123 protein-coding genes, 10 tRNA genes, 1 pseudogene, 1 riboswitch and 1 other annotated feature (2 of these 136 only partly in view) are annotated in these 115,343 nt (G+C 26.6%); of the genes and pseudogenes, 122 read left to right on the forward strand and 12 right to left on the reverse strand.

Translation table 11 applies throughout. The features are described 5' to 3' along the window. The 3 genes from RATSFB_RS01265 to RATSFB_RS01275 form a co-directional block, all read left to right on the forward strand. Positions 1 to 341 carry the 3' portion of an ROK family protein gene (locus tag RATSFB_RS01265; RefSeq protein WP_014094247.1) on the forward strand. 598 nt of this gene lie to the left of the window's left edge, so the window shows 341 of its 939 coding nt (coding positions 599-939); its start codon lies off the left edge, out of view; it ends in the stop codon at positions 339 to 341. A 24-nt stretch (positions 342 to 365) separates the two neighbouring features. Further along, complete coding sequence (locus RATSFB_RS01270; RefSeq protein ID WP_014094248.1) at positions 366 to 917, forward strand: manganese efflux pump MntP; 552 nt, start codon at positions 366 to 368, stop codon at positions 915 to 917. Between the two features lie 140 nt (positions 918 to 1,057). After that, on the forward strand, positions 1,058 to 1,477 hold the full coding sequence (locus RATSFB_RS01275) for a Fur family transcriptional regulator (RefSeq protein ID WP_014094249.1): 420 nt from the start codon (positions 1,058 to 1,060) through the stop codon (positions 1,475 to 1,477). Here RATSFB_RS01275 and RATSFB_RS01280 read toward each other — a convergent pair whose 3' ends face one another. After that, positions 1,478 to 2,269 (reverse strand): metal ABC transporter permease, encoded by a 792-nt coding sequence (locus RATSFB_RS01280; RefSeq protein WP_014094250.1) that lies wholly within the window; start codon positions 2,267 to 2,269, stop codon positions 1,478 to 1,480. After that, positions 2,262 to 2,930 carry a metal ABC transporter ATP-binding protein gene (locus RATSFB_RS01285; protein ID WP_014094251.1) on the reverse strand — a complete coding sequence of 223 codons (669 nt, stop codon included), beginning with the start codon at positions 2,928 to 2,930 and terminating at the stop codon, positions 2,262 to 2,264. The genes RATSFB_RS01280 and RATSFB_RS01285 overlap by 8 nt, the downstream gene beginning before the upstream one ends. Positions 2,931 to 3,040: 110 nt before the next feature. Between RATSFB_RS01285 and RATSFB_RS01290 the strand changes: the two genes are divergently transcribed. From RATSFB_RS01290 to RATSFB_RS01315, 6 genes are all read left to right on the forward strand, one after another. Next, positions 3,041 to 3,931, forward strand: a complete 891-nt coding sequence (locus tag RATSFB_RS01290; protein ID WP_014094252.1) for a metal ABC transporter substrate-binding protein — start codon at positions 3,041 to 3,043, stop codon at positions 3,929 to 3,931. Positions 3,932 to 3,943: 12 nt separating this feature from the next. Continuing rightward, positions 3,944 to 4,312 (forward strand): DUF6762 family protein, encoded by a 369-nt coding sequence (locus tag RATSFB_RS01295; protein ID WP_014094253.1) that lies wholly within the window; start codon positions 3,944 to 3,946, stop codon positions 4,310 to 4,312. An 86-nt stretch (positions 4,313 to 4,398) separates the two neighbouring features. Further along, positions 4,399 to 5,394: a rhomboid family intramembrane serine protease gene (locus RATSFB_RS01300; protein WP_014094254.1), complete on the forward strand. Its 996-nt coding sequence runs from the start codon at positions 4,399 to 4,401 to the stop codon at positions 5,392 to 5,394. A gap of 37 nt (positions 5,395 to 5,431) precedes the next feature. Then, positions 5,432 to 6,115, forward strand: a complete 684-nt coding sequence (locus tag RATSFB_RS01305) for a rhomboid family intramembrane serine protease (RefSeq protein ID WP_014094255.1) — start codon at positions 5,432 to 5,434, stop codon at positions 6,113 to 6,115. A gap of 45 nt (positions 6,116 to 6,160) precedes the next feature. Further along, the gene (locus RATSFB_RS01310) at positions 6,161 to 7,282 is read left to right on the forward strand and encodes a YkvA family protein (protein WP_014094256.1); all 1,122 of its coding nucleotides are present in this window, start codon (positions 6,161 to 6,163) and stop codon (positions 7,280 to 7,282) included. A gap of 71 nt (positions 7,283 to 7,353) precedes the next feature. Beyond that, positions 7,354 to 7,545 carry a YtxH domain-containing protein gene (locus RATSFB_RS01315; RefSeq protein ID WP_242821404.1) on the forward strand — a complete coding sequence of 64 codons (192 nt, stop codon included), beginning with the start codon at positions 7,354 to 7,356 and terminating at the stop codon, positions 7,543 to 7,545. Between the two features lie 89 nt (positions 7,546 to 7,634). On the opposite strand, the gene RATSFB_RS01320 is transcribed toward RATSFB_RS01315, so the two are convergent. Then, entirely contained in the window at positions 7,635 to 7,814 is a 180-nt protein-coding gene (locus tag RATSFB_RS01320) for an alpha/beta-type small acid-soluble spore protein (protein WP_005807127.1), read from the reverse strand. 326 nt (positions 7,815 to 8,140) lie between these two features. Here RATSFB_RS01320 and RATSFB_RS01325 point away from each other — a divergent pair, with 326 nt between their 5' ends. From RATSFB_RS01325 to RATSFB_RS01375, 12 genes are all read left to right on the forward strand, one after another. Further along, positions 8,141 to 9,448 carry a murein hydrolase activator EnvC family protein gene (locus tag RATSFB_RS01325; protein ID WP_044035481.1) on the forward strand — a complete coding sequence of 436 codons (1,308 nt, stop codon included), beginning with the start codon at positions 8,141 to 8,143 and terminating at the stop codon, positions 9,446 to 9,448. 154 nt (positions 9,449 to 9,602) lie between these two features. Then, positions 9,603 to 10,424, forward strand: coding sequence for a hypothetical protein (locus RATSFB_RS01330; protein ID WP_014094258.1), 822 nt, complete (start codon positions 9,603 to 9,605; stop codon positions 10,422 to 10,424). A gap of 76 nt (positions 10,425 to 10,500) precedes the next feature. Continuing rightward, entirely contained in the window at positions 10,501 to 11,799 is a 1,299-nt protein-coding gene (gene tig, locus RATSFB_RS01335; protein WP_014094259.1) for a trigger factor, read from the forward strand. A gap of 23 nt (positions 11,800 to 11,822) precedes the next feature. Further along, positions 11,823 to 12,410, forward strand: coding sequence for an ATP-dependent Clp endopeptidase proteolytic subunit ClpP (clpP, locus tag RATSFB_RS01340; RefSeq protein ID WP_014094260.1), 588 nt, complete (start codon positions 11,823 to 11,825; stop codon positions 12,408 to 12,410). Positions 12,411 to 12,437: 27 nt separating this feature from the next. Then, positions 12,438 to 13,697 carry an ATP-dependent Clp protease ATP-binding subunit ClpX gene (gene clpX, locus RATSFB_RS01345; RefSeq protein WP_014094261.1) on the forward strand — a complete coding sequence of 420 codons (1,260 nt, stop codon included), beginning with the start codon at positions 12,438 to 12,440 and terminating at the stop codon, positions 13,695 to 13,697. A gap of 28 nt (positions 13,698 to 13,725) precedes the next feature. Next, positions 13,726 to 14,292: a ribosome biogenesis GTP-binding protein YihA/YsxC gene (gene yihA / locus RATSFB_RS01350; RefSeq protein ID WP_014094262.1), complete on the forward strand. Its 567-nt coding sequence runs from the start codon at positions 13,726 to 13,728 to the stop codon at positions 14,290 to 14,292. A 102-nt stretch (positions 14,293 to 14,394) separates the two neighbouring features. Beyond that, the gene (locus RATSFB_RS01355) at positions 14,395 to 14,892 is read left to right on the forward strand and encodes a hypothetical protein (protein WP_014094263.1); all 498 of its coding nucleotides are present in this window, start codon (positions 14,395 to 14,397) and stop codon (positions 14,890 to 14,892) included. Between the two features lie 98 nt (positions 14,893 to 14,990). Next, positions 14,991 to 15,404 (forward strand): hypothetical protein, encoded by a 414-nt coding sequence (locus RATSFB_RS01360; protein ID WP_014094264.1) that lies wholly within the window; start codon positions 14,991 to 14,993, stop codon positions 15,402 to 15,404. Positions 15,405 to 15,743: 339 nt separating this feature from the next. Further along, a complete protein-coding gene (locus RATSFB_RS07390; RefSeq protein WP_014094265.1) occupies positions 15,744 to 15,908 on the forward strand; it encodes a hypothetical protein in 165 nt (54 codons plus the stop codon). A 111-nt stretch (positions 15,909 to 16,019) separates the two neighbouring features. Continuing rightward, positions 16,020 to 17,204 carry a M20 metallopeptidase family protein gene (locus RATSFB_RS01365; RefSeq protein ID WP_014094266.1) on the forward strand — a complete coding sequence of 395 codons (1,185 nt, stop codon included), beginning with the start codon at positions 16,020 to 16,022 and terminating at the stop codon, positions 17,202 to 17,204. Between the two features lie 13 nt (positions 17,205 to 17,217). Further along, on the forward strand, positions 17,218 to 18,201 hold the full coding sequence (locus RATSFB_RS01370; RefSeq protein ID WP_014094267.1) for a pseudouridine synthase: 984 nt from the start codon (positions 17,218 to 17,220) through the stop codon (positions 18,199 to 18,201). Positions 18,202 to 18,214: 13 nt separating this feature from the next. Next, a complete protein-coding gene (locus RATSFB_RS01375) occupies positions 18,215 to 19,849 on the forward strand; it encodes a putative polysaccharide biosynthesis protein (protein ID WP_014094268.1) in 1,635 nt (544 codons plus the stop codon). Positions 19,850 to 19,868: 19 nt separating this feature from the next. On the opposite strand, the gene spoVB is transcribed toward RATSFB_RS01375, so the two are convergent. Next, positions 19,869 to 21,383, reverse strand: a complete 1,515-nt coding sequence (gene spoVB, locus RATSFB_RS01380) for a stage V sporulation protein B (protein WP_044035482.1) — start codon at positions 21,381 to 21,383, stop codon at positions 19,869 to 19,871. 310 nt (positions 21,384 to 21,693) lie between these two features. Between spoVB and RATSFB_RS01385 the strand changes: the two genes are divergently transcribed. The 22 genes and pseudogenes from RATSFB_RS01385 (at position 21,694) to RATSFB_RS01490 (ending at position 39,765) form a co-directional block, all read left to right on the forward strand. After that, on the forward strand, positions 21,694 to 22,398 hold the full coding sequence (locus RATSFB_RS01385) for a zinc dependent phospholipase C family protein (RefSeq protein WP_014094271.1): 705 nt from the start codon (positions 21,694 to 21,696) through the stop codon (positions 22,396 to 22,398). Between the two features lie 247 nt (positions 22,399 to 22,645). Then, positions 22,646 to 22,963 carry a hypothetical protein gene (locus tag RATSFB_RS01390; protein WP_014094272.1) on the forward strand — a complete coding sequence of 106 codons (318 nt, stop codon included), beginning with the start codon at positions 22,646 to 22,648 and terminating at the stop codon, positions 22,961 to 22,963. After that, on the forward strand, positions 22,950 to 24,935 hold the full coding sequence (locus tag RATSFB_RS01395) for a V-type ATP synthase subunit I (protein ID WP_014094273.1): 1,986 nt from the start codon (positions 22,950 to 22,952) through the stop codon (positions 24,933 to 24,935). Before RATSFB_RS01390 ends, RATSFB_RS01395 begins: the two co-directional genes overlap by 14 nt. 26 nt (positions 24,936 to 24,961) lie before the next feature. Beyond that, entirely contained in the window at positions 24,962 to 25,450 is a 489-nt protein-coding gene (locus RATSFB_RS01400) for a V-type ATP synthase subunit K (protein WP_014094274.1), read from the forward strand. Between the two features lie 19 nt (positions 25,451 to 25,469). After that, positions 25,470 to 26,048 (forward strand): V-type ATP synthase subunit E, encoded by a 579-nt coding sequence (locus tag RATSFB_RS01405; protein ID WP_014094275.1) that lies wholly within the window; start codon positions 25,470 to 25,472, stop codon positions 26,046 to 26,048. A gap of 11 nt (positions 26,049 to 26,059) precedes the next feature. Beyond that, a complete protein-coding gene (locus RATSFB_RS01410) occupies positions 26,060 to 27,061 on the forward strand; it encodes a V-type ATP synthase subunit C (RefSeq protein ID WP_044035483.1) in 1,002 nt (333 codons plus the stop codon). Continuing rightward, positions 27,054 to 27,368 carry a V-type ATP synthase subunit F gene (locus RATSFB_RS01415; RefSeq protein ID WP_014094277.1) on the forward strand — a complete coding sequence of 105 codons (315 nt, stop codon included), beginning with the start codon at positions 27,054 to 27,056 and terminating at the stop codon, positions 27,366 to 27,368. Before RATSFB_RS01410 ends, RATSFB_RS01415 begins: the two co-directional genes overlap by 8 nt. 16 nt (positions 27,369 to 27,384) lie before the next feature. After that, complete coding sequence (locus RATSFB_RS01420) at positions 27,385 to 29,163, forward strand: V-type ATP synthase subunit A (RefSeq protein ID WP_014094278.1); 1,779 nt, start codon at positions 27,385 to 27,387, stop codon at positions 29,161 to 29,163. Then, positions 29,156 to 30,535 carry a V-type ATP synthase subunit B gene (locus RATSFB_RS01425; protein WP_044035484.1) on the forward strand — a complete coding sequence of 460 codons (1,380 nt, stop codon included), beginning with the start codon at positions 29,156 to 29,158 and terminating at the stop codon, positions 30,533 to 30,535. Before RATSFB_RS01420 ends, RATSFB_RS01425 begins: the two co-directional genes overlap by 8 nt. 13 nt (positions 30,536 to 30,548) lie before the next feature. Further along, positions 30,549 to 31,181: a V-type ATP synthase subunit D gene (locus RATSFB_RS01430; protein ID WP_014094280.1), complete on the forward strand. Its 633-nt coding sequence runs from the start codon at positions 30,549 to 30,551 to the stop codon at positions 31,179 to 31,181. Between the two features lie 88 nt (positions 31,182 to 31,269). Continuing rightward, positions 31,270 to 31,803 (forward strand): signal peptidase I, encoded by a 534-nt coding sequence (lepB, locus tag RATSFB_RS01435; protein ID WP_014094281.1) that lies wholly within the window; start codon positions 31,270 to 31,272, stop codon positions 31,801 to 31,803. Positions 31,804 to 31,907: 104 nt separating this feature from the next. Beyond that, positions 31,908 to 32,984 (forward strand): mannose-1-phosphate guanylyltransferase, encoded by a 1,077-nt coding sequence (locus tag RATSFB_RS01440; protein ID WP_014094282.1) that lies wholly within the window; start codon positions 31,908 to 31,910, stop codon positions 32,982 to 32,984. Between the two features lie 19 nt (positions 32,985 to 33,003). Continuing rightward, positions 33,004 to 33,666 carry a hypothetical protein gene (locus RATSFB_RS01445; RefSeq protein ID WP_014094283.1) on the forward strand — a complete coding sequence of 221 codons (663 nt, stop codon included), beginning with the start codon at positions 33,004 to 33,006 and terminating at the stop codon, positions 33,664 to 33,666. Positions 33,667 to 33,704: 38 nt separating this feature from the next. Then, positions 33,705 to 34,372: pseudogene (rpe, locus tag RATSFB_RS01450) on the forward strand (ribulose-phosphate 3-epimerase). 76 nt (positions 34,373 to 34,448) lie between these two features. Beyond that, positions 34,449 to 35,000 (forward strand): hypothetical protein, encoded by a 552-nt coding sequence (locus RATSFB_RS01455; RefSeq protein WP_044035485.1) that lies wholly within the window; start codon positions 34,449 to 34,451, stop codon positions 34,998 to 35,000. Further along, positions 34,993 to 35,478, forward strand: a complete 486-nt coding sequence (locus RATSFB_RS01460) for a hypothetical protein (RefSeq protein ID WP_014094285.1) — start codon at positions 34,993 to 34,995, stop codon at positions 35,476 to 35,478. Before RATSFB_RS01455 ends, RATSFB_RS01460 begins: the two co-directional genes overlap by 8 nt. Positions 35,479 to 35,581: 103 nt before the next feature. Continuing rightward, entirely contained in the window at positions 35,582 to 36,208 is a 627-nt protein-coding gene (locus RATSFB_RS01465) for a redox-sensing transcriptional repressor Rex (protein WP_014094286.1), read from the forward strand. Between the two features lie 9 nt (positions 36,209 to 36,217). Next, positions 36,218 to 37,093 (forward strand): DNA-3-methyladenine glycosylase family protein, encoded by an 876-nt coding sequence (locus tag RATSFB_RS01470; RefSeq protein ID WP_014094287.1) that lies wholly within the window; start codon positions 36,218 to 36,220, stop codon positions 37,091 to 37,093. 84 nt (positions 37,094 to 37,177) lie between these two features. After that, on the forward strand, positions 37,178 to 38,557 hold the full coding sequence (locus tag RATSFB_RS01475; RefSeq protein WP_014094288.1) for a hypothetical protein: 1,380 nt from the start codon (positions 37,178 to 37,180) through the stop codon (positions 38,555 to 38,557). A 92-nt stretch (positions 38,558 to 38,649) separates the two neighbouring features. Then, positions 38,650 to 39,039, forward strand: coding sequence for a hypothetical protein (locus RATSFB_RS01480; protein ID WP_014094289.1), 390 nt, complete (start codon positions 38,650 to 38,652; stop codon positions 39,037 to 39,039). A 67-nt stretch (positions 39,040 to 39,106) separates the two neighbouring features. After that, a complete protein-coding gene (locus RATSFB_RS01485) occupies positions 39,107 to 39,487 on the forward strand; it encodes a PH domain-containing protein (RefSeq protein ID WP_014094290.1) in 381 nt (126 codons plus the stop codon). Next, the gene (locus tag RATSFB_RS01490) at positions 39,475 to 39,765 is read left to right on the forward strand and encodes a DUF1292 domain-containing protein (protein ID WP_242821405.1); all 291 of its coding nucleotides are present in this window, start codon (positions 39,475 to 39,477) and stop codon (positions 39,763 to 39,765) included. Before RATSFB_RS01485 ends, RATSFB_RS01490 begins: the two co-directional genes overlap by 13 nt. 204 nt (positions 39,766 to 39,969) lie before the next feature. On the opposite strand, the gene RATSFB_RS01495 is transcribed toward RATSFB_RS01490, so the two are convergent. Both RATSFB_RS01495 and RATSFB_RS01500 read right to left on the reverse strand, forming a co-directional pair. Next, positions 39,970 to 40,617 carry an SdpI family protein gene (locus RATSFB_RS01495; protein ID WP_014094292.1) on the reverse strand — a complete coding sequence of 216 codons (648 nt, stop codon included), beginning with the start codon at positions 40,615 to 40,617 and terminating at the stop codon, positions 39,970 to 39,972. After that, entirely contained in the window at positions 40,614 to 40,880 is a 267-nt protein-coding gene (locus RATSFB_RS01500) for an autorepressor SdpR family transcription factor (RefSeq protein ID WP_014094293.1), read from the reverse strand. Before RATSFB_RS01500 ends, RATSFB_RS01495 begins: the two co-directional genes overlap by 4 nt. A gap of 183 nt (positions 40,881 to 41,063) precedes the next feature. Between RATSFB_RS01500 and RATSFB_RS07220 the strand changes: the two genes are divergently transcribed. The 10 genes from RATSFB_RS07220 (at position 41,064) to RATSFB_RS01545 (ending at position 51,299) form a co-directional block, all read left to right on the forward strand. Next, positions 41,064 to 41,234, forward strand: coding sequence for a DUF896 domain-containing protein (locus RATSFB_RS07220; protein WP_083832984.1), 171 nt, complete (start codon positions 41,064 to 41,066; stop codon positions 41,232 to 41,234). After that, positions 41,235 to 42,146: an HPr(Ser) kinase/phosphatase gene (gene hprK / locus RATSFB_RS01505; protein WP_014094295.1), complete on the forward strand. Its 912-nt coding sequence runs from the start codon at positions 41,235 to 41,237 to the stop codon at positions 42,144 to 42,146. 67 nt (positions 42,147 to 42,213) lie between these two features. Continuing rightward, positions 42,214 to 43,143: a magnesium transporter CorA family protein gene (locus tag RATSFB_RS01510; RefSeq protein ID WP_014094296.1), complete on the forward strand. Its 930-nt coding sequence runs from the start codon at positions 42,214 to 42,216 to the stop codon at positions 43,141 to 43,143. Positions 43,144 to 43,170: 27 nt separating this feature from the next. Continuing rightward, on the forward strand, positions 43,171 to 44,568 hold the full coding sequence (locus RATSFB_RS01515; RefSeq protein ID WP_014094297.1) for an aminopeptidase: 1,398 nt from the start codon (positions 43,171 to 43,173) through the stop codon (positions 44,566 to 44,568). 169 nt (positions 44,569 to 44,737) lie between these two features. Then, a complete protein-coding gene (locus RATSFB_RS01520) occupies positions 44,738 to 47,047 on the forward strand; it encodes a DUF4214 domain-containing protein (RefSeq protein WP_014094298.1) in 2,310 nt (769 codons plus the stop codon). 99 nt (positions 47,048 to 47,146) lie between these two features. Further along, complete coding sequence (locus RATSFB_RS01525; RefSeq protein ID WP_014094299.1) at positions 47,147 to 47,902, forward strand: HAD-IIB family hydrolase; 756 nt, start codon at positions 47,147 to 47,149, stop codon at positions 47,900 to 47,902. A gap of 250 nt (positions 47,903 to 48,152) precedes the next feature. After that, a complete protein-coding gene (locus RATSFB_RS01530) occupies positions 48,153 to 49,124 on the forward strand; it encodes a mannose/fructose/sorbose PTS transporter subunit IIA (protein ID WP_014094300.1) in 972 nt (323 codons plus the stop codon). A gap of 14 nt (positions 49,125 to 49,138) precedes the next feature. After that, positions 49,139 to 49,951, forward strand: a complete 813-nt coding sequence (locus RATSFB_RS01535) for a PTS mannose/fructose/sorbose transporter subunit IIC (RefSeq protein ID WP_014094301.1) — start codon at positions 49,139 to 49,141, stop codon at positions 49,949 to 49,951. 23 nt (positions 49,952 to 49,974) lie between these two features. Further along, positions 49,975 to 50,892 (forward strand): PTS system mannose/fructose/sorbose family transporter subunit IID, encoded by a 918-nt coding sequence (locus RATSFB_RS01540; protein WP_014094302.1) that lies wholly within the window; start codon positions 49,975 to 49,977, stop codon positions 50,890 to 50,892. 32 nt (positions 50,893 to 50,924) lie between these two features. Continuing rightward, positions 50,925 to 51,299 carry a DUF956 family protein gene (locus RATSFB_RS01545; protein WP_014094303.1) on the forward strand — a complete coding sequence of 125 codons (375 nt, stop codon included), beginning with the start codon at positions 50,925 to 50,927 and terminating at the stop codon, positions 51,297 to 51,299. Positions 51,300 to 51,326: 27 nt separating this feature from the next. On the opposite strand, the gene RATSFB_RS01550 is transcribed toward RATSFB_RS01545, so the two are convergent. Next, positions 51,327 to 51,830: a DUF4883 family protein gene (locus RATSFB_RS01550; protein WP_014094304.1), complete on the reverse strand. Its 504-nt coding sequence runs from the start codon at positions 51,828 to 51,830 to the stop codon at positions 51,327 to 51,329. A 142-nt stretch (positions 51,831 to 51,972) separates the two neighbouring features. Between RATSFB_RS01550 and RATSFB_RS01555 the strand changes: the two genes are divergently transcribed. Then, a tRNA-Leu gene (locus RATSFB_RS01555) sits at positions 51,973 to 52,055 on the forward strand. Between the two features lie 16 nt (positions 52,056 to 52,071). Here the strand turns inward: RATSFB_RS01555 and RATSFB_RS01560 are convergent. Beyond that, on the reverse strand, positions 52,072 to 52,662 hold the full coding sequence (locus RATSFB_RS01560; RefSeq protein ID WP_014094305.1) for a TetR/AcrR family transcriptional regulator: 591 nt from the start codon (positions 52,660 to 52,662) through the stop codon (positions 52,072 to 52,074). Between the two features lie 118 nt (positions 52,663 to 52,780). Here RATSFB_RS01560 and RATSFB_RS01565 point away from each other — a divergent pair, with 118 nt between their 5' ends. From RATSFB_RS01565 to RATSFB_RS01590, 6 genes are all read left to right on the forward strand, one after another. Beyond that, positions 52,781 to 54,556: an oleate hydratase gene (locus RATSFB_RS01565; protein WP_014094306.1), complete on the forward strand. Its 1,776-nt coding sequence runs from the start codon at positions 52,781 to 52,783 to the stop codon at positions 54,554 to 54,556. A 141-nt stretch (positions 54,557 to 54,697) separates the two neighbouring features. After that, positions 54,698 to 55,699, forward strand: coding sequence for a UDP-glucose 4-epimerase GalE (gene galE, locus RATSFB_RS01570; RefSeq protein WP_014094307.1), 1,002 nt, complete (start codon positions 54,698 to 54,700; stop codon positions 55,697 to 55,699). Positions 55,700 to 55,750: 51 nt separating this feature from the next. Continuing rightward, complete coding sequence (gene ytvI / locus RATSFB_RS01575) at positions 55,751 to 56,809, forward strand: sporulation integral membrane protein YtvI (protein WP_014094308.1); 1,059 nt, start codon at positions 55,751 to 55,753, stop codon at positions 56,807 to 56,809. 37 nt (positions 56,810 to 56,846) lie between these two features. After that, the gene (locus RATSFB_RS01580) at positions 56,847 to 57,101 is read left to right on the forward strand and encodes an NfeD family protein (protein WP_044035486.1); all 255 of its coding nucleotides are present in this window, start codon (positions 56,847 to 56,849) and stop codon (positions 57,099 to 57,101) included. Positions 57,102 to 57,126: 25 nt separating this feature from the next. Next, the gene (locus RATSFB_RS01585; protein ID WP_044035620.1) at positions 57,127 to 58,014 is read left to right on the forward strand and encodes an SPFH domain-containing protein; all 888 of its coding nucleotides are present in this window, start codon (positions 57,127 to 57,129) and stop codon (positions 58,012 to 58,014) included. 96 nt (positions 58,015 to 58,110) lie between these two features. Then, the gene (locus RATSFB_RS01590) at positions 58,111 to 58,938 is read left to right on the forward strand and encodes a DUF368 domain-containing protein (protein ID WP_044035487.1); all 828 of its coding nucleotides are present in this window, start codon (positions 58,111 to 58,113) and stop codon (positions 58,936 to 58,938) included. 45 nt (positions 58,939 to 58,983) lie between these two features. Here RATSFB_RS01590 and RATSFB_RS01595 read toward each other — a convergent pair whose 3' ends face one another. Further along, a complete protein-coding gene (locus RATSFB_RS01595; RefSeq protein WP_044035488.1) occupies positions 58,984 to 60,159 on the reverse strand; it encodes an MFS transporter in 1,176 nt (391 codons plus the stop codon). Positions 60,160 to 60,418: 259 nt separating this feature from the next. On the opposite strand from RATSFB_RS01595, the gene RATSFB_RS01600 reads away from it, so the two are divergent. The 15 genes from RATSFB_RS01600 (at position 60,419) to RATSFB_RS01675 (ending at position 75,071) form a co-directional block, all read left to right on the forward strand. Next, a complete protein-coding gene (locus RATSFB_RS01600) occupies positions 60,419 to 60,865 on the forward strand; it encodes a type II toxin-antitoxin system HicB family antitoxin (protein WP_014094312.1) in 447 nt (148 codons plus the stop codon). A 60-nt stretch (positions 60,866 to 60,925) separates the two neighbouring features. After that, positions 60,926 to 61,465 (forward strand): class IV adenylate cyclase, encoded by a 540-nt coding sequence (locus tag RATSFB_RS01605; protein ID WP_044035489.1) that lies wholly within the window; start codon positions 60,926 to 60,928, stop codon positions 61,463 to 61,465. A 37-nt stretch (positions 61,466 to 61,502) separates the two neighbouring features. Beyond that, positions 61,503 to 61,690: riboswitch (cobalamin riboswitch) on the forward strand. A gap of 135 nt (positions 61,691 to 61,825) precedes the next feature. Next, a complete protein-coding gene (locus RATSFB_RS01610) occupies positions 61,826 to 62,698 on the forward strand; it encodes an ABC transporter substrate-binding protein (protein ID WP_014094314.1) in 873 nt (290 codons plus the stop codon). Continuing rightward, entirely contained in the window at positions 62,688 to 63,707 is a 1,020-nt protein-coding gene (locus RATSFB_RS01615; RefSeq protein ID WP_014094315.1) for a FecCD family ABC transporter permease, read from the forward strand. Before RATSFB_RS01610 ends, RATSFB_RS01615 begins: the two co-directional genes overlap by 11 nt. Before the next feature lie 65 nt (positions 63,708 to 63,772). Then, on the forward strand, positions 63,773 to 64,468 hold the full coding sequence (locus RATSFB_RS01620; protein WP_083832985.1) for an ABC transporter ATP-binding protein: 696 nt from the start codon (positions 63,773 to 63,775) through the stop codon (positions 64,466 to 64,468). 25 nt (positions 64,469 to 64,493) lie between these two features. Further along, positions 64,494 to 65,138 carry a deoxynucleoside kinase gene (locus tag RATSFB_RS01625; protein ID WP_014094317.1) on the forward strand — a complete coding sequence of 215 codons (645 nt, stop codon included), beginning with the start codon at positions 64,494 to 64,496 and terminating at the stop codon, positions 65,136 to 65,138. 120 nt (positions 65,139 to 65,258) lie between these two features. Beyond that, positions 65,259 to 65,960 (forward strand): purine-nucleoside phosphorylase, encoded by a 702-nt coding sequence (deoD, locus tag RATSFB_RS01630; RefSeq protein WP_014094318.1) that lies wholly within the window; start codon positions 65,259 to 65,261, stop codon positions 65,958 to 65,960. A gap of 289 nt (positions 65,961 to 66,249) precedes the next feature. After that, positions 66,250 to 68,610 (forward strand): P-loop NTPase fold protein, encoded by a 2,361-nt coding sequence (locus RATSFB_RS01640; protein WP_014094319.1) that lies wholly within the window; start codon positions 66,250 to 66,252, stop codon positions 68,608 to 68,610. 180 nt (positions 68,611 to 68,790) lie between these two features. After that, positions 68,791 to 69,360, forward strand: coding sequence for a hypothetical protein (locus RATSFB_RS01645; RefSeq protein ID WP_014094320.1), 570 nt, complete (start codon positions 68,791 to 68,793; stop codon positions 69,358 to 69,360). 68 nt (positions 69,361 to 69,428) lie between these two features. Beyond that, positions 69,429 to 69,650: a hypothetical protein gene (locus RATSFB_RS01650; RefSeq protein ID WP_242821406.1), complete on the forward strand. Its 222-nt coding sequence runs from the start codon at positions 69,429 to 69,431 to the stop codon at positions 69,648 to 69,650. Positions 69,651 to 69,743: 93 nt separating this feature from the next. After that, positions 69,744 to 70,424 carry a response regulator transcription factor gene (locus RATSFB_RS01655; protein ID WP_014094322.1) on the forward strand — a complete coding sequence of 227 codons (681 nt, stop codon included), beginning with the start codon at positions 69,744 to 69,746 and terminating at the stop codon, positions 70,422 to 70,424. After that, positions 70,424 to 71,662, forward strand: a complete 1,239-nt coding sequence (locus RATSFB_RS01660) for a sensor histidine kinase (RefSeq protein WP_014094323.1) — start codon at positions 70,424 to 70,426, stop codon at positions 71,660 to 71,662. The genes RATSFB_RS01655 and RATSFB_RS01660 overlap by 1 nt, the downstream gene beginning before the upstream one ends. A gap of 109 nt (positions 71,663 to 71,771) precedes the next feature. Further along, entirely contained in the window at positions 71,772 to 72,506 is a 735-nt protein-coding gene (locus RATSFB_RS01665) for a polyphosphate polymerase domain-containing protein (protein WP_014094324.1), read from the forward strand. 29 nt (positions 72,507 to 72,535) lie between these two features. Next, the gene (locus tag RATSFB_RS01670; protein WP_014094325.1) at positions 72,536 to 73,225 is read left to right on the forward strand and encodes a DUF4956 domain-containing protein; all 690 of its coding nucleotides are present in this window, start codon (positions 72,536 to 72,538) and stop codon (positions 73,223 to 73,225) included. A gap of 4 nt (positions 73,226 to 73,229) precedes the next feature. Continuing rightward, complete coding sequence (locus tag RATSFB_RS01675; protein ID WP_014094326.1) at positions 73,230 to 75,071, forward strand: carbohydrate-binding domain-containing protein; 1,842 nt, start codon at positions 73,230 to 73,232, stop codon at positions 75,069 to 75,071. A gap of 22 nt (positions 75,072 to 75,093) precedes the next feature. Here RATSFB_RS01675 and RATSFB_RS01680 read toward each other — a convergent pair whose 3' ends face one another. Next, positions 75,094 to 77,679 carry a calcium-translocating P-type ATPase, PMCA-type gene (locus RATSFB_RS01680; RefSeq protein ID WP_014094327.1) on the reverse strand — a complete coding sequence of 862 codons (2,586 nt, stop codon included), beginning with the start codon at positions 77,677 to 77,679 and terminating at the stop codon, positions 75,094 to 75,096. Positions 77,680 to 77,824: 145 nt separating this feature from the next. Here RATSFB_RS01680 and RATSFB_RS01685 point away from each other — a divergent pair, with 145 nt between their 5' ends. The 3 genes from RATSFB_RS01685 to rbr all read left to right on the forward strand — a co-directional run bounded on the left by RATSFB_RS01685 (position 77,825) and on the right by rbr (position 79,583). Beyond that, complete coding sequence (locus RATSFB_RS01685; RefSeq protein ID WP_014094328.1) at positions 77,825 to 78,259, forward strand: YaaR family protein; 435 nt, start codon at positions 77,825 to 77,827, stop codon at positions 78,257 to 78,259. Between the two features lie 86 nt (positions 78,260 to 78,345). Beyond that, complete coding sequence (locus RATSFB_RS01690) at positions 78,346 to 78,951, forward strand: YczE/YyaS/YitT family protein (RefSeq protein ID WP_014094330.1); 606 nt, start codon at positions 78,346 to 78,348, stop codon at positions 78,949 to 78,951. A gap of 77 nt (positions 78,952 to 79,028) precedes the next feature. After that, on the forward strand, positions 79,029 to 79,583 hold the full coding sequence (gene rbr / locus RATSFB_RS01695) for a rubrerythrin (protein WP_014094331.1): 555 nt from the start codon (positions 79,029 to 79,031) through the stop codon (positions 79,581 to 79,583). A gap of 37 nt (positions 79,584 to 79,620) precedes the next feature. Here rbr and RATSFB_RS01700 read toward each other — a convergent pair whose 3' ends face one another. After that, positions 79,621 to 80,991, reverse strand: coding sequence for a hypothetical protein (locus RATSFB_RS01700; protein WP_014094332.1), 1,371 nt, complete (start codon positions 80,989 to 80,991; stop codon positions 79,621 to 79,623). A 101-nt stretch (positions 80,992 to 81,092) separates the two neighbouring features. Here RATSFB_RS01700 and RATSFB_RS01705 point away from each other — a divergent pair, with 101 nt between their 5' ends. From RATSFB_RS01705 to RATSFB_RS01825, 26 genes are all read left to right on the forward strand, one after another. Beyond that, complete coding sequence (locus RATSFB_RS01705; protein ID WP_014094333.1) at positions 81,093 to 82,070, forward strand: AIR synthase-related protein; 978 nt, start codon at positions 81,093 to 81,095, stop codon at positions 82,068 to 82,070. Between the two features lie 19 nt (positions 82,071 to 82,089). Beyond that, on the forward strand, positions 82,090 to 82,686 hold the full coding sequence (gene rdgB / locus RATSFB_RS01710) for an RdgB/HAM1 family non-canonical purine NTP pyrophosphatase (RefSeq protein WP_044035623.1): 597 nt from the start codon (positions 82,090 to 82,092) through the stop codon (positions 82,684 to 82,686). 116 nt (positions 82,687 to 82,802) lie between these two features. Then, positions 82,803 to 82,878 (forward strand) — tRNA-Pro (locus RATSFB_RS01715). A gap of 3 nt (positions 82,879 to 82,881) precedes the next feature. After that, a tRNA-Gly gene (locus RATSFB_RS01720) sits at positions 82,882 to 82,955 on the forward strand. 7 nt (positions 82,956 to 82,962) lie between these two features. Beyond that, positions 82,963 to 83,038 (forward strand) — tRNA-His (locus tag RATSFB_RS01725). Between the two features lie 7 nt (positions 83,039 to 83,045). Beyond that, positions 83,046 to 83,121, forward strand: a tRNA-Gln gene (locus RATSFB_RS01730). Positions 83,122 to 83,125: 4 nt separating this feature from the next. Beyond that, positions 83,126 to 83,201 (forward strand) — tRNA-Lys (locus RATSFB_RS01735). A 6-nt stretch (positions 83,202 to 83,207) separates the two neighbouring features. Next, positions 83,208 to 83,292: transfer RNA gene (locus RATSFB_RS01740), tRNA-Leu, on the forward strand. Between the two features lie 21 nt (positions 83,293 to 83,313). Then, positions 83,314 to 83,389: transfer RNA gene (locus RATSFB_RS01745), tRNA-Gly, on the forward strand. A gap of 5 nt (positions 83,390 to 83,394) precedes the next feature. Next, positions 83,395 to 83,468, forward strand: a tRNA-Gly gene (locus tag RATSFB_RS01750). A gap of 6 nt (positions 83,469 to 83,474) precedes the next feature. After that, positions 83,475 to 83,551 (forward strand) — tRNA-Arg (locus tag RATSFB_RS01755). A gap of 103 nt (positions 83,552 to 83,654) precedes the next feature. Next, positions 83,655 to 84,554, forward strand: coding sequence for a phosphogluconate dehydrogenase (NAD(+)-dependent, decarboxylating) (gnd, locus tag RATSFB_RS01760; protein WP_014094335.1), 900 nt, complete (start codon positions 83,655 to 83,657; stop codon positions 84,552 to 84,554). Between the two features lie 23 nt (positions 84,555 to 84,577). Beyond that, entirely contained in the window at positions 84,578 to 86,059 is a 1,482-nt protein-coding gene (gene zwf, locus RATSFB_RS01765; RefSeq protein WP_044035624.1) for a glucose-6-phosphate dehydrogenase, read from the forward strand. After that, positions 86,060 to 86,680: a cyclase family protein gene (locus RATSFB_RS01770; RefSeq protein WP_014094337.1), complete on the forward strand. Its 621-nt coding sequence runs from the start codon at positions 86,060 to 86,062 to the stop codon at positions 86,678 to 86,680. It begins immediately after the preceding gene. Between the two features lie 120 nt (positions 86,681 to 86,800). Next, positions 86,801 to 88,018 carry a hypothetical protein gene (locus tag RATSFB_RS01775; RefSeq protein WP_014094338.1) on the forward strand — a complete coding sequence of 406 codons (1,218 nt, stop codon included), beginning with the start codon at positions 86,801 to 86,803 and terminating at the stop codon, positions 88,016 to 88,018. Continuing rightward, a complete protein-coding gene (locus tag RATSFB_RS01780) occupies positions 88,011 to 88,715 on the forward strand; it encodes an ABC transporter ATP-binding protein (RefSeq protein ID WP_014094339.1) in 705 nt (234 codons plus the stop codon). The genes RATSFB_RS01775 and RATSFB_RS01780 overlap by 8 nt, the downstream gene beginning before the upstream one ends. Further along, complete coding sequence (locus RATSFB_RS01785; protein WP_014094340.1) at positions 88,716 to 91,037, forward strand: ABC transporter permease; 2,322 nt, start codon at positions 88,716 to 88,718, stop codon at positions 91,035 to 91,037. A 105-nt stretch (positions 91,038 to 91,142) separates the two neighbouring features. Next, the gene (locus RATSFB_RS01790) at positions 91,143 to 93,389 is read left to right on the forward strand and encodes a peptidoglycan-binding domain-containing protein (RefSeq protein WP_014094341.1); all 2,247 of its coding nucleotides are present in this window, start codon (positions 91,143 to 91,145) and stop codon (positions 93,387 to 93,389) included. Positions 93,390 to 93,501: 112 nt separating this feature from the next. Then, positions 93,502 to 94,113 (forward strand): hypothetical protein, encoded by a 612-nt coding sequence (locus RATSFB_RS01795; RefSeq protein WP_014094342.1) that lies wholly within the window; start codon positions 93,502 to 93,504, stop codon positions 94,111 to 94,113. 149 nt (positions 94,114 to 94,262) lie between these two features. Then, the gene (nox, locus tag RATSFB_RS01800) at positions 94,263 to 95,597 is read left to right on the forward strand and encodes a H2O-forming NADH oxidase (protein ID WP_044035493.1); all 1,335 of its coding nucleotides are present in this window, start codon (positions 94,263 to 94,265) and stop codon (positions 95,595 to 95,597) included. Between the two features lie 302 nt (positions 95,598 to 95,899). Next, positions 95,900 to 96,652, forward strand: coding sequence for a hypothetical protein (locus RATSFB_RS01805; RefSeq protein WP_014094344.1), 753 nt, complete (start codon positions 95,900 to 95,902; stop codon positions 96,650 to 96,652). Between the two features lie 79 nt (positions 96,653 to 96,731). Continuing rightward, the gene (locus RATSFB_RS01810) at positions 96,732 to 97,361 is read left to right on the forward strand and encodes an ECF transporter S component (RefSeq protein ID WP_014094345.1); all 630 of its coding nucleotides are present in this window, start codon (positions 96,732 to 96,734) and stop codon (positions 97,359 to 97,361) included. A gap of 2 nt (positions 97,362 to 97,363) precedes the next feature. Then, the gene (locus RATSFB_RS07430; RefSeq protein ID WP_242821407.1) at positions 97,364 to 97,669 is read left to right on the forward strand and encodes a hypothetical protein; all 306 of its coding nucleotides are present in this window, start codon (positions 97,364 to 97,366) and stop codon (positions 97,667 to 97,669) included. A gap of 8 nt (positions 97,670 to 97,677) precedes the next feature. Beyond that, positions 97,678 to 98,190: a hypothetical protein gene (locus tag RATSFB_RS07435; RefSeq protein WP_242821408.1), complete on the forward strand. Its 513-nt coding sequence runs from the start codon at positions 97,678 to 97,680 to the stop codon at positions 98,188 to 98,190. An 83-nt stretch (positions 98,191 to 98,273) separates the two neighbouring features. Next, positions 98,274 to 98,795 carry a hypothetical protein gene (locus RATSFB_RS01820; RefSeq protein WP_014094346.1) on the forward strand — a complete coding sequence of 174 codons (522 nt, stop codon included), beginning with the start codon at positions 98,274 to 98,276 and terminating at the stop codon, positions 98,793 to 98,795. Between the two features lie 99 nt (positions 98,796 to 98,894). Further along, positions 98,895 to 99,605 carry a YaaA family protein gene (locus RATSFB_RS01825; protein WP_242821409.1) on the forward strand — a complete coding sequence of 237 codons (711 nt, stop codon included), beginning with the start codon at positions 98,895 to 98,897 and terminating at the stop codon, positions 99,603 to 99,605. Positions 99,606 to 99,627: 22 nt separating this feature from the next. Here RATSFB_RS01825 and RATSFB_RS07560 read toward each other — a convergent pair whose 3' ends face one another. Beyond that, on the reverse strand, positions 99,628 to 100,362 hold the full coding sequence (locus tag RATSFB_RS07560) for a ZIP family metal transporter (protein WP_371136979.1): 735 nt from the start codon (positions 100,360 to 100,362) through the stop codon (positions 99,628 to 99,630). Here RATSFB_RS07560 and RATSFB_RS07445 point away from each other — a divergent pair. The 18 genes from RATSFB_RS07445 to yqeK all read left to right on the forward strand — a co-directional run. Then, a complete protein-coding gene (locus RATSFB_RS07445) occupies positions 100,313 to 100,453 on the forward strand; it encodes a hypothetical protein (RefSeq protein ID WP_242821410.1) in 141 nt (46 codons plus the stop codon). The two genes, RATSFB_RS07560 and RATSFB_RS07445, sit on opposite strands and share 50 nt — an antisense overlap. A gap of 372 nt (positions 100,454 to 100,825) precedes the next feature. Further along, positions 100,826 to 101,464 carry a C40 family peptidase gene (locus RATSFB_RS01835; protein ID WP_014094350.1) on the forward strand — a complete coding sequence of 213 codons (639 nt, stop codon included), beginning with the start codon at positions 100,826 to 100,828 and terminating at the stop codon, positions 101,462 to 101,464. A 100-nt stretch (positions 101,465 to 101,564) separates the two neighbouring features. Next, positions 101,565 to 102,314 (forward strand): hypothetical protein, encoded by a 750-nt coding sequence (locus RATSFB_RS01840; RefSeq protein WP_044035494.1) that lies wholly within the window; start codon positions 101,565 to 101,567, stop codon positions 102,312 to 102,314. A 317-nt stretch (positions 102,315 to 102,631) separates the two neighbouring features. Next, the gene (locus RATSFB_RS01845) at positions 102,632 to 103,651 is read left to right on the forward strand and encodes a rod shape-determining protein (RefSeq protein ID WP_014094352.1); all 1,020 of its coding nucleotides are present in this window, start codon (positions 102,632 to 102,634) and stop codon (positions 103,649 to 103,651) included. A 7-nt stretch (positions 103,652 to 103,658) separates the two neighbouring features. Then, positions 103,659 to 104,501 carry a rod shape-determining protein MreC gene (gene mreC, locus RATSFB_RS01850; protein WP_014094353.1) on the forward strand — a complete coding sequence of 281 codons (843 nt, stop codon included), beginning with the start codon at positions 103,659 to 103,661 and terminating at the stop codon, positions 104,499 to 104,501. Between the two features lie 4 nt (positions 104,502 to 104,505). Next, positions 104,506 to 104,997, forward strand: a complete 492-nt coding sequence (locus RATSFB_RS01855; protein WP_014094354.1) for a hypothetical protein — start codon at positions 104,506 to 104,508, stop codon at positions 104,995 to 104,997. Between the two features lie 74 nt (positions 104,998 to 105,071). Continuing rightward, positions 105,072 to 107,816, forward strand: a complete 2,745-nt coding sequence (locus tag RATSFB_RS01860; protein ID WP_014094355.1) for a penicillin-binding transpeptidase domain-containing protein — start codon at positions 105,072 to 105,074, stop codon at positions 107,814 to 107,816. Positions 107,817 to 107,834: 18 nt separating this feature from the next. After that, a complete protein-coding gene (gene minC, locus RATSFB_RS01865; protein ID WP_014094356.1) occupies positions 107,835 to 108,473 on the forward strand; it encodes a septum site-determining protein MinC in 639 nt (212 codons plus the stop codon). Between the two features lie 79 nt (positions 108,474 to 108,552). Further along, the gene (minD, locus tag RATSFB_RS01870) at positions 108,553 to 109,344 is read left to right on the forward strand and encodes a septum site-determining protein MinD (protein ID WP_014094357.1); all 792 of its coding nucleotides are present in this window, start codon (positions 108,553 to 108,555) and stop codon (positions 109,342 to 109,344) included. 20 nt (positions 109,345 to 109,364) lie between these two features. Beyond that, positions 109,365 to 109,628 carry a cell division topological specificity factor MinE gene (gene minE / locus RATSFB_RS01875; protein ID WP_014094358.1) on the forward strand — a complete coding sequence of 88 codons (264 nt, stop codon included), beginning with the start codon at positions 109,365 to 109,367 and terminating at the stop codon, positions 109,626 to 109,628. Positions 109,629 to 109,640: 12 nt separating this feature from the next. Then, complete coding sequence (gene rodA, locus RATSFB_RS01880) at positions 109,641 to 110,741, forward strand: rod shape-determining protein RodA (protein WP_014094359.1); 1,101 nt, start codon at positions 109,641 to 109,643, stop codon at positions 110,739 to 110,741. Between the two features lie 77 nt (positions 110,742 to 110,818). Then, on the forward strand, positions 110,819 to 111,655 hold the full coding sequence (locus RATSFB_RS01885; protein ID WP_242821411.1) for a site-2 protease family protein: 837 nt from the start codon (positions 110,819 to 110,821) through the stop codon (positions 111,653 to 111,655). Positions 111,656 to 111,792: 137 nt separating this feature from the next. After that, positions 111,793 to 111,863: a sequence feature (ribosomal protein L21 leader region), on the forward strand. A gap of 16 nt (positions 111,864 to 111,879) precedes the next feature. After that, positions 111,880 to 112,191, forward strand: coding sequence for a 50S ribosomal protein L21 (rplU, locus tag RATSFB_RS01890; RefSeq protein ID WP_014094361.1), 312 nt, complete (start codon positions 111,880 to 111,882; stop codon positions 112,189 to 112,191). Positions 112,192 to 112,194: 3 nt separating this feature from the next. Next, positions 112,195 to 112,542, forward strand: a complete 348-nt coding sequence (locus RATSFB_RS01895; protein WP_014094362.1) for a ribosomal-processing cysteine protease Prp — start codon at positions 112,195 to 112,197, stop codon at positions 112,540 to 112,542. After that, a complete protein-coding gene (gene rpmA, locus RATSFB_RS01900; protein WP_014094363.1) occupies positions 112,532 to 112,819 on the forward strand; it encodes a 50S ribosomal protein L27 in 288 nt (95 codons plus the stop codon). The genes RATSFB_RS01895 and rpmA overlap by 11 nt, the downstream gene beginning before the upstream one ends. An 85-nt stretch (positions 112,820 to 112,904) precedes the next feature. After that, positions 112,905 to 114,197 (forward strand): GTPase ObgE, encoded by a 1,293-nt coding sequence (gene obgE, locus RATSFB_RS01905; RefSeq protein WP_014094364.1) that lies wholly within the window; start codon positions 112,905 to 112,907, stop codon positions 114,195 to 114,197. Positions 114,198 to 114,211: 14 nt separating this feature from the next. Next, the gene (nadD, locus tag RATSFB_RS01910) at positions 114,212 to 114,823 is read left to right on the forward strand and encodes a nicotinate-nucleotide adenylyltransferase (protein ID WP_014094365.1); all 612 of its coding nucleotides are present in this window, start codon (positions 114,212 to 114,214) and stop codon (positions 114,821 to 114,823) included. Between the two features lie 3 nt (positions 114,824 to 114,826). Then, a protein-coding gene (gene yqeK / locus RATSFB_RS01915) for a bis(5'-nucleosyl)-tetraphosphatase (symmetrical) YqeK (protein ID WP_014094366.1) crosses the window boundary here: on the forward strand, positions 114,827 to 115,343 show its 5' portion. It continues 68 nt past the right edge of the window; 517 of the gene's 585 nt are visible here — the first part of the coding sequence; it begins with the start codon at positions 114,827 to 114,829; its stop codon lies beyond the right edge, outside the window.

Raw genomic sequence — 115,343 nt, forward strand, 5'->3', positions numbered from 1 at the left:
AAAATAATTTACCATGTAATGATACTTATACAGGAGAATACATAGTTGATTTATATTATAAGGGAGATAGTATAGCAAGTTTGGTATATGATAAATTTTTGGATTATATATCGTATGGTATATCAAATTTAATTCGTATTTTAGATATTGGTCTTGTATTAATTGGTGGAGGTATATCGGAACAAGGAGATCCATTTTTTAGTGAAATAAATAAAAGATTTAAAAAATATGTAATTGATGTGTATAAAGATGGTACTATAATAAAGCAAGCTGCACTCAAAAATGATGCTGGTGTTATTGGTGCGGCATATAATTCATTTTTGTATATAAATGCATTATAATTTTTAAAATTTTGGAGGTATGATGTGGAAATTTTATTTATTCCAGTAGCATTAGCTTTAGATGCTTTCGGAGTAGCATTAAGTTTGGGATTTTCAAATAAACACAAGTTTAAGCAACTTATATTATTTTGTTTGAGTTTTGGATTCTTTCAGTTTTTATTTTCATTTTTAGGTGGAATTTTTGGAGATGTAATAAATTCATATGTTTTAACTATTCCAAAAGTATTTGGAGGAATTGTTATCTTAATTGTAGGTATATTGATGTTTAAAGAGGCTTTGGGACATTGTGATGAGGATAATTATGAGGATAAAAAATTATTTAATAATTTGTATATTACTCTTGGTATATCTGTTAGTATAGATGCGTTAGTTGTAGGGTTTACAGCATACAATTTGCATAATTTAAAATTAATATTTTTAAACACACTTTTAGTTGGAGTTGTAACATTAATTTTATCATTATTTGCAGTATTTTTATCTGCTCATTTAAAGAGAATAAGAATTATAACAAAATACGCAGATTTTTTAGGGGGAGTTTTGCTTATACTATTTGGCTTGAAAATGATTTTTTTCTAGATTTATAATATATCCAATATAAAAGTAATTGAGTACATAATTAAGAGTATGGAGTAAAATTGAATAAAATGGTATAATTTATGAAATGACTAGCAATAGTTTTGAGTTAGCTAAGTTTAATGATCCAGAGGTAGTTGTTTATGGAATATATAGATATTTTAAATAGGGTAGGATTAAAAGTAACAAAACCTAGGAGTATTGTTTTAAATATATTTAAGAGTACTGATAAAATTTTGAATGTATCTGAAATTTATGATGTGTGTAAAGATAAAGGGTTTACCATAAATTTATCTACTATATATAGAACATGTGAAAAATTTTCACAAAAAAAAATTATTGATAAAGTTATTGGAAATGATAGAGTAAGTGGATATAAACTTTCTACAATATCTCATGTTCATGAGATTAAGTGTAATTTTTGTAATAAAGTTGTTCACATAAATTGTCCTTTTAATGTTTTGATACAACACATAGAAGATGATACAGGATTTACTTTGACGAAGCATAATATAGAGATAGCTGGTATATGTAATGAATGCAAAAAAAACAAGAACTATTAATTAGTTCTTGTTTTTTGTAATTATAAGGCAAATTATTAGAATTATTATTGATGTAAGGGCTATTGTACCACCTGGAGCTGTATTTAAATGATAAGATAAAAAAAGCCCTAAAAGAATGCATATTATTCCTAGAATAATTGAAATTAACACCGTTTGGGAAAATCCTTTTTTAAATCTAAATGATGCGGCAACAGGTATAATCATAATTGATGATACAACAAGAAGACCGATAACTTTTATAGACGCAGATATTGTTAAACTTAGTAATACCGAAAATAATACATTGTAAAATGACGTATTGAATTTAGATACTTTATAGAAATCTTCATCTAATATCATTAATACAAATTTTTTATAATTAAGTATTAATGTTATTAATACGATCAAGCTTGTACATATTATAAATATTAAATCGTTTCTATTTAATGTAAGGATGCTCCCAAATATTATACTTTCTATATTTATTTTGACAAGACTACTACTTGATATAATTATAGCTATACCTAAACTTAAGGTTAGAAGTATGGAAAGGGATATTTCTGAGAAATTTTTATAATATTTTCTTAAATATTCAATTAAAATAGCACAAGCTATAGTATATACAATTGATACAAGTAAGGAATTTATTCCTAGTACGTATGATAGTGCAACACCAGCAAAAGAAGCATGAGATAGAGTATCACTTATGTATGAATATCTTTTGAGGACTATAAAATTTCCTATGAATGGACATATTATAGATACAAAAAAACCAGCTATAAACGCATTGCGTATAAATTCATATTTAAACACGATATATCGAACCTTCTTTAATTAAAAATACTTTATTGGCGTAATTATTTGAAAAATCCTTATTATGTTCAATAACAACAATTGTTATATTGTTACATATATTCAATTCCTTTAAATCGTCATATATTGTATATTTACTGCATTCATCTAAGTTGTTTGTAGGTTCATCTACCATTAATAAATCTGTTTTTTTAAGAAGTGACCTTATAAGCATTAATTTTTGTAATTGCCCTCCTGACAGTTTTCCAATTAAAGAATTTATATTATCTATTAAATCATATTTTTCACATAAATAAAGGGCGTTAGAAAATGGTGTATTTAATTCTTTAGTATTATATTTTAAAAATTCTTTAACAGTTATTGGGAAATCCTTATTAAAGTTGAATATTTGGGGGATATAGGAAATGTTTTTAGTTCCTATAGATATATTCAAATTTTTGCTTTTTATTAGGTTTAGCATGAGTTTAAGAAGAGTGCTCTTTCCGCATCCATTTTTTCCAACTATGCACACAAAATCCCCTTTATTTATAGATAGGTTTGCGTTTTTAAAAATATAGTTTGAGTTATCATAACTAAAAGTTAAGTTTTCAATATTTATAATTCGATTTGAAGAATTATTTTTTTCGAGAATAAAATTATCCGTATTAGCAATGTTTAACATAAAAAACCTCATTCGTATTGTTGACACTTAATACTTTTATATGTATTATAAACTTGATGCGATTCATTTGCAATAAAAATATATGAAAATTATAAGGGGTTAATTGTTATATGAGTAAGATGAGAAATATTATTTTAGGACTTGTTGCTTTATTATTTATGTCTTGTACAAGCCAGGCTAAAAAGGAAGGAATAAATGTTGTTACAGTTTTAAATCCAAATTATAATCTTCTTAAGTACATAGCTCAAGATAAGGTAGGAGTATATAATATTACACCAAGTGGTGATTCTCATAATTTTGAATTTACTCCTCAAGATATTAAAAATATTCAAGATTCAGATGTTGTTTTTTATAATGGTTTAGGAATTGATGATAAAGTTTTAGATGTAGTTGATAATAAAGATAAATTTGTACAAACAACTAAAAATTCAAATTTAATAAGTTTAGAGGATGATCACATTCATGAAGATGATCATCATCATGAAGATTCACATAGTAATGGAGCATATGATCCACATGTATGGCTAAGTATTAATGAATACAAAACAATGGGTAAAGTTGTGCTTGATGAACTTATTACTATTGATCCTAATAATAAAGATTTCTACACTAATAATTTTAATGAATTTAGTAAAAGAATTGATAAGATATATAATTCATACATAAATGATTTTGAATCTATAGTGAATAAGGAATTTGTGAGTAATCATGCATCTTATGGTTATTTGGCAAGAGATTTTGGTTTGGTAAATAGTAGTTTACATGATGTAAATAATCATGGAGAGGTAAATCCTAAGAATTTACAAAGTATAGTTGATATAATTAGACAGAAAAATATAAAGCTTATTATTGGGGACAAGTATGAAACTAATAAAGAACTTGAAACCATATCAAATGAAACAAATATTACATATAAAGTTGTTAATAATTTAGAAAATCAGGGAGATTATTTTACTGAATATGAAGAACTGCTAAGTTCAATTTATGATGGATTAAGGTAAAAGGGAGTATTTATGGAGTTTAATAGTATATTACTTATAGATAAAGGAAGCAAGAATTTATTTGATGAAGAATTCAGAATTAATATAGAAAATTGTTTCGATAATATAATAGAGTTTTACCGAGAAAATAATAAGATATTTTTAGTTTTAGAATTAAAAGAAGATTATAGTGATTATGAATTTGATAATATAATATCCAAATTTCCATATGAAGAATTTGAAAATATAGGTGTGATTTCATATCCAAAAGATGAAGAATATTATCCTACATTTATAATGGAAATGGATAATGATGTTAGGGAGATTATACAGAATAAAATTGACGATTTGATAGATTTATTTATGGAGAAAATTGTTAAAGTTTATTGTAATAAGATATAATTTAGTATAAAATAAACTATTATGACTACCTATAACCTGATATTAATTAACTTTAGGTTATAGGTAGTTTATTTTAGGTGATTATTATGAAAAAAGTTCGAAATATAAAAAATATTTTAATATCTTATTTTGAAAAGGAGATTAATTTAAATAAATTAATATTACCTTTCGAGGAGCATAATAAGGAAATTAATATTTATATAAAAGAGATAAATGATTATATATTATGTATAAATTTCACATCATTAACTTCTTATATAAATGAAAATAGATATATAGATAGTTATTTTGGATCTAGAGGGATTAAGTGTAACATAATAAATATATTTGTAGTTGACGATTTAGAAAATGTTAAGAATACATATTTTCAGAGCGAGCTCTATGAAGAAGCGATTTTTATTAATCAAAAATCTGGAGAAATAGAGTGTTTTAATGTTCATAGTGTAGGTTTTTTAAATATTATAAAAAATGTAGTTGAAAAATCATATACTAGATTTTTTTCTAGGGGAAAGAATAATCATTTAACTATGTTTATTATTTTGATTAGTATTATAATTTACTTTATTATAGGTAATATTAATGGGAATATTGTTTCAATTCGTGATGAGGTATTACTTTGGGCAGGAGGTAAGATAGATCCGTATATACGTGATGGAGAATATATGAGGATATTTATATCGCCATTTTTACATAAAAATTTTTTGCAGTTATTAGTTGGAGTTATAACGTTGTTTTTTGCAGGGAGTATAGTTGAAAAAAATATTAGTAAGGTTAATTATATAATTCTTATAATATGTGGAATATTTTTTGGTAATTTTTCAAGTTATTTATTAAACTTTTCTAAAGTATTTGGAGTTGGATTATATGTAATAAATTATTGTTTGATAGGTGCATTATTTATTTTAGCTTTTAAATATAAATCAAGAGTAAATAGGTTGTTTTTTGTATTTATATTTTCATTTATAGTACTTAATCTTTTAAATAGTGTATTTCTAAGTAACAATATAGATAATATTGGAAGTTTAGCTTCATTTATAGTTGGTTTGGTGTTTATGAAAGGAATTGACTTGATTAATAGATAATTTACTATAAATAATAAATTCATGGGGAATAAATTGTATGGAAAATGAAAATTATAATTTAAATATTGATACTATAAAAATAGATAAAGATGATATTGTTAATAATTTAATTAAAAAAAGACCTGTATTTACGAATAACGAAGCATTTCCTTGGATGATAATAGGAAGTATAGTTATATATATATCGTTTTATATTTTGCTTGTATATGGTAAAAAAAATCTAATTGATGTGGATTTGGGTTCTCTTAACTTATTGAATGCATATACAGGGAATGATATTGTTTCAGGTAATTATTTTGGAGCTATAACAAATATTTTTATACATAGGAGTTTATGGGATTTAATAAATACTATATTTATACTAGTATTTTGTGGGTTTTTTATGGAGAGATATATAAAAAGGAGTGTAATAGTTTTTGTATATGTATTATCAATTATATCATTTAATTTAATATCGATTTTCATGTATTCAAATCAATATTATTTAGGATCATTTACTATAGTTTCTTCTTTAATTGGGATGTGTATATATTTTTGTTATAGATTTAGAAGATTTATACTTAAAATAGATATATACATATACATATCTTTAATGTTTATAGGGTTTTTTATAAGTTACATGGTAGATTTTTATAGTTTATTACAATTTTTAGCTTCATATTTAATTGGTGTATTTGTTATGTTTATTTTAGATACTAAGTGTTTAAGGAATAATAAATAAATATGTGTAACAAATATTAATTAGTTGATTTCAGGGAGTGGTATTTTGAATTTATTACAAGTTCAGGTTAAGTTAAAACCTGAGAATATCCAATCGTTTATAGATGATTTTTTAAAAGTAGATGGTATTAGTATTTCTGATATTAGATTATACGATGGTATGATTTTAATTAATAAAATTAAGTATAAATCATTTGGTACTATTTCTATAGGGCTTAAGTTCCATAGAATAGAAGATGGAGTTTTATCAATTGTTATAAAGAAGCTTAAAGCAATAAGTATACCTATTAGTATTTTTACTGTAAATTTCATATTGAAAATGGTTATTAATAAGTTAAATATCCAAGGAATTAGTTGTGATGGTAAACAAATAAAGGTAGATCTAAAAAAAGTATTTAAAGAATTTAATTTAAATTTCTTAGAATTAGATATAAAAGATATACAAATAACTGAAGAAAGTATTAATATCACATTTGGAAATTTAGATATTAATATGGTAGAACTTATTAATAACAGTAAAAAAGATACAGTACAAGACTATGTATATGAAATACAAAATGATGAAAAAGATGGAATAAATGTAGAGAGTACTATTACTGAAAATAATAAATTTATGGTGTATAATTTAGAGAATAAAAAGAATGATGATAAATATAGCGAAAAATTTTATAGTCGAGATGAAACTGGTAGTTGTGATAAAACTGGATTTTTTAGAGATCATAAGGGATATTTTTCAGAGTATTCTAGATTTAGAGATAAATTATATGATAGTAAATTTAAACAAACAAATAAGATGCTTTTAGGTAATATTGCATTTATAATACCAGATATAGGTGTATTATGTTATAGATTATTAAGAGATAGAAAAGTAAGAAATGGGGTTAAAATTTTACTTGGATTTACAATAATTTATTTGTTGAGTCCTATAGATTTTATAAATAAAAAGTTTAGCTTTTTAGATAAGATAGATGATGGTTTATTACTCGTATTTACTTTAAATAAAATATTTACATCTATTGACAAAGAGATATTAAGTTATCATTTTGATGGGGATAACGATACGCTTGATTTCTTGATAGATTCATTTGAATTGTTAAATTCAATGTTAGGTATGAATAATATAGATAGATTGTATAATGTATTTGAAAAATTTGTTAGATTTAAATAATGAATAAAAAATATAATTAAACAGATAATATGCTTATGAGAAAATATATAGCTTATTATTGGGGGTTTATTATGAAAGGTGTTATTTTAGGTACTACGGCTGGTGCTTTGATTGGTGCTATAGTTTTTTCTGCTGATTCGAGATCTAGTAAAAGATTTAAGAATAAAATTTTTAAAAATGCAAATAAATTTATTAAAATGGGTATGAAAACTAAATTTCATATAATGAGGAAAATGGCAAGAATTATATATAAATTTGCTTAAAGGCTCCTTTTTAAGGAGTCTTTTTATTTTTAAATTATCTATGATAAAAAATAAGAGATATGGAATTCCATATCTCTTAATGATACTAATTATTTTAATCCATTTTCATATTGTTCAACCATTCTTTTTACCATTTCTCCACCAACAGATCCACATTGTTTAGAAGTTAAATTACCATTATAATCAGTGAAGGGTACACCCATTTCGTTAGCAACTTGGCTTTTAAATTGTTCTAATCCATTTTTAGCATCTGGTACTAATTTACCCATATTTTTAATCCTCCCTAAAATTAAAAATTTATTTAATATCTTATTAACAATTCATTAATAAGACAATATTAGTATTAACTTATATTTTGAATATAATCGTGAAATATAATGGTAGTTATACATAGATTATCCATATAATTTAAAGATTTATAAATTATTTGATAAATATATTTTTTAAAAATAAAAAGGGGAATGCATAAAAATCAGTAAAAATAATAGAGGTAGATATAATTAATAAAATATGATATAATTTTTAATAAGCATTAAAGAAAGTAATAAGACCGAGTGTTTTATTATTGTTGTTTGTATTTTAGGAGGATAGTTTGTTGAATAGAAATAAGACACTTAGATTATTGGTGTTTTTAATAATGGTATTTATTTTTATAGCAAATACTAATGTTATAGCAAGTGTTAAAGATTCATTGGAACAACAAATACAAGAGAATAAAAATAAAATTGATAATGTTCAAAATGAAATAGATAGTATAAATAAAGAAATAGATGCTATTGATAGTGAGTTATCTAAAATTAAGGGAGAGATAGATCAAAGAAATGGAGTTATCAATGAGTATTTAGAGAATATAGAATTGCATCAAAAAAATATAGATGACAAAACAGTATTAGTAGAAGGCGTTGAGAAACAGATAGTTTCTATGGAAGAAAATATAGGAAGGCTTAATGTAGAAATTGAAAAAAATCAGTCTGAATTAATAAGATTAGAATCTATACTTGCCGATAGAATAAAAGAATTTTATAAATATTCTCAAAATAATTCTTTGGGATTAGATTTATTTTTTACAATGGTATTTGATATGAACAAGGATTTACAAGATCTAATGGATACCGTTCATAGTATGTCAAAAATAACTGAAAGCGATAGAAAATTAATAGAAAATATAAAGCAAATTAAAGATAATATAACTAGAGATATGAAAAATTTAGAGAAGGAAACTCAAAGTTTAGCTTTGTACAAGAAGGATTTAGAAACTCAGATACAAGAGATAGAGAATTCTAAGAATGAATTAGTTGTGAAGAAAAATGAGTTGGATGCAGAATTACAAGTTGTTAAAGATTTAGAAAGTGAGTATCAGTCTAGGTATGATGCTTTAGATGAAGATTCTAGAACAAAAAGAAATGAACTTGTAAATATTCAACAGGATAATGAACAATTACAGCAACAGTTGAAAGATTATTTAAATTCTGTAAATAATTCAGGTTTAGTTGGTGGAAGTAATAAGGTAAGTCCAAGTGGATACTTAAGACCATCTACAGGGCCGATTACATCTAATTATGGATGGAGAGTACATCCAGTAAGAGGTACAAAATCACTTCACACAGGCGTCGATTTTGGAGGTAAAGTTGGAGATACAATAATTGCAAGTAGGGCTGGAGATATTGCATTTGCTGGATGGTATAACAATGTTTATGGAAATGTTGTTATTATAAACCATGGAGGTGGGTATCAAACATTTTATGCTCACATGTCAAGAGTTACGGTATCTAAAGGACAAGCAGTTGATCAAGGTGTAAGAATTGGACAAATGGGATCTACTGGTATGAGTACTGGTGCTCATTTACATTTTGAAGTTAGAAAAGATGGATCTAGTTTAGACCCACTTAAATTTTTGTCATAATAGAAATTTTAAAAAGGATGCTATTAATTTAGCGTCCTTTTTATTATAATTAAATAAAAAATATGTATAAGTATGGAAAAATGGTTATAATTAAAATATAATTTTATTTTTGTATTATTTTTTATATATCTCGTTTTGAATATTGGAGGTAAGGATGAGGAGAAGTAGTATTTTCAGTAGGGAATATGAGAAGAAAATAAGAAAAAAGCGATTTATTATATTAATATTGATTTTAACTTTTTTAATTATAGGGGTATTTTACATAGTCAATTTTTCCAAAATTAATAATTATTTAAGAGATAAATATTATTCACTTATATCTAAAGAGATTTCCAATACAAATGAAATAGAAGTGGATAAGTATGATGAAAATGATACAAATAATATTAATGAAGAAACTCGTATTCCATTAGAAGAAAATATCGATAATAATGAGCTTGATAGATTGATTTACAATGTAATTTTAGGAGATAACGAATTAAAAATTTCATATATGAAGGATGAAAATAATATTAAATTTTTAGGATTAATTGATACATTAGATTCGAAATATAGTTTTGATATATCACCGAATAAACAGAAAATTTTGATAGAAAATAATATTACTCAAGATGTATATATGGTTGATTCTATACTTAATACTTTTAAATTGGATCCAGAGTTTTTTTATTCTAATTCAGCTAAAAATAGATTTTATAAAAATGATATAAGGAATACATACGAAAATTATGCTTGGTATAAATCCGCTAAATTTTTAGATGATAATACTGTGGTGTATGTTAGCAATCTTCCATGGTTTGGTAGAAATGAACAATATGTATGGAGGACGGATGTAAGTGATACACAAGATATAAAGCACTTTATGACAAGTATAGCTGGTGAAAATATTGAGTTTGGAGAGTTGACAGAGCATGGGATTAAAGTTAATATAAATAATGAAATGAAGTTATTAACATTTTCTTTTGTTCTTAATTAGTAATCTTGTGTTGATTTTAATGATTTATTGGTTTATATATTTTTAGAAATATTGGTTAATTAGGAGGAATTTTGTAATGAATGTTCAGTTAAATAATCTTGAAGATAGTAGGGTAGAATTTGTTATCAAGGTAGATAGGAAAGAATTTGATGATGCTATACATATGTCTTTTAAGAAGAATGTTTCTAAATATAATGTGCCTGGATTTAGGAAAGGTAAAATTCCTTTTAAGATCTTTGAACAAATGGTTGGAATTGAGGTGCTTTATAATGATGCTGCAAATGTTGTAATAGATAAGACTTATAAAAATGCTATTGAAGATAATAAAATCGAAGTTGTGGATTACCCTAATATAGAAATTATAAATTGCAAATTGGGTGAAGATTTTGAATATAAAGCAATTGTATATGTTAAACCTGAGGTAGTACTTGGGGAATATAAGGGATTAGGTGTTGAAGAAGTTACATATGATGTGAGCGATAGTGATATTGATCAGGAGTTGCAAAATTTAAGAGAGCAAAATGCACGTATTGTTTTAAAAGATGGAGCTATTGAAGAGGGAGATATAGCTATAATAGATTTTAAAGGATTTGTAGATAATAAGCCATTTGATGGTGGAGAAGCTAAAGATTATACTTTAGTTATAGGATCAAAGAGTTTCATAGATACTTTTGAGGATCAGCTTGTTGGAAAATCTAAAGGTGATAATGTTGATGTAAATGTGGTATTTCCAAATGATTATGGTGTTGATTCATTGAAGGGTAAGGAAGCTAAATTTGAAGTTGCTATAAAAGATGTAAAAGTAAAAGAATTAGAGGAATTGAATGATGATTTTGCAAAAAATTATTCTGAATTTACTACTTTAGATGAACTAAGAAATAGTATAAAAGAGAAAAAAAATAAAGAGAATGAAAATAAACAAAAATATGAGTTTGAGAATTCTGTTATAGAAAAAGTATGTAATAATGCTAAGGTTGACATTCCAGAACCAATGATACAGAGTGAAATTGACAGACTTATACATGATTTTGAAAATAAAGTTAAGTATCAAGGTACAACTTTAGATCAATATTGTAAATATTATGGTATAGAGTTAGAAGATATAAGAAATAATTTTAGAGATAGGGCATCTAAGCAGGTATTATCTAACTTGGTTATAGAAAAAATATCTAAGGAAGAAAATATATTATCAAATAAAGATGATATTGAAGCTAAAGCTTTAGAGTTAGCTAAGATGTATTCTCAAGATGAAAATAAAATTAATTCTATTAAAGAGAGTCTTTTAGCGACATATAATGATTCTTTAGAAAGAGATGTAATTATGTCAAAAACTATAGAATTTTTAGTAAATCATAATAAAAAGAAAAGTAATTAATAGAGTGTTAAAGGAGGAGACTTATGGCATTAGTACCTATAGTTGTTGAGCAAACAAGTAAGGGTGAACGTTCTTATGATATATATTCAAGGTTGTTAAAGGAACGTATAATCTTTTTAGGAGATGAGGTTAATGATGTTACAGCAAGTTTAATAGTTGCTCAGTTGTTATTTCTTGAGAGTGAAGATACTGATAAAGATATACATTTATATATAAATAGTCCCGGAGGGTCTATAACAGCAGGTATGGCTATATATGATACTATGCAGTATATAAAGCCTGATGTATCCACGATTTGTATAGGTATGGCTGCATCTATGGGTGCATTTTTATTATCTTCTGGAGCAAAAGGTAAGAGATTTGCATTGCCTAATAGTGAAATAATGATACATCAACCACTAGGTGGATTTAGAGGGCAGGCAACAGATATAGATATACATGCAAAGAGAATATTAAGAATGAAGAATGATTTAAACAAAATACTTAGTGAGAATACGGGAAAGCCGCTATCTCAAATAGAGTTAGATGTTGAAAGAGATTATTTTTTGGGTTCTTATGAGGCTAAAGAATATGGTTTAATAGATAATGTTATAAGTAAGAAGGTTAAATAATATTAAATCTATTTGCGGGGTGTGGTTATGGCGAAATTGGATGAAAATAAGCAATTAAAGTGTTCTTTTTGTGGGAAAAATCAAGAGCAAGTAAAAAGGTTAATTGCTGGTCCAGGGGTTTATATATGTGATGAATGTATAAATTTATGTTCGGAAATAATAACAGATGATTGTGTAGATGATCAAAAGGTAGGACTATCTAAGGTACCTAAACCTAAAGAGATAAAGGATTATTTAGATCAATATATTATAGGTCAAGATAGAGCTAAAAGATCTGTGTCGGTTGCTATATATAACCATTATAAGAGAATCAATTCACTTATAAAAGATGATAGTGTCGAGATACAGAAAAGTAATATATTGTTATTAGGACCAACGGGATCAGGTAAAACTTTAATAGCACAGACTTTAGCGAGATTTTTGAATGTACCATTTGCTATAGCTGATGCTACTACTTTAACTGAGGCTGGTTATGTTGGAGAAGATGTAGAGAATATATTACTAAAATTAATACAAAATGCTGATTATGATGTGGAGCGAGCTGAAAAAGGAATAATATACATAGATGAGATAGATAAAATTGCTAGAAAATCTGAAAATCCTTCCATAACTAGAGATGTATCTGGTGAAGGTGTACAACAAGCATTACTCAAGATATTGGAAGGTACTGTAGCATCTGTTCCACCTCAAGGTGGTAGGAAACATCCTCATCAAGAATTTATACAAATAAATACTTCTAATATATTATTTATTTGTGGTGGCGCTTTTGATGGGATGGAAAAAATTATAGAGCAAAGAATTAGCGTTAGGGGCATGGGATTTGGCGCAGATATACCCTCTAAAGAAAATAAAGAATTAGACAAGATATTTGGTAATATATTGCCAGAAGATTTATTGAAATTTGGTCTTATACCTGAGTTTATAGGTCGTTTACCTATACTTGTTTCATTAAATGCATTGACTGTAGAAGCGTTAGTTAGGATACTAAAGGAACCTAAGAATGCTATAGTTAAACAGTATAAGAAGTTATTTGAATATGATAATGTTGAATTAGAGTTTGAAGAACAAGCACTTGAATCTATATCAAAAAAAGCTATTAGTAGAAATACTGGAGCAAGAGGTCTTAGAACTATAGTTGAAGACTTGTTAATTGATGTTATGTATAATATACCTTCAGATAAAAACATAGATAAAGTTGTAGTAACTGAAAAGAGTATAGATGATAAAAAAATAGAAATTGTATATAAGAAAAATGAAAAAGGTAGTGACGATATAGAGAGTGCTTAATGAATAAAGATGTTAAGTAGGAATGAATATGTTCATATATGATAGTAAATTTATAAAATCGGTAGTAAAAAGTGAAGATTTTCCTAATGATGGATTGAAGGAAATAGCTATTGTAGGTAGATCTAATGTTGGTAAATCTAGTTTAATAAATTCGATGTTACAACGTAAAAGGCTAGCTAAAGTAAGCTCTACTCCTGGGAAAACTAGGACTTTGAATTTCTTTTTGATAAATAATTTATTTTATTTAGTAGATTTACCTGGATATGGGTATGCTAAGCTCTCTAAGAGTGAAAGAAATTCATGGAAGTATATGGTAGAGTCGTATTTTGATAATAGAGCATGTATAGATAAAGTTATACTTTTAATAGATTCAAGACACGCCCCATTTGAAAGTGATATAGTAATGTACGATTGGATTAATAGTTTAAAGTATAAATTAGATATTATAGCTACTAAATCTGATAAATTGAGCTATTCTCAGATTAAGAAAAATGAACAGGTATTTAAGAAACAATTTAGTAGATCTAATATATTATTTTATTCCTCTTTAAAAAATTATAATAGAAATGAATTACTCAACTTTGTATTTTCATAAATTAAAAAGTATATTATTTTTAATAATATACTTTTTTGTTGTAGCATATTTTATTTTTATACATAAAATTATTATATAAATTTTAATAATAGGAGATTAGCGATGGATTTTATGAATTTTATGAATCAAGCTAGTAATTGTGAGATAGGGCATAGGAATCATGCTAATGATAATTGTGGATGTTATTCATCTAATAATTTTAATAATAATGGATTCAATTATTTATTGCCACTATTTTTTCTATCTGGATTAGGACAAACAGGTTATAACTCAAATAATATGGTTTGTTATCCAAATCAACCACAACAATATGTAACTCCTACCTATTCTAATAATAATTTGAAGTATAGAACTAAAAAAGTAAGGCAAGCATATATGGAAGTTCCAGTATCAACTTATCAGGTAGCTCAACCATATTGTCAACAACAATTATCAGTAAATCCAGGTATGTTTTGTTTAAATGGAAATAGATCTCAATGTGATTTATTTAGTATGTTGTTATTTTTAATTTTTATTAGTAAATTTAGTAATAAATGTGGGAATGTATGTAATGTACAATCCAATACTAGATCATGTGGAAGCTGTTCATCTGAAATATAGTAAATAGTAGTTTTAAAATATATATTCAATTTTTATGGATTGGAATATTAGGAGGGTTATTTATTACCCTCCTAAATATATATATGGAGGTAGCTATTATGTCAAAACGTAAAAAGTATAATAATAAAATTGAATATGAAAATGGATGTTATGATAATAGGTTTATAGATAATAATTTTAATTCATATCTTTATAATAGAGGATTTCAAACAAATAATTTTAATGATATGTATAAAAATTTAAATAATATGATAGGCGTACTTAATAATATGGATATTGATAATTTGAATAATATTTTTTCGTTAATATCTAATGGATTTGATATTAATAATAATGTTAATATTCCAAATAACAAAGAAAATATATTTGATGAAATTAATAATAAAACTGAGATTGTAATTAATTTTTTAAATTCCTTAAAGCCTTTATTAGGAATTGAATTCACGCATATAATAAATAAATTCATAGATTTTTATATGGAAGAGGTAAATTCAGAAAAAGGTTATATGTAAATTATTTTAAGATATGTATAATTTTATTGAAAAAATGAAATAATATGAGTGTGAATGGAGATAATAATTTCTCCACTAATCCCCCTTAATAGGATCATCTATTTATTAATAGAAGGTCCTATTTTTTTATTTTAATATTCTAAAAATTGTTTATTAGTATTTTTTTATGATATTATATTAATAAATGAATTTTATTGTAGATATCGTAAATAATTTTATTATATGTTAAAATTGCATTACATAAATTTTAATGATGTAATTTAGATTTAATTAATTAAAAGATTTTTATGATTACTATTTAGTTGAGAAATTATATAATATATTTGGGGGAATATACGTATGGAATGTTACTTTTTATCAACTTCAGTTGAAATTGTAGAATGTTTTAAAGAATGTGTATATTATAATGGGAGTAAAGAAAATCCAACTGAAGATTGTCCTTTTGCACAAGTATTTAATGGGAAGAGCTATAAAAATTCAGATCAGCAAGTTATAAATAATTAAATAATTTGTTTACATAGTATCTAAGTATTTTTAAAATACTTAGATTTTTTATGGATAAAATCAGTTTAGTATTGTAATATTTATTTATAAATTTATTTTGGAGTTGGTTTTTTGTTTAATGGTATAGATTTTTTAGAAGATGCGAGAAAATTGAGAGATGAAATTATAAATCACAGGAGGCATTTTCATAAATATCCTGAAACTGGATTTGAGGAGTTTGAAACTTGTAAGACTATAACAAATTATTTAAATAGTTTGGGAATTGAAAATAAAATTGTATCAGGAACAGGGATTGTAGCTATTATTAGGGGGAAAAGTGAAGGAAAAACAATTGCACTTAGATCTGACTTGGATGCACTTCCTTTAGATGATTTTAAAAATGTTGAATATTCTTCGAAGATTTCTGGTAAAATGCATGCTTGTGGACATGATGCACATATATCGATTTTAATGAGCGTAGCTAAAGTGCTTCTTAAGTATAGAGATAAATTTAATGGTAATGTAAAATTAATTTTTGAGCCAGCTGAAGAAACTATAGGTGGAGCTAAATTTATGATTAAAGATGGTGTTTTGGAAGATCCTAAAGTTGATGCTATAGTTGGGTTACATGTTTCAGAGCTTATAGATTCAGGTCACATTGGAATGAAATATGGAGTTGTTAATGCTGCCTCTAATCCTTTTAAAATAATTATTAAAGGTAGAGGGGGACATGGGGCACATCCAGAAGATTGTATTGATCCTGTAGTTGTTGGATGTAATCTTGTAATGTTGCTTCAGACTATTGTAAGTAGGGAAATTAGCCCACATAATCCATCTGTTTTGACTGTAGGTAAAATTAGTGGTGGAACAGCACCTAATATTATTCCAGAGAAGGTTGAACTTGAAGGTGTTATTAGGACCTTAAGCAAAGAAGATAGAGAAATGTCAATTAAGAGATTAAAAGAGATATGTAATGGTATTGCTACATCTATGAGAGTTGATATTGATGTTGAAGTAACTGACGGATATCCATGTTTATATAATGATGATAAAATGGTATTCTTAGGAGAAAAAGTATTTAAGAAGGTAATAGGTAGCGAGAATGTAACTATGGATATAAATCCTTCTATGGGTGTTGAAAGTTTTGCATATTTTTCTCAAGAGATTCCATCACTTTTTTATTTTTTAGGTACGAGAAATGTATCAAGAGGTATTGTTCATCCAGCTCATGGAGGTTTATTTGATGTAGATGAAGAAGGGCTTGTGATTGGGGTTGCACTTCAGAGTGCAATAGCATTTAGTTATTTAAATAATTAAGATTGGAGAAATAATGAAACAAGAGATTAGAATTAGTTTTAATGAAAAGGACCAAAGATTAGATAGGTTTTTAAGGAAATTATTTAAAAATGTTGAGTTAAATCTGATATTTAAAGATATAAGAAATGGTAATATACGTGTTAATGGTAAAAAACAAAAAATAAATTATAGAATACAAGAAGATGATGTTTTGAGTATATTTGGTTATTATTATGATTTGAATAATAATAAAAGTATAGATGCAGAGGAGTATATTGGATATAATAAACCCAAAATATGTTATGAAGATTCAAATATTTTAGTTGCAATAAAAGATGTTGATACATTAGTTCATTCAGATGGGAAAAATGAAAAAGATTTAACTAGAGATGTTAATATATATTTATCAAATAAAGGAAATACAAATTTAGATGATAATTTAACTTTTAATATATCCCCAGTAAATAGATTAGATAGAAATACTTATGGACTGGTTATATTTGGAAAAAATAGAGTAGCTGCAAGGGAACTTTGTGAACTTATTAAATTTAGAAAAATTTCTAAGTATTATAAAGTACTTGTTGAAGGTAAGATAAAAGATGGTATATATACTGCATATATAAAAAAAGATAGTAAATTAAATAAATCAATAGTATACGGTTACAAAGTCCAGGATTCCAAAGAAATAAAAATGGAACTTAAGATGATTGATACAAATGGTGTAATTAGTTTGTTAGATATAAAATTAATAACTGGAAGGAGTCATCAAATAAGAAGTCACCTTAAGTTTTTAAATAATCCAGTAATTGGAGATTTAAAATATGGAAATAAGGAGTTAAAAAATTATTTTTTTAATAAATATGGTGTACAAAACCAGTTATTATTTGCATATAAATTGCATTTTAATGGAATAAATGAAAATATGATGTTAAATTATTTAAATAATAAATTAATATTATGTTCATTAACATCACAGTTTAAAAGGATTGTAAGACAAGAATTTAAAATAATTTTTTAGAGGGATATCATAGATGGAAGAACAATCTACAGGTAAGAGCTTTATATCTTTATCTTTTGCAAGTATTCTTGTAAAAATTTTATCTCTTTTATATGTTCCGATAATTATAAGGATACTTGGAGATGAAGGATATGGTATTTATTTAGCTTCTTATGATATATTTAGTTTAATATATGTTATAACAAATTCTGGAATGCAAATTGCTATAGCTAAGCAAATTGCAGAGTTTGTTGCAATTAATGAATCACAAAACGTTTTAAAAACTTTTCATATTGGAAAGAGAATTTTGTTTATTATAGGTCTTATAGGATCTATAGGTTTATTTTTAATTGCTAGACCTGTTGCATTATTGATTGGGAGTCATAGGGCGTATTTGGGAATTTTATTTTTATCACCAACTATATTTTTTACATCTATACTAGCTGCATATAGGGGATTGTTTCAAGGTATATCAAATATGGTTCCTATAGCTTTATCACAAGTAATTGAACAAGTGTGTAATATTTTAATAAGTATATTTTGTTCATTTATGTTAGTTAGTAATAGTTTGGAATTAGGGGCTGCTGGTGGAACAGTCGGTACAACAGTTGGTGCAATTATATCAATTATATTTTTATATTTAATTATGAGGAAACAAAGAATATTAGATAGTATGAGTGTATCGGTGCCTTATTTAAATTGTGAACTTGAAAGAAGAGATAGGAATTCCACAAAAAGCATAATATTTACGTTTCTTAAGTATGGTATACCTGTAATGTTAACTTCCGGAATACAATATGTAGGTGCTGTAATAGATTTGGCTCTTGTTAAAAATAGGCTTATATTTTCTGGGTTTAATAATTCAACTAGTGATATTTTGTATGGGTTACTTGGGAAATATAAAACACTTATATATGTACCACTTGCTATTATTGCAGCTTTGTCTGCGGCTGTTATACCAAGTTTAGTTAGATCTGTTGTACTCAATGATAAAAATAATTTATTTAAGAAAATAAGATTTGCATTGAAGATAAGTTTATTAATATCGATACCATCATGTGTTGCGTTAGCTATTCTTAGTAAGTATATATATCTTATTTTATTTTCAAAAGATTATAGTAGTGGATATACATTGATGTTATATGGATCAAGCCTTGTAATATTTATGTCTATCGTGCAGATTCAAACTACTATACTTCAAGGATTAAATAAATTTTATTCTATATTTACAACTTTATTTATTGGAGTATTGCTAAAATTGGTAAGTAACTATATATTGGTCGGTATACCAAGTATAAATATAAATGGAGCTGTTATTGGAAGTATCATTGGATTTTTAGTACCAATGATTATAAATAGTATTCTAATTAAAAAATATATAGGGTTTAGTAGTAGAAATTTTTTGAATAGTATAAAACCATTCATATCATCTATTATAATGGGAATTTTTATAATAGTATTTTATGAATTAAATTCATTGATATTTATGAATAGTGATTCTATTGTGATTAAATACTTAATTTTTGGCTTAGTAGTAGTATTAGGATTTATAGTTTATTTTGTATCTATAGTTTTTCTAAAATATTTCAAAAAAGAGGATTTAGAATTCATACCACCATCTATATTAAAAATTATTCCTCAAAAAATAATGAGTAAATTCTTAAGTTAGGAATTTACTCATTATTTTTTTATTTAACATTAAATGGACGGCGTCTTATATCACGTGCTAAAGTTACTGCGAATACACTAAATCCACAGAAAATTATTAATATATTTTGTATAAGATCAAATTTAGGCGGTATATAAGATTTTATTAAGTATAGAACTAATATCATAAGTATGCTTAGGAGTATATAAATGATATATTTTGATATTTCTGGTTTAATTTTAACGGTTTTTTTAATTTCTCTAATATTTAAAATTATAGATAAACATGAATCAACTATTAGTGCTATAGCATAGCTAAATATATTTATTTTTGTAAAACCAGCTAATACATATATAATTAAAATTTCTATGGTTGAGCATATTAAAGAGTTTAATAATATTTTATTTTGTTTACCAAGTCCATTTAAAATGCTATATGTAGTCATTGAAATGAAAAATGTAGGAGTTACTATACTTGCAAATCCTATATATGATCCTAAGTCAGTTCTTCTATAGAACATATATGATAATTCATCTGGGATTACAAAGCATATAACCATAGTAGCAAGTCCAAGTATAAATGATATTTTTATAACTTCACGTATTCTATTTTCGGCATATTTAATTTCGTTTTTACTTATGGATTTTGATAAATCTGGAATTAACAAGCTGGAAATAGAACTTATTATTATAAGTGGAAATAATACAATGTTTAGAGCCATACTATTGAATTTACCTATAACAGATAGTGCCTGTGTATAATTAAGACCAGATTTAATAAGTCTTCTAGGAAGTATAAGTGATGTAATGGTACTTAATGTTGTTGTAATCAATCCATTTATAGATAATGGGAATGCTATTTTAAGCATATCTTTTAATAATCTTCTCTTAGAAGTAGATACGGTTGTGCTATCCTTATGTTTATTTTTTACTTTTCTATAGTAAGAGTATAGAAAAACATAACTTAAAAATTCACCTATGCAGATTGATATATATGCGGCAGTTACAGTTGATTCTACGGTTTTTAGATTGAATGATTTGATAACTATTATTAATACCAAGATACGTATAGATTTTTCTAATATATCAATTACAGAAGGTATATTTATTTGAGATGTACCGTAAAAATATCCTTTTAGTATGTTTGAAATGGAAATAAATAGCATAGCAGGACAAATTATCTTAATAGAAGTAATTATTCTAATGTCTTTTATTATAAATTTAGCAATAATAGGTGCTAGAGTATATACAATTGTTGCAATTATTAAAGACCATATTAAAGTAAATATCATCGATGTTTTAATTGTTAGATTAGCCTTATTAAAGTGTTTATTATCGAAATATATTGATGTTAATCTTGATATTGATGCAAGTATACCTCCACACATTAAACATATGAAAAGATTGTATATAGGCATAAGGAGACCATACAGCCCTAATGCTTCAGCTCCAAGTTCTTTTGATAAAATAATTGAAAATACAAATCCAAGAATACCTGTTAATATATTTGAAGAACTTAATATAAATGATTTTTTATAGAAATTTTCTTTTTGCAAAAATTATCCCTCCTTTTACAGAACATTGTGTATATATTAAAAGTTATTATAGAAAAAAATTTTTATTCTTAATTAAATTTAGGGATAATGTTTTTATTTAATAATACGTAATAAGTATTAAAAACATATTAAATAGAATTGCGTATGAATAAACAGATATTTTAAAATAATTGTGGAGATTATTTTAGTTATTTGATATAATTTTGATGATTGTTATCAATTTGCTATTTCAAATAGTGAATTAATTTATTAAATAAATTCAAGCTTAATATATGGAAGGTAATTCATATCGAGTGAGAGGGGAAGGTTTATGGGCAGAGTTGAATTAACATATGGAAGAGCGATAAAAAAGATAATGGATATTACAAATCCTATCAAGAAAATGCTGATGAAAACCAATTGTATTACACATAAATTTATAAATAATAATTCTATACAGATATTGAATAATGAAAGTTTATATAATATTAGTATTTTTATAAAAAAATATATAGATTTTATAAATGATGGAGTTGTATGGGCAGATCAGGATTATAAAAGTAGTAACCATTTTTATAATATAGATACTTTAAAGGGATTATATGGTTTCTCTGATCTTTTAAATGAATTTAAAAAATATTATAGAACAGCTATGTATTATTTAGATAAGAATCAAATTGAGAAGTGTATGTTTTATGTAGGGGTTTGCCTACACCTTATACAAGATTCTACAGTTCCTCAACATGGGAGTGGGGATTTATTTAATGAACATAGGAATTTTGAACTTTGGATAGTATCTAAAATATATGATGAAAACAAGTTTAAGATAGAAACAGGGATTCAAAGATTTAATAGAGTTGAGGATTATATTATAAAAAATATAGCTTTTTCTCAAAAAATTAATATTATTAATAAAAATATAAAAGATAGAGAAAAAAGATATATGAATATATCTTGCGAAATTTTGAGAAGAGCACATGAAACTACAGCTGGGTTTTTAGTTGATATATATGAGAGAATAAATAATATAATTTAAATAGGAGATATTCTAATATTTATTAGGATATCTCCTATTTTGTCATATATAATGAGAATTGTATTAGAATTGTATTTTTATTTTGAGTAGTGTATTATAGTAGTTAGTTGCTTAAAATTTACTAGATTATTTAATTTATTTTTGGGTAAAAATAAATTAAAATGAATATAAAAAATCAGTAATATTACCTAAAATTATTGTATATTCTATTTCTAATATTAATTTATAAAATTGAGGTGATAATTTTATGAATATTGACATCATTCGAGAGATACAACGTGCTGAAGAACAAGCAACTTTGATTTTAGATAAATCTAGAGATGATAGTAAAAAAATACTCAATGATGCTGTGGTTAAAGCTAACGATGAGTATAATAGAATAATTGATTTAGCTAATGAAGAATACAAAAAAATAGTACAAGATTATGAAAATCAAGGTAAAAATATAGCTGAAAGTTCAGAAATGAAATGCGATGTATCGAAAATATCTAATGTTTCTGATAATAAAAAACAATTAGCTATAAATAAGATAATACAGGAGATTATTATTTATGGCGATAGTTAAAATGAAAAAATTTTCCTTATATTTTCTAGAAAAGGATAAGGAAACGGTTTTAAATGCATTACAAGCGTTTGGCGGATTAGAATTTAATGGTTTTGAAAAATATACAACAAACATTAGAGAAGATAATGAATTATTAAACACATTAGATAAATTAAAGTGCTTGGAGTTAGATAGTCAGAGTGCAATTTTTGATCAAAATTTAAATAAATTAAGGTATTGTTTAGACATTTTAAAACCTTATGCAACTAAAAAATCAATATTTAAAACATTAATAGACGATAAAATAGAAATAGAATATATTAAGCTTGTAGAGTATATGAAAAATAATAATTGGGAAAAAATATACGATGATTTAAAAAAAATAGATAGTAGAATAGCAGAGTTGGATTCAGAATATTTAAGATGTGAGACTGAAATAGATATAGCAAAGTACTGGAGAAATTTAGAGGGAAATATTAAAAATTATAACAAATTAAAGTATTCTACATGTTTTTTAGGTAGTATTTCTAAACAATTTGAGACAGAAGTATTAACTAAATTTGAACAAGATTTTGAATATTCATTTATTGATTTAATTAATTCTACACAAAAGGAGTCATACTTTTTAATCATAATTTATAATGATTTTAAGAATGAAGCATTAGAATTTTTAAAGCAAAGAGGATTTAATTTTCAGACATTTAATTATGATTGTAGTATTAACGAATGTATAAACAGACTTGAAAAAGATAAAAAAGATATATTAGTTGAAAAAAATAAATTGAAAAAAAGTATAGAAAAATATTCAAACAGTTATTTGGAATTACAGTATGCTTATGAATATTTCAATTCAAATAAAGAAAAATCGCATTTATTTCAAAAGTTTATGAGAAGTGATTTTGTTGTAATATCACAGGGATATTTAGAAAGCGATAATGTAGTAAATTTAGAGAAATGTTTATCTAATATTAAAAACTTTGATTTTTATTTAGATATTGAAGAGATAAGTGATGAAGATGTACTTGATGTACCAGTAAAGTTAAGTAATGGATGTATATCGTCACCTTTTGAGTCTGTTGTTGAAATGTATAGTTATCCTATATATAGTGAGGTAGATCCATCCCCTGTAATATCCATATTTTTTATAGTATTTTTTGGGATGATGCTTGCGGATGCAGGATATGGAATTTTAATGTTATTAATTTCAATATTTTTATATACTAAATCTAAGACTAAAGAAAAAAGGGATAGTTATAGATTATTTATATTTGCAGGTATATCTACTACTATATGGGGTGTGCTGTATGGGGCATACTTTGGCGATTTTTTAGTAAGATATTTTAACATTAATGTGCCTGTATTGCTTGATGTAAATAAAGATATAATGAAAATATTTTTGATTGCTATTGCATTTGGGTTTGTACATTTAGTTGTAGGTTTAATTATGAAAGCAATAGTATATTTTAAAAATGGGAAAATAATAGATATCTTATACGATGTTTTACCATGGATGATGATTCTTGGTGGGGTTATTATGTTTGCATTGAAAGATATTGTAATATTTATTACACCCCAAATTTCTGGTATTATTATTGTTTTAGGAATAATAATTTTACTATTTACCCAAGGAAGGGAAGCAGAAACCTTGGTTGGGAAAATAGGCGGTGGAGTATATGGAGTTTATGGAATAAGTTCTTATTTAGGAGATATAATTTCATATTCTAGATTATTAGCTTTAGGATTAGCATCTGGATTTATTGCTAATGCTTTTAATATAATGGGTGGATTAATACCATTTCCATTTAATATAGTAATAACACCAATTCTTTTAATACCACTTCATTTATTTAACTTAGGTATAAATGCATTGGGAACTTATGTACACTCGTCTAGGTTACAATATTTAGAGTTTTTTGGAAAATTCTATTCAGGTGGTGGAAGGAAATTCACACCGTTTAAATATACAGATGAATATATAAGAATTAAAAAATAATAATTGTTTAAATAGGAGGAAAAAATATGACATTTTCAGATTTTTTAGTACAATATGGGGGTTTAATATTAGCTTTATTAGGAGCAGCTTTATGTGTTGGATTATCAGGAACTGGATCAGCTAAAGGGGTGTCTATTGCAGGTCAAGCTTCTGCTGGATTATTATCTGAAGAACCAGAAAAATTTGGTCAAACAATATTATTAACAGCATTACCAGGAACTCAAGGTTTATTTGGATTTGTTATTGCATTGTTAATATTTCTTAATTCAGGTGTTTTCGATACTCAATTTCCATCAGTTTTACAAGGGTTTCAATTTTTAATGGCTGGATTACCTATGGGATTAACAGGATTGTTTTCTGGTATAGCTCAAGGTAAAGTTTGTGCAGCAGCTGTGCAAATACTAGCTAAAAATCCTAAGCATACAACTAAGGGTGTAATATATGCTACACTTGTTGAAACTTATGCTGTTTTAGGATTTGTTGCTTCATTATTTATGGTTTTATTTTTTAAATAGATTTGGAGTGATCTAAAGTATGTCAAATTGTAAAAAGTTGGTTAATAGAATTATAAATGATGCTGAAGTCAAAAAAAATGAAATAGTAAATAAGGCTAAAGAAGAAGCTGATAAAATAGTAAATAATAAACTTATTGAAGCAAATAAAGCGAAGGAAAAAATAATTTCTAAGGCTCATAATGATGGAATTCAGTTAAAAAATAATATAATTTCTAAATCTGAATCCAATATTAGAAAAAATATATTAGGGGCTAAAAAACAAATTTTGGATGAAATATTTTTTGAATCATTAGAAATATTAACAAAGCTAAATGAAATAGAGTTTAAAAAATATATTAACAATACCTTTAAAAATTTAGATTTAGAAGGGGAATATGCATTAATAATACCTTTAACTTATAATAAACATGATTTTGAAGACTTAATTAACTTTAATAGTTATAAGTTTACATTAACAAAAATAAAACCATCTGATGCTTTAAAAGGTGGTTTTATTTTAGAAAAAGATGGTAGTATTATAAATTATTCTTTTGAAGTAATAATGGAATTTGTTAGAGAAGAAATTGAATTTGAAGTATCTAAAATTTTGTTTGATTGAGGAGGTATAGTGTGTATAAATATTCGTATTTAGATGTTATGCCTAAAATCAGAGTATATGAGAAAAAGTTAATAGATAATTTAATTATAGATAGAATGCTTTCAACCAATAATATGAATGAATTATTTAGGATGCTATCTGAAACTAATTATAGTAAGAATACATCAGAAGTAATTGATCATTTAAACTATGAAAAAATACTTATGAAAGAGTTAAAAAACTTGTTTAATGAGATGAGTTATATACTTTCAAATAGTAATTTAATTGATGTTTTTACATTAAAGTATTTTTATAATAATTTAAAGGTAATGTTAAAAAGTAAGTTTCTAAATATTAATTTATCTAATTTAATATTTGAATTTAATAGTATTAATAATTTAGGTATATATGAAGCTTTATATAATGACAATTATAGATATTTAAATGAAAGAATTAAAAATATTATCAAATTTTTGGTAAACGACTTTGATCATAATAGAGATATTACTAATATAGATATTATGTTAGATAAGTTTATGTTTGAAGATCTAAAACAAAAGGTATATGAAATTGGAGATAATTTTTTAATTAATTATGCGGATAAATTAATTGATATATTTAATATTAAGACGATTTTTAGGATTAAAAAACTTAAATTAGATAAGAAAATATTAGGTAGTGTGGTTTGTGTACCGGGAAGTATAGATTTAGAAAAGATAAAATTATTATTTTTAGAAAGTAATGATAATTTATTAATAAGATTTTCTGATATTGAGATATATAAATATATTAAAAATGGAATTGAAAAATTTATTAATGATGATGACGTTGGTTTATTAGAAATAGAATTAGATAATTATTTAATGAATTTTCTTAAAAATCAAAAGATATATACATCTGGATTATCACCAATAATAGGTTATATTAATGCTAAAGAAACTGAAATAAGAAATGTTAGACTTATTATAATGGGAAAAATCAATAATATTCCTTCGGAGACTATAAAGGGGAGGTTAATATTAGGCTATGTATAAAGTTGGAGTTATAGGTGATAAAGATTCAATATTTTCTTTTAAATCTTTAGGTATTGAAACTTTTTCTTGTGAAGAAGGAGATATAGGTGAGGTTACTCAACTTATAAAAAAGATGGTAGCTAAGAATTACGGTGTTATATTTATTACTGAAAATATAGCCCAACATGTATTAGATTTAATAGATAGATATCAAAAATGTTACCTTCCAGTTATAGTTTTAATACCAAATAGTCAAGGAAGTTTAGGTATTGGTATTTCAAGGATAAATGAAAATGTTGAAAAGGCCATAGGTATAAATATTTTATAGAAAGGAGATATAAAGTTTGAGTAATGGTAAAATTATTAAAGTTGCTGGACCATTAGTTGTTGCGGAGGGTTTAGATGATGTTAAGGTTTATGATGTTGTAAAGGTTGGTAAAAAGAAACTAATAGGTGAAGTTATAGAGATTAGATATAATAACGTTTCTATACAGGTATATGAAGAAACATCTGGAATAGGTCCTGGAGATGAAGTTATATCAACTGGTGAACCACTTAGTGTTGAATTGGGACCGGGATTATTAGAGTCAATGTTTGATGGAATACAAAGACCATTGGAAGAATATGCAAATGTATCTGATTCAAGTTTTTTAGAGAGAGGTATAGAGTTATTCTCTTTAAATAGAGAAAAGATATGGGATTTTAAGCAGAGTGTTAATGTTGGTGATAAAGTTTCTACAGGAGATATAATAGGTACTGTACAGGAAACATCAGTGATATTACATAAAATAATGGTACCTTATGATGTAACAGGAGTAATTAAAGAAATAAGAACAGGTAAATTCAATATTATGGAAACCATATGTGTAATAAGTACAGATAGTGGTGACAGAGAAATAAAAATGTTACAAAAATGGCCTGTAAGGAAAGGAAGACCTTACATTAAAAAACTAAAACCTGAAGAACCGTTAATAACTGGTCAGAGGATAATAGATACGTTTTTTCCTGTTAGTAAAGGTGGTAGTGCATCAGTTCCTGGTCCATTTGGTGCAGGTAAAACTGTAGTTCAACATCAAATTGCTAAATGGGGAGATTCTGATATAGTTGTATATGTAGGATGCGGTGAAAGAGGAAATGAAATGACTGATGTTTTAATGGAATTTCCTGAACTTATAGATCCTAAGACAAATCAGAGTATTATGAAACGCACTGTTTTAATTGCAAATACATCTAATATGCCAGTTGCTGCTCGAGAAGCATGTATTTATACAGGAATAACAATAGCAGAATATTTTAGAGATATGGGATATTCTGTTTCAATTATGGCTGATTCGACCTCAAGATGGGCGGAAGCTTTAAGAGAAATGTCAGGTAGACTTGAAGAAATGCCAGGAGATGAGGGATATCCTGCATATTTAGGATCTAGATTGGCTGAGTTTTATGAGAGAGCTGGTAAAGTAGTATGTTTTGGTAGGGACGAAAGAATTGGTGCTATTACGGCTATTGGAGCAGTATCACCTCCGGGAGGAGACTTATCTGAGCCAGTTACACAAGCAACTTTAAGAATTGTTAAAGTTTTTTGGGGATTAGATGCTCAATTAGCTTATAAAAGGCATTTTCCAGCTATAAATTGGTTGAATTCATACTCTTTATACGCAGATACTGTAGGAGAATCAATTGGGAAAAATAATATTTATAGTAATTGGAATACTATGAGATCACAAGCTATGGAATTATTACAGGAAGAATCACAATTAGATGAAATAGTTAGGTTGGTCGGTATTGATGCTTTATCTGATAAAGATAGATTAAAATTAGAGTCTGCTAAATCTATTAGGGAGGATTATTTGCAGCAGAATGGTTTCCATGAAATTGATACGTTTTCATCAATTGGAAAACAATATAAAATGTTATCAGCAATATTAAAATTTAGGTTTCAGGCAGAAATAGCTTTAGATTCAGGAGTTTATTTAGAAAAAATATTAGAATTACCTATAAGAGATAGAATATCAAGATTAAAATATATACCAGAAAAAGATATAAATAAAATTGATGATGTAATTAGAGATTTAGAAATAGAGATGAAAAATTTAATTGAAAAGGAGGGACTAGTTGGTGATTAAAGAGTATAGCACTATTAGAGAAGTTGTAGGACCACTTATGATGGTAGATGGAGTATCTGGAGTAAAATATGATGAATTGGTGGATATACAACTTGGTAATGGTGAAAAAAGAAGAGGTAAGGTATTAGAAGTTAATGGATCAAAAGCTATGGTTCAGATTTTTGAAGGTTCTAGTGGGATATCTCCTTATACGGCTAAGTGTAAATTTTTAGCAAAACCACTGCAATTGGGCGTATCTGAAGATATGTTAGGTAGGATTTTTGATGGTATGGGTAAGCCGAAAGATAATGGTGCTGACATAATTCCTGAATTTAAGAGAGATATAAATGGAATAGCTATAAACCCTGTTGCTAGAGACTATCCATCGGAATTTATACAAACTGGTATATCAGCAATAGATCATTTAAATACTTTAGTTAGAGGTCAGAAATTACCAGTATTCTCTGCTTCAGGATTGCCACATTCTCAATTGGCTGCACAAATTGCTAGGCAAGCAAAAGTTCTAAATTCAGATTCTAAGTTTGCTATTGTTTTTGCAGCTATGGGTATAACATTTGAGGAAGCACAGTTTTTTATAGATGATTTTACAGAAACTGGATCTATAGATAAATCTGTATTATTTATGAATTTAGCTAATGATCCTGCTATAGAAAGAATAGCTACTCCTAAAATGGCATTAACATGTGCAGAATATCTAGCTTATGATAAAGGAATGCATGTACTTGTTATAATGACCGATATGACTAATTATGCAGAGGCTCTTAGGGAAGTATCTGCAGCTAGAAAAGAGGTCCCTGGAAGAAGAGGATATCCTGGATATTTGTATACTGATTTATCTAATATATATGAAAGAGCTGGTAGATTAAAGGGGAAGTTAGGATCGATAACTCAGATACCTATTCTTACTATGCCGGAAGAGGATAAAACCCATCCAATTCCTGATTTGACTGGGTATATAACCGAGGGACAGATAATTTTGTCTAAGGAATTATATAAAAAGGGTATATTTCCTCCTATAGATGTATTACCTTCTTTATCTAGACTTAAAGATAAGGGAATTGGTAAAGGTAAAACAAGAGAGGATCATGCAGATACTATGAATCAATTATTTTCTGCATATTCTCAAGGTAAGCAAGCTAAGGAATTATCTGCTATACTCGGAGAATCGGCATTATCAGAAGTTGATTTAAAATACGCTAAATTTGCGGAGGTATTTGAAGGTAGATATTTAAATCAAGGATTTGATGCAAATAGATCTATAGAAGAAACTTTGAAATTAGGTTGGGAATTATTGAGAATTATTCCAAAATCAGAGCTTAAAAGAATTAGAGATGAGTATTTAGATAAATACTTAGAAAAAGATCAAACTTAAGGATGATTTTGATATGAGTAGATTAAATGTTAATCCTACGAGAATGGAGTTAACGAAATTAAAAAAGAGATTATCTGTAGCTGTTAGAGGATATAAACTTTTAAAAGATAAACAAGATGAATTAATAAGAAAATTTATAATACTTGTAAAATATAATAGTGATCTTAGAAAAAAGGTTGAAAATAAATTATCTGATTCTTTTAAGTATTTTGTAATATCTCGTGGAATTTTAGGAAATGAATTTTTAGATGAAGCCATAGTATATTCATCTAATAAAGTTGAATTAGATATTGTTGTTAAAAATATAATGAGTGTTAATGTTCCAGTTTTAAAGTTTGATAATGTTTTTAATCATTTGGATTCTATTCGATATGGATTATTTAATACTAATTCTGAACTCGATAGATCTATTATAAATTTGAGATTTGTATTTTCTGAATTACTTGAGTTAGCAGAGGTAGAGAAATCAACTCAGCTTTTAGCAAATGAAATAGAAAAAACTAGACGTAGAGTAAATGCATTAGAATATAAGACTATACCAGATTTGAAAGAAACAATAAAGTACATTAGAATGAAGTTAGATGAGAATGAAAGAGGAGCACTAATAAGGTTGATGAAGGTTAAGGATATAATTAATGATAGATAACAGTAAGAGACCACTTATAAGTGGTCTCTTACTGTTATTATAAATTTTTTATGTATAGATTATTTTGAGGTTATGATAAAGATTTAGAATGGTTAATAAATTAAAATTTAATAATAGATTGATTCTTATTTTATTATGGATAATTTTTATAATTATACTACCTATTTATTTTGCTAATTTTGTGTCTAAAAATATATTTTTTATAACTGTAACTTCTAATTCTATGTATCCAACAGTTAATGAAGGTGATTGGTTGATAGTTTACAAAAATTATAGAAATATTAATCGAAATGATATGATTGTATTTTATTCAAATGAATTAAATAAAAATATTATTAAAAGAGTTGTAGCTATACCTGGGGATACTATAACTATAGATGGAAGTTTAAATCTTTTTGTTAATGGAGAAAAAGCCATTGATTCTAAATATATTGTTAATAGTAATTATCAGAGGTATGAACAATTTGTTGTTCCAGACAAATCATATTTTGTAATAGGAGATAATTTAGGAAATTCATTTGATTCTAGATTTTGGGATAATAAGTTTATATATAGTGATTTAATATTAGGACGTGTAGTTAGTTTATTTTACCCTATTAAGAGATTCAAATTATTTGGATAGATTGATTATTTGATAAAAGTTACATATGTATTTTATTTTTAATTAACTATAATATAAATTTTTCATATTATATATAAATTAATAAAAGAATTAGGGGTTATATTATGACTTATGCTTTGATATTGGCAGGAGGAAAAGGATTGCGATTATATCCGCTCTCAAGGGAAAATAGACCAAAACAGTTCTTAAATATAATAGGGAATAAAAGTTTATTATATAATACCCTTTCTAGAGTTTCTAAAATAATTAATAATGATAGAATATATATTATTACTAATAAGGATTTTAAAAAAAATATTATTTCGGAATCTTCAGATTTTATAGATGAATCTAATATAATTATAGAACCTTACAATAGAGAAACTGCTGTATGCATTGCTTTAGCTGCAGTAAATTTGTTAAAAAAAGATAAAGATGCTAATATTTTAATATTTCCTTCAGACCACTATATAGAAGAATGTGAAAAATTTTATAAAGTTATGAATTATGCTATTGATGCATCTGATAAAAAAAGAGCTATTATTATGATAGGAATTAAACCTAATATACCTAATACTGGATATGGATATATAAAAATTGGAGATAGAGTGACTTCTAAATATGATTTTAACATTCATGGAGTGGAAAATTTTATAGAAAAACCGAATTTAGAAATAGCAAAAAAGTTTATATTATCAGGTAATTATTTATGGAATAGTGGTATTTTTTGTTTTAGAGCTGATATATATTTAGGAGAGCTTGAAAAATATTTGCCTAATATATATAGTTCGATGATGGAAATATATAAAACTGATACAAAAGAAAATCAGGATACTGTTATAGATAATATTTATTCTGGATTAGAAGGTATTTCTATAGATTTTGGTATTATGCAAAAAACTAGGAAGGCATATGTTATTGAAGGATTATTTGAGTGGTATGATATAGGAAGTTTTACATCTTTTAAGAAATTTTTATCTCAATATGATACTAATTTCACTGTAGGTAATATTTTATGTGAAGAAAGTAAAAATTGTATTATTTTTGGCAATGATAATTTAACGATTACTTTTGGAGTTAAGGATCTAATCATTGTTAATACTGATGATGTTACTTTGATTTTAGATAAGAATAGAGAACAAGAAGTGAAATATATTTCAAATATTTTAAGGAATGCAAGGAATTTTGATAAATTTATATAATAATATTTATAAGAGGTAAATGAATTTGAAAAAAGAAAGGGTAGTGTTAAAAACAGCATTTAAAGATGATAAAGAAAAAACGACAATAGATATTGGAAAATTAAAGAGTTTAGCTGTAAATGAAGTAAAGATTAATTCTAGATATTTTGCATGTGTAAATGTTAATACTGATAACTTATATAGAGGTTTAATTTTAAATAATCCTATAATTGATGTTATTATCAATGACAGTTATATTCAAATAAGTGGACTTGTAGTAGGTAAAACTTATGAAAATATGATTCTAACATTAGAATATATAAATGGTAATAAAATGTATTTATTAGAAACTTTTACTTTAAGTAGTTCTGATAAATTATCTGAATATATATGTAAAAATTATAAATTAGCATTTAAAAAAGATATTGATGAGGAGGAATTTAATGATTGGTATTTTAAGATACAAAAGGATAACGGTGAAATAAAGGGGTTTATATCTAAAATATTAGATAATACTACTGCTTTAAATTTAGATGAATTTATAAATTTGATATATGGGTTAATTTTTGGCAAGGATATAGATAGTGAATCATTTAATAATTATTGGAAAGATTTCTATGAACGTGAGATTAGAGATGGTAAATCTGAAAGAAGTATTAAATTAAGCATCATGGATAAAATTTTTTATTCCAAACTCATGTAAAAATATATTTGCTATATAAAACTTATTGGAGGAAAGAAATGGATAACGTAATAAACCCATCAATTTTATCAGCAAATTTTATTAATTTAGAAAAAGATTTATATCAATTAAAAGAAAGTGGAATAAATAAGATACATGTTGATATTATGGATGGTCATTTTGTACCTAATATAGCTTTTGGTATTGATCAAATAAAACAATTAAAAGAATTTACAGATTTTTATTTAGATTGTCATATTATGGCTAGTAATCCTGAAGTTATAGTAGAAAAATTAATAGATATTTCTGTTGGATGTATAACGCTACATGAAGAATCAAGTAATCATGTTTATAAATTTATACAGGAAATAAAAAAAATAATATTGATTGTGGTGTAGCTTTAAATCCAGGCACATCTATTTATAATATTATAGATTTATTAGATATAGTTGATAAAATATTGATAATGACAGTTAATCCTGGATTTGGAGGACAAAAATTTATAGAACATATGATTAGAAAGATAACATTATTAAATGATATGATAAATGAATATAATATTAAAGATAAAATTATACAAGTAGATGGTGGAATTAAAGCCTCTAATATCGATATAATATACGATTTAGGAGTTAGGGATATAGTTGTAGGTTCAGATATTTTTAATGATAAACCAATTTATGATAATCTAAATAGATTAAAAAATAAGATAAGTCGACTTATTTAGGTTGACTTATCTTATTTTTGTATATAAAGTTTTAAAAATGAAATAATCTATATTAAAATAGGAGGTAAGTATATTTTTGACTAAATATTTTTTTGTTATAGTAATGGTTTTTTTAATTAATAAGTTATTAGTTTTTATTAGATCATATCTTGAAAATAGATTTAAAAATAACTTAAAAACAAGATCTATAATTAGTAGGAGGGATTTAATAAATTATGGGGTAGATTATTACTTATTGTTATGTAAATATATAGTATCCAAAATGAAAAACGTAGATGATATCATTATTGAAGATATTACCGGTAGGGAAGTTGTAGATATAAAGTTTAATCAAAATGGCAAAAAAGTATACTGCTCGTGCATATTGAAAGATGTATTAGAAAATGGAGATATTAATTTAGCTACATATGATGAAGTATTGGAATTAATAAATTATATGATTAGGGATAATGTAAATAAAGGTATAATATTTGTTAATTCTAATCTTATGGACGATGCAATTAGATTTGTAAATAATATAAATTTAAATTCTAATAAGTATATAATAGATATAATAAATGGATATGATATAATTAAATTTGCACGCAAACGAAATGAAGAATATACTGAGGGGAGCGTATATGCTTAATTTTTATGGAGTTTTAATATTTATATGTGTATTAATTATGTTACCAATTTTACTTAATATATTTGATAACTTACTTAATATATTTAAAATATTAAATAATAAAGTATTTATATTAAATAAGGTTTTAGAATTTAATGATTTAGAGTTCTCCGACTTTGCGTTGGATTTTTTAACTCGAGCATATAATTATAAATTTGAAATTAAAAATAATGATATATATTTATATGATGATATTTGTAAATGGTTGTTGTATTATGATAATAGAAATTCAAATATATTAAATTTACATGATATTAGAAATATAATTGCTATTTTTGAGAGTAAAGGATGTAAAAATATATTTATTTTTACGACAAGCATTATAAGCGATAGTATTAGAAGTTATTTAGATAGTATGAATGATTATAAGTTTAAGATTATTCATGGAGAAGATTTTAAATTAGATTATAATCAGTTAGTTAGTAAATTTTATTGTTAGAATATTTGTACTTATTTTATTTTTAAATAGTGTAAAATTAGTTGGTCGTATTTATGATGAATAAATTTAGAAATTGATATTTACTATTAGAGGAGGTTATATAATGATTTCTAGCAAAATATCTAAGGTAGTAATAAAAAGATTACCTAAGTATTTGAGAGTTTTAGAGGGTTTTTTGATAAGGGAGATTGAGAGGGTATCATCTAAAGAACTTGCAATTAAATTGGGTTCTACAGCATCTCAAGTTAGGCAAGATTTTAATTGTTTTGGAGATTTTGGACAACATGGATATGGATATAAAGTAAAGGAATTATATTTAAAAATTAAGGAAATATTGGGTTTAAATAAAAAGTATAGTTGTATTGTCGTAGGTGCTGGTAATATAGGACAAGCTATTATGAATTATTCTAAATTTTTTACTATGGGTTTTAATATAGAAGCTATATTTGATATAAATCCTAAGATTATTGGATTATCTTTTAGAGAAGTTGAGGTATTGGATGTAGAATTATTGATTGACTATGTAAAAAATAATAAAATTGATCTAGCTATATTATGTATACCTGAGCTTCAAGTAGAATCTATATATACAATATTAAAAGATAGAGTGACTGGGATTTGGAATTTTGCAACGGTTGATTTACTATCTACTGAAAAAACATTTGTTGAAAATGTAAATTTAAATGATAGTTTATTTACGTTGACATACTTTATAAATAATGGAGTTTAAATATAAATAATGGAGTTTAAAAATTATAGTTGTATAGATAATAGAGTAATTGTAGAGAAAATAGAAAACTTTGTATTAAAACATATATTTGAAAATGGTCAGTGTTTCAGATGGGAACGTACTGATACAGGTACATATATTGTTGTTGCAAAAGAAAGAGTTATAGAATTAGAAATGGATAATTTTAATTTAATTATACATAATTCAAATTTAGAAGATTTTGAAAATATTTGGATAGATTATTTTGATTTTGAAAGAAATTATTCGAAGTTAAAGAAAAATTTAAAGCAGGATAAATACTTATATGAAGCTATTAATTTTGGATATGGTCTTAGAATATTGAATCAAGATCCATTTGAAATGATTTTATCTTTTATAATTTCATCTAATAATAGGATACCTATGATAAAAAAGGCTATATCAAATATTAGTGAAAGATATGGTGATTCTATTTCATATAAAGGTAAAATATATTATAAATTTCCAAGTTTAGATAAATTGTCTACTGTGACTCAAGAGGAATTAAGAGAATGTGGTGTTGGATTTAGAGATAAATACTTGTATAATACTATCAAATTACTCAGTGAAGAGAATGATATTGAATATATTATGAATTTAGGTGATGATTTATGTCATAAAGAATTACAAAAATTTAATGGTGTTGGAGTCAAAGTAGCTGATTGTATAATGTTGTTTTCTATGAAAAAATATTCAGCATTTCCAGTTGATGTTTGGGTAAAAAGGGCTATGATGAAATTTTATGTAGCACCAGATACTTCATTAAAGGGTATACGTGATTTTGGAAGAAATTTATTTAAAGATTTAAGTGGGCTTGCCCAGCAATATTTATTTTATTATGTAAGAGAAAATAATATAAAAATTTAAATAATATTGCTTGTTTTAAAACTTTTTTAGATAATAAAACTGTCATTATTTATGTAAGATGATTAAATTGAGAGGTATATAAAAATGAGTAAAAGTAAAATATTATCTTTAGGGTTGGCTAGTTCCTTATTTATGTTTGGTATGAATTTAAATGCTAATGCTGTTGGTAATAGTGGAATTGTATTTGAATTAAAGGATAATAAATTGGATGAAATTGAAGGATATAGTAAAATAGATATATTAGGAAGTGAATATGATTTAGTTGATGTAAATAGTGCAGTTATACAAGCTATTGCTAAGATGTTTGATATAATAAATGAGAATAGTATACCTAGTGATAAAATTGATGAATATAAGAAAGAAATTAAGTATTTATTAGATGATTATAATAAGGATCCTAAAAAATATGAAACGTTTCCAATGACGTTAGAAATTGGTCCTGCTACTTTTTTGAGAGATGAAATAATTATTGTACAAAATAAAATTAAAGATTTAAGAATAGAACAAGATAATATAAAGATAAGTGATAATGATCAAAGTTATATAGATCAAAAAATTAATGAATTGCAAAGAATTATAGATAGTTTATCTAATTGGATAAATTATTCTGTAGTTAATTTTAAATCATCAGAATATAAGCAGACGTTTACTGAGGATTTATTTAAAACAAATGAAACTGATGTTCGACAGTTAATTAGTATAATTTGTACTGATAGAGAATATAAAGATGTTTATTCTATTAGGGTAAATTCTGATGGTAGTTTTAGTGTAGATGGAAAAGAAATTTCAGATTTGAGTGATATTATTAAAAATGGACTGGAATATGAAAATTTGAAGATAAGAAATCTTAATAAAGAAATAGAGATGGTTAAATCATCTAAAATATCTACCATTGATCAAGATAATATAATAAATGAATTAAATAAACAAATTGAAAATGTTAAAGCGTATTCTTTAGGGCAAGAGATTATATTATTAAATCTAGAGATAGATTCAATTAAGAGTTCGAAATTAAGTATAGAAGCTATTAATGCGAGAGTAGAAGAATTAATTAGTAATATTAAGGTAAAATTAGAAAGTTTGAAAAATCATAATATCAATCCTGAATATGTGATTAAAGATTTTGAGATTGGAAAAGCACCTGTGTATTTTGGTTATGTTTTAGAAGGTGAAAATGGTTTCTCTATAAAATTAAGTTTAGATTCTAATTCTAAAATATTTGTTGAAAATGTAATTGGTGATGGATATGAATTTACAGATGATCAAAGAAATATGTTAAGAAATATATTAATTCAAAAAATCGATGATAGTACAAAAAAAATTAGTGAATTTAAAAATAAGAAATTAGAAATTTTAGAAGGTTTAAATGAGAATAAGTATTATTTGGTTAATTCTATAGAAAAGGATATTGCTGTATTAGAAAATGATATTTCAAATTATAAAATAATGATTGCTCAAATTTAAATAAGACTCTTTTAGAGTCTTATTTTTTTACATAAAATTAAATTTATAAAGACAAAATACATATATAAATAATGTTTTTAAGAGGTATTTTTATGGAATTGAGTATAGATGTTTTGAATAGTAAGCTTAATTTCCTTTATATTCTTGTAGATGGTATAAGTAAACATATTAATGTTAATTTTGATTTCTTTACGTTTGTTATAAACAATAATTTGACGTGTACTGATATTGTATTGATTACGAAAGCTTTAACAATTATGAATTATAGAAGGGCTGGATTATTAGATAAAAATATTAGAGAATTTAATGGAGATGATAGGCTTAGTGGAATTTTGGTAAATAAAGATCCTAGTTTTAGTGAATTTGATAAATTTTTGTTAAGTATAAATTTAAATGTAAATGCTAAGGAGCTTTTGAGTAGTTTAATTAATCAAAAAATTGGAAGTAATATATGTGAATTTTTACTAGAAGATGGAGAATAAAATTGATATAATACACTTGTCTAAATATTTTTTAGGCAAGTTTTTTGTGTTTTAAGGGGGATATAAAATGGGAGTTTTTAGTACGTTAATGGGTAATGCTTCTAGTTCCGATCCAAATAAATTAAAAGATAAATTGTTAGATATATTATTTGAAGATGAGGAAGTAGTATTTGCATTTTCGTATGTAAGGGATATAATTTTATTTACTAGTTATAGAATAATGTTTACGGATAAACAGGGAGTTAGTGGAAAGAAAGAAAGTATTGAATCTATACCATATAGGAGTGTAGTAAGATTTTCTATTGAAACTAAGGGTGTATTTGATTTAGATTCTGAATTTAAAATTTGGATTAGTGGTAAAGATTCTCCAATAGAGAGTAAGCTTTCTGGAGATAAAAATATATTAGAGCTCCAACGATTTTTAGGAGAAAAAGTTTGCAAAAAATAGTTTTTAAGGATAAAAATATGAGTTATTATAGTAAAGATGAAAAGTTTTATATGGATTTTAAGGATGAAGATGGTAATAAATTAACTTTTGAAATTATTGCAGAGATATTTTTAGATGAGAAAAAGTATTTAATACTTGGAGATGATATTCAAGATAGTGAAGATTCTTATGTTGTGCGCGAAGATTTTTCTGATCAAGGTGTTGAGTATAATTTTATTGATAATGAGGAAGAATTTAATCGTGTAAAAAAAGAATATAAGAAGATTATATATGGTTAATATTAATTTTCTGCAGTAAACGCTAGGTTTTTATACTTAACCTACATTTCTTAATCGGGATTTCCAATATTAATATTGATGTCAAGCTTCCAGAATTTTTAAGCGAAGTAGGCAGATAGATATGATGAGGATTGCCCACCTGTTTGGAACAGGTCTTAAGTTTATGAACCAACGTCTCTGCGGATATAAAAAACACCTAATTTATTAGGTGTTTTTTTGTTTTTTATATATTATAAATGAGTATAAAGCTGTTACTATACTTGTTAAAATTAATGAAGTTATTAGTATATAATATGAGAGAGGATTAAATACGATTGTCATAATTATAGTTAATATTCCTGAAATAACAAATAGTAAACCAGCTAATCTATGTGTTTTTTTCCAGTTTTTTTCATCGTTTAATGTCCAAGGTAATCTTATTCCCATTGTGTAATTTTGTCTACATTTTGGAAGATAGTTTCCAATTAATATAAATATAATTGATACAAATATTGGGGCAATTAATGATATATTTAGTCTAATTCCAAGACTAATTAATATAGACGTTGGGATAAATATTAATGACATAATTGGTAATAAAAAACATATTAAATTTTTTATAATTTTATTATGGTTTTTTTTGTTTGGATCATTGTTAATGCCTATGTTTGTTATTAAGTTTAAAATACATAAGATTAGATGAAGGATTATACATACAAATAGTTTGCTTCCATAGGAATCTATACTGCCATTTATATTAAAATGGATTGGAATTTTATCGGGGAGTTTATTGTATATAAACATACAGAATATCATAGGTAATAAACATAATATTGATGATAAAATTAGTGATTTATTTATTTTTTTATTCATTTTTTACCTCCAAATTCTGAGAACCATAATATTACTTCTTCAAATACTGAAGTATTAATTTCATAAAATATAAAGTTTTTATATTTAGATTCAAATATAAGTCCTGATTTTTTTAGTATTGAGAGATGATATGATATTGTTGCTCCAGTTAAATCAAATTTTTCAATGATTTCTCCTACAGATAGTTTATCTTTTTTAAGTAAAGTTAGTATTTCCCGTCTAATAGGATCGGATAGGGCCTTAAATGTTTCCTTTAAACTCATAAATTCCTCCAACTATTTAGAAATTTATCTAAATATAGTATATGATTATATTCGTCAGTTAGTCAATAACTATTTAGATAATTATAAAAATAACTATAGTTAATTGAAGAAAGAAATTAAATTATATATACTTTAAATAAGATTTGTGAATTGAATTTTATTTTGGAAGGAATTATTTTAAATATGAAACAAATGATAGATAGAATAAATTATTTATATAAAAAATCTAAGGAATTTGGATTAAGTGATGAAGAAAGAATTGAGCAAGAAAAACTTAGGAAAGAATATGTAAAAATAATTAGGGGAAATTTTGAAAATCAACTTAAAAATTATAAAAAAAAGGGTGAAGAGTAAATGTATGTAACTATTAATGATTTAATTAAAACATTTAAATTTGAGGTTATTGTTGGGGGAGATTTTTCCGTACAAATTAAAACAACTCAATTAAATAGGCCAGGACTTCAACTTACAGGATATTATTCATATTTTTCAAATGATCGTATTCAGTTAATTGGAATGACTGAATGGTCATATATGAATTCTTTAGATGAGGAGAGCAGGGATAAAAAATTTAAGGAATATTTGGAGAAACATACCCCGTGCATAATAGTAACACGTGGACTTGAAATTTTTGAATCATTAGAAAAGTATGCAAAGATTTATGGAAGGACAATTTTAAGGACTAATGAGGATACAACTGGAATTATAAGCAGGCTTAAAAGATATTTAGATGAGAAACTTGCGGCAGAAACTCGTGTTCATGGGGTTTTGGTTGATATTTATGGGATTGGTATTTTGATTACGGGAGATAGCGGTATTGGTAAGAGTGAAACTGCTTTGGAACTTATAAAAAGAGGTCATAGGATGATTTCTGATGATGCTGTTGATTTTCGGGAGATTGATAGGGAGATAATAGGGTATTGTCCTAGTATAACTTTTGGAATGCTTGAAGTTCGTGGGGTTGGGATAATAGATATCACAGCTCTATATGGGTTATCTTCTGTTCTTGAAAGTAAGAAGCTTGATTTAATAATAGAACTTGAGCATTGGAAAGATGATGATTCTTATGATAGACTTGGCATTGATAATTTATATAAAGAAATTTTAGGTGTTAAGGTAAAACTCGTACGTATACCAATACGTCCTGGAAGGAATGTATCTGTTCTTGTTGAAGCTGCTGCTGCAAGTCATAGATATAAATTGACTGGTAGACTACCTGCAATAGATGTTATAGGCGAGAGAATGAAAAAAATTAGTCAAAACTAGATTACGCATTTAATTTATTTAATAAGAGATACTAACTTATATAAATTATTTAAGTTGGTGATTTATTTTGATCGTATATAATATTTCAAAGCTTTTTAAAGAAGAAGAAGAGTATGATCTTAATAAGTATTTATATTGGTTTATTTTAAGTGAGAATGAAATCTCATCAATACCTTTTGAACTTGATATGGAGTGTATATTTGATTCAAATTCAGCTAGGGGTTTTTCTCAAATTAATTTTTATAATGAATATACATTTATTGCTCTGGATGTGTTAGAATTTAACAATGATATATTGAGTTTTGAGGATCTTAATATATTTTTCGGTAAAAATTATATTATAACAGTACATAAAAGTAAATTAGATGTTATAGATGAATTAATTCTTGATTTAAGGGAAAATAAGAATTGTTTTGTTGTTAAAAATAATCCTAAAATATCAACACTTTTATATATGATAATAGACAGGGTAATACTTAAGAATTATTCAACAATAAGTTCTATAAGTTCGAAGTGTGATAAAATTGAGATAAGTATATTAAAAGAAGATTCTCGGAGGAATTTTGAGGAATTGGTTCGTCTTAGAGGTCAAGTATATAGAGTTAAGAAATATTTATACCCTCTTAGATATATTGGTGATTCTTTAATATTAAATGAGAATGGTATTATAGATGGAAATGATATTATACTATTTGAGAGAATAAATGAAAAATTTCAAAAGCTTATGGGAGCAATTGAAAGTTTGAATCAACAATTATCACTTGTTAGAGAGGCGTATGAATCTGAGCTTTCAAATAAGACAAATCAACTTATGAAGGTTTTTACACTTGTTGCATCTATTTTTCTTCCTCTTGATTTACTTACAAGTTTTTTTGGGATGAGTTTTGAGATTATGCCACTTAGGCATTCTTGTTATTCTATACATATAGTTATTTTTGTAATGATTATAATTGTATGTTTACTTATAATTTTGTTTAAAAAGAAAGATTGGTTATAAAAATTTTTAAATATTAAGGGGTGTATTATGACAGATAAAATTTCATCTAAGATTACATGGGAAAATTATAGTGGTGAAAACTTATTGGAACTTGAGGAATTATGTAATGGATATAAGAGTTTTATAAGTTCAAATAAAACAGAGAGAGAATGTGTTAATTATTTTATTAATGAGTGTATTAAACATAATTTTAAGGATTTAAGAGAGGTAATAGAAAGAGGAGAAAAACTTAAAAAAGGAGATAGGGTTTATTATTCAAAAATGGATAAAACTCTTATTTTAGCTATAATTGGTGAGGAAAATTTAGAAAATGGTTTTAATATAATAGGTTCTCATATTGATGCTCCTAGAGTTGATATAAAACAATCTCCGGTATATGAAGTGGATGGATTATGTTATTTTGATACTCATTATTATGGAGGTATTAAAAAGTATCATTGGGTTGCACGTCCTATGTGTTTAAAAGGTGTAGTAATAAAGAGTAATGGAGATAAGGTTACTATAGATATAGGTGATGGGGAAAATGATCCATATATTGGATTTTCTGACCTGTTACCGCATCTCTGGAAAGATCAAGCAATGAAAAAAGGTGTTGATGTTATTGAAGGAGAGCAGTTGAATTTGCTTGTAGGTTCTAAGCCTTCAAATTCAGAAAAAAATAAGGTTAAGAATGCCATATTATCAATATTAAATGAAAAATATGGTATATATGAAGAGGATTTAATTTCTTCAGAATTAGAGGCTGTACCAGCTGGACCTGCTAAAGATTATGGTTTAGATAGAAGTATGATAATTGGATATGGTCAAGATGATAGAGTTTGTGCATTTACTTCATTTATGGCCATGCTTAGAATAAATGAAATGCCAAAAAGAACAAGTGTATGTATACTAGTTGATAAGGAAGAAATTGGTAGTACTGGTGCAACTGGAATGGATTCAAAATTATTTGAAAATTTTTCAGCTGAAATTTTAAATTGTTGTTTAGATAATTATTCGGATTTAATTTTGAGGAGAGCTTTAGATAGATCATATATGTTGTCTGCTGATGTTACATGTGCATATGATGCAAACTTCCCAAATGAAACTCCTAAGCAGAGTACTGCATTTTTTGGAAAAGGAGTTGCAATATCTAAGTATACAGGTTCAAGAGGGAAAAGTGGATGTAACGATGCGAATCCTGAGTTTTTAGGGAAATTAAGAAATATATTTAATAAGGAAGGGGTTTATTATCAAGTAGGTGAACTTGGTAAAGTTGATCAAGGAGGAGGCGGAACAATAGCATATTTCTTATCTAGATATGGTATGGAAGTTGTGGATATTGGAGTTCCACTACAAAATATGCATGCTCCTTTTGAAGTCGCATCAAAAGCTGATATTTATGAAGCATATAGAGCGTATAGAACATTTTATAGAGATTTGGTATAAATTTTTAGAGGGTAATTTTAGGAATTACCCTCTATTTTTATATTTTATTACAAATTTGTAATAATTATTAAATTCTTGAAAACTATTAAAAAATATGCTAAAATGTTAATAATAATAAAACATATTTAAATTCATATTAATAAATTGAATAGATTTAGGAGGGGTGTAGTTGGCTAGCAATAAAAAATCTAAAAATCTAAGAAAAGGAATTGCAACTACTACAGCTGTAGCAAGCGCTGTTTTACAGGCAGGGGTAGTTGCAGGTGCTACTGTTTCGTCTGGCAATCAAGCTAATCAGAATCAATTGACTCAAGATCAAAACAACCAGAATCAAACAAATCAAAATCAAGTAAGTCAAGACCAAGTAGTTAATAATCAATTGACTCAAAATCAAGTTAATAAAACAGATTCTAATTATCCTGAAGTACCTTATTTTTATTATTGGACTACTGGGGATAGAGTTTATATAAATTGGGATTATGGTCATATAGCCAATAGACCTAGTAAAATCGAGGCTGTAATAGATAAGGATAGTAATTTTTTAAATCCAGGATACATAGAGGTTAAACCTAAAGGAGCAGAATTTACACCTAATATTCAAGGTGATTTTTATTTAAGAGTAAGATTTTTTGACTCAAAAGGAAGTGTGACTCATGAGAGTATTAGAAAAGTTTCTAGAAATTCAACTGAAACAAGAGATATAAGAGGTTTAAAATATGAGTTCGTAGGAGCGGGTGTAAAATTAAGTTGGGCAAATTTTGTTGATGGTATTAAATCTGTAAGAATATCTGTTGATGGAAAAGCTTATAAGGATTTAACAGCATCAGATGTAAGCTCGAACTCATATATTGTTGAAAATGTTAAAGATGGGTCAGAAATAAAGATCACTATTATAAACGGGAATGGGCTTGAGTATAACGGATCTGTTATTGTAAAAGAAGGTGCAATTCAACAATCTTCAGTTATGAAATTGGGATTAAGCAGTGATTTAGTAGGTATAAATGTAGATTTATCTAATTCTAACTTTAAGAGCGGAAATGAGTTTTTAGTTGATGTAGTCGAAAAAAATGGGAATACACCTGTAGTTTCTCAGTATTCGGTTGTTTTAAGTGAAGATAGTGGTTCATTTAATATATATCCAGATACTGGAAAAACTTTATTTAGTGGTGAATATTCTGTTAAAATAAAAGACGTTAAGACAGGAAATGTTTATACATACGATTATACTCATAGATTACATAATCTTTCTAATTTTGTATATTCATCTAATAATGGAGAAGTAGTAGCCTCTTGGAATAAGTTAGAACCTATGGTATATAGTGATATTGTTTGGAGTACATCAGAAGATTTTTCAAACTACAATACTGTAGAAGTTTTGGAAGGTAGAAGTGGGGTTAAGTTTAATACGGATGTAAAAACTGGTAATATTTATTTGTTACTTACAACCTATGACAAGGATAAAAGAGTACTTTCTCAAAATTATGGTGTTTTAGATATGTCACAGGTAAGATCTCAAATTAATAATTTTAAAGCATATTATAAAACTAATAATACTGTAGAGTTTACTTGGGATAAGGTAAATGCAAATATACAAAAGGCTATGATAATGGTTAATGATAATGCATTTGTTTTATCTGGAGCAGAGATAGGGATTCTAAATAGTACAAATACGTTAACAGTAGGAGGATTTGAGAAGGGTAATAAATATGATGTTACTTTGTATTTAATAGATGAAGAAGGAAAATCATATTCAGCATCTACTTCTTCTATAAGTGAATCTTCAGACTCTCAATCATCTAATGTAATTTTAGTTGCCCCAAATGGAATTAGTGGTAAGTATATATTAAATCCAGGAGTATTGTCTTTATTATTAGATCAAAATATTTATGATATTTCACAAAATTCTGCAATTTCTATAACAATAGATGGAAAAGATATATCAAGTTTAATGCCAGTATTTGTTAAAGAAACAAATGCAATCAATATAAGAGGATTAGTTCCAGGAAAGACTTATAATAATATTGTTATCGAGTATATGGATAGTAAAGGAGAAACCAAATCTATAAAGATAGATTCTCTTTTAATTAGTAAGGGAGGAAATCTAGATTCATTCCTTATCAATGCGTATAATAGAGCTTTAAGTCGTGAAACTCAAAATATTGATGAAGAAGGATATAACTATTGGAAGAACGGACTTTTAAGTAAAAATATAAGCTTGAGTTATTTTATAAAGAATTTAGGATATGTACCTGAATTTATGGACTTAGTGAAATCACCTCAAGAATTAGTTACAAGACTCTATAATGTATTAGTTTTGAGAGATCCAGAACCTCAAGGTCTTCAATTCTGGGTAAATGTATATAATGAGTTAATTGCAAATGGAGTTTCTCATACGGAATCAGTTACGAAGATACTCAGTGATATGACAACAAGCAATGAATTTGCAGATCTTGCTGCAAGGATTGGTGTAAATCCGTAAAAAATTAACTTGTTGAATGAAATGGAATATTAATTTATTATAAAGATAGAGAGTAATTCTCTATCTTTGTTTTTTTAGAATTTTTTAGGAGTGTGATGTATGAAAAAAATATTAGCATCAGATTTAGATGGTACACTTGTGTTTGGAAGTAAAATTTATAATTTTGATAAAGAAAGTATATTAAAAATGAAAAAACATGGTTATTTATTTGGTATTTCAACAGGGAGACCTTATAATGGAGTTAAATTTATTTGTGATAATTATAATATAGAGCCAGATTTTTATGTTTTATTGAATGGGGCATTAGTTATTAATAAGGGAAACTCAGTACTAAAGCATGAAGGTATACCTTATAAAATAGTGAAAGAGATTTACTCTAAATATAAAAATTATAATTTTATTGGGATTGATAATGGATATGAGAGTATAACATTGAAGGGAGATAATACTTATTATTGGGATTTTGTGAGACATGGGACAATTGATGAATTAGAGGATAATAAAAATTCTTTAATATCGATAAATTTTTCGAACATATCTGTTGAGGAAATTGATGAAATATGTAACAATGTAAATAGTGAGTTTGGGGATGAGATCATAGCATTTAGAAATTTAAATTTTATAGATATTGTACCTAAGGGATGCTCTAAAGGAAATGGAGTTAAGTTGATTTTAGAAGAACTTGGGATGAATAAAGATAATTTATATGTTATTGGAGATTCTTACAATGATATTAGTATGTTTAATGAAACAAACAATTCATTTACATTTAATAGAGTTGAGAAGAATTTAAAAAGTTATGCAAATTTTTTAGTTGATTCAGTTAGTGAATGTATAGAACAGTATATTTTATAATTGTTATAAAAAGTAAAATTTATTATGTTAATGTAAATATAATTTAAATATAAAAATTACATTTACCGAAAAAAATATTATTAGGATATTTATTGTGTATTTTGGGAATAAAAATATTATAAATATTTTAATTAATTTTTAAAAACAGTTTCACATTTTATTTTTAAAAATTTTGGATAAGTGTTGCTTGGAGAAAACGTTTTCTAGTATAATGTATGTAACGTTATGTAAAAATTAAGGGGGAATTAACTTGGTAGGAATTATTCTTGCTAGTCATGGTAAATTCGCTGATGGTATTTTACAATCTGGATCAATGATTTTCGGAGATCAAGAAAATGTAGAATCTGTTATATTATTACCAAACGAAGGACCTGATGATATAAAGCTAAAGATGGAAAATGCTATTAGTAGAATGGATAATAAAGATGAAATATTATTTTTAGTCGATATGTGGGGAGGAACGCCATTTAATCAAGCAAATAAATTAGTTAGTGAAAATAAAGGTAAGTGGGCTATAGTTACAGGTTTAAACTTACCTATGTTAATTGAAGCATATGCTTCTCGATTATCGATGGAAACTGCTTATGATATTGCAAAACATATATTATCTGAATCAAAGGAAGGAATAAAAATTCTTCCAGAAGAGTTAGAAGAGAAAATTGGAAAGAAACAATCTATCAATAAGATGGTAAATGTAAATTTAGATACTGGTAAGAGGATAGAGTATGTTTTAGCTAGGATAGATACTAGGTTATTACATGGACAAGTTGCTACATCTTGGACTAAATCAGTTAATCCAAACAGAATTATAGTTGTATCTGATAATGTTTCTAAAGATGATTTAAGAAAAAAAATGATTGAACAAGCTGCTCCTCCAGGAGTTAAAGCTCATGTTGTTCCAATTGATAAAATGGTTCAAGTTGATAAAGATACCAGATTTGGAAATACCCGAGCTATGCTTCTATTTGAAAGTGCAATTGATGCATTAAAAGCAGTTGAAAGTGGAGTTAATATAAAAGAGATTAACTTAGGTTCAATTGCACATTCAATAGGTAAGGTAGTTGTAAATAGAGCAATAGCTATGGGAAAAGACGATATTGAGGCAATCGAAAAACTAATTTCTCTTGGTATAAAATTTAATGTAAAGAAGGTACCTAGTGATTCTAGTGAAAATATAAATAATCTTTTAAAGAAAGCAAAATCAGAATTATCAAATAATTAGAGGAGGAATGATTAATGTCTGCCATTACTATAGTTTTAATTATTATAATAGCATTACTTGCTGGTATGGAGGGTATTCTTGATGAATTTCAGTTTCATCAACCACTAGTAGTTTGTACATTAATAGGTTTAGTAAGTGGTCATTTGACAGAAGGTATTATCTTGGGAGGATCGCTTCAAATGATAGCACTTGGATGGGCAAATATTGGAGCCGCAGTAGCACCAGATGCTGCACTTGCATCAGTTGCATCATCTATACTAATGGTTTTAGGTCTTCAAAATAGAGCAGTAGATACTCAAACTGTAATCTCAACATCTATTGCTGTTGCTATACCATTATCAGTTGCAGGATTATTCCTTACAATGCTTTGCAGAACGATAACAATCCCAATAGTTCACTTTATGGATAAAGCTGCCGAAAAAGGTAAAATAAGGGTAATAGAGGCTTGGCAAATTGTGAGTATATTTTTACAAGGTATACGTATAGCAATACCTGCAGCAGCACTTTGTATTATACCAGCATCAGTTGTAACAGATGCCTTGAGTGCGATGCCAAGTTGGTTATCAACAGGTATGGCAATTGGTGGAGGAATGGTAGCAGCAGTTGGTTATGCTATGGTAATTAATATGATGTCAACTAAAGAAACTTGGGCATTCTTTATATTAGGATTTGTTCTTGCAGCAATAGGACAATTAACATTAATTGCTTTAGGTGCTATCGGACTTGCATTAGCAATTATATATTTAACGCTAAAAGAGAATTCAGGAAATGGTAGAGGTGGAACTGGTTCAGGTGATCCACTTGGAGATATTTTAAATGATTATTAAAATTTTAATGGAGGATATAAGTAATGCAAGAGAAAATTAAATTATCGAAAAAAGATCGTATAAGTGTTGCTTGGCGTCACCAGTTTCTTCAGGGTTCTTGGAACTATGAGCGTATGCAAAATGGAGGATGGTGTTATTCTATAATTCCTGCCATAAAGAAACTTTATAAAACTGATGAGGAGAGAGCAGCCGCATTAAAAAGACATTTAGAATTCTATAATACACATCCGTATGTATCTGCACCAGTTATGGGTGTAACTCTTGCTCTGGAAGAGGAGAGAGCAAATGGAGCGGATGTTAATGATCAGTCTATACAAGGTGTTAAAATCGGTATGATGGGACCACTTGCAGGCGTTGGTGATCCAATATTCTGGTTTACTTTACGTCCTATACTTGGAGCTTTGGGAGCATCACTAGCATTAAGTGGGAATATTGTAGGTCCATTAATATTCTTCTTTGTTTGGAATATTATTCGTATGGGATTTTTGTGGTATACTCAAGAGTTTGGATATAAGGTTGGAAACTCGATAGCAAAAGATTTATCAGGAGGACTTTTAAGAAATATTACTCAAGGTGCATCTATATTGGGTATGTTTATTATTGGTGCTCTCGTACAAAGATGGGTTAGTATTTCGTTTACACCAGTAGTATCTAGAGTTACGCAGCAAGAAGGTGCGTATATTGACTGGAGTAAAATACAATCTGGTGCTGAAGGTATAAAGAGTGCATTAGAACAGTATAGTTCTTTGGGTGTAAATGGATTAAATATTGAGAAAGTTACAACTTTACAACAAAACTTGGATCAATTAATACCAGGTCTTGCAGCATTATTGCTAACTCTCTTATGTTGCTTTTTACTTAAAAAGAAAGTTTCTCCTATAGTAATAATAGTTGCTTTATTTGTAGTGGGTATAGTTGCACATTTACTTAACATTATGTAGTAATGTAGTGCAATTTATTTAGGAGAGTATATATGATTACATCATTAAACACAAAAGTAGATTTAACAATAAAAGGGGTATCTTACATTAACGTTCCTAGTTATGGGAATATTATGATTGGGAATAAATCGTTTGAATTTTATAATGAAAGGAACGTTAAGGATAATATACAGATTCCTTGGGGAGAGATAAGTCACATAGTTGCGTCTGTAAAATTTAATGGTAAATGGATACCGAGATTTATCATTGTAACTCGTAAAAATGGTATGTTTACTTTTTCATCAAGGAACAATAGGTTGCTTTTGAGAGAAATCAGTAAGTATGTTGACAAAGATCATATGTTTAGATCTCTTGGATTTTTCAAATCTGTGATTAGTGGTTTTAAAAAAGTATTTAAAAAGAAATAGGAACTGTGTATTAACACAGTTCCTATTTTAATTATGGGTATATTTAATTAAATGATCTATAATATTAAATAAATTAACCCTGGTATGTAAATTGGATATATTTATTAAATCTGGTTCATACGATCCATCCCATGGATAAATGATAATATATTTATCATTCAATATGTCTATAATAAAAGTGCTTTTTTCATTTGAATATACTGTGAGTCTATACTCTGGATTTTCTATGTTTATATCAGATGTTGAGTAATCTAAAAAGTAATCAGTTTTTAATGAGTTTAGGAATAAATTAATATTTTCCATATATTCTTTGGGAACTGTTTTATTTTTGCCAAGTTTAGAGTAGAAGATTGAAATTGTTAAATCATCAGAATTATTTATGGTTTTGATTAAGATATTAGTATAGTAATTTTTTGATGGTTTTATAATTTTTAAAGGAGATTTTAGAGTAGTTATAAAATTTGAGTTACAGCTTAGGGTGAATAGAGGAAACAATAAACATATTAATAAAAATTTAAAATATTTAATCATAATTTTACCTCTAATATTTTTAATTATATTAAGTATTTCTTTTATTCTAAAGTTATGTTTCAAAAAAAATATTATGATAAAAATATATAAATTATTGAAAAATAATAATTATTGTGATATAATCAGTTGTGTTATTTAGTATGCCGCTGTGGCGGAACTGGCAGACGCATACGACTCAAAATCGTACGGGAAACCATATGGGTTCGAGTCCCATCAGCGGTACCATAGTTAAAAGAGAAGACTACTTTGATAGGGTCTTCTCTTTTTTTATGTAATTATCTATTTTTGTAAATATATTGTTTGTTAACATGTCCTCCAGTAAATTAGCCATTTCTAACGAAGTCATTTCTGATTGATTTCTGATCCATCTACTTATAACTGAAATTATTGCAGATAAATAAAAATCCAGTATATATTCAGCTCTAATATTATTTTTAGGAAGATTAAATGTATCCATGCATGAATTAAATAGTTCCTTTTTTAATCGATCTTTAAAATGAGCACTATTTTGGTTGCTGAGGAGAACTTTTATATATGATTCCCAATTTTCGTAAATATTTAAAAATGTATTTATAAATTGCTTGCTAGGGTTTTCTTTTTTTATATCTATTATAATGTTTTGTTTAACATAGCGTATGCTCGAGTTTTCTATGTGATCTAAAACATCGTAGATGTCGCTGAAGTAATTATAAAATGTAGTTCTGTTATATCCAGCAGTATCTGTTAATTCACGTATTGAAATTTTCTCTATTGGTTTTTTCATATAGAGTTTACAAAAAGAAATTATAAATGAATTTTTTGTTTCGTTAGTTACATCCTGTTGTTTTTTCATATTATATTCCTCCTTAAGTTTTAAACAAAATGGACATGATTGTCCATTGATGAGATTAGGCTGATAATGTAATAATTATATATAATTAATTATGTAATTAACAGGAGGTTACAAAGTAATGTATTATTCAAGTGGAAATTATGAGGCATTTGCAAGGCCTATTAAACCTGAGGGTGTTGATAATAAATCTGCGTATCTTATTGGATCGGGTCTTGCATCTTTAGTAGCTGCATTTTATCTTGTTCGTGATGCTCAAATGAAAGGAGAAAATATCCATATACTTGAAAAAGATCCAATTCCTGGAGGAGCGTGTGATGGATTCGATTATAAAGGTATTGGATATGTAATGAGAGGAGGACGTGAAATAGATAATCATTATGAAATACTTTGGGATGTATTTAGATCCGTACCTTCTATTGAGATTGAAGGAGCATCAGTTCTAGATGAGTTCTATTGGCTTGATAAGAAAGATCCAAATTATTCTTTGAGACGTGCTACCGTAAATAGAGGTGAAGACGCAAAAATGGAGAATAAATTTGGATTATCAGATAAGGCATCATTACAAATAATGAAATTATTTTTTACTCCAGACGAAGACTTATACGATAAACCTATAACTGATTATTTTGATGATGAGGTTTTAAAATCTAATTTTTGGTTATATTGGAGAACTATGTTTGCATTTCAAAACTGGCATAGTGCATTAGAGATGAAATTATATATAAAGAGATTTATACATCATATAGGAGGAATGCCAGATTTTAAAGCTGTAAGATTTACTAGGCGTAATCAATATGAATCAATGATTCTTCCTCTTATCAAATATTTGGAGTCTCATAATGTTGATTTTCAATATAATACTAAGGTAGTTGATGTTGAATTTGATATTCAGCCGCACAAAAAGCAAGCAACTTCGATAAAAATATTGAGAGATGGTAATGAAGAAGAAATAAAATTAACTGAAAATGATTTATTGTTTATAACAAACGGTGGATGTGTTGAAAATTCATCAATTGGTTCTCAAAATACTCCAGCAGTACTTAATTCTGAGATTAAAGAAGGTGGTGGCTGGGATATGTGGAGAAGAATCTCAGTTAAAGATCCATCATTTGGTAATCCTGATAAATTTTGTTATGATGCTGAAAAAAGTAACTGGATGAGTGCAACAGTTACAGTACTTGATGATAAAATTGTTCCTTATATAAGAAATATTTGTCAACGTGATCCATTTTCAGGAAGAGTTGTAACAGGAGGAATTGTTACTGTAAAAGACTCTAAATGGTTACTTAGTTGGACATTTAATCGTCAACCTCAATTTAGAGAACAACCTAAGGGTCAATTAGTTGGGTGGATTTATGGACTATTTAGTGATGTAGCTGGAGATTATGTAAAGAAACCTATGAGAGATTGTACTGGTAAAGAAATTTGTATGGAGTGGTTATATCATTTAGGTGTTCCTGAAGATCAAATAGAGGATTTAGCTGAGAATCATGCTAATACTGTTCCTTGTATGATGCCTTATATTACTGCATTTTTCATGCCAAGATCTAAAGGAGATAGGCCTAATGTTGTACCAACGGGATCTGTAAACTTTGCATTTATTGGACAATTTGCTGAAACTGAAAGAGATACAATTTTTACGATAGAGTATTCAGCAAGAACTGGTATGGAATCTGTATATACTTTATTAAATGTTGACCGTGGGGTTCCAGAAGTTTGGGGAAGTACCTTTGATATAAGAGATTTAGTAAATGCAACTTATTGTATGAGAGATGGTAAGAAGATTACAGATATGAAATTGGGATTTAAGGAAAATATCGCATTAAAGGAATTACTTAAGAAGATATCTGGAACTGATGTTGAGAAGTTGTTGAAAGAATATAAATTAATATAGAACATATATTCTGGGTAGTACTTATGTGCTACCTTTTTTATTTTAAGATTGGAAATATATTGAAAACTATTGATTTATGTTTAAAAATAATTAAAGATATATGTAATATTAATTATAAAAATAAAGATTGAGGTATTTTGCATGAAGAACATATTGGTTACAGGTGCTACTGGTTTTATTGGTAGTCATACAAGTGTTGAACTTCTAGAAAATGGGTATAATGTAATAGGTATAGATAATTTATATAATTCATATAAAGATGTCTTATTAAAAATAGAGAAGATTACGAAAAAAAGTATCAAGTTTTATGAAGGGGATATTTTAGATTATACTCTTTTAAAAAAAATATTTAAGGAAAATAGAATAGATTGTGTTATACATTTTGCAGCACTTAAGGCTGTAGGAGAGTCTGTTGAAAAACCTATGGAATATTATTATAATAATGTTTCGGGAACTTTAAACGTTTTAAATTGCATGAAAGAATTTGATTGTAAGAATTTTATTTATTCATCTTCTGCAACTGTGTATGATAAGGATAATTCTATTCCTTATTTAGAGAATTATAAAAAATCTGCAACAAGTCCTTATGGATATACAAAAATTATGATTGAACAAGTATTAAATGATATTTATGTAGCCGATAACGATTTTAGTTGTGTTATGCTTAGGTATTTTAATCCAATTGGAGCTCATAAGAGTGCTTTAATAGGAGAAAATCCAAAAGGTATACCAAATAATTTGATGCCTTATATATGCGATGTTGCGATGTCTAAGAGGAAATTTTTGAATGTATTTGGAAATGATTATGATACTATAGATGGAACAGGTGTTCGTGATTATGTTCATGTTGTTGATGTAGCTAAGGGTCATGTGGAAGCTATGAAATATGTTTTAGTATCGAGAGGGAACATAGGCATTAATTTGGGTACAGGAAAGGGAACAAGTGTTCTTGAGCTTGTTAAGTGTTTTGAAAAAGTTAGTGGTAAGAAAATAAATTTTAAAATATGCCCAAGGAGAGATGGTGATATTGGAGAATTTTATGCAGATACAAATAAGGCTAAGGAAATTTTAGGGTGGGAATCTAAATTTGATATAGAGGATATGTGTTTAGATTCATGGAATTATATTAGATTTAATACTTAGTTTAGATATGATTTTATAATTAAGTTAAAACTATTTTAGAGGAGGAAAAAATTGGATAATATAAATAAAAAGAAGGAATTTATTATTAAATTTATATATTTTTTAATAATATTAGGTATTATATTTTTCATATTTAAATATGCTCTACCACTATTATCTCCATTTATTTTTGCATTTTTAATTTCTATGGCTCTAAAAAGGCCAGTTGATTATATATCAACTAAGTTTAAAATAAATAGGAAAATTATCGGTGTCATAATGTTATTATTTGTATATATATTCATTTGTATAATATTAATATTTTTTGGAACTAAAATATTTCAGTATATTGGAGGTATTTTCCAAAAATTACCTGATATATATACGTTTAACGTAGAGCCTGCACTGAATATTATCATATATAAAATACAAGATATAATACCTGATATAGCTAATTTCATTAATTTAGAGGATATAAATAAATATATAATGAATATTGTTAATTTAATCTCTTTATCAGCGGTTGATGCAATTACATCTATTGCAACCAAGATACCATCTTTTTTGGTAAAATTTATTTTTGCAATAATCTCATCGTTTTTATTTACTTTAGATTATTATAGATTTACTGGATTTGTAATGAGGCAATTCCCAGAGCGTATACAGCATATAATTTTAAATATAAAAAGAAATATTTTTGGTACTATATTTAGACTTATAAAGGCTTATTCTATATTATTGACGTTAACATTTATTGAGCTTAGTATAGGGCTTATTATTTTTAATATACCAAATGCTATATTACTTGCAATTGTCATAGCGATTTTAGATATTTTACCGGCGATCGGAGTTGGAGGTATACTTATACCTTGGGCTGTAATTGAATTGATGAAAGGAAATTATAATTTAGCAATAGGATTAATTGTTATTTATGCAATTATTACAATAATTAGATATATATTAGAGCCTAAAATTGTCGGCAACCAAATAGGACTTAATCCAATTGTTACTATTATAAGTATGTTTCTCGGAGCACAATTGCTTGGATTTTTAGGTATATTTATTCTTCCTATAATTGTAACGATTATAAAATATTTAAATGACACTGGAACAATTAAAGTATTTAAGTAACTTTATTAATTTTAATTTTTATTAGGGGTGGTTAGTTTTGAATAAGGATGATTCTTTGCTATTTAAGATTTTCAATTTTAAAAAAACATGCACAAATGTTGATGGATTAATTGGGAAAACGGCATTAGTTACTAAAGACATTGATAATATTCAATCGACCGGAGAAGTACGTATTAATTATGATTATTGGGGAGCCATAAATTATGATGGAGATAAAATTATAACTAAAGGAACTAAAGTTGAAATTTTAAATATAAAGGGAGTTAAACTTATAGTAAGAGAAATTAAATAAGAAGGGGTTTTAAGAAGTGGCTTTAATGGTTACTATTTTATTATTCATCGTTGTAGTAGCACTAATTTTTGGATGTGCGGTGGTAGTACCGCAGGCCTATATTTATGTAATTGAAAGATTTGGAGCATATTATAAAACTTTTGAGGTAGGTATACATTTTAGGATACCATTTATAGATAATATAGCTAAAAAAATATCAATTAAAGAGCAGGTAATAGATTTTGATCCTCAACCTGTGATAACTAAAGATAATGTAACTATGATGATTGATACTGTGGTATTTTATCAAGTTACTGACCCTAAACTTTATGTATATGGAGTGGAGCATCCTATTTTAGCAATAGAAAATTTATCTGTAACGACACTTAGGAATATAATAGGAGATCTCGAATTAGATGAAACTTTAACATCTAGAGATATTGTTAATGGTAAGATGAGATCTATATTAGATCAAGCAACGGATTCTTGGGGAATAAAGATAAATAGAGTTGAGCTTAAAAATATAATACCACCACAAGAAATACAAGATTCTATGGAAAAACAGATGAAGGCGGAACGTGAAAGAAGAGAGCTTATACTTAGAGCGGAAGGAGAAAAGAAGTCTGCAATACTAAGAGCGGAGGGAGAAAAGGATGCTGACATTCTTAGGGCAGAGGGAAAAAAACAAGCTGCAATAAAGGAAGCAGAAGGTAAAGCAGAATCGATATTACGGATTCAAAAGTCACTTGCAGAGAGTATAAAATATATGAATGAAGCAAATCCAAGCGATAAGGTATTATCACTTAAAGCATTAGAATCATTAGAAAAAGTTGCAGATGGAAAGGCAACAAAGATAATAATACCTTCAGAGATTCAGAATATAGCTTCACTTACAACTTCTTTAGCAGAAATCTATAATTCGACAAAGGAATAATAAAGTGTATTAAGTGTCAGCCTATAATTTTTATAGGTTGATATTTTTTTTGTAAAGTATTATATTTAGAGATATATTTGGAAATGAGGAATTATATTGGACGATTTAAGAAATATTTTAAACGGAATAATTTTAGGTATATCTAATATTATTCCTGGGGTTTCTGCGGGAACTATGTTAGTTATTTTAGGTATATATGATAAATTAATAAAATCTATATCGGGTATATTTAAAAATTTTAAGAAGAACTTTAGGTTTTTGTTTTTCATAGGACTTGGAATGTTATTGGGTGTATTGCTTTTCAGTAATATTATATCTTATCTTTTAAGTAGATACCCTTGGCAGATGAATTATTTATTCATAGGACTTATTTTAGGCACGTTTGGTATTTTATTTAAGGCAGTCAAACAGTTTAATCCAAATAAATCAACTTATATATTTTTTATAATAACTTTTTTGATTTTAGTGAGTATTAGGTTCGTTAAAGTACCTGAATATAGTCAAAATATTATAACTAATTTGAGCTTTGAAAATATCATTATAATTTTTATTAGCGGATTTATGGCATCGAGTGCAATGATAATTCCAGGATTAAGTGGATCGTTTATTTTAATAGTTTTTGGCATGTATAATTCTGTTATAAAAGCTGTATCTGATCTTAATATTTTGATATTAATTCCATTTGGTATTGGAGTAGTATTAGGATTTTTATTTATGATTAGAGTAGTTGAGTATCTTTTGAGGGTTTTTGAAGTTCAAACATATATGGCTATACTTGGTTTTGTTGTGGGATCACTTATATTAATTTTTCCAGGATTCGAATTTTCGGTTGTAGGGTTAACGTGTATAGCATCTTTAATTGTTGGATTTTTAATATCTTATTTTATATGTAAGATTGATAAAGGTAAGGAGCATGCAAAATAATTATATAAATGAATTTATTTTAAAAATTTAAAAAGACTACGTCAATTAGAGGCGTAGTCTTTTTTCTTTGAAGGATTTTAAAATTATAAATGATAATATTAGGCTTATCCCTACTAGTATAAAGGGCAGTTTAAACCATACGTTGAACAATAATCCGGAGAGAATTGAACCTAAAAATGATCCTATTGCTTTGAATCCATTTTGGAGTCCCAAGAGCTCGCTATGATTTTGATTTGAATTTTCGAGTAAAACTGATTGTATGGTAGGGGTTATTAGAGTTTGCGTTGCTATGAATATTAAAAGAAATATGGAGGTTATATATTGATTTTTTGTAAGCATTGAGATTATTATGCTTGATCCACATAATAATATTGCAAACATATATATTGATTTTGAGTTAAATTTTTTTACAATAATAGGGATTATTAATAAATTTGTAATTATAGTAAATGCACCTGTTGATCCAAGTATAAGTCCGTTTATGCTTGTTGGTAGATTTAAAACATCCTCAACGTAATAACTGATTGTAGATAAGTATCCTTGAATGGATAAGAAGGTTAAAATCATTATAATTAGTATTAAGTATGTGAATTTATTTGATTTTTTGATTTCTTTTAAGTATTTAAAGTTTAAGATTTTAAATTTAAATTTCAAATCATTATTTTTTATAGTATTGTCTTTAAAGAATATGATTATAAGAATTATAGAGAATACACATATTATTATTTGAACAATGAAAGTTAATCTATAGTTGGTTACACCTAAATTTCCACCAATTAAGGATCCGATTATCATACCTAAACTATTGGAAGCATTAAAGTAAGAAAACCTTTTTAACTTAAGATCATTTGGAGTTATGGATGATACATAGGACATACTTGATACAAAGTAACCTGCAATAAATATTCCTGATATGATTCTTGCAATGAGTACATTTATGGAATTTGGGAAGAATCCAAATACTATTTGTCCTATAGTATATCCTATAAGAGATATTATCATAGGAATTTTTTTACCATATATGTTGCATATTACACCAAATGTTGGGGATGTGATAAATGTTGATAGATTAAAACATCCAGTGAGCAAACCAAAATAAAATGTAGGTAAATAATTTTCATTTATAAGTTTTGGAGTTACAGGGTGTGCCATGTTTAATGCTATGTATATAATCAAATTAAGTATAGAAATTTTTACAAACTGTTTGTTATATTTATCCAATCGTGATTCCTCCTAAAATAATTATGGAAGTTATTATATATTATCATAAAAAAATTGATAACTATATGATTTTAGGAGTAATATATTTTTAAAAAATTTTTTTAAAAAGTAAAACTAATTAGTGGTTATCCTTATTTAAATATAGGATATATGCATTTACAATATATGTATATATGATGTAATATCATTGGAAGTAGAGGTTTTGATTAATATTTATAGAAATGCGAAAAATTATAGAAAAATATGGAGGTTAATTTAAATGATAGTTTCGTATCCTGCAGTATTTTATAAGCTTGAAGATGGGGCTTATAGTGTAGCATTTCCTGATTTTGGAGTTGCAACACATGGAGAAGATTTGGAAGATGCTACAAGAATGGCAATTGAATGCTTAGCATCTCGAATAAAATGTCTTAAAGAATACGATGAAGAAATTCCAAAACCAACTTTAGATTTAAATTTAGTTGAGGTTGATGAGAAGGACGGAGAGGATGATTATATAGAAGCAACTAAGCAAATAATAACAGTTGATGTAGAAGAGTATGCTAGAAAGCATTTTGATAAATCAGTAAAGAAAAATTTAACTATACCTAAGTGGATGAATGACTTAGCTTTAGAATTAAATATAAATTTTTCTAAGACGTTACAAGATGCTTTATTAGATGAGATTAATCGTAAAAGAAGAGAAATTGCGATTGATGAAGAATAGTATGTTGTTAAAAATGATAATAGATAATTTAATGGAATAAAAAAATTTGGGTGAGTGTATTTGGAAATAGAAGTTAAAATTTTAGATATAGATATTTGTGATATTAGAAAAAAAATTTTGGAAAATAATGGAGTTCTTGTTAAAAAGGAAAATCAAATTAATAAGTTATTTGATTTTCTAGATAATAGACTTTTAAAAAATAATGGGTATGCTAGAATTAGAATTATTGAAGATATGATTACGGGTAATGATTTTTATTATATGGCAACTAAAATAAAGTTATCGAAAGATGATGATGCATATAAGGTCATGGATGAGCAGGAAGTTGTGATTAATAGTTCAGAAATTGGAGAAAACATATTTAAGGTATTGGGATTATCCCTTAAAAATGAAATTAAAAAGTATAGAGAGAGTTATAAAATAGATAATGTTTTAATTGAAATTGATATAAATGATAAGGATTTCTACCCTAATCCATATATAGAAATAGAGGGAGATAATATCTCAGAAATAGAAGAAGTTGTGAAGAACTTGGGTTATAGAATGGAGGATACGACTTCAAAGAGTATTTTTGAGATTATTAGAGAATCTAAAAAATAAAATTGATTAAGAAAAAATATTTTTATATAATTATTTTGAGTAGAATATTTATATAGGTTAATCAAAAATTAGTTTTGATTATTAAAAGGGAAATAGGTTAAATTCCTATACGGTCCCGCCGCCGTGATGTGTAGCGTTTATTTGTATACCACTGGATAATTTCTGGGAAGGTTAATAAATGCGATGATACTAAGTCGGAATACCTGCCTATGTAATTGGCTTATAGCTTTACGGAGTATGAGGTTATTTGCGTAGATTCATTATAGATTATTTTTTATAGTGTATGTTTGCGTTTAAATAATATTGCCTTGTGGAGATATGGCCATGAGGCGTTTTTATTTTTTAAAAGGGGAGGATATTATGAGATTTTTAAAAAAGATTTTGTTATTTACGAGTTTTATATTTATATTTTTTTTATTTGTTTCCTGCAAGGTAAATATGAATGCAGACTTAAAACAAAATTTAGACATTAGAATTGTTTCATTAGCACCTTCAAATACAGAAATTTTAGTTGGATTAAATTTAGGAAATAATATTATTGGAATTGATCAGTATTCTAAGGGGATTAATGGATTGAATGAAAATATTCAGGTATTTGAAATTGGTGATCCTAATATTGAGGCTATACTAAAACTTAATCCTACGCATTTGATATTATCAGGATATACATCAGAATTATCTAGATATGTAGAACTTGAAAAAAGTGGAGTTAATGTTATAAATATAGATACTCCAATAAGTGTTCAAGGAATATATGATTCTATCAAGTTGATTGGTAAGAGTTTTAATAAAGATGATGAAAGTTATGAGATGATTAAATCACTTAAGAGTGATATTGAGAGTATTACAAAAGATAATAAAAATGAAAAAGTAAGTGTTTATTTTGAAATTTCAAAGGCTCCTTATCTATATAGTTTTGGAAGAAATACATATTTAAATGAAATTATTGAATTATCTGGTGGAAAAAATATATTTAAGGATTTAGAAGGATGGATTTCTCCGAACGAAGAATCTGTTATAAAAAATAATCCGCAAATAATTTTTACAAATGTAAATGATGAAAGTAATATTTATGAGATAAAAAATAGAGTTGGATGGGAAAATGTAGATGCAGTTAAAAACAATAGGATTTATTACATTGATAAGAATATGTCTTCTAGAGCATCCCAATTTTTTATAGGTGCTTTAAGGGAAATTGCGAAGTATATAAGAGATTACAGTAATGAAAAGTAATATTTTAATTAGATTTATATTTGTCATTGTGATTTCATTTATAGCTGTTACCTTAGGATTAATAATTGGAGGTGGAGCTGATAACTTAGAAAATATTTTTAGGATAATTTTACATAAATTGTTTGGTATGAATTTGAAAGAAAGTATTTCACCAACAGAAGTTAGCATTATCTGGAATATAAGGTTTCCAAGAGTATTATTAGCTTTTATGGTTGGAGGAATGTTATCTGTTAGTGGAGTTATTATTCAGTCTGTGCTTAGAAATCCATTAGCATCCTCCTATACTATGGGAATATCTTCAGGTGCTTCCCTAGGAATTGGAATTTTTACAGTAGGGAATATTTCATTTTTAGGGTATGATACATCTCCGATAGTTGGGTTTGTTTTCTCGGTTTTAAGTATATTATTTGTTATAAGTTTATGTAGAAAATTTGATAAGAGTATGTCAAATAATACAATAGTACTTGTTGGTATGGTAATGTCTTTATTTTTAAACTCAATTTTTATTCTTATAACATCTATTAGGCATGAGAGTTTATCATCTATAATTGTTTGGCAACTTGGATCATTTTCTTCAAGAGGATGGGAATATATTTTTTCAATTATTCCATGTTTAATTATAGGAGTAATTTTAGCGATATTTTATAGTAAAGAGCTTGATATTATAACTTTTGGAGATGATATGAGTAAATCTGTTGGAGTAAACGTATCTAGAATAAAAATAGTCATGTTAATACTTGTTTCCATATTAACTGGAGCGAGTATTGCAGCTAGTGGAGTTATAGGTTTTATTGATTTAATTGTTCCACATATATCGAGGAAATTATTTGGATCAAAGCATATTGTAGTTATATTATCTAGCTTATTTATTGGTGGGATTTTGATGGTGCTTTTTGATATTATATCTAGAACTATAATTTATCCGGCAGAAATTCCCATAGCTACGATTAATGCACTAATAGGTACGCCTATATTTTGTTATATTTTCTTTAGGGAATATAGGAGGTAATAAAAATTTTAGAAGTTTCAAATTTAAGTTATTCTTATGATAAAGATTTTAAAATATTAGATAATATTAGTTTTTCTCTTAAAAGTGGAGAACATTTGAGCATAATAGGATTAAATGGATGTGGTAAATCGACATTATTAAAATGCATATGTAATTTTTTGAATTATGAAGGAAGTATAAAAATTAATGAGTTAGAAGTTAAAAAATTTAAAAATAGAGAGCTTTCAAAAAATGTTACTATTTTATTCCAACAAACCGATATGTATTTTGATTATAAAGTTTTGGATGTTGTAAAGTTCGGGAGATATAGTAATTATAAAAAATGGAAATTTGTGCGAGAATATGATGAAGATTTAGACATCATATTAAAAAATATGGGAATATATCATTTGAAAAATAGATTTATGAGCGAGCTATCCGGCGGAGAGAAGCAGAGAGTTTTTATATCTAGGATTTTATACCAAGACCCATACATAATTTTATTAGATGAATTTAATAACAATATGGATTTGAAAACTCAAATTTATATTATAGAAAATTTTAAAGAAATTTTTAAAGACAAGATAATTTTATCAGTTTTTCATGATTTAAACATAGTAAGGAATTTAAATACTTTGGTAATGGTACTTAAAGATTGTAAAGTTTATAAATATGGAGATGTTGATAACATATTTAATAAAAATGTATTAAAGAGTGTATATGGAGTAGATGTTGAAAAATTTATGATAGACTCCCTTAATAAATGGAATAAAAATATATAGTTTTAATTAACGAAGGAGGTAATTAATGGTGATAGTTGTTGGTGGTATGATTGGTCTTGGTAAGACAAGCGTTTCAGAAATCATAGCAAAAGAATTAAATTCTAAGGTATTTTATGAAAGCGTGGATGATAATCCTATTTTACCACTTTTTTATAGTTCAACAGATGAGGAGATAAAATTAAATAGATATCCATTTTTGTTACAATTATTTTTTTTAAATAAGAGGTTTAAATCTATAAAAGAAGCACTTATTGGTGAAAATAATGTATTAGATAGAAGTATATATGAAGATTGGTATTTTTGTAAGAAAAATATGGAACTTGGAAGAATTTCAGAACTTGAAATGAGTGTGTATGAATCTTTATTAAATAATATGATGGAGGAACTTAAAGAACTTCCAAAGAAGAGTCCAGATTTATTTATATATTTAAAGGGAGGTTTTGATACAGTTATAAACAGGATAAACAAAAGAGGTAGAACTTATGAGCTTGATGAAAAACTTGTAGATTATTATAGATATATTTGGGAAGGGTACGATGATTGGATGTATAATATATATAAAAGTTCTCCAGTTTTAACTATTGATATGGACAAACTAGATGTTGTAAGTAGTGTTGAAGATAGAAATTATTTAATAAGTGCCGTTAAAGAAAAATTAGAATTAGTTTAGTATTTTTTTATATATTATCAAAATGATGATGAAATTGTTTTTGTATATGGACGTTTTAGATAAGATATTTTATAATGTTGTAACAACACTTATATATTTTGATTTTAGGAGGGAATTATAATGAATACTCCTCATATTAACACTGGTGGGAATAAGATTGCAGAGAGTATATTATTACCTGGAGATCCGCTTAGATGTAAGTTTATTGCAGAAAATTATTTGACTGATGTAGTACAATTTAATTCTGTAAGAAACATGCTTGGTTTTACAGGGAAGTATAAAGGTAAGGAAGTTTCAGTAATGGGGACAGGAATGGGAATGCCTAGTATAGGTATATATTCCTATGAACTTATAACTAAATTTGAAGTAAAGAATTTAATTAGAATTGGTAGTTGTGGAGCGATACAAGAGAACTTAAAATTATATGATATAGTTATAGGGCAAGGAGCATCAACTAATTCAAATTTTGCATCTCAATATGGACTTCCAGGAACATTTGCACCTATAGCATCTTATGAATTGTTATTTAAGGCTGTTGAATCTGCAAATAAGCTAGGTATCCATGTAAATATAGGGAATATACTTTCATCAGATATTTTTTATGATGATAATAAAGATTCATATTTATTATGGAAAAAGATGGGAGTATTAGCTATTGAGATGGAAGCAGCAGCATTATATATGAATGCGGCAAGACTTGGAGCCAAAGCACTTTGTATATTAACAGTAAGTGATAGTATAGTAAATCATGAGGAAACTACAGCTGAAGAAAGGCAAACTGCATTTCATAAAATGATGGAGATTTCTTTAGATATGATATAGCATTTTGTTATCAATATTAAAATACATAAATATTTTTATAGATCCCTATTTTTTAATAGAGGATCTGTTTTTTATATTTGTTATAGCTAATATAAAATATAGTGTAATAACTGGTATGACAAAATATATTAAGGAAATGAGTAATCTGATTTTATCAATAACTTTATTTTTCAAATTATATAGATGGTAATGAAATATATCATATTTTTAATTATATCTCAATAATAATTGATGTGTGCATTTTTATATAAAGAGAATATATAAGCAATAAATAGGAGCTAAATAGTTAGTGTTATATTTATGTAGTTTAATAATTGCTAATATATATATATATATATTCTTATATATTTTTAGATTTAAAGTATTGGATTTTATAAAAAAGTTTATATTTAGATTAGTACCAGAATTATTTGTAGTAATTTATATAAGTTTTTTTATGATAAGTATAATTAATTCTAAAATAATTAATTCTTTAAGTAAAACCCAAATATATAATGTTGCTAATCAAATAAATAATATATTCTTTCATAAATTTTATGATTTAACATTGTTTGATTTTATCGTAATATTATTATGTATTTATTTAATTTTTATTATTATTATGACTTGTTTTAAAAAGGGTTATATAAATAAGCTTAGGTATTTGAAATGTACAATAGTGTATAAATATTTTACTGAAATAAAGGTTGTAGTTATAATATTCTATATTGTTTATCTTGTGCTATTATATATATCAAGAGAATATTTTATATATGATTTTAGTCATTATATGGGAATATTTACGATATTTAATATATACTTTACTTTGGATTTATTTCTAATGATGATTGAGCTTGAGTTTTTGTTATTACCAGATTTATTTGAAAATAAAGTAAGCAAATTCAGTAAGAAAAGTTTTATTAAAGATGATAATTATATTATATATGATTTTAATATGATGTTTGACGAGAAGAAACATTTATTTGTAGAATTGTGTAATTATTTAAAATATTATCATAAAGAGCCATTAACTATATGTATAGATGGTGAATCAGGGGTTGGTAAAAGTACTTTTTCATGTGTATTGCAGAAAGAATTAAATAGGAATTATTACGTATTTAATATTAATAGTCTTATATTTACAGAGAATAATAAATTAAACGATTATTTTAATTATGTAATAGAAAATTTATTTAAGGCATATGGGATATATAATTCTAAATCTCTGAAAAATTATATGAATATAATAAATTATGTCATGAATGATAAAGTGTCAAATTTGGTTAATTATTTTATGAACGATAAAATTCAAAAAAATTATTTTGAAATCAAAGATGAAATAAATAGCTGTATAGTTAAGATATTTGGAAATAAATCTAAATCAAAGATGAAAAAAGGAATTATATTTATAATAGATGATTTAGAGAGGATTTATAACGATTCTCAAATAGTAAATATATTAATTTTTTCCCAATATATATTGGGATTTGATTATATAAAATTTATTTTAGTAACAAACTTAGAAATATTGAAAAATAAGATAGATAACCAGTATTTGGATATGTTTATACACAAAATATTTAAGATAGATAGTACAAGTACCAATGATATATTATCCAAATATTTTGGAGAATTAAATAAAATTAAGATACATGATAATGATAATTTAGATATATCTGTTTGGTTAACACATTTATTTGATATAGAATTTGATAAATATATTAAAGAGTTCGGAGTATATCTTTATAATAATGTGAATTTAGAATATTATATATTGAAAAAGAAATGGATAGAGTATAAGCGAATATTATTAGAAGATTTGAAAAATAGAGGATTATTAGATAGTAATAATAACATTACATTTAATTTTAAGAATTCTGGATATGAAATGATAAGTGAATATTATAATTATATATATATTAAAAAGTATTTTTTAGGTGATAATAGAGAGATAATTTTAGATAATATATATAATTTAATAAAAGATGAATGTATTAATATGAATTTATACGATGACGAACAAGTTATAGCCATATGGATATATATGGAAAAAAATAATCAATTATCGAGTTTTCTTAAATTCAATATAAATCATTATCGAGTTTATAAAAATTTAACTTTATATAAAAATAATATGAATAAAGTAAATTATTTAATAGATTTGAAATTAGATAATAGTCCTAGAAATTTGAAAAGGCAAGTTTCATTTTTCTTATATAGTTTTGAAAAATTAGATAAGTATTTATGTGAATTTAAAGATAATAAAAATTTTTGTTATATTTTAGATATAGTTAACCAAAGAGATTTTATATTATTTTTTATGGTAATATGTTTTTTTAGGGTATCGAATTTTATAGTTTATGATTCTTATGATAATAGCCGTAAATCTGATACTATAAATATTTTGAGTATATATAGATTTATTATATCAAATTATGAAATTCTTAAGGGGTATTCTGTAAAAGGTATTACATCATTTGTATATGATAATATAGATAAAATAGATATAGATAAGTATATAAATTTAAAGGGGTTTGATAAAGATATAAATTATATATATTTATGTTTTTATATACAAACCTATATATATAAGAAATTAATATTAGAAGATGTTAATGAAGAGTGTTTTGAAATATTAGTTAAGTTTATATGTAATTTAATAAGTGTTTAAAAATAAGGTAACTATATAAATTAGTTACCTTATTTATATATAATTTAAATTTTGTATTAAATTGTTAAATTATTTTTTTAAAAATTAATAAGTAGTGATGTTAAATTAGTATATAAATTCATTGATTTTCACAAAATATGTTATGAGCTTTTTAATTTTGTGGGAGAAGTATTGATTATTATGGGACTTAATATTTTAGATAGGTTAATAGAATATGCTATAATAGATATTTTTGAGGATACTAAGCTTAAAATTTTGGGGTTTCCATATAAATGTAAGTTCGTGAAGAGAAGAGAGCAAGATAATTTTTACATAAAAGATGCAGTGCTTAATTTTACTATGATGACTCAAAAAAATAAGATCATACATTTTGAATTTAAAAAAGAATATTTTTATAATGATATATATAAGTTTCTAGTATATTCATCATTTCTCATATATGAAAATAAGTATGATTATGAATTAGTTTTAGTTTACCCACAGAGATCTCGTAAAATAGTAAAAAATATGGCATTTACATCTCTAAGATTTTTTTATACAGATATGTATTTAGATTGTTTTAATGGAGATAAGATTTTAATGAAATTATCAGCTAAGGCGGCTAAAAAGAAGAAGTTTACTGATGAAGAGTATTTGATACTTTCTCTTACTCCATATATGTATTCAAAGAGAGAGAAGATAACATTGATACTTGAAGGGCTAAGGTTAGCAAATGATTTGAATACAAAAAAAAACATAGTGTTATTATAATAATTTTAATTTTAGCAGAAAGTTTTTTAGATGAGTCTGATATGTATAAGGTGAAGAAGGAGATAAAGATGTATAAGATTGGGAAGATGATATTTGAAGAGGGAATGAAGAGTGCATCTAATGATGTTGAGAGGGAAATTTCTGGTAGAATGATACGAAAAGGTAAGAATCAAGCTAAGGTAGAACTTGCTGTTGAAATGATGAAAAATAAAGAAGAATTGAATAAAATTATTAAATATACTGGATTTACTAAGAAAGAACTTGAAAAAATTTACTATACATTTAAATAATAACTTGGAATGCTTATTCCAAGTTATTTTTTATGTAAATTTAAGGTTTAAGTTATATAATTATATATATAATTTTAAAAAGGATGTTTGTTTATGAAAATATTATTGGCTGAAGATGAGAAAGAGCTTTCTAATGCTATTGTAGCTATTTTAAAACATAATTATTATTCAGTTGATTGTGTTTATAATGGGGAAGATGCTTTAGACTGGATACTTAATGACGAATATGATTTGATAATTTTAGATATTATGATGCCTAAGATTGATGGGTTGAATGTATTAAAAATTTTGAGAGAAAAAAATGTGGATGTACCTGTGTTAATATTAACAGCTAAAGGAGAAATAGATGATAGGGTTATAGGTCTTGATCTTGGTGCAGATGATTACATGTGTAAGCCTTTTGATATTAAGGAGTTTTTAGCTAGAGTTAGAGCCGTTATTAGGAGAAAGCATGGAGTTACATCAAACAATTTGGAATTTAATAATATGTTTTTAAATAAACAAAGCTTTGAATTATCATATGAGGATAAAGTTGTTAGACTTGGTAATAAAGAGTATCAAATGATTGAGATGTTTATGAGTAATCCAAATGTTATAATATCTAGTGAAAAATTTATGAATAAAATATGGGGATATGATTCTGAAGCTGAAATTAATGGGGTTTGGGTTTATATTTCTTATTTGAGGAAAAAACTTATTTCAATTGGTTCTCCTGTAGAAATTAAAGCTTTTAGAGGCATTGGATATAAACTTGAGAGTAAGAGTGATAGTTAATGGTTGATAGATTGCAACGTAAATTTATGATAATTACATCAACAACACTATTCTTTGTGTTATTTATCTTTATAATTACTGTAAATTTAATCAATATTATAAATGTTAATACTAAATCAAATACTTTGTTAGAGTTGATTACAGAATATGATGGTAATTTACCTAAGGGATTTAGGGGGGTTAATCCTTCAAATCCATATGATTTTAATGGATTTTATAAAAATGATTTTAATGGAATTGTTCCTCATAATACATATTTTTCTGCGAAAATTTTTAATGATGGACGTATTTTTGTAAACATTAAAAATACGGATTCTATAGATTTGTTAGATGTGAAGAGTTTGGCTGAAGATGTAATTAATCTAAATAAGTATAAGGGATATAAGGGGATTTATAAATTTCAGGTGTTAGATGCTTATGAATATAAGCTTGTGTCTTTTTTAGATTTAAGTAGTGATATATCTAAACTGATTGATTTTGGTATTATTTCGGTGTTTGTAGTTATTTTATTTGTTTGTATATTTGGTATTATTTTGAATTTTGTATCTAAATATGCAATTAAACCATTTGTAGATAATATGGAAAAACAAAAAATATTTATAACTAATGCGGGACATGAAATTAAAACACCTCTTGCCATAATTTTGGCTAATACTGAAGTTATGGAAATGTTTAATGGTGAAAATGAGTGGACAAAAAGTACCATAAATCAAGTTAAACGTTTAGATGGTTTAGTGAAGAGATTATTATCTTTATCAAAAATGGATGAAAATAATTTTCATATTAATAGGAAGGAAGTTCAATTTGGGAAAATTGTTTTAGAAATAATAAATGATTTTGAGGTATTCTCTAACAGTAAAAATTTGAGAATTGTCACAAATGTTAATGAAGGTTTAATTTTTAATTGTAGTGAGGAAGATATACGTGATTTAGTTTCTATTTTGATGGATAATGCTATTAAATATAGCGATGAATTTGGGGAGATTGAGGTTTTTTTGAATTATAAAAGCGGAAAGATAGAATTTTGTGTTTCTAATACTTTTAATAATAATGTAAATGGAAATATGAATTATTTATTTGATAGATTTTACAGAATGGATAATTCGAGATCACGTGAAACAGGAGGGTATGGACTTGGTTTATCTATTGCTGATTCTATAGTTAGAAATCATAAAGGAAAGATAAATGCTTTTTCAAAAGATGGAAAGATAAATTTTAAAATATTGTTTAATAAATAAGATCCACTTTATTATGAGTGGATCTTATATTATTTTTTAAATTATTTATATGTTTAAAGCTGTTTTAAGGTTTATTTTGTAAACTGTTTTATGTAAAGGAGAGGACATTATGAAAACTTTTATGAGATATGAGAAGAAGTATATGTTAACTGAAGAAAAATATTTGAGGTTAATGGATGTTTTTAAGGATAAGATGGAAGATGATATTTTCCCAAGATCTAGTATATGTAATATATATTTTGATACTTCAAATTTTCAACTTATAAGGAATTCTTTAGATAAACCTGTATATAAAGAAAAATTGAGAATGAGAAGTTATGGAGTTCCAAATAAAAATTCGTTTGTGTTTGTAGAACTTAAGAAAAAATATGATGGTGTTGTTTATAAAAGACGTGAAAAAATGCACATATGTGATGCGGAAAATTATCTTTATTTTAATAATTATCCGAAAAATGACACTCAGGTAATTAGAGAAATAGATTGGATGATGAATCATTATAAAAATGTAATACCTAGTATGTATATTTCTTATGATAGAATTGCCATGCGTGGGATTTATGATAACGATTTAAGGATAACTTTTGATAAAAATATTTTGTATAGAGATTATAATCTTGACCTTAAGAGTGGTATATGGGGAGACAGAGTTATTAGAGAAGATGAATATTTAATGGAGATAAAGATTAGTGGAGGAATGCCTTTTTGGCTTTGTAGGATTTTAACGGATTTGAGTATTTATCCTACATCTTTTTCTAAGTATGGAGTTGCTTATCAAATTAATAAAGGATATAGAGAATGTATTTGTAAAGATCTTTCATGTGGTAGTAGAGAATTTGCTTGTTAAAAAATTTAGTTTGGGGGAGTGTGTTTAAAATGTTTAATTGGGTTTTTGATTCTATTTTAATTGAAAATGCATCGTCTAATATTTTGGGTAAAAATATTTTAATTTGTATGAGTGTATCGATTATTCTTGGATTTTGTATTGCTTATATATATATGTTTAGGAATGTTTATTCAAAAGGTTTTATAGTTACACTTACGCTTATGCCAGCGGTTGTTCAATTAGTTATTATGCTTGTTAATGGTAATTTGGGTGCTGGTGTTGCTGTTACTGGAGCATTTTCACTGGTAAGATTTAGATCAGCACCTGGGAGTGCAAAGGAAATAATTAGTATATTTATAGCAATGGCAGTTGGGCTTTCAACCGGTATGGGATATATTGGGATAGCAGTTTTATTTGTTATTATTATGGGGGCTTTAAATATTTTATTAAATGCTACAAAATTTGGTGAGGGTCCCCCACGCCAAAAGACACTTAAGATAACTATACCAGAGTCATTTGATTATACAAATGTATTTAATGATATATTTGATAAATATTTAAAGAGTTGGGAAATTTATCAGGTTAGAAGTATGAACATGGGTAGTTTATTTAAGATAGAGTATAAGATAGTTATAAAAAATTCTATAAATGAAAAAGAAATGATTGATGATATTAGATGTAGAAATGGAAATTTAGAAATTATAATTGGTAAAAATTTACCTTCTAGAGAGGAGCTGTAATATTATGAAAAAATCTAAGTTATTACAGGCTGTTATTTCTGGTATTATATTATTTTCATTTAGTGGATGTGGTACAACCAATACTAGTGCAAGTCTCAATGCATCTCAAAATGTATCGAATGAAAATAATAATTCATCAGTAAATTTGAGTACGAGTTCAAATTCATCGACAGGACTTACTCAATCTGTAATAAAAAAGGAACTTAATGTTAAAGATTATGAAGTTGATTATGATGAAAATTTATCAACTAAAATTAATCTATCGGATGGTCAAATAAATTATAGTGGTACAGGGGTATTGGTTAACGATAAAACTGTTACTATTAATAAGGCTGGTACTTATGTTTTAAGTGGGAATATGGAAAATGCTCAGATAATTGTTGACGTTAATAAAACAGATGATGTTAGAATTATTTTAAATGGTATTAATATTCATAATGAAACAAGTGCAGCTATTTATGTAAAAAGTGCAGATAAGCTTATAATGACTTTGAAAGAAGGAACTACAAATATATTAAGTGGAGGAGCTAATTATGTAAATATAGATGATAATAATATTGATGGAGTTATATTTAGTAAGGATGATTTAACTATAAATGGTAATGGAGAGTTAAAAGTCACATCTAATTATAAGCATGCTATAGTATCTAAAAATGATTTAAATATTGTATCTGGTACATTTAACATAATATCTCAAGATCAAGGTCTTTCTGGAAAAGATTCCGTGAGAATTTACGGTGGTATATTTAATATAAAATCAAATGGTCAAGGGATTAGGTGTAAGAATACAGAAGAATTAGAGAAGGGGAATATTTATATTGCTGGTGGAAATTTTGAAATTGAAAGTGTACAAGATGCTATAAATGCGACAGGAAGTGTTGTTGTAGATGATGGAAATTTCAATATTAAAACAGATGATGATGGAATACGTGCAGATGTTGAGGCTATTATAAATTCTGGGGATATAAATATTTTGAAATCTTATGAAGGTATCGAGGGATATAGGGTAATTATAAATGGAGGTAATATTAATATTACGTCAAGTGATGATGGTATTAATGCATCTAACCCTAATGTAACACGTAGTGAAACTATGGATAGACATAATTTTACAACAAACAATAATGCTCCGAAACCTCCAGATGTTAATAATGATACTAATGTAGATAATACTCCTACTAATCATCCAAATAATACTACATTCAATGCAGATAATGTTCCTGCACCACCTCCTGAGGGGGATAATAATGGATTTAGTGGGAATAATCGATTACAACAACCTCCAAATGGCGGAATGATGGGAGGTAGAGGGGGCATGATTGCTGATGAAAATGTATATATAACAATTAATGGAGGGAATTTAGTTATAGATGCTAGTGGAGATGGTATTGATTCAAATGGAAATATAACTATAAATGATGGTAATATTTTAGTATCATCTAATCCTGGAAATGGAGAAAATGCTATTGATTATGATGGTAATATTACGGTTAATGGAGGAATTCTAATTGGGGTTGGGGGAACTCCTATGAACCAGAATATAAATGAAAATACTAAACAACCAGTTATATCCTATACAGCTCCAAGTGGAAATGAGAATGAAGTTAAACTTGTAAATTCAAATGGAGATGAAGTAGTATCGTGGAAGGCTCCTAAGTCATATAGTTCTGTTTTAATAACCCATCCAAATTTGAATTTAAATAATAAATATACTTTGATATCAGGTGGAAGCAGCACAGAAATTACACTTGAGAACGTATTAACAACAAATATAACACGTGGAAATGGTGGAAGAGGTCAGAGACCAAGATCTGATGGATTTGATAATCAAACAGTTGCACAATAAAGAGAGTAGTTATTACTACTCTCTATTTATTTTTTGAAAAAGGTTTTAAAAATTCATTCACAATAAATGGGATTATTGATAAAGCTATAGATGTGATCCAATCTTTTGTACTCAAGGTTTGTGTGCCAAAGAATATATTAAGTGATGGAGTTGTTATTATAATTATTTGTATAATTAAGCCTATTAATATTGAAAAAATTAGTTTCATGTTTGAAAATAATCCTATTTCTAATAAGTATTTATCTTCTGATCTCATGCTAAGTGATAAAAATAATTGAGAAAATGATAAGACGATGAATGTCATGCTTTGGGCATATACAAGGCCGATTTTTTTGTATCCAATAAGAAAAGAGATAATACTTACAATTCCAATTATTAATGCATTAAAAATTAATTTTAAAATATTTGATTTTGAAATTAAATTCTCATTACTTTTTTTAGGTTTATTATTCATTATATTTTTGTCGTGAGTATCAACTCCAAGGCTAAGAGCGGGAAGAGAATCTGTGATTAAATTTATCCACAGGAGATGTGTAGGTGATAATGGTAGTTCAAAGTTAAATAAAATTGATACAAAAATTGTTAATATTTCTCCAAGGTTACATGTTAATAGGAATATTACTGATTTTTTTATGTTGTTAAATATGTTTCGTCCTTCTTCAATAGATGTGATTATAGTTTTAAAATTGTCATCTGTAAGTATAATGTCTGAGGCATTTTTGCATACATCTGTTCCAGTTATACCCATTGATATACCAACATCTGCCATTTTTAGTGAAGGGGCATCGTTTACACCATCTCCAGTCATAGCTACTATATTTCCAAGTGATTTTAATGATCTTACAATTTTAACTTTATGTTCTGGAGAAACTCGGGCAAATACACTGATATTTTTGATTTTATCATTTAATTCATTATCTGTTAGTTTATTTATTTCGGATCCTAACATTGTTTCATCTATGTTTTCAGCTATACTGAGATTTTTAGCAATAGCAAAGGCTGTATTTCTATGGTCACCAGTTATCATTATTGTTTTTATTCCGGATTTTTTTGAAATTTCTATGGATTGTTTAACTTCTTCTCTAGGAGGATCGATCATTCCAACTATTCCAAGGAATATGAGATTATCTTCATAGTTGTCTTTAGTTAAATTTATGATTTCTTTGTATGCAAAACCGAGTGTTCTTAGTGCAGAGTCTCCCATTCTCTTAGTTTCATTTAAAATATTTTTTCTAATATCATCTGTTAACTCGTGGATATTGTCATTTATAGAAATTTTATTGCAAATTTTAAGTAGGTTATCAACTGCACCTTTTGTAAAAGAGTAGAAAATATCATGAACATTATTTACTGTGGTCATTAATTTTCTATCAGAATCGAAAGGTATTTCAGAAATTCTTTTGAAGTTATGATTTTCTATATTTTTATATGCAAATCTAAGAAGTGCAATTTCAGTAGGATCTCCAATTTCCTCATCTTTAGAATAACTTGAATCGTTACATAGAGTCATACTTCTTATGAAGAATTTTTTAGTATTATCATCATTTTTAAATTCACGTGCATCAAATTTAGAATTATTTATGAAGTATTCTATAACAGTCATTTTGTTTATTGTGAGAGTGCCTGTTTTATCAGAACAAATAACATTTACAGATCCTAAAGTTTCAACGGATGAAAGTTTACGAACAATTGCATTTTTTTTGATCATTTTTTGGACTCCAATAGCTAAAACTATTGTAACAATTGTTGAAAGACCTTCAGGTATTGCTGCAACAGCTAAGGATACTGCGATGAAAAATATATCAATTAGTTTATTTCCTTGAATGAGTCCAGTTATCATAATGATTACACATATTATAATTGTAAGAATTCCTATGTTTTTTCCGAGAATATTTAACTTTTTTTGAAGAGGAGTAATTTCATTTTTTGAATCATTTAAAAAAGAAGCTATTTTTCCTATTTCTGTATTCATTCCTGTTGAGACAACAATTCCTTCTCCACGTCCGTATGTAACTATAGTTGACATATATCCCATATTTTTTCTATCTGCTAATGGAATAGATTCATCTTTTAAAAGAGTATCTATACTTTTTTCAGACGGAACAGATTCTCCCGTTAATGCAGATTCATCTATTTTAAGATTTGCACACTCAAAAAGTCTAATATCAGCAGGTACAATTCTACCAGCATCAAGCAGAACAATATCCCCTACGACTAAATTTTCTGAATTTATTTCAATTATCTTATTATCCCGTTTAACGATGGATTTTGGAGAGGAGAGTTTTTTTAGAGATTCAAGAGATTTTTCAGATTTATATTCTTGTATGATACCTATGGACGAATTTAAAATAATAACTAAGAATATTATTATAGCTTCTTTATGGCTTCCTAGGAAAAACGATATTATGTTTGATAAAATTAAAATGTAAATAAGTATGTTGTTTATTTGATCAAATATAAGTTTGAGTAAGCTTTTTTTAATTTCTTTGTTTAATTCATTAGTGCCATTTTTTTGTAAAAGTTTAGAGGCGTAGGAAGTTGATAAACCTGTTTTTGTGTTTGTTTTCAAAGTTTTTGAAATGTATTCAATTGATTTTGAGTGCCACATCATTTTAACCTCCATTTGTTATTTAGAATATTATTATTTTATTTTGCACAAAAATTATTAGTTTTTTATAAAAAATAATTTAAATATAAATTGAAAAAAAGATAATCATAATATATGAGTTTAATTATTGAGGAGTAATAATTCTATGAGGATATCTGGATTAGAAGTTAAGGAGAACAAAAATAATTTATCAAATAATGTTAAGGTAAGCAAAAATAGAGCTGATATTTTAACGAGTCAATTAGATAACAAACTTTCAAATAGATCTAAAAAAGATTTAAAGGAACTTTTGGATTCTATAAAAAAGATAGGGAATAAAGTGGTTGTAACTAAAGAATATAGAGATGTAGTTGAATATAAAAAGTTAGTTAAGCAGTATCTAGGTAAGGTGCTTGATGATATGTATTCTTTAAACAAGTTTTCAGATGCATTTAATTCTAGATATTATTTAACAGTTGATACTATAGATCAAAAACTTAAGGATTTGACTAATCAAATAATAGGCGATGAGAAGGATAATTTAGCTATAGTTACAACTATTGATGAGATTCAAGGGCTTATAGTAGATGTTTATAAATAAATTTTTAAATTGATTTGAACAAGAAAAAATATTTTGGTAGAATTTCGACATTAACATTTAAATATTTTCGGAGGGTAATTACAAAAATGTTCAAGGGATTAAATTTAAAAGGTTTGGTATTTTTTTTTGGAGGTATGCTTCTATTAGCTTTAGGTATAAGGATTATTAGTTTATCGAGTCTAGGATTATCTTTTTCAGATGCACTTTTTCTTAGAATTTCAGATATTTTTAATATTCCGGCTTCTGTGTCTAGTTTTATAGTTGGAGTATTTACAATCATTGCAGCTAGCATTATTTTGAGGAAACGTCCAAGATTTGAATGCTTAATTACATCTTTTATAGTTGGTTTTTTTGTGGACTTTTGGATTTTAATCATAAAAGATGTTTCATTTGATGGGATTTTAATTAATATTTTGGTTTTTTTGGTAGGAATAGTTATATTGTCAATGGGAATTTCTATTTATCTACAGCCAGGGTACTCACCGCATCCTAATGATTTTTTATTTATGTCTATAAGAAATAGGTTTAATATTTCTATTTTTAAAGCAAAAATTTTAATGGATTTATCATTTGCTATTTTTTCAATATTACTTATGTCAAAAATAGGTATAGGAAGTATTTTTAATACTTTATGTTTGGGAATTTTTATAGATAAAGGTTTTAATATATTTCAGAAGATATACAACAAATAATTAATTACATATGTCAAAGTTTTTAATGATCCATATAATATATTTGGAGTTTTATATATTTTAGGAGATGTGCATTTATGGATCATATGGATATAAAAAATAAACTTAAAGGTACAAAAACTGAGAAAAATTTGTGGGAAGCTTTTATTGGAGAATGTGAAGCTCGTGTACGGTATGAATTATATGGTAATATAGCACGAAAAGAAGGATATGAGCAAATAGGTTCTATATTTGATGAAACATCTTTAAATGAGAGGGAGCATGCAGAAATTTGGTATGAGTACTTAGGACAATTATATGATACAGTTAAAAATTTAAAATCTAGTATAAAAAATGAGAATTATGAATCAATTGAAATGTATATAGAATTTTCAAATATAGCCAGAGAAGAAGGATTTTTGGAATTATCAGAAAAATTTAAGAAGGTTGCAGAAATTGAAGATGCTCATTCTAAGAGATTCTCAAAACTTGAGAATAATATATTAAATGGGGAAGTTTTTCATAAAGATAAAAATGTTATATGGCAATGTAGAGTCTGTGGATATTTAGAATATGGAGAGAATGCTCCAGAAGTTTGTCCTGTATGTGCTCATCCACAAGGATTTTATCAGTTGCAAGAAAATAATTTTTAATTTAAAGAGCAATTGAGTAAGCAGAATAAAATTCTGCTTACTTGGTTGCTTTTATTATTGTATCTTTTAATTCATATATCATTAAATAAATTAATTTCATATTTATTTTAGAATCAAATTTGATTTTTGGTTTTGAAAATTTATTTTTATCGTATAAGAAATGTATGTTTTTGCAAATTATAGGGGTTAGATTGCATTCATCCATGGTTTTGTATGATGAATGTTTGAAACATTTATCTGGTATGATGTTTTCAGTTTTATGATTAAATCCAAAGTATTTTTCACTTTCATAATTTTTCGGAATGTTTGGGAATGATGAGAAAATTTTTGAAGGTATGAGTACATTATCGTAGAATTTTTGGGATTCGCTTTTATTAAATCGAAGGAGATATAGCTCGTAGGATATTATATCATAGGTGTCTGTTATCTCATTTTTGCACAAATTTTCGTTTGAAAATATTTCATCTAAATCCCAAATGTATTCTGAAATTAACTTTTTTTGATCATGTAATGTATCATTATTTTGTTTTGATATTGTAGATTTTAATTTTATGAGTGAATTGTAGAGAAGAAATTTATCATAAGTGGAAATAGATGAGAGTGAGTATTTAGAGAAGAAATTTTCTATTATATTTAAAGACAAGTCTATGATTGAATTGTCTGGTAACGTATCTATATAAAGAGAAAAGGCATAAAGTATTTCTATAGATTTTTTACTAGGACAATTTAAGATATTATCTTTAAATTTAATAAACATATCTCTGATTTCTTTCGAAAAATTTAGAAAGGGTATTTTATATGGGCTTGTATCTTTTAAAAGATTTGAACATTTAGAGAAACAAACCATTAAATATGCCTGTGGAGAAAATTCAAAAGATGTGTCATATGAACTAAATGATACGTAATTTTTATTTTTATCATCGTATGATGCGACCATATCTACAAATAATCCAATATCATTTCTAAAATTATTAACATAGTAATTTAATTGATGTTTAGCACATGACACATAAAATTTAACGATTTCATTTCGTTTTTTCTCATTGTGTATTATTTTTTCGTAGTATTTTGCTAGGTTTAAAATGCATAATGTCATGTAAGCATTGCTTAGTATGTCGACCTTTTTTTTAATTTTATCTTGTTTCCAGTTTAATATATGTTTTTCTGATTTTATATTTGGTTTAGCTTTTTTATACAAACATGCGAGTGGATATATATGTTTTGTATTTAAAAGATCTGTAGACGGAGGTCTATCTTTAAATTCTTTCCCGTGTATAATTTCTCCACATTTTGAGTTTAATAGTATTTGTTTTAAACTTTCTTTTGAAAAATTAAAAAGCTGGTACTCTATTAATGGGTATTTAAGAGAGTTTAATTTTAAAAATTTTCCTAAATGATTTTGATCCATAAAGTCACCTCATAATTATTATATTGCTTCAACTATTTATTAAATACTAATATTAAAATTTTAATTGATATGTGTGATATAATATTTCGGAGGTGTTTTAAATGAAAATGGGAAAATTAAATTTAAAGGATTTTGATGATGTAATTAAAAATTACATGGGAATAAAAAAGAAAAGCACATTATTATCTTCAAGTATTGGTGAAGATAGTTGCATTATTGATATTAAATTAATTAAAGAGGATTTTATACTTATATCGTCAGACCCGATTACATTTACATCAAAGGATATAGGGAAATTATCTATTATAATAAATTCAAATGATATATACGCAACAGGAGGAAATGGATATGGAATTATTTTAACCATATTAATTCCAGAGAATAAAACGATGGAAGATTTTAGGTCTTTAATGGAAGAAATAAATAAAGAATGCATAGAACATGATTTGGAAATTTTGGGTGGTCACACAGAAGTTACAAATATTGTAAATGATATAGTAGTATCAGTAACCATTATAGGAGTAGCAGACAAAAAAGATATTGTAAGAACATCGACTTCTAAAAAAGGTGATTTGATCTTTTTAACAAAAACACTTGGAATAGAAGGAACAATTCTTTTATTTGATGAGGTTAAGGATAAATTGAGTTGTAATTATGATGAAGATATCGAAAAGTTTAAAACTTATCTTAGCATAAAAGATGAAAGTAGAATACTTAAAAATTTTAATATTACATCTATGCATGATATAACAGAAGGTGGACTCATTGGAGCATTACTTGAGATGAGTTATGCATCAAAGAATGGTTTTAGAATTGTGAATGAAAATATAGAAATTCACAAACTTACAAGGGAATTATGCTCTATATTAAATAAGGATGTATTGCGTATTGTATCTTCTGGGAATTTAATTTTCACATCTAATAAAATGTATAAAAACGATATATTAGATGCGTTTTATGATAAAGGAATAGAGTGTAGTGTAATAGGGGAAGTCATAGATGATGGAGATTATTTTATAAATTATAATGGTATAGATAATAGAATTTTAGCAAATATAGAAGATTCTTACTTGTTTTAAGGGGATTATATTTATGAAGATGATTGTTGCAAGTAACAATGATAACAAGGTAAAAGAAATAAAAGATATATTTAAAGATTTAAATTTTAATATTGTATCTTTAAAAGATGAGGGTATTTTTATTGATGTAGTTGAAGATGGTAAAACTATACATGAAAATTCTTATAAGAAAGCTAGGGTGATATATGATTATTTATTGAGTATTCATTATAAAGATTTTTGTGTGTTAAGTGATGATAGTGGTCTTATTATAGATTCTTTAGGAGGAGCACCTGGTATTATGAGTGCAAGGTTTTCCGGTGATGGTGCAACTGATGATGAAAATAATAATAAAGTTTTAAAATTAATGGAAAAAATAGATGATAATCATAGGACTTCAAAATTTTTGACTGTTTTAACTATAATATTAGAAACAGGAGAGGAAAAACAATTTGAAGGTGAATTAAATGGTTTTATTCTAAGAGAGAAAAGGGGCGATAATGGTTTCGGATATGATTCGATTTTTTATGTAAATAAATTTTCTAAAACACTTGGAGAAATTACAAAAGAGTGTAAGAATTCTATATCCCATAGGTATATTGCACTAAACAAATTAAGAGAATATTTAAGTAAATAAAATTTTAAATAAAAAAGTAAAAATTATATTGACAATATAATTATATCGATATATAATTGAATATGTTGAGAGCAGGAAATTAATATATTTTTAAAATGTTAGATTTCTTGAGTTAACGGGGTGTGGCGCAGATGGGAGCGCGCGTGCTTTGGGAGCATGAGGTCGCAGGTTCGAGCCCTGTCACCCCGACCATGTGCGGGTATCGTATATCGGTAATACTCCAGCCTTCCAAGCTGGCAAGGTGGGTTCGATTCCCACTACCCGCTCCAAAATGTGGTGAATGTAGTTCAGTTGGTAGAGCGCCAGATTGTGGTTCTGGTTGTCGTGGGTTCGAGTCCCATCATTCACCCCATAGATATAGGGATATAGCCAAGTTGGTAAGGCAACGGACTTTGACTCCGTCATGCGTAGGTTCGAGTCCTGCTATCCCTGCCAATATGGTTCGTTAGCTCAGGTGGTAGAGCACATGACTTTTAATCATGGTGTCCGGGGTTCGAGTCCCCGACGAATCACCAATGAATGCAGGTGTGGCGGAATTGGCAGACGCACTAGACTTAGGATCTAGCGCCTTACGGCGTGGGGGTTCGACTCCCTTCACCTGCACCATATAAAATTTGTATTTTTGTTGCGGGAGTAGCTCAGTTGGTAGAGTGCCACCTTGCCAAGGTGGATGTCGCGAGTTCGAGCCTCGTCTTCCGCTCCAAATGTGCGGGTATCGTATATCGGTAATACTCCAGCCTTCCAAGCTGGCAAGGTGGGTTCGATTCCCACTACCCGCTCCATATTATGTGTCTTTAGCTCAGCTGGATAGAGCAACGGCCTTCTAAGCCGTAGGTCAGGAGTTCGAATCTCTTAAGACACGCCAATAATTATTAATTTAGGAAAAGAAACGATATTTTATATGTATCGTTTCTTTTTGTTTAATTAAAATTAATATATAAAATTTATTGTAGTAGGAGGATTTGTTTATGCAAATAGGATTGATTGGATTAGGAAGAATGGGATTTAATCTAGCTCTAAATATGAGAGATAAAGGGCATGAAGTTGTTTGTTTCAATAGATCTAAAGAAAAGGTTGAAGAAGCTATTAAAGAGGGGTTGCATGGAGTTTCTTCAATTGAAGAATTAGTTAATAAATTAGAAGGAAGAAAAGTTATTTGGATCATGCTTCCAGCAGGTAAAATTATTGATCAAATTATTGATGTATTGGTACCTCTTTTAAATAAGAACGATATAATTATTGATGGTGGAAATTCAAATTATAAAGATACTTTAGAAAGGTATGAAACTTTAAAATTAAAAGGAATAGATTTTGTTGACGTTGGTACAAGTGGTGGAATTGATGGAGCTAGAAATGGCGCTTGCACTATGATTGGTGCTGAGGATGAAGTATTTTCATATATAGAGGAAGTAGTTCGTGATATAAGTGTTGAGAATGGATATTTACATTGTGGTGGAAATGGTTCTGGACATTTTGTAAAGATGGTTCATAATGGTGTTGAGTATGGTATGATGGCTGCTATTGGAGAAGGATTTGAAATTTTAAACAAAAGTAGATTTGATTTAAACCTTGAAAAAGTTGCTAAGGTTTGGAATCATGGTTCTGTTGTAAGAGGATGGCTTATGGAGCTTGCTCATAATGCTTTTAGTAAAGATCCTCAGTTAGATAAAATAAAAGGTGTTATGTATTCTTCAGGGGAAGGACTTTGGACTGTACAAGAAGCACTTGATTTAAAAATACCAGCGACTATAATAACTCAATCATTACTTATGAGATATAGGAGTGAACAAGATGATTCTTTAACAGGAAAGTTGGTTGCAGCACTTAGAAATGAATTTGGTGGTCATGCTGTTAAGGATAATAAATAATGTTTTTAAATTTTGGGGGGAGTATGGATCAAATAAATACTAATGAACCAAATATATTTGTTATATTTGGAGCGACAGGGGATTTGACATATAGAAAATTAATTCCGGCAATTTACAATTTATATATACAAAACTTATTACCTGAAAAATTTAATTTTATATGTGTTGGACGTAGGGAATTTTCTCAAAATGATTATAGAAATAATGCTAAGAAGGCCTTGAAGGAATTTTCAAAATCCACATTTAAAGAAGAAGAATTTGAAAAGTTCTCTGAAATTTTTAAATATTTAAGGTTGGATTTTGTTAAAGATGAAAAGTATCAATCTCTTAAAGATTTGATAAAGAGCATGTGCGAAAAATACTCACATGATGAAAACATACTTTATTACATGGCAGTATCTCCAGAATATTTTTCTGTTATAGTAGATAAACTTAAGTCAAATAATTTGGCGGATAATACTAAAGGAATTAAGAGGGTTATAATTGAAAAACCTTTTGGAGAGAATTTAGAATCTGCTAGAGAATTAAATAAAAAGATGACAGAAACATTTACAGAAAATGAAATTTATAGAATTGATCATTACTTAGGCAAAGAGATGAGCCAAAATATAATGGCTATAAGATTTGCTAATCCGATACTTGAGCACGTATGGAATAACAGATATATTGATAATATTCAAATAACTAGTAATGAGTCTTTAGGAGTTTTAACAAGAGGTAAGTATTATGAAAAATCAGGTGCTCTTAAAGATATGTTTCAAAATCATATGCTTCAATTATTAACACTTATTGCGATGGAGCCACCTGTGTCTTTAAGTACGGAAGATGTAAGAGATGAGAAGGTTAAGGTTCTTAAGGCGATGCCGATAGTTGATGAAAAATTTGTAAGAGAAAATATTGTTCGTGGCCAATATATTGAAGATAAAAAAGGTACTTTGAAGGCATATAGGTCAGAGGAAGATGTATCTTGTGATTCTATGGTTGAAACATTTGTTGCTATAAAATGTTTTATTAACAACTATAGATGGACTGGTGTTCCTTTTTATGTAAGGACAGGTAAAAGACTTAACAAAAAGATAACGGAAGTTGTTATTGAATTTAAGAATGCTCCATTTGTTTTATATAATGAAGATAATAAATTACAACCGAATCTTCTCGTTATAAGAATACATCCTGATGAGAGAATATTTTTAAATTTGAGCGTTAAAAAGCCTGGAAATGAAAATGAAATCATACCAATTCAAATGGATTTTTGCCAGAATTGTCATTCGCTTGTTTCTACAGAGGCATATGAGAAACTTATGTATGATGCTATAAGGGGAGAATCTACATTATTTACGAGATGGGATGAAACTGAGTTTTCTTGGAAGTATGTTGAGAAAATATTTGAAATATGGGATAACAATAAGGATATTCCTTTGTATAATTATCATTCTTTAAGTGAGGGACCATATGAAATGAATAAATTACTTCATAAAGAAAATATGAAATGGTGGGATATTTAGATGAGAATACATGATATATCGACTTTGATTCATCCAGATATGATTGTTTATAAAAATAAGGAGGACAAGAAACCTGTAATTACTGTTGTCAGTGATTATAATAAGGGGACTAGTTATGAAAGTAGAGCTCTTTTAGATATGCATGTTGGCACTCATATGGATGCTCCTCTTCATATGATAGAAGGTGGGGAAACTATAGATAATCAAGACTTGTACAAATGTGTTACTGATTGCAAGGTTTTTGATCTATCTCACGTTGAAGAGAAGATTGAGATGAAAGATATAGATAAATATAGTATTTCAGAAAATGATTTTATAATTTTTAAAACTAGAAATTCTTTTTTGAAAGAATTTGATTTTAAGTTTGTATTTATATCGATAGAGGTTAGCCAATTTCTTGCAAAGAAAAAGATTAAAGGTATTGGTATCGATGCTTTAAGTGTTGAGAGGGATCAACCTAGCCATGAAACTCATGAAGCTTTCCTTAAAGATGGTATTGCTGTTCTTGAAGGATTGAATCTTAAAGATATTAATGAAGGGGAATATTTTTTAGTTGCCCTTCCTCTTAAAATAAAAGGAGCTGAAGGTGCACCTTCTAGAGCGATTCTTATAGAGAGATAGGTTAATGCTATCTCTCTTTTTATTACCATAAATTACACGTCTATAAATTAAATTTAAACATAATTGATTGAACATACTAATTTATATAGATTTGCACTTTAGATTTGAGGTTATAAGGTTATGTTTGATAAATTAAAATGTTTGTTTAGTTTTAAGTGGTTTTACATTGTACTTTTTATAATCTTAAGTATTTATACATTTTGGGATGAAATTCAAATTGGAAGTGAAACAATTAAGTTTATGAGAAGCGTTCAAAAAGATGAGAGAGTGCATGAGGTTTATTCGTTTAAAGATAGTAAAGTAAATATTATTAATATTGATAAAGAGTATTTTGAAGATAGTGAGTCTATTTATGATGGTGATGTTAAATATATGTATTTTAGACCTATTCCAAATGAAAAATTATATAGCTTAGATATTAATAAGAATAAAAAATTTTATAATTCCCTTATAAGTATAGATGAGTTTAAGAGAGTTCTAGAGGAATTGTATAAAAATAATTACATGATAATTAATATTTCAGATCTATATGATCAGGTTTACAAAGAAGGAAATTTTAGAGTTAAGCGTAAGATATTAAATATTCCAAAGGGAAGGAAACCGTTTGTTTTATTTGTTGATGATTTTGGTTATAGTTCTTCAAAGCTTATCATTGATGAAGGAGATATGAAAGTTAAGATGATGAAGCTTCGAAATGGGAATGAAGAAATAACTGAAGAGGATAATGTAATAACAATTGTAAATAAGTTTGTTAGGGAAAATGAAGATTTTTCTTTTAATAATGCAAAAGGTGTACTTTCTATTGTTGATTCTGAATTTATATTTGGATATAACACAGGTAGAAATATTACTCGTAGATTGTTTATAGATAGTGTTAGGATTAAAAAATTATCAAATGATATTTATGAAGCCAAAAGGATAGCAGATAATCTTAAAGATGATGGATGGACATTTGCGTGCAATACATATGGTAATATAGATTTTAAAGATATAACCCTTAATTTGGTTAAGAATGATATGGACAATTGGTTTAGATATGTATCAAATATAATCGGATACACAAATTTATTTGTTTATCCTGCAGGTGATGTAATAGATAAAAATGATGAAAGATTTAAATATTTAAATGAGAGTGGATTTAATATTTTTTGTTCATCAATAAAGAGGAGTAATAATAAGGACTGTTTTAAAATGGAGCAGTATGTTGATATAAGTAGGGACCTTATATGTTATGATACTATAAACTTGCATCGGGAGGGTGATTATGATATATTGAAAAACATTATGGTAAATCCTAGAAAGGGTAAAAAAATACATAGGGATGGTATTTATGAGTAAGATTGTTGAGTTTAAAGATGTTTCTAAACATTACAAGGTTGGAGAAATTACTATTGATGCACTTCATGATGTTAATTTTTCTATAGATAAGGGTGAATTTGTTGTAATCCTTGGTGCGAGTGGGGCAGGTAAAACTACTATTTTAAATATTTTAGGTGGAATGGATTTGGCATCTTCTGGAGAGGTTATTGTTGATGGTGAATATATTACTAATTTTAGTAAGAATCAATTAACAAAATATAGGAGAGAACAGATTGGATTTGTGTTTCAATTTTATAATTTAATACCAAATTTAACTGCCATTGAAAATGTTGAATTTGCAACAAGTGTTTGTAAGGATTTTTTAGATGCTAAAGATATGTTAAATAGAGTTGGGTTATCTGAGAGAATAAATAATTTCCCAACACAGTTATCAGGTGGTGAACAGCAAAGGGTGGCGATTGCAAGAGCGATTGCAAAAAACCCATTACTTCTTCTCTGTGATGAGCCTACGGGAGCACTTGATTATGATACGGGAAAGAAAGTTTTAAAACTCTTATATGAGATAAATCAAACACTTAATAAGACGGTTGCTTTAATTACACATAATTCTTTAATAGCACCTATGGCTGATAAAGTTATACACGTTAAAAATGGAACTATAGAACGTATAGAATTTAACGAAAATAAGGTTCCTGTTGAGGAGATTGAGTGGTAGATGAGAGTTTTATTGTTAAAATTATTTAGAGATATTAAAACATCGCTTGGTGGATTTATTTCGATAATATTTGTTATCGGTATAGGTTCTGTGTTTTTTACGGGGCTTTCAAATTCTGTAACTTCCGTTAGAGATTTGATTGGGAATTATTATAAAAATCAAGAGTTTATGGATTATACTGCGTATTTTAGGCAAGTTTATTCAGAAGATTTGGAAGCTTATAAATCGAATAATAAAATTGATAAATTGGAATTAAGGCATACCATTAATACTACAACTAATTTAAATAATAGTGATAGTGATTTGAGGATACATACTTTAACTAAAAATATAAATGTTCCATATATTTATGACGGTACGCTTCCTTCAAACAATGAAATAATATTAGATAAACTTTATATGAAGTTAAATAAATTAAATATTGGGGATTATATTAAATTTGATTATAATGGCATAAATTTTGATCTTCGTATATCTGGGATTATGGATTCTCCAGAGTATGTTTATAAAGTAAGGGATAAATTTTCTGCAAATATTGATCCAGATGGGTTTGGAGTTGGATATATTACAGAAGATACTATTAGATTAAAATTTAATGAAAATAATATTTCTTATTTTTATACAGAGGCACTTATTAAATCAAGTGAAGTTTTAAATGGTGATGAATTTAAAGATATACAAAATTTTGTAAATATGGTTAAAAGAGAGGATCATGTTAGTTATTCATCATTTGATGGGGCGCTCAATCAAATTGATAAGGTTGTTGTAATTTTTCCCATAATATTTTTTATAGTTGCAGGAATTATAACATTTATATCAATGTCTAAGATGGTTGAAAATCAAAGACAGCAAATAGGAATTATGGGGGCACTTGGATTCTCAAGTTCTAGGATTTACTTTTCATATATAATATATTCGTTACTTGCATCTATTATAGGATCGTTCATTGGAGGGTTAATAGGGATTTTTACTCTGCCAAATATAATTTTAAAGACATTTTCATCTCAGTACACCTTTCCTATGTTTAAACTTAGAATTTATCCAGAATATATATTTTATGTAATATTAATTTCTATACTTTTTTCGATTACTTCAACTATAATTTCTTGTCATAAAACTCTTAAAGAGTCACCAGCAAATGCTTTAAGGCCAAAACCTCCTAAAAATTCGAAGCACATTTTCTTGGAAAAACTTAAAATATGGAAGAAGATTTCCTTTATTTATAAGATTATCATAAGAAATATATTTTATAATAAAACGAGAATGATACTTAGTTCTGTTGGTATGATTGGAAGTATTGCGTTTTTAATTACAGGATTTTCTTTAAAATCATCTGTTAATGAGCTTTTAAGCTATGAAACAAGAATTAGGGCATATGATTTTGAAACAAGAATGGTTAATGGGGTTAATGAGGATGAAGTTAAATCTTATCATAGATATATAGATGTTGCGGATTTGAATTTTACAACAATTGGGAATGTTTATCTTAAAAATGAAAATATAGAAATGCCTATAGTTGTTATTAAAAATGATAATTCATCTTTGAAACTTGAAGATAAGAGAGGAAATATAATAAATTTTAGTGAAAATAGTGTGGTAATTCCATCTAAACTTTTGGATGATTATAATGTGAATGTTTCAGACAACATAAATGTTGATATAAATCTTGGATTAAATTCAGTTAATTTAGATTTAAATGTTAGTGATGTTGCACAAATGTATTCAAGTCAAATGATATATGTGTCGAGTGATATATTGAAGAAGAATAATATAGAATTTCCATTTAATAGTGCATTTATAAAACTTAATAATAAAGATAATGTTACGGAAATAGTTGATGAGTTGAAGAAAAATGAAAATATAAGTTCTATAACTCTATCTAGAGATATGATGGATTTTGCAAAAGATATTTTAAAAATGATAGATAGTGTTATAATGATAATTATAGTTGGATCAGCTATTCTTGCAATATCTGTTATATATAATATTACATCTATAAATATTTTTGAGCGTATGCGTGAGATTGCGACTCTTTTGGTACTTGGATATTATGATAAAGAAATAAATAGGCTTATATTTATTGAAAATATAGTTTTAAGTGTGTTTGGTAGTATAATTGGAATACCTTTTGGTATTTTGCTATTTAAATATATGCAAGTTCTAATAGCTGATAGAGGAGCTACATTGCCTCAAAATATTTCTGGATATAGCATACTTTTATCTTTTGTAGTAGTTATGATTTTTTCAATATTTACAAATTTATTGTTAAAAAGGAAAGTTTTGAAAATTAATATGATTGAAGCACTTAAGGGTGTTGAATAAAGGTTTAAGTTTTTTACTTAAGCCTTTTTTGTTTGTAAAAAAGTTTAACATATTCTAAAACTTTTAAATAAACTAATTATTATTAATAAGTCAAGGTGAATTTATTTGGAAAAGGGTTATTTAGTTTTTGAAATTGCCAAGGATAACGGCGCGACTCCAGTTTCTAATGCTCAAATAAAAATAACTAATATCGATGGACGTGAAGTTAATAAAATACTTGGTGTAAACGAAGATGGAAGAAGTGATGAGATTGAAATTTACACAAAGAATATAAATTTGACTTTTGATAAATCAAATGAGTGTATTCCATATACGGAAGTAGATGCTGAAGTAAGGTTTGAGAATGATAAGATAGTTGAAATTAAGGGGATACAAGTTTATTCAAACACCACATCTATTCAAGAAGTTAAATTTGATAGTAGGGATCTATTTAGGAAACATCACAATAAAGATAAAAAAAGTAAGTCTAAGAAGGAACATATTTATTTAAAGAATGAAACACCTTGTGTTTTTAAATCAAAGGATAATGATGTGAAAATAAAAAATGGATTGTTAAAAGATGATAATAGCATAAAACCTATTGTTAAAAGTGGAGATGTTTGTATACCTGAATTTATAACAATACATCTCGGAGAGCCTAATGATAATGGCGAGATTATTACAATTCCATTTGTTGATTATGTAAAAAATGTTACTTGTTCAACTATTTATCCAACATGGAATGATGAAGCCATAAAGGCAAATATATACGCTATTGTATCTTTATCATTGAATAGAATTTATACAAATTGGTATAGAAGTAAGGGATATGGATTTGAAGTTACAAGTAGCCCTATTTATGATCAAATGTATGTTAAAGGTAGGAATTTATTTAGAAATGTTTGTAATATCGTAGACGACATATTTGACAAATGCATTAAAGTTAGTGGGTTTAATCAGCCACTTCTTGCAAAATGTGATAATGTAACTAGTGATTATAGAGTTTTATCAAGATGGGGAAGTTTAAGGCTTGCTGAGGATGGATTAGATGCTTTAGATATATTGAAAAAATATTTTGGGGATAATATTGAGATTGTAGAAATTCCAAATATTGAGTCTATCATTAAAAAATATCCGGATAAGGAATTGCATCATGGAAATTATGGTAAGGATGTTAAGTTTATTCAGAAAGCTTTAAACTTAATTGCAACAAAATATCCAGGTGTATCAAAGATATCAGATATTACAGGGAATTTTGGAGATGAAACAGAGAAGTCTGTAAAAGATTTTCAAAAAATATTCAATTTAAAAGTTGATGGCATAGTTGGAGAAAAAACTTGGAAGAAAATATCTTTAGTTTATTCATTAATTAAAAGATTGTTTGGAGATTATGATGATGCTGAAGAGGGAATGAGTAATAACAGAGTTTTAAGACTTGGAAGTGAAGGAGCGTTGGTTAAAGAAGTTCAAAATAATTTAAACAATATTTTAAAATATATACCTGGATATAAAAAATTAGATGAAGATGGGATTTTTGGAGAAAATACCAAAAGAGCAGTGGAATATTTTCAAAAAGTATTTGGACTTGTTGTTGATGGAATTGTTGGTAAGAATACGTTTTCTAGAATTAAATATGTTAAGGAAAATATAGAGAGTCTACAGGATTTTATAGAAAATAGTGTTAATAAAGATAGCAGGATTATGTATCAAAGGAAAGAATATGAAGATCAAAAATTTGAAGATATGTTACCAATTAAGTATGGAGATAAAGGAAGTTATGTAGAAAAACTTCAAAAGTTATTTAACATTGTGGCTAAGCATTATCATTTTTTAGATATTTTAGTTGAGGATGGAAATTTTGGAGTTAATATGGAGGAGGCTATAAAAAATTTCCAAAAAAGATTTGCTCTTATATGCGATGGTATTTTGGGAGATGAAACTTTAACTAAGTTGAAGGCACTTAAGAATGCAATAAATAACAACATGGATGGTAAATTGGAAGGAAAATTAAAAAAAGACGATATTAAAGAGAAAAGTGATAAGATAAGAGCGTATAGAGAGGAAGAAAATAAGCTTTGTAGTAAATCTCTAAGATCTGAAATTTCTATGAAATATCCAGGATTTGAATTAGAGTTTGGAGATGTATGTGGATATGTTACATTAGCCCAGCAATATATAAATTTTATAAGGAGTAATTCTAAAGGATATTTTAGAACTAATGTTGAACTTAAAGATGATGGGGTATTTGGAGAAAATACATTATCCTATATAAATGAGTTTCAAAATAAATTTATGTTTGATATAACACGCAAAATTGACAAAAATGTTTGGAATAGATTAATTTTAGAATATGAAAAAATTTATAAAGAGTAGTTAAAATTTATAAGATTTTCTATCATTGCTTTAATGTTTAGGAAATCTTTTTATTTATAATAGTTTAAGATGTTATATAATAATCTTGAATATTTAAATAGAGGGGTGTAGAATGATAAAATTTAATATTATTAAGAGAAGTTCATCGGTGTTATTTTTTATAATACTATTCTTAGTTATTTTTGTTTCATGTGGTTCAAATCAACAAAAAAAAGTAGTTATTACTTTTTTAGATTATTTAAAGAATGAAAGATTTGAAGAGAGTATGATGTACTTATATGATAATGAATCTAAAGAAACGTATCGTAAATATATAGAAAGTTTAATAAATATGGATAATTCTGATGAGGACATGAAAAAGATTCACGACATTATAAAAAATAAGGTTATGGATTTTACATATAGTGTAGGGGAAGTTAAGAAGGTTACTAATGAGATATTTAAGGTTAAAGTAACTATAAATAATTTTAATTTATATGATGCTTATAGAAAAACACTTCAACATATTTTATTGAATGGAAATGGTGAAAACTTAGAGAATACATCGGGAACATCATATATTGCAAATTTGTTTGTTTCATATGCAGATAGTATTGAAAGAAAAAGTACTGATGGAGAATTTACTGTAGTTAAACGAGATAATAAATATATTATAGAGTTAAATGATGAAATATTATATGTTTTATTTTCGAGTTATTTGGAAATTATAAGTCATTTAAATTAGTTAATCGGTTTGTTATATTGTTAGTATAATTATCAAGGTTTAATAGATACTAAAAAATATAAAAAAATTTAAGAATTATGTTTTTTAGTTAATAAAGTATGTTATATTATATAAGGAAATATGTTAAAGAATTTAGGAGGATGAAGTATTTGAGTAAAATTGTTTTTGTTGGATCTAACCATGCAGGTACGGCTGCAATTAATACTGTGTTAGATAATTATAAAGATAATGAAGTTGTAGTTTTTGATAGAAATTCAAACATAAGCTTTTTAGGATGTGGAATGGCACTTTGGATTGGAAATGTGATTGATGGACCAGAGGGATTATTTTATTCTTCCAAAGATAAAATGGAAGCTAAAGGTGCAAAAGTACACATGGAAACTGAAATAGAAGATATTGATTTTGAAAATAAGATTATAACTGGGAAAAATAAAAATGGAGAAGAAATTAAGGAAAGTTATGATAAGTTAATATTGGCTACAGGATCTCTCCCAATTTCTCCAAATATACCAGGAAAAGATCTTGAAAATGTTCAATTTGTTAAGTTATATCAAGATGCAGCTCAAACTATAGAAAGACTTAAAAATCCTGATATAAAGAAAATAACTGTTATAGGTGCAGGATATATTGGTGTTGAGCTTGCTGAAGCATTTAAAAGACATGGTAAGAGTGTGACTCTTTTAGATTTAGCATCAACATGTTTAGAGAGATATTATGATGAGCCATTTACAAAAATGATGGAACAGAATCTTTTAGATAATGGTATAGATTTGAGATTTGGTGAAAAAGTTGTTGAACTTAAAGGTAATGGAAAAGTTGAGAAGGTTGTAACAGATAAAGGTGAAATAGATACTGACATGGTAGTATTAGCAATTGGATTTTTACCAAATACATCTATTGGAAAAGGGAAAATAGAAACAATAGGAAATGGTGCGTTTAAAGTTAACTTAAAAGGTGAAACTAGTGTTAAAGATGTTTATGCTATAGGGGATTGTGCTACAATTTATGATAATTCAAAAGACCAAACTAGCTATATAGCACTTGCATCTAATGCTGTTAGAACTGGAATTGTTGCAGCTCACAATGCTTGTGGAACAGAACTTGAGTCAATTGGAGTACAAGGATCAAATGGTATTTCAATATATGGACTTAATATGGTTTCTACAGGATTAACTGTAAATACAGCTAAAATGTTTGGATTTGATCCAGAGTATACTGAGTATGAAGATTCTCAAAAGCCGGCGTTTATGAAACATGATAATAATAATGTTAAAGTTAGAATTGTGTATGATAAGAAAACAAGAAGGGTATTGGGAGCTCAAATGGCATCTAAACAAGATATATCTATGGGAATACATATGTTCTCTTTAGCTATACAAGAGAAAGTTACTATAGATAAATTAAGATTGTTAGATCTATTCTTCTTACCACACTTTAATCAACCATACAATTATATAACAATGGCTGCTCTTACAGCTAAGTAATAAATGGAAGACCTATTTTAAATAGATTTATTTATTTTATATAAAATTTAGTATGTAAAGATATAGATAAAAGTTAACTTAAATAATTTTAAAAAAAATTGTATAAAAAATTTTGAAAATGGAATTAATTAGATATCCTTAATTTTTACTATAACTTACTATACAAATTTTTAAAATCTCTAGCTATTTATGAGCTGGAGATTTTTATTTTTTATGTATCCTCAAAATAAATACACAATGTTACGAAAATTATAATATGAATATAAATTGTTAATTTTTAATTTTGAGCGGAGTTGATTGAAATGAGGAAATGTGAGTTCTGTAAAATAGAGATACCCGATAACTTAAGTTTGTGTTCTGTGTGTGATGATAAAATTAATGGACTTAGAAAAATTCTTGGTAAAGATGAATTGGTTATAGAGCAAAAAGAAGCTAATGAATGCGTTGATAATCATTTTGGAGATGATCGGAAATTTAAACGTGATTTAAGAAGTTTGGTATTTATTATCTTAATACTTATCTTTTGTATATTTTTAGTATCTTCACAAAGAGATAGTTATATAAAAGAAAACAAAGTGAATGAAAGTGTAATAAATAGTTCAAGTGATTTTGGAGATAAAAATTTAATTTTTGAAAATAGAGAATTATTTGGAGAAAGTAAATTAACACACTTATCTAATGATTTTGAAAATTTTATGTATGAAGATCCTTATATTCACACGAACTTAAAAGAGGAAGTTTTAAATACTACAAATTATAAGGATGTGTCCTATGAAGATAAAGTAAAGCTTATAAAAATAAGTAAAAGTGTAGTCAATTTATCTCATGAATTCTCAACTTTGACACAATTTCCTAATATTAAAACAAATATTGAGGATTGGATTATACAAAAAAGTGGAGATGTAATTAAGATTAATTCATATTTGACTTATGTTAATAAGAATTTATCTACTATTAGGGATAATTTTGAAGTAATCTTGAGAGAAAATGGTGATGGATATAAACTTATTGATTTATTTATAAATGATCAAAGAATTGTTAATTTGGTTTATTAAGATTAACTATTTAAATTTTATAATAATTAGTTTAAAATAAGGGTTATAATTTTTATTTTAAAAGGAGTTATTTTGTTTCATGTACGACAAAAAAAAATCAGTATTTTTAACTAAACTTGCTATTTTAATAGCTATCGAGATTATAATTGCGGTTACTCCTCTAGGATCTTTACCTGCAATAGGACCAATTGTTATGACACTTGCACATATTCCAGTTATAATTGGGGCCATTGTGCTTGGATTTAAAGGTGGATTGATAATGGGATTTGTATATGGACTTCTTAGTTTTCTTGTTTGGACGTTTATGCCACCTTCACCAATAGCTTTCTTATTTACTCCATTTTATTCACTTGGTGAAATAAGTGGAAACTTTTTTAGTTTAGTTATTTGTTTTGTTCCGAGAATATTAATTGGAGCATTAACTTATTTTTTCATAATGCTTATGTTTAAAAATGTTAAAAATTTGTTCTTTAAGACTTTTGTAGGTACTTTTATAGCTAATTTTGCTGCTTCCGTTTTGCTTCTATTATTTGTATATATATTTTTTGGACAGGAATATGCAACAGCTTTAAATGCTCCATATGAAGCTTTAATAGGAATAATATCGACTACGATAGTGACTAGTGGAATTCCTGAAAGTATACTCGGTGGGCTTGTAGCTTATGGAGTAGCAAAGATATATAAGGGTAATATAAACGAAATTAATTAATTATGAAAATAGTTTTAGGAATAGATATTGGAGCATCCACAACGAAAATTGTTGGACTTAGTGAAGATAGAAAAATTTATTCATTTCAGTTAAATGCAGAGGAAAGAAGTGTATCTGGCTTTGATATGGTGTATAAATTTTTAAATTCTTATAATTTTTCATTGAGTGATATTTCATCGATTGCATTAACTGGAGTTGGAAGTTGTGACATGAAAGATGAGATTTGTGGAATAAAGGTGTATAAAGTAGATGAGTTTAATGCGATTGGATATGGTGGACTTTATATATCAAAAAAAAATCAGCTTTAATAGTTAGTATGGGGACAGGCACTGCATATGTAAAAGCGTGCGGTGAATCTATGACCCATATAGGTGGAAGTGGGGTTGGAGGAGGAACACTTCTTGGATTATCTTCTATTTTATTAGGAACAAAAGATGTAGATATGATTGAAGAATATTTTAAATGTGGTGAACTTAGAAATGTGGATTTAAGTATAGATGATATATGTAAGGAACCTATAGCTGGCTTACCTCCTGATATTACAGCCTCAAATTTTGGAAAAATTTCGAAATTTGCAAGTAAGGGAGATTTATCACTTGGCATAATGAATATGATTTGTCAAACTATAGGTCTTATTGCTATATTTTATATAAAAAATGAAAGTATTAAGGACATTGTACTTACAGGAACATTAACTGAATTTTTTGTTATAAAAAATATATTTAGTAGACTTGAACTTCTTCACAATGTAAGATTCATAATACCAGAGAATTCTGTATTTGCAACTTCAATAGGTGCGATTATTTATCATAACAGGTTTTTAAGATAAATTTAATATTTAAATTTGTATATTTATGTAGATAAAGGAAATAATTTTTCTAAAGAGATATTATTTTCCGGGGGGAACAGTATATGGTAAAGAATATGGTGATGTTGTGCGTAAGTCTTTTGCTTTTAGTGTTTTTAATTACGAATAAAGTTTCAGCACTCAAAGATCCTACACAGGAGTATTATAATGATAGTGGAATATATTTTTTGAATAGTATTAGTATTGACAAACTTAGGGATAATTTTGTGGATAAGTTTGTTGTTTTAGATGCTGATACTGAAAAAAATAATATTTTGATAAAAGAGAATAAAGAATTAAATAATAGGATCAAAAAGAGGTTAGATGAAATAAAAGTTGATATTGGAAATAATATATGGAAAGAGATTAGAGGATATAAAAACGAAATAAATGATAAGAAGATATCTACAAGAAATAAGATTAAGCAGTTGATAAATGATCAAAAACGGATTTTAGAAAATGAAAATTATAGTGATGAGTCACTTTCTAGATTTATAAATATTCTTATAGATACTCAGAAACTTAGACGGGAGAGTATTGAATTTGAGAAGATACATTTAAATAAAATAAATGCTTTGATATTATGAGAGTAAGGGTAAATTTTTGCCATTACTCTTTTGTTTTATTAATAATTTTAATTGTGAGGAATGTAAAATATGGTGTGTATAATATCTCCTTCTCTTACTATGAAGGAAGTAGATGATAGTTACAATAATTTAACTATGCCGACCTATATTGAAAAAGCTAAGGAAATAGTTTATAAAATTAATTCGTTGAGTGATGAAGAGATTAGAAATATAATGGGGATAGATGGTGAATTATTAAAAATTAATAGATGTAGATATAAAAAATTTAAATTTGATTTAAATGGGAATCCTGCGATTTTATCTTACACAGGAACTGTATATAAGAATATTAATGCAAATGTATTTGATAATGAAGAGATAGAGTTTTGTAAAGATCATATAAGAATTTTAAGTGGAGTTTATGGGATTTTAAAACCTTATGACAGTATATACGAGTATAGATTAGAATTTAAAACTAAAGTGAAGATTGGAGAGTTTAAGGATATTTATGCATATTTTGGAAAATGTATTTATGATGATCTTGTAACGTATGATAATGAAATATTAAATTTATGTTCAAATGAATATAGTAAGGCTATAATTCCATATTTGAGTGAAAAAGATGAGTTTGTAACATGCAGTTTTAAAATTAAGAAGAATAATACCATCAAATCTTATGCTATGGACTCTAAGATAACAAGAGGTAAAATGGTTAATTTTATCGTAAAAAATAAGATTAATAGATATAAAGATTTAAGGGAATTTAATGAAAATGGGTATAGTTTTAATGAAACATTATCAAATAAGAATGAATATATATTCACAAAATAGAGGTACTCAATTATGAGTACCTCTATTTTAAAATTATGTCTAACATTAATAGTAGTAGGAAGCCGAAAACAAAACCAGCTGTACCAAAATTTTTATGTGAGTTTAAATTATATTCAGGTATGATTTCATCTACAACCGTTATTATAATTGTTCCGGCAGCAAAGGCTAATATTATAGGCATAAAATCTGAGAGTATATTTGATAGAAGTACGCCTATTATTCCACCAATGGGCTCAAGAAGTCCTGGGATAGATCCAAGTAAAAATGATTTTAGGTTTGAATATTTTTCGTTTTTAAAAGGTATTGATAGAGCAAATCCTTCTATAGAATTTTGTAATACCATGGATAAAGATAATGCAACAGCCCCTGCAAAACTTCCTAGATTTTCAGATCTAGTTAGGGAAAAAGCAATACCTATGGAAATTCCTTCTATTAAATTTCTTAAAGCAGAGGATAAGATGAGTAATACTTTCTTTTTTGAAGATATTGTTATAGGTAGTTGTATTTTTAAAATTATATTGGATATGAATCTATCTAATAACTTAAGGAAAATAGCTCCTAATATGAAACCAAAAGATATACCAAGCAAATTATTCAATTTATTTTTAGATAATTCAGTTGCTGGTATTATTAGTGACCATATAGATGATGAGATCATGATTCCAGCAGTAAAACCCAAAAATATTTTATAATACTTTATATTTAAATTGTTTTTCATAAAAAAGATGCAAGATGCACCTAATATAGTAGAAATCATCGCAAATATTGTACTTATTAATGAAAGAACTAAAGGTGAAAATGTATCCATTTCAATATTAAATACTCCCAATAATTATTTAGAAAGTTAAGAAAATAAATTTTATATTATAGTATTAATGTGGATTATATTTGTTACTTGAAGTGAGAGTTTTATATAGTGAGTATTTTGATTGAGTTTTAAATTTTGGATGTGTACAAAAAAAACATGAATAGATTAACAAAATATTAATTGGAATACAAAAATAATAATATATTATTAAAAAATATGTTTTAATAATATTGAATTATTAATTTATTGGTTTGATTTTTTAATTTATAATGTTATAGTATAAGTGGACCTTGCTAATGGTAAATGTTTTAAATAAATAATTAGATTAAAGCTAGAATCATCGTAATCATATTTATGTGATTTACTTGTTTGGTTTGTATTTAATTTGGTTTTAAATTTTTAGGAGGTTTTCATGAACAGTAGATTAAATAGGTTTTTGGGAGTAATGGTTCTTGGATGCGTTTTGACAGTTAGTTTTCCAAAAGCTGAACCGCTACTTGTTAGTGAACAAGATGGACAGTATAGTAATAATGAAGAGATTGCAGAGATTATTTATGATAAGATAGTCAATGGAGAGACGTCTATTAATATTTCAAACGATATTGATTTAGATATAAGGCCTGATATTGATGTTAAAGAAGTAGATGAAAGTAATATAGCACCTAGAAAAGTAGATTCTAATCAGGAATTAGGAAGTAAAATTGCTGATTTTGCGAAAAGTTTAGTTGGAAAGCCTTATGTATACGGTAGGACGGGACCGAATTCATTTGATTGTTCTGGATTTGCTGTGTATGTATATAAAAGTTTTGGAATTAATATTCCGAGGACTAGTCAGGCACAAGCATATGTAGGAAGTAGGGTGAGTAAGGGTGATCTTAAACCTGGAGATTTAGTATTTTGTAACACTTACTCATCTTTATCACATGTAGGAATTTATATTGGAGATGGTAAAATTGCACATGCAGCAAATACAAGTACAGGTGTTACTATTTCTGATATAATTGGTGGATATTATGGTTCTAGATATGCGTGGGCGACAAGACCTTATTAAGTTAAGTGATACTTTTTTAAAGTATCACTTTTTATTTTTTAATTATATTATAAAAAAAACCACATATATATTTTATATAAAATTTATATGGAGGGATAAAATGAGATATAGAAGAACTATTAATAGAAAAAATGCCAGGAATGGTGAGTTGGTTAAATTTGTTATATCTTTTGTTCTAGTTTTGTCATTATCGTTATTTATTTCTGCTAATATAGCTAGTTTAATATATAAAAGTAGTACATATGAAAAGTTAGAAATTAATTTTAATAACGAAGATAATAAAACTATAGTTAAAGATAGTGAAAAAATAGGAGAGGAGAAGATGGAAAATTACTCTAAGACTTTATTGAGTAATAACATAGTGTTATTTCAAGGGGGGGTATTTAATGATTTGGATAATGCGGAAGAATTCAAGAAAAAAATTGATAATAAAACACTATCGAGTATTGTAAATGATGGAAAGTATGAAAGAGTAATTTTGGGTATATCTTATAAGGATAATTTTTTAGATATGGTAGATTTTTTAAAGAGTAATAATATTCAATTTGTAAAACAAGTTTATAAAATACCTGTTAACGTTGAGTATAATGAAGAAATTTTAAAAATCTTAGAAGCATTTTCCGATTTTATTTTAGAAGAGGGCAAAAATATTTTAAAGGATAAGGTAGATATAACGAAACTTAAAGAGGTTACTAGCACTTTGGATGTAGACTATGGTAAAAGGGGATCTTATGAACTGTTTAATGAGTTGAAAGAATCAATACTTGATTTAGAAGATAGTGCAGAAAGAGAAGAATTAGAAAGTATATTTAATCTCATATATTTAAGTTTTGCTAATTATAAGTCATAGTGTAAAAAAGTGTATAATTTTGCAAAAATATATCCATTAATGTTTATTTATGCTTGTTAAAATTATTTCTAAATGATAAAATAATAATTAAATTTTGTGCTTTATACTACGTTAACATAAAGTGATGTTCTGCCAATTTTATCTAGTTATACAAAAAAATACAAAAATTGTATATGAATTGAATAATAATAAATAAAAATGTAACAATATTTAAAGAAATAATGTGATAGTGTTCTATGTAGAAATAAAAATATAGTTGTATTTTATTGAATTAAGTTTTATTAAGAATGATTGTTTTATTTGAAAGGAGATAATTTATGGGATTGTTTGGCATAAGTAAAGATATGGGAATAGATCTGGGTACTGCTAACACTCTTGTGTATGTTAAAGGGAAAGGTATAGTGCTGAGAGAACCATCAGTAGTTGCTATAAATGATGTTACAAAAAGAGCTTTAGCTGTAGGGAGAGAAGCTAAGCAGATGATCGGAAGAACCCCAGGGAATATCATAGCTATAAGACCTTTAAAAGATGGCGTTATAGCTGACTTTGAAGTTACCCAAACTATGCTTAAAAAGTTTATTGAAAAAGTAACTTCAAAAAGTATATTAGCTAGCCCAAGAATAATTGTGTGCTTCCCATCAGGTGTTACAGGAGTTGAAAAAAGGGCTATTGAGGAGGCAACAAAACAAGCAGGTGCCAGAGAGGTTGTTTTAATGGAAGAACCTATGGCTGCTGCAATAGGTGCAGGATTACCAGTCGATGATGCTACAGGTAGTATGATAGTAGACGTTGGTGGTGGAACTACTGAAGTAGCTGTTATATCATTAGGTGGTATTGTTACAAGTAAATCGTTAAGGATTGCTGGAAATGAATTAGATCAATCCATAACTAGCTATATAAAAAGAGAATTTAATTTAATGATTGGTGAAAGAACTGCCGAACAAGTAAAGATGGAAATAGGATCTGCATTTCAATTAGATGAGGTAGAAAGAGTAATAGATATAAAAGGAAGAGATCTTATTACAGGACTACCTAAAACCATAAAAGTTACAGAAGATCAAATAAGAGATGCTTTAAAAGAGCCAGTATCTGCAATAATTGATTCTATAAAAACTACTCTTGAAAAGACACCTCCTGAGTTGGCTGCGGATATTATGGAAAAAGGTATAATGTTAGCTGGAGGTGGAGCTTTATTAAGGAATTTAGATGCTTTAATAAATCATGAAACTCATATGCCAGTACATATTGCTGAGCAGCCCTTAGACTGCGTAGCATTAGGAGCAGGAAAAGCATTAGAAAATTTTGATAGAATAGCTAAAAATCAAAGAGGACATTAAGAATGAAATGAAGTTTATAAAAAATAAAATAAATCTTATAATATCATTATTAGTAATAATTATGATAGTTCTTATATTGTTTTCTTCTCAGAGAAGTAGTAAATCATATATTGAAGGTGTAACAGGAGATATAATGAATCCTGTACAGAAGGTTATATATAGCGTATCTAAATATATATCTGATACATATTATGGTATGATTCATTATTCAGAGTTAACAAATAAAGTTAAGGAATTAGTTGAAGAAAATGGGGAATTAAAATCTAAAATTATTGATTATTCTGGATTAAAGGAAGAAAATGATAAATTAAGAGATGTACTAAATTTAAAAGATAGATTAGAAGATTACACATTTATAGGAGCTAATATTATAGGAAGAAATGATGTACATTCTAATAATTACATAGTGGATGTTGGTATGGATGATGGACTTGAGAAAGGTATGATAGTTGTTGCTAATGGAGGTCTATTTGGAATGATTACATCCGTATCTAGTAATTGGAGCATTGTATCTCCTATTAATAACGGAAGTATATCAATAGGAGGTATAGTTAAGAGAACCAATGGGAGCAATGGGATAGTGAAAAAATACAAAAACTCTGTAGGAAATTATGTTTTTAAAATGGAGTATTTACCTATAGATGAAGATGTAGTTGAAGGGGATATTATAATTACTTCTGGTTTAGGGGGAGTATACCCATATGGAGTAGTTATTGGGGAAGTTATATCTATAGAAGATGACAAGAGAAATTTGAGTAAAAGTATATTAATCAAATCGCATGTAGATTTTGATTTTGTAAATAACCTGTTTATTGTAACTCCAAAGAATAAATATAAGGTAGAATATTGATAAAATGAGATTTGTGGTATTATTTGTTTTATCTGTATTTTTTTTCATATTAGATATATCATTAATCCCTATTATTGCTACAAATGGCGTATATACGAGTTTGGCTAACATATATTTTCTTATGTGCTGTATGAATATTGAAAAACATGAAGTTGTGTATTTTTCTCTTATTATAGGATTTTTTCAAGATATTTTTTTTACTAATGGATTTGGTTTTAATATATTTTTAAATATTAGTTTAGGTATATTATTTTATTATGTGGCTATGAAATGCAATAAAAATAAATATTTTTTATCTGTATCAATTATATCTATATTTTCTGCACTTAGAAGCTTGATTACAAGTATATTTTTAAGTATATTTTTAGGTATAGGTATTAATTGGTTATATTTGATTTATGAGTTAATTCATATATTTATTTTTTCAGCCTTCATATATTTATTATTAAACAAAATGTTTAAAGGGAAACTATTTAGGAAGTCATTAGAATTTTAATTAATGGAGGGATTAAGATAAATATAAAACATAGAAGTAGTACAGATTATAGATATTTGGTAATTATTATATCTATGTTTGTACTTTTTTTTATTATAATAATTAGATTATTTAACCTTCAGATTTTAGGATTTGAAGAAAATTTAAAATTAGCTACCTATTATTCCCAAAGACAAGTATCGATAAGAGCATCCAGGGGTGAAATATTAGATAAAAATGGTGAAATTCTTGCTACTAATGTTGAAAGTTATATATTAGAATATTCGAGTATAAATAATAACGATAGTTTTTTTGATGTGATTACGGAAGTATTAGATATATTGGATAAAAATGGTGAAGATTTATATAATACTTTTGAAATAAAAGTTGATCCTTTTAGATTTGAATTTTCGGGTATGTCCGATTCAGAAGTACGAATAAAGGAGCTTAGATTTAAAAATGATAGAGGATATTATGAAAAGTTAAAAAGAAACTATTTTGGATCTATTAGAGATTTAACGGATAATCAAAAAAGAGAGTTAGAAGATAATATTATAAATATAAAAGCAGAAGATATGTTTTATGATCTTGTTAAAGAATATGACTTATATAAATTATTAGATAATCAAAATGAAATGAAGTCTAGATCTGGAAAAGAAATATATGATGAATTAATTAAAAAGTTTACTGCTAAGCGTATAAGGGATTATGTTTTCATAAAAGACAGCATTAAGATGAATAGTTTTTCGGGATTTAATCCTATAATATTAGCAATTGATTTAAATAAAGAAACGGCTTTTGAAATAATGCAAAAGGAAGTTATGTTAAGTGGAATTACAGTTTCACCTAGATCTATAAGGTATTACCCGGAAGGAGAATTTGCATCTAGCATTATAGGGTATATAGGTTCTATAGATGACTCTCAAAAAGAAAAGTATCAAAAAGAAGGTTATAATACTTCTTATGATACAATTGGTAAAGCTGGTATAGAATCTATATTTGAGTCTAGTTTGAGGGGGAAACATGGAAGTAATATTATAAAGGTTGATAATAATGGAACTAAAAAAGAAGATATTATGCAAATTGATCCAATAGCTGGAGATAATATTTATTTAACTATAGATAAAAAATTACAAAAAGTAACTGAAAGAGCTTTAAATGATGTAATGCTTGGTTTGCAAAACACAGGTAATAAACATGGAACAGGACTTGATACTAGTAATGCAACACGTGGTGCTGCTGTTGTTATTGATGTTAATAATGGAGATGTACTATCATTAGTTTCATTACCCAATTATGATCCTAACGTATTTATTAATGATGAAAATATGACATCTGAGATAAGAGAGAAGTATTTTGCAACAGACCTTAAAAATTTTGGAGAAAAATACATAGAGGATAGGAAATTAGATGTAAATGTAGATGAATTATTTCCATTATTAGACAAAAACGATCCAAATAGTTTAAGGGAAGATCCAAATGATATATATCCTAAAGTGTTTTTTAATTATGCTACACAAGGTTTAATACCACCAGGATCTACATTCAAACCTTTAACGGCAATAGCTGCACTTGAAGAGGGGGTTGTTACTCCTAATGAAACTATAAAAGATAATTTAGTATTTGAGGCTTATAATAACAAATGGACAAATCTTGTTAATTATACACTTGGAGATATTGATGTTAGAGATGCATTAAGATCATCAAACAACCATTATTTTTATCAAGTTGCGTATAGAATGTATAATCAAGAAGGACTTTCAAATAAAGAAGGATTGGATATATTAGCTAATTGGGCATGGCAATTTGGATTAGGTAGACCTCCCAACACAACAAATTATGTTTCTACAACAGGTATAGAATTAATAGAGACTACGGGTCAAATATTTAATTTACAAAGCATGAAATCAAATATAGTTGCGTTATCAACATACAATATAATAGATATTTTGAATAAAGGAGAATTTGGAAGATATACATTTAAACCTATAGATATATCTAAAAAAACCACTGATAGTGAAAAATTATCAAAATTAAAGAAGGAAATTAAAGACCTTGTAAAGAACATATTAAATGAAGATTTGCCAATAGATGTAGATAAAGAGATATTAAATGAGAGAATAGAGTATTTAAATTCAAATTTAAATACGTTATTTTTAGATATAGTTAATTATTATAATGAAGAGTTTAATACTGAGTATATAGATGAAGATGTTAAAAATATGACTAATGCAATAACAGAATATACGATGTATTCGTTAAGAACTGAAATTTATACACCAGGGAATGTAATAAATGCTTCTATAGGTCAGGGAATGAGCTTGTTTACACCTATACAGCTTGCTAATTACATCGCAACTATCGTTAATGGAGGCATAAGATATAAATTAAATTTGGTAGATAAGATAGTGGATATTAATAATAATATGGTTAAAGAGTATAAACCGGAAATATTAGACAAAGTTATTTTAAAACCTGAAAATGTGGATGCTGTAATAGAGGGTATGAGGAGAGTTACTAGAAGTGGTAGCACTGCGAGTGTTTTTACTAATAATCATTATTTTCCTATTGAAACAGGTGGTAAAACGGGTACTGCAACGTTTAAAGAGAATGGTATGCAAGAAAAAGTTGGTAGAGCAGCATATGGAGTATTTGTTGGATTTGCACCTATAGATAATCCAGAAATAGCTGTATGTGTAGTAATATATGATGGTGGTCATGGGTATTTCAGTTCTTATGTAGCTAGAGCAATATTTGAAGCGTATTTTAAGGATGAATTACAAAAAAATTATCCAAAATATGTTCCGATGTTTCCTTACGCATATACTTTAATGGATTAATTTTTGGAGGGAAGTTTTATGGATAGCAATGGAGTTAAAATTAGGGGTATTAAAGAAGGATTAGAGATAATATTTGATGATGAAAGATATACATATGATAAATTAGCTGTTGAGTTAATAGATAAGATGAAAGGAAATTTAAGATTTTTTCGAGAATCTTCTATAAAGCTTATTATAGATTTTAATAAAATTGACAATGATATTCTTAAAGATATAAGGGAATTTTTTGAGAAGGATTTAAACGTAAAAGAATTTACATTAGAAGACAAAAACAGTTACTATATAGAAAATAGTACATATTTTAGTGGGATTGATGAAGGAAAGACGAAATTTATATATAAAACAATTAGAAGCGGTCAAAAAATATTTTTTAATGGGAATATAGTTGTGATAGGGGATGTAAATAGTGGCGCTGAAGTTATATCTACAGGTAATATAATAATTTTAGGTGAACTTAAGGGTAGAGTACATTCAGGATTTAATGGAAATGATAAAACAATAATTGCAGCATTTAAATTATCTCCAGAAATTTTACAGATAAGTGATATTGTTTCCACATCTCCGGATGGAGATAATCCAAGATATCCAGAAGTAGCTAAATTAAAAAATGGTTGTATTGAGGTAGAGCCATATAGTATAAATAAATATGTATATTAGCAAAAAATTCCATATTTAATTTATAATATATTAATTAAATATTTAATATTATAACGATATAGTTAGTGGGAGGTACATTATGAGCGAATCAATAGTTATAACGTCAGGGAAAGGTGGTGTTGGTAAAACTACAACAACTGCAAATATTGGAACTGCACTTGCTTCTTTTGATAAAAGTGTAGTGGTTGTTGATGGTGATACAGGGTTACGGAATTTAGATGTATTAATGGGATTGGAAAATAGGATTGTATATACATTACTGGATGTTATTGAAGGTAAGTGTAAGCTTAAACAGGCAATAATAAAAGATAAGAGATTTAATAGTTTGTATTTATTACCTACAGCTCAGACTAGAGATAAAAATGATATAACGACTAAACAAATGCAAAAGTTAGTTAATGAGTTAAAGCAAGATTTTGACTATGTTTTAATAGATTGTCCAGCAGGTATTGAACAAGGATTTGAAAATGCAGTTATAGGTGCTGATAGAGCTATAGTTGTAGTTAATCCTGAAATAACATCTGTTAGAGATGCTGATAGAGTTATAGGTAAATTAGATGCAAAAGGGTTAGATAGACATCAATTAATAATTAATAAGTTAAATTATTCTATGACTAAAAAAGGTGATATGTTAGATGTAGATGATATAATGGAAACTTTATCTATAAAGTTATTAGGAGTTGTACCTGATGATAAAAATATAACTATATCTACTAATAAAGGTGAGCCTGTGGTGTTGTCGAATAAATCTAGAGCTGGCAATGCTTATATAAATATTGCGAAAAGACTAATGGGAGAAGAAGTTCCATTTATGAATTTAGTAGAGAGTAATAATATACTAAAATCATTGATTAATATATTTAAGAAATAATATGAGTGGGGGCGACATAATTGATTAGATTACTGCATAATAGACCTTTACCAAAAGACATCGCTCGAGATAGATTGAAAGTTATAATAATAAATGACAGAGAGGGAATAACACCATATATTTTAGATATAATTAGGAGTGAGATATTAACAATAATTTCGAAATATATTAATATTGATACAAATAAGGCTACGTTTGATTTGATTAATAATTCGTATAATGATAATAAACAAAATCACTCTTCGTTAGTAGCAAAAATTCCTTTATATAGAAATAGTAAGTAAAGGTGGATTTTATTGAAACATATTTTATTTAAGTTTCGGCAAACTAGGAAAATTGACTTTATTCTTTTAATTAGCGTTATAATTTTATGTTTATATGGAGTAATAAATATATTTTATGCTACTAATTTTAGTTCGGCAAGAAAGCAATTATTATTTGTTGTTATATCGTGCATTACTTTATATATAATATTATTTATAGATTATTCTTATATTAAAAAAATTATTCCTATTATTTATTTTTTTAATATAGGTTTATTGATATTTACTAAATTATTTAGTGATAAGATTAATGGAGCTAATGCATGGATACAAATAGGTAATTTCACATTACAACCTGCAGAGTTTATGAAGATTTCTTTAATATTGATGATCTCAAAAACTATAGATGAGAGTAGCGATAAAATAAATGATAAAAAATATATGTATAAATTGGCATATTATATTTTATTACCATTGATTTCTATTATTATACAGCCTGATATGGGTATGACTATAGTTTGTTTTATAATGAGTATAGGAGTGCTATTTATATCCGGTGTAAATATAAAAATATTTTTTGCAGGTTTACTTTTGAGTATATTTTCTATTTTATTGGTCTGGGATACTAACTTATTACCTGAATATTGGAAGAGTAGGATTGTATCTTTCTTAAATCCTTCATTAGATTCTATGGGAAATGGATTACAAGTTTCTCAATCAAAAATAGGAATAGGTATAGGTGGAATTATTGGTAGAAACGGTAATAGTAGCTATGTTTCACAGTTTGTACCTGAGCCTCAGAATGATTTCATATTTTCTATTATAGGTGAATATTGGGGGTTTTTGGGTTCGATTTTATTGTTAATTGTATATGTGATTATAATAATTAGAATATTGAAAATAGCTCGTTCAGCTAAAGATAAGTTTGGTGAATTATTCTGTATAGGTATGGTTTTTTATATTTTGTACTCTGTATTTCAAAATATAGGTATGACTATAGGATTGATACCAGTAACTGGAATTAATTTACCTTTTGTAAGTTATGGAGGTAGTTCTATATTAAGTAATATGATAGGAATTGCTATAGTTTTAAATATTAATATGAGGAAACAGAGTATAGTTTTTGTAGATTAGTAATTATATTATATATTTAAAATATATTTATATAAAATAATTAATATATTTTAGGTATCTTTATGAACTATTTCAAAATGCTAAAAAAATTTTTACTTATTCTATTGCATAATTTATTTATAATAGAAAGTTATGAATATGTATTATTTTCGTTAATGGCTATATTTATACATGAAATTGCACATTTAGTGTTTTTGAAATCAAATAGAACATGTAATATTAAGCTAGATTATAATATATTAGGTTTTAATATAAAACTAGATAATGATGGGATATCGGATAATAAATTGATAATGACTTATTGTATAGGAAGTTTATCGAATATATGTTTAGGAATATTGCTGATATTAGTACAAATATTATTTAGTGTGACTATATTCGAAAAGTTTATTATAGTAAATTTAATTATTGGATTTATTAATTTTTTACCTGCATTTCCGTTAGATGGATCAAATATACTAAGGATTATTTTGTTTAAAGTTACTAATTATAAAGTATCAAATATTATAAGTATTTATATTAGTTATTTAATAGGTTTTGGTTTATTAATTTATGTATTTATTTTTAATTACTTAATAGGATTTAATATTAATTATTTGATTTTATGTATAATTATATTTTTAAGTACATCTACTGAATTTAATAAATTTAATAAATTTAATAAATTTAAGGTTAATAATAAATTTAAGGTTAATAATAAATTTAAGTGTAAAGTTACTGTAATATCATTTGAGTTATTGGATAGAACAACATTGATTGATATTATTAAATTATATATTAAGTATGATATAACTATATTTTATGTTGTTAATATGGAATCTGAAATTATAGTATTATATGTAAAAGATGTTATTGAATATTATAAAATATATGGTAATATAAGCATTTTGGAATTCTATAAATATTTAACTTGAATTTACTGTTTTAAGATAATTTTGATATTATTTTGGTAAAGTGGTATTGAATGGATATTTAAGACCACTTTTTAAATTTTTTATTTTGTGAATTAGGTATTTAATTAGGTTGCATAATATAAGGGAATATGCTATAATTAAGTATATATCCGCACTTATTTAGGTTTTTTAAAATGTACTACCTAATGAGGCGAGTCTTAGTTTATTGAGGAGGATTTTTAGTGATGCACGCTATTATAGAAACGGGTGGAAAACAGTATAGAGTTAAAGAAGGAGATACTGTATATATTGAAAAATTAGATTTGGATGCAAATTCATCTAGTGAGTTTAATAGGGTATTGGCTGTGTTTGATGATAATAGCACTAAAATTGGCAGCCCATTTGTAGAAGGGGTTAAAGTTAAGTTTACTGTTGTTGCACATGTAAAGGGTAAAAAAATAATTGTTTTTAAATATAAGGCTAAGAAGGACTATAGGAGAAAAAATGGTCATAGGCAACCATACACAAAGATTATAATTGATAAAATTGAGTGTTAATTAGTGATAAATGTAGAATTGATATATAATGAAGATAAACTTTTTGGATTTAAGGTTTATGGTCATTCGGGATATGATGTATCAGGAAGGGATATTGTTTGTGCTGCAGTTTCTTCTGTTACGCAGAGTGTTATAGTTGGATTAGATAAGGTTATTTGCAATAAGTTTTATTTACGTATTGATAATAAAAAACCATTAATTCATGTTGATGTATCTAATTATAATGAAGAAGATATGGAAAAGGCACAGATACTGTTACAAACTTTTAAATATACACTAAAAGAATTAGTTGATGAGTATAAGGATTATGTAAAAATAGAAATGAAGGAGGATAAAAAGGATGAAATTTGATATTCAATTGTTTGCATCTAAAAAAGGTGTAGGTAGTTCTAAGAATGGTAGAGAGAGTCATTCAAAGAGATTAGGAGTTAAAAGATCAGATGGTCAGTTTGTTTTAGCTGGTAATATATTGATGAGGCAAAGAGGTACTAAAATACATCCAGGTTTTAATGTAGGATTAGGTAAAGATCATACTCTTTTTGCAAAAGTTGATGGTGTTGTGAGATTTGAGACATTTGGTAAAGATAGAAAAAGAGCTAGTGTTTATCCAATTGAAGTTACTATATAGATTTAAATTGTTTGTTTAAGGGATGATTAATTGATGTTAATCATCCTAATTTTTTAATTAGAATTATTTAAAGGAAGTTAAAGGTATGTTTATAGATATAGCTAAGATTTATGTTAAGTCAGGAAAAGGGGGGGATGGCTGTGTTTCTTTTAGAAGGGAAAAATATGTTCCACTAGGTGGTCCTGATGGTGGTGATGGAGGTAAAGGTGGAGATGTTGTATTTGAAATTGATCATAACATAAATACTTTAATTAATTTTAAATATAATAGAAAATTTTTAGCAGAAAATGGGGAAAATGGAGGAACTTCTAAATGTTATGGCAAAGATGGTAAAGATGTTGTTATAAAAGTCCCAGAAGGAACAATTTTAATACATTCTGAAAGTGGTAAGGTTATAACAGATTTATCTGGTGAGAATAGGAGGTTTGTATTATTAAAAGGTGGTAAAGGTGGGAAAGGGAATTGTAAATTTTGTACTCCAACCAGACAAGCTCCAGATTTTGCTGAGCCTGGAATGCCTCATGATGAAATGAATTTGATTTTGGAGCTTAAGCTTATCGCTGATGTTGGATTGATTGGATTTCCTAATGTTGGAAAATCAACTTTAATTTCAAAGATAACTAATGCTAGACCTAAAATTGCTAATTATCATTTTACAACATTACATCCAAATTTGGGAGTTGTTGACTATAAAGGCATAAATGGATTTGTTGTTGCAGATATTCCAGGAATAATTGAAGGGGCAGCAAAGGGTATTGGTATTGGATTAGAATTTTTAAGACATATTGAGAGAACTAGGGTACTTGTACATATATTAGATGTTTCAGGAATTGAGAGAAGGGATCCTATAGAAGATTTTAAGCTTATTAATAGTGAACTTGAGGAGTATAGCAATGATTTAATTAATAGACCTCAAATTGTTGTTTTAAATAAAAGTGATATGTTGTATGAAGGGAGAGAAAAAATTCAGAAAATTAAGAAATTTCTTGAATCTCTTGGATTTAATGATGTGTTTGAAATTTCTGCACTAACTGGAGAGGGACTAGTAGATTTAGTTAGGAAAATAAAGAAATTGGTTGATGAAACACCAAAGGTTATTTTGAATTTTGAAGATGATGAAATGTATATTTTTGAACCTAAAAGGTTTAGTTATACTATTTCAAAAGAAGTTAATGAATTCGGTGATAATTATTATTTGGTTACTGGAAGTTTTGTTGATAGGTTGCTTAGTACTGTGAATATTTATAATTTCAGTTCACTTAGATATTTTCACAAGGTTCTTACTAATAAGGGGGTAATTGACGAACTTAAGTCTATGGGAGTACAGGAAGGCGATATGGTTAGATTAAATAATTTTGAATTTGAATTTATAGGATAAATATTTTAATCGGGGTGTTTGAATTGAAGATAGGGGTTTTAGGTGGTACATTTAATCCAGTACATAATGGACACATCAATATAGCTAATAAAATATATAATAAATTCAGGTTAGATAAAGTTTTATTTCTTTTAAATAAAATACCACCTCATAAAGATTGTAAAGATATTTTAAGTGATGATGTTAGGCTTGAAATGTTAAAAAGAGCTATTAAATGTTACGATTATTTTGATATTGAGTATTATGAGTTGAAAAATGATTATGTATCTTATACGTATGAAAGCCTGGAATATTTAAAAAATTGTTTTGGTAATAGCGAATTATTTTTTATAATTGGTTCGGATAATTTAATTAATTTTGGAAATTGGAAGAAAATTGATAGTATATTTAAAAGTGCAGTGATTGTGGTTTATTTGAGAGATAATAACCATCTAGAGCGTATTTTAGATATTAAAAATTATTATAAATATACTTATGATGCGCATATAGAGATTTTTTTGGGAGATATAATTGATGTATCTTCAACTGAAGTTAGAGAAAAAATCACTAAGGGTGAGGATATTTTTAAACTTGTGCCAAATAGTGTTTATGACTATATTATTTCAAAAAAATTGTATTTGGAGTGAAGTATGGATTTTTTAGCTATTGATAGATACTTAAAGAAGAGTCTTAATAATTTCAGATATGAACATACTCTAAGAGTTGTTGATATGGGTATGATTTTATGTGATAAATTTTTTTGTTGTGATAGAGAAAAGATAAAGGCTGCTTGTTATTTTCATGATGCAGGAAAGAATTTGAAAGAGGATGTAATTTTAGAAATTATACTCAATGAAGGTTATGAGCCTAATGAATATGAACTTGAAAATATACATATTTTTCATGGATTTGCTTCTATGGTGATTGCACGAGATAAATTTAATGTAAGAGATGTTGAAATATTAAATGCTATTAAGAATCATGTTACAGGTGTGGAGAATATGTCTGATATTGACAAAATTGTATTTCTTTCAGATTTCTTTGAAATGGGGAGAGATTTTGAGAGAGTTCATAAATCGAGAGATGCTGCTTTGATTGATTTAAATTTGGATAAGGCTATGTTACTTGCCTATGATTCTATAATTAGTGAGCTTTTAACAAGAGGAA

This window comes from Candidatus Arthromitus sp. SFB-rat-Yit (assembly GCF_000283555.1).
Lineage (GTDB): Bacteria > Bacillota > Clostridia > Clostridiales > Clostridiaceae > Dwaynesavagella.

What these genes read in the sequence shown, in the direction of transcription:
- mreC (WP_014094353.1), top strand. Translation starts at nt 103,659, where the DNA reads ATGAAGTTTATAAAAAATAAAATAAATCTTATAATATCATTATTAGTA.
- RATSFB_RS01430 (WP_014094280.1), top strand. Translation starts at nt 30,549, where the DNA reads ATGAGTAGATTAAATGTTAATCCTACGAGAATGGAGTTAACGAAATTA.
- rdgB (WP_044035623.1), top strand. Translation starts at nt 82,090, where the DNA reads ATGATTGTTGCAAGTAACAATGATAACAAGGTAAAAGAAATAAAAGAT.
- lepB (WP_014094281.1), top strand. Translation starts at nt 31,270, where the DNA reads ATGGTTAATAAATTAAAATTTAATAATAGATTGATTCTTATTTTATTA.
- RATSFB_RS01770 (WP_014094337.1), top strand. Translation starts at nt 86,060, where the DNA reads ATGAGAATACATGATATATCGACTTTGATTCATCCAGATATGATTGTT.
- RATSFB_RS01615 (WP_014094315.1), top strand. Translation starts at nt 62,688, where the DNA reads ATGAAAAGTAATATTTTAATTAGATTTATATTTGTCATTGTGATTTCA.
- RATSFB_RS01660 (WP_014094323.1), top strand. Translation starts at nt 70,424, where the DNA reads ATGGTTGATAGATTGCAACGTAAATTTATGATAATTACATCAACAACA.
- RATSFB_RS07435 (WP_242821408.1), top strand. Translation starts at nt 97,678, where the DNA reads ATGGGGACAGGCACTGCATATGTAAAAGCGTGCGGTGAATCTATGACC.
- RATSFB_RS01700 (WP_014094332.1), bottom strand. Translation starts at nt 80,991, where the DNA reads ATGGATCAAAATCATTTAGGAAAATTTTTAAAATTAAACTCTCTTAAA.
- RATSFB_RS01500 (WP_014094293.1), bottom strand. Translation starts at nt 40,880, where the DNA reads ATGAGTTTAAAGGAAACATTTAAGGCCCTATCCGATCCTATTAGACGG.
- RATSFB_RS01290 (WP_014094252.1), top strand. Translation starts at nt 3,041, where the DNA reads ATGAGTAAGATGAGAAATATTATTTTAGGACTTGTTGCTTTATTATTT.
- RATSFB_RS07220 (WP_083832984.1), top strand. Translation starts at nt 41,064, where the DNA reads ATGAAACAAATGATAGATAGAATAAATTATTTATATAAAAAATCTAAG.
- RATSFB_RS01405 (WP_014094275.1), top strand. Translation starts at nt 25,470, where the DNA reads ATGTCAAATTGTAAAAAGTTGGTTAATAGAATTATAAATGATGCTGAA.
- RATSFB_RS01285 (WP_014094251.1), bottom strand. Translation starts at nt 2,930, where the DNA reads ATGTTAAACATTGCTAATACGGATAATTTTATTCTCGAAAAAAATAAT.
- RATSFB_RS01475 (WP_014094288.1), top strand. Translation starts at nt 37,178, where the DNA reads ATGAGTAAAAGTAAAATATTATCTTTAGGGTTGGCTAGTTCCTTATTT.
- RATSFB_RS01680 (WP_014094327.1), bottom strand. Translation starts at nt 77,679, where the DNA reads ATGTGGCACTCAAAATCAATTGAATACATTTCAAAAACTTTGAAAACA.
- clpX (WP_014094261.1), top strand. Translation starts at nt 12,438, where the DNA reads ATGGCGAAATTGGATGAAAATAAGCAATTAAAGTGTTCTTTTTGTGGG.
- RATSFB_RS01525 (WP_014094299.1), top strand. Translation starts at nt 47,147, where the DNA reads ATGAAAAAAATATTAGCATCAGATTTAGATGGTACACTTGTGTTTGGA.
- RATSFB_RS01515 (WP_014094297.1), top strand. Translation starts at nt 43,171, where the DNA reads ATGACAGATAAAATTTCATCTAAGATTACATGGGAAAATTATAGTGGT.
- RATSFB_RS01415 (WP_014094277.1), top strand. Translation starts at nt 27,054, where the DNA reads ATGTATAAAGTTGGAGTTATAGGTGATAAAGATTCAATATTTTCTTTT.
- RATSFB_RS01655 (WP_014094322.1), top strand. Translation starts at nt 69,744, where the DNA reads ATGAAAATATTATTGGCTGAAGATGAGAAAGAGCTTTCTAATGCTATT.
- RATSFB_RS01835 (WP_014094350.1), top strand. Translation starts at nt 100,826, where the DNA reads ATGAACAGTAGATTAAATAGGTTTTTGGGAGTAATGGTTCTTGGATGC.
- RATSFB_RS01845 (WP_014094352.1), top strand. Translation starts at nt 102,632, where the DNA reads ATGGGATTGTTTGGCATAAGTAAAGATATGGGAATAGATCTGGGTACT.
- RATSFB_RS01470 (WP_014094287.1), top strand. Translation starts at nt 36,218, where the DNA reads ATGGAGTTTAAAAATTATAGTTGTATAGATAATAGAGTAATTGTAGAG.
- RATSFB_RS01885 (WP_242821411.1), top strand. Translation starts at nt 110,819, where the DNA reads ATGCTAAAAAAATTTTTACTTATTCTATTGCATAATTTATTTATAATA.
- yihA (WP_014094262.1), top strand. Translation starts at nt 13,726, where the DNA reads ATGTTCATATATGATAGTAAATTTATAAAATCGGTAGTAAAAAGTGAA.
- RATSFB_RS01550 (WP_014094304.1), bottom strand. Translation starts at nt 51,830, where the DNA reads ATGATTAAATATTTTAAATTTTTATTAATATGTTTATTGTTTCCTCTA.
- RATSFB_RS01675 (WP_014094326.1), top strand. Translation starts at nt 73,230, where the DNA reads ATGAAAAAATCTAAGTTATTACAGGCTGTTATTTCTGGTATTATATTA.
- RATSFB_RS01495 (WP_014094292.1), bottom strand. Translation starts at nt 40,617, where the DNA reads ATGAATAAAAAAATAAATAAATCACTAATTTTATCATCAATATTATGT.
- RATSFB_RS01445 (WP_014094283.1), top strand. Translation starts at nt 33,004, where the DNA reads ATGAATTTGAAAAAAGAAAGGGTAGTGTTAAAAACAGCATTTAAAGAT.
- RATSFB_RS01795 (WP_014094342.1), top strand. Translation starts at nt 93,502, where the DNA reads ATGATAAAATTTAATATTATTAAGAGAAGTTCATCGGTGTTATTTTTT.
- RATSFB_RS01665 (WP_014094324.1), top strand. Translation starts at nt 71,772, where the DNA reads ATGAAAACTTTTATGAGATATGAGAAGAAGTATATGTTAACTGAAGAA.
- RATSFB_RS01465 (WP_014094286.1), top strand. Translation starts at nt 35,582, where the DNA reads ATGATTTCTAGCAAAATATCTAAGGTAGTAATAAAAAGATTACCTAAG.
- RATSFB_RS01355 (WP_014094263.1), top strand. Translation starts at nt 14,395, where the DNA reads ATGGATTTTATGAATTTTATGAATCAAGCTAGTAATTGTGAGATAGGG.
- rbr (WP_014094331.1), top strand. Translation starts at nt 79,029, where the DNA reads ATGGATCATATGGATATAAAAAATAAACTTAAAGGTACAAAAACTGAG.
- RATSFB_RS01670 (WP_014094325.1), top strand. Translation starts at nt 72,536, where the DNA reads ATGTTTAATTGGGTTTTTGATTCTATTTTAATTGAAAATGCATCGTCT.
- RATSFB_RS01400 (WP_014094274.1), top strand. Translation starts at nt 24,962, where the DNA reads ATGACATTTTCAGATTTTTTAGTACAATATGGGGGTTTAATATTAGCT.
- RATSFB_RS01535 (WP_014094301.1), top strand. Translation starts at nt 49,139, where the DNA reads ATGTCTGCCATTACTATAGTTTTAATTATTATAATAGCATTACTTGCT.
- RATSFB_RS01315 (WP_242821404.1), top strand. Translation starts at nt 7,354, where the DNA reads ATGAAAGGTGTTATTTTAGGTACTACGGCTGGTGCTTTGATTGGTGCT.
- RATSFB_RS01805 (WP_014094344.1), top strand. Translation starts at nt 95,900, where the DNA reads ATGAGGAAATGTGAGTTCTGTAAAATAGAGATACCCGATAACTTAAGT.
- RATSFB_RS01780 (WP_014094339.1), top strand. Translation starts at nt 88,011, where the DNA reads ATGAGTAAGATTGTTGAGTTTAAAGATGTTTCTAAACATTACAAGGTT.
- RATSFB_RS01840 (WP_044035494.1), top strand. Translation starts at nt 101,565, where the DNA reads ATGAGATATAGAAGAACTATTAATAGAAAAAATGCCAGGAATGGTGAG.
- RATSFB_RS01650 (WP_242821406.1), top strand. Translation starts at nt 69,429, where the DNA reads ATGTATAAGATTGGGAAGATGATATTTGAAGAGGGAATGAAGAGTGCA.
- gnd (WP_014094335.1), top strand. Translation starts at nt 83,655, where the DNA reads ATGCAAATAGGATTGATTGGATTAGGAAGAATGGGATTTAATCTAGCT.
- minD (WP_014094357.1), top strand. Translation starts at nt 108,553, where the DNA reads ATGAGCGAATCAATAGTTATAACGTCAGGGAAAGGTGGTGTTGGTAAA.
- RATSFB_RS01775 (WP_014094338.1), top strand. Translation starts at nt 86,801, where the DNA reads ATGTTTGATAAATTAAAATGTTTGTTTAGTTTTAAGTGGTTTTACATT.
- RATSFB_RS01295 (WP_014094253.1), top strand. Translation starts at nt 3,944, where the DNA reads ATGGAGTTTAATAGTATATTACTTATAGATAAAGGAAGCAAGAATTTA.
- obgE (WP_014094364.1), top strand. Translation starts at nt 112,905, where the DNA reads ATGTTTATAGATATAGCTAAGATTTATGTTAAGTCAGGAAAAGGGGGG.
- RATSFB_RS01860 (WP_014094355.1), top strand. Translation starts at nt 105,072, where the DNA reads ATGTTTGTACTTTTTTTTATTATAATAATTAGATTATTTAACCTTCAG.
- RATSFB_RS01690 (WP_014094330.1), top strand. Translation starts at nt 78,346, where the DNA reads ATGTTCAAGGGATTAAATTTAAAAGGTTTGGTATTTTTTTTTGGAGGT.
- RATSFB_RS01395 (WP_014094273.1), top strand. Translation starts at nt 22,950, where the DNA reads ATGGCGATAGTTAAAATGAAAAAATTTTCCTTATATTTTCTAGAAAAG.
- clpP (WP_014094260.1), top strand. Translation starts at nt 11,823, where the DNA reads ATGGCATTAGTACCTATAGTTGTTGAGCAAACAAGTAAGGGTGAACGT.
- RATSFB_RS01565 (WP_014094306.1), top strand. Translation starts at nt 52,781, where the DNA reads ATGTATTATTCAAGTGGAAATTATGAGGCATTTGCAAGGCCTATTAAA.
- RATSFB_RS01275 (WP_014094249.1), top strand. Translation starts at nt 1,058, where the DNA reads ATGGAATATATAGATATTTTAAATAGGGTAGGATTAAAAGTAACAAAA.
- deoD (WP_014094318.1), top strand. Translation starts at nt 65,259, where the DNA reads ATGAATACTCCTCATATTAACACTGGTGGGAATAAGATTGCAGAGAGT.
- RATSFB_RS01460 (WP_014094285.1), top strand. Translation starts at nt 34,993, where the DNA reads ATGCTTAATTTTTATGGAGTTTTAATATTTATATGTGTATTAATTATG.
- galE (WP_014094307.1), top strand. Translation starts at nt 54,698, where the DNA reads ATGAAGAACATATTGGTTACAGGTGCTACTGGTTTTATTGGTAGTCAT.
- RATSFB_RS01330 (WP_014094258.1), top strand. Translation starts at nt 9,603, where the DNA reads ATGAGGAGAAGTAGTATTTTCAGTAGGGAATATGAGAAGAAAATAAGA.
- RATSFB_RS01645 (WP_014094320.1), top strand. Translation starts at nt 68,791, where the DNA reads ATGGGACTTAATATTTTAGATAGGTTAATAGAATATGCTATAATAGAT.
- RATSFB_RS01540 (WP_014094302.1), top strand. Translation starts at nt 49,975, where the DNA reads ATGCAAGAGAAAATTAAATTATCGAAAAAAGATCGTATAAGTGTTGCT.
- RATSFB_RS01685 (WP_014094328.1), top strand. Translation starts at nt 77,825, where the DNA reads ATGAGGATATCTGGATTAGAAGTTAAGGAGAACAAAAATAATTTATCA.
- RATSFB_RS01600 (WP_014094312.1), top strand. Translation starts at nt 60,419, where the DNA reads ATGATAGTTTCGTATCCTGCAGTATTTTATAAGCTTGAAGATGGGGCT.
- RATSFB_RS01390 (WP_014094272.1), top strand. Translation starts at nt 22,646, where the DNA reads ATGAATATTGACATCATTCGAGAGATACAACGTGCTGAAGAACAAGCA.
- RATSFB_RS01440 (WP_014094282.1), top strand. Translation starts at nt 31,908, where the DNA reads ATGACTTATGCTTTGATATTGGCAGGAGGAAAAGGATTGCGATTATAT.
- rplU (WP_014094361.1), top strand. Translation starts at nt 111,880, where the DNA reads ATGCACGCTATTATAGAAACGGGTGGAAAACAGTATAGAGTTAAAGAA.
- minC (WP_014094356.1), top strand. Translation starts at nt 107,835, where the DNA reads ATGGATAGCAATGGAGTTAAAATTAGGGGTATTAAAGAAGGATTAGAG.
- RATSFB_RS01610 (WP_014094314.1), top strand. Translation starts at nt 61,826, where the DNA reads ATGAGATTTTTAAAAAAGATTTTGTTATTTACGAGTTTTATATTTATA.
- RATSFB_RS01300 (WP_014094254.1), top strand. Translation starts at nt 4,399, where the DNA reads ATGAAAAAAGTTCGAAATATAAAAAATATTTTAATATCTTATTTTGAA.
- tig (WP_014094259.1), top strand. Translation starts at nt 10,501, where the DNA reads ATGAATGTTCAGTTAAATAATCTTGAAGATAGTAGGGTAGAATTTGTT.
- RATSFB_RS01480 (WP_014094289.1), top strand. Translation starts at nt 38,650, where the DNA reads ATGGAATTGAGTATAGATGTTTTGAATAGTAAGCTTAATTTCCTTTAT.
- RATSFB_RS01820 (WP_014094346.1), top strand. Translation starts at nt 98,274, where the DNA reads ATGGTAAAGAATATGGTGATGTTGTGCGTAAGTCTTTTGCTTTTAGTG.
- RATSFB_RS01545 (WP_014094303.1), top strand. Translation starts at nt 50,925, where the DNA reads ATGATTACATCATTAAACACAAAAGTAGATTTAACAATAAAAGGGGTA.
- RATSFB_RS07390 (WP_014094265.1), top strand. Translation starts at nt 15,744, where the DNA reads ATGGAATGTTACTTTTTATCAACTTCAGTTGAAATTGTAGAATGTTTT.
- RATSFB_RS01810 (WP_014094345.1), top strand. Translation starts at nt 96,732, where the DNA reads ATGTACGACAAAAAAAAATCAGTATTTTTAACTAAACTTGCTATTTTA.
- hprK (WP_014094295.1), top strand. Translation starts at nt 41,235, where the DNA reads ATGTATGTAACTATTAATGATTTAATTAAAACATTTAAATTTGAGGTT.
- zwf (WP_044035624.1), top strand. Translation starts at nt 84,578, where the DNA reads ATGGATCAAATAAATACTAATGAACCAAATATATTTGTTATATTTGGA.
- RATSFB_RS01360 (WP_014094264.1), top strand. Translation starts at nt 14,991, where the DNA reads ATGTCAAAACGTAAAAAGTATAATAATAAAATTGAATATGAAAATGGA.
- RATSFB_RS01320 (WP_005807127.1), bottom strand. Translation starts at nt 7,814, where the DNA reads ATGGGTAAATTAGTACCAGATGCTAAAAATGGATTAGAACAATTTAAA.
- RATSFB_RS01705 (WP_014094333.1), top strand. Translation starts at nt 81,093, where the DNA reads ATGAAAATGGGAAAATTAAATTTAAAGGATTTTGATGATGTAATTAAA.
- RATSFB_RS01825 (WP_242821409.1), top strand. Translation starts at nt 98,895, where the DNA reads ATGAAGGAAGTAGATGATAGTTACAATAATTTAACTATGCCGACCTAT.
- RATSFB_RS07430 (WP_242821407.1), top strand. Translation starts at nt 97,364, where the DNA reads ATGAAAATAGTTTTAGGAATAGATATTGGAGCATCCACAACGAAAATT.
- RATSFB_RS01560 (WP_014094305.1), bottom strand. Translation starts at nt 52,662, where the DNA reads ATGAAAAAACAACAGGATGTAACTAACGAAACAAAAAATTCATTTATA.
- RATSFB_RS01375 (WP_014094268.1), top strand. Translation starts at nt 18,215, where the DNA reads ATGGAAGAACAATCTACAGGTAAGAGCTTTATATCTTTATCTTTTGCA.
- RATSFB_RS01385 (WP_014094271.1), top strand. Translation starts at nt 21,694, where the DNA reads ATGGGCAGAGTTGAATTAACATATGGAAGAGCGATAAAAAAGATAATG.
- RATSFB_RS01785 (WP_014094340.1), top strand. Translation starts at nt 88,716, where the DNA reads ATGAGAGTTTTATTGTTAAAATTATTTAGAGATATTAAAACATCGCTT.
- RATSFB_RS01370 (WP_014094267.1), top strand. Translation starts at nt 17,218, where the DNA reads ATGAAACAAGAGATTAGAATTAGTTTTAATGAAAAGGACCAAAGATTA.
- rpmA (WP_014094363.1), top strand. Translation starts at nt 112,532, where the DNA reads ATGAAATTTGATATTCAATTGTTTGCATCTAAAAAAGGTGTAGGTAGT.
- RATSFB_RS01625 (WP_014094317.1), top strand. Translation starts at nt 64,494, where the DNA reads ATGGTGATAGTTGTTGGTGGTATGATTGGTCTTGGTAAGACAAGCGTT.
- RATSFB_RS01585 (WP_044035620.1), top strand. Translation starts at nt 57,127, where the DNA reads ATGGTTACTATTTTATTATTCATCGTTGTAGTAGCACTAATTTTTGGA.
- RATSFB_RS07560 (WP_371136979.1), bottom strand. Translation starts at nt 100,362, where the DNA reads ATGATTTCTACTATATTAGGTGCATCTTGCATCTTTTTTATGAAAAAC.
- RATSFB_RS01855 (WP_014094354.1), top strand. Translation starts at nt 104,506, where the DNA reads ATGAGATTTGTGGTATTATTTGTTTTATCTGTATTTTTTTTCATATTA.
- RATSFB_RS01485 (WP_014094290.1), top strand. Translation starts at nt 39,107, where the DNA reads ATGGGAGTTTTTAGTACGTTAATGGGTAATGCTTCTAGTTCCGATCCA.
- RATSFB_RS01305 (WP_014094255.1), top strand. Translation starts at nt 5,432, where the DNA reads ATGGAAAATGAAAATTATAATTTAAATATTGATACTATAAAAATAGAT.